Raw genomic sequence first — 115,343 nt, 5'->3', positions numbered from 1 at the left:
TCCACGATCTGAGTTGCCTTTTTTATAAATTTCAGATCAATATCCACCAGCTCATACTCAGGGAGCTGACTTTCCCCTTTTAAATAGAGCATTCTGAGTTTGCTTCTTGATTCAAGGATATTCTTTATCCTGGCAACCAGCAATACCATATTAAAGGGCTTGGAGATGTAAGCATCTGCCCCACTGCTATAGCCATCGATTTTATGTTCTTCTGCCTGCTTGGCGGTAAGCAGAACAACAGGAATATGGCTGGTTCTCTCATCATTTTTAAGCTTGTTACACATTTCAAGTCCATCACTTTCTGGCATCATGACATCGCTGATAATCAGATCGGGCACAATTTTCAACGCGCGCTCAAAACCCTCAATACCATTTGCCGCCTCTTCGACCTGGTAATCTGCCTGTAATTCTTCTGCAACATATTCCCTTAATTCCTGATTGTCTTCTACGATAAGAATGATCGGCAGATCTGCGGCCTTCTCTTCTTGTGGCCCATTTTCATCAACCTTATGGATCTCATCGTTTACCGCCCCCTCCACTTTAGTACTATTTTCATCCTTCATAGATAACCGGTTGTAAGGTTCAGCACGATCGTAAGTATCTACGGGGATACGAATCACAAAATCAGAGCCCCGCTTCTCATCTCCTTCGACACTGATTTCACCATTATGAAGCAAAACCAGCTCCTTTGTAAGTGCCAGGCCTATGCCACTTGACACATTTTCAAACCTCTTCACATCCTTAACCTGGTAAAATACATCAAAAATCTTTTCTCTCAACTCGACAGGAATGCCAATTCCAGTATCTTTCACATGGATCTCCAACAGTCCCTTATCCGGTAATCCATCAATCCCTTTCACAGCGACCGACACGATGATCTCTCCGAAGTCCGGCGTATATTTAAAGGCATTAGAAATGAGATTGAATAAGATCTTCTCAAATTTGTCCGTATCGATGAGCGCATAGAACGAAGCTGTTTTTTTTTCAAAAAAATAATCGATTTTGCGGTCAGCTGCCTTGAGATTAAAGCTGTCTACAATATTCTGTAATATACTTATTATGTCTACTTTTTTGAGATCGAGCCTGAGATTGCCATTTTCCAGTTTCCTAAAATCAAGCAACTGATTGACCAAATTCATCAGCCGACCCGCATTTTTGTAAACCAGCTGGCTATATCTTTTCGCCTGGGAGCCAGTAATTTCCTCTGACATCATTTTTCTAAGCGGATCGATGATCAGTGAAAGCGGAGTGCGAAGCTCGTGGGAAATATTCGTGAAAAAATTAAATTTCAACTGGTTGAGCTCTTCCATTTTATCAGCAGCTAGTTTCTGATATTTAACTTCGCTTCTCAGTTTCTCTCTGGAACGGATCTCTACATAGATAAGGTATAACAAAGCAGAAACGGCAACAAGATAAAACAGGTAGGCCCAAATCGTTTTCCAGAATGGCGGCTCAATGATAATCTTCAAAAAGGAAGACTTACCGCTCCATATACCATCGCTATTTGCGGCCTTAACGGTAAAAGTATAGGTTCCGGGATTTAAATTGGTATAAGTTGCCTTTCGTTCGTGGCCAATGTAGTTCCATTCCTGATCAAAGCCCTCCAATTTATAGGCGTAGCTGGTCTTTTCGGGCACGGTATAACTAAGCGCACTGAATTCGATAGTGAAAACAGACTGGTCATGGGAAAGGGTAATTTCCTTGGTTTCATTGATATTTAAGTCCTTAAGCAAATTTTGGTCTGCACCCAATATCGACCTGTTGAACAATAAAAAATCTGTGATCACCACTGGGGGACTATATCGATTTTCTTTAATGCTTGCCGGATCAAAAATATTGAAGCCGTTCAGCCCCCCAAAAAGAACTTCTCCTGTACTCATCAGACCACCTGACCCTAAGATAAACTCATTGCTCTGCAATCCATTAAGCATACTATAATTTTTAACGGCACCGGTTTTGGGATCGAAGCGGCTCAATCCATTGTCAGTGCTGATCCAAAAATACCCCATCTTGTCTTCCACCAGGCAACTTACAATATTACTTGCAAGGCCCTCAGTTTCAGTAAAAGCATTAAATCTCTTTTTTACCGGATCGAAAACATTTAGCCCTCCGCCCATTGTTCCTATCCATACCCGACCTTTATGATCACCATAAAGGGCATATACCATGTCATTACTTAAACCACTGTTACTGCTGTTGTAAGTAACGAACTTGTCCCGTTCAGGATCCAGCACACTAATTCCGCCAGAATGCGTACCTATCCAAATTTTTCCATCCCTGTCCTCATAAAAAGATCTGATGAAATTGTTGGATAGACTATTGCCGGCATCACTGCTAGAATAATTTTTGATCTTTCCGGAAACCGGATCCAGAACATTTACACCACCTCCATTTGTACCAATCCATATTTGTCCTTTCCGATCTTCCAATAGTGCATAAACCGATTTGTTGCGCAGCTGAAGTGGTGGATAATAACTGATTTTTTTCGAATTGATGTCCATGCAGGCTAGTCCCATGTCATAGGTGCCAATCCACAGTTTATCTTTTTTATGGTTTAACCTAAGACTTAGAACCGACATACTTTTTAAAGGGTATGTTCTTACGGCAGAATTATAGGAGGTGAACCGACTTGCACTCCGGTTCCAGAGGTATAACCCTCCGCCATCGGTACCTATCCAAATATCACCGCCATGGTCTTCGGCAAATGAAGTTACGATATTAGAGTTAAAATCGGAACGATCAAGACCAAAGTTACGATAGAGCTTAAAACTAGTCTGATTTCTGTCGTACTTGTTAACACCCCCGGCATATGTACCGAGCCATAGTATACCCTGACCATCCAGTAACATGGAATAAACTGAGCTGTTGCTTAATGAGCGCTCATCCTTGGCATCCTTTCTATAATGCATAAAACTTCCTTTGTCAATGTCAAAGAGATCAAGTCCATCTTCAGTTGCCACCCAAAATTTGCCACTCCCGTAACTACATAAAGCGTTAATAACGTTATCAGCCAGGCTCTCCGGCCTGTTCGGCTCATGCTTATAGGAAACGAAATTACGGGTTTGGTAGTCATATCTATTCAGACCGTTGGTGGTCCCTATCCAAAGATTGCCCTTATGGTCTGTTGAGATTGCCGTGATGATGTTGTCACTGATACTTCCTTTAACCCCGGTATTCATGAACGATTCAAACTGTCTGCTCTCCAGGTCGAACAGGCTTAATCCCTCTTTCGTTCCGACCCAAAGGTTATCTCTTTTATCCTCATATATAACGGTTACGTACTGACATTGGGCGCTTTTTTCGGCCTGTCCCGGAAAAAAGGTATTGATTTTTTTGGTCCTTCTGTCCAAAAGGTGAAGACCTTTAGTGGTGCCCACCCAAAAGCGACCTTTCCTGTCTTCAAAAATAGATGTGATATTAAGGTCATTCAGCTTTTCGCTCCCATCTTTCCCAACAGAAATGAAAGCATCCTTGTTTCTGTCGTAGAATGCAAGACCTCCGCCAAGGGTGCCGATCCACAGTTTACCGCTCCTGTCTTCAAACAGACATTTGATATTGTTGTAGGGAATGTTGCCAGATTTTTTTGGGTTGCTACGGTATACCTTAAACTTATAACCATCATATTTATTCAGGCCATCCTGGGTGCCAAACCACATAAAGCCATATTTGTCTTTCAATATACAGTTTACCTTACTTTCAGAAAGTCCGTTTGCTGTGGTCAGATGCACAAATTCCAATGCAGGCTTTTCCTGGGCGAGTCCGGTCAGACTGATTTGCCAGAGCAATAATATCACACTAAAAATGGTCAGTTTCTTAATCATATCGGCAAAGAACGTCAAACTGTGTTTATCTGTTCAATCTAAGTAAATTTATAATACCCGTCAATAAATTGCTAAACAAGGCCGGACAATTCCGGCCTTGTATAAGTGTCTTCGGATTCCTAATAACCTTTTGTTTGCTGAAGGTTGCCCTGAGACTTATCTATTTCAGATTGGGGAATTGGTATGGTAGGATAGTCATCTTTACCCAATTGACTGATCCATTGGGTGTAGAACTTTCCTTTCAGATCGCCCTTTACCTCAAATCCTTTAGACACGCCCCAGTTTTGATAATAATCTTTTAATAAACTTGTCCTCTTTGTGCGGATTAAATCCCAGTAGCGCTGCCCTTCCATCGCCAGTTCAACACGGCGTTCATGCCAGATGTCATTCAACAACTGCGCATCCGTAGAATAAGTACGCATCGGTAATAGGTTTGATGCCACCGTAAAAAATTGGAATACCCTTTCCGGATCGATTTTGGGGGTGGTATTCGCACGTTTACGGACTTCATTTAAATAGAACAGCGCCGTAGCCGGATTTTTTGGGTTGCCTTGTATCAGTGCCTCTGCATAAAGCAGATAAATGTCCGACAACCTGAAAATGATGTTGTTGGTACCTGCACAGGAAGCACTTGACGGGCGTTCTGAGGGCAGCAGGAATGCTTTACGGGAATGATAGCCATATACGTTGTTCTGGCTGTTTTTTTGCTCGGTACCGCTGACATACTGGTCTTTGCTGAAATTGACAGTGTAGATAATTCTAGGATCTCCCGGCTCATAATCATTTATAAGATCTTGGGTAGGTTGATTGAAACCCCAGCCCCAGTCGTCACGGCTCATTTGCTGTACATTTCTGACACTGCCTTCGCAACTTTCACCCCAACCACCGTCTTGCTTAATAAAATTAACTTCAAAAATGTTCTCATTACCGAATTCCCCTTCCTGTCTAAATACCTTTCCATAGTCACTCTGTAAAGAATAGCCACCGTTATCAATCAGGTCTTTTAAGACAGGCTGAGCAGCGTCATACTTACGTTGGAACATAAATGCTTTAGCTAATAAGGCCTGGGCTGCCCCTTTTGAAATCCTTCCCAGTTGGCTGTCTGCCTTCAGCTGCGCTGCTGTGGCGAGACCCGGTACAGCAGCGGCCAGATCTTTTTCTACCAGTGCCCATAGCTCCGCTACAGGTTTTCGGTTCAATAATTTTGCATCAATATTTTTGTAGTCTATCACCGCCGCGGTGATGATAGGCACATCACCATAGGCCATTGCAAGATAAGAATAGCCAAATGCACGTAAAAAAAGTGCTTCTGACCGGTACCTCGCTTTCAATGCATTGTTACCTCCGAAATCGGCAACATTGTCAATTCTATCTATGACCAGGTTTGATTTACTGATGAGCGCATAGCAACTTGCCCAAAAATTTCCGCCAACTGAATTTACCGCCATAGGCCTGTTTTCAACATATTGTTCGATGTCTGCCCAGTCGCCAATAGTCTCTCCGCCTTTTAACCCATCGTCACTTGCAATATCCCCCAGGATATAAAGCGGCCCGATGATATTTTCCCTCTGCAGTACATTATAGGCGTCTATAAGCGCTCCGTTAATTTGATCGGGGGTTTTGAAATACGTTGATATTTCATCCCTGATCACAACATTTGTATCTAAATTTTTGCTGCAGCTAATTGCAAGTATGACAAAAGCAAGCATGGCATATATATATTTTCTCATTGTATTTCTTCTAACTAAAATTTAACACTAAGTCCTACTTGTAAGGTTCTTGGATTCGGAAACGCACCAAAATCAGCTCCCATCAGCCTGGACATCCTTGCATTATCGACCACTGTATTGAACGCATCCACCGAATACGGTCCCACCTCGGGATCCAGTCCGGAGTAATCAGTAATAGTGAAAAGGTTTTGAGCGGCAACATAGATCCTCACACTGGAAAACGACGCTTTGGAAATGAATTTCGTAGGAAGAGTGTAGCCAAGCTGAACGGTTTTCAGCCGGATATACGAAGCATCTTCCACATAAAAATCAGAGGTTCTGAAATTGTTATTGGGATCGTTCTTTGACATGATGGGTTGGGTATTAGAGTGGTTTTCAGGTGTCCATGCTGCGTAAGCCACTCCTGCCTGAATATTATCAAATCCAAGTGGTTGATTTGTAGTATACTTGGTAAGATTAATGTTGTCATTCCCGGCTGACCCTTGCACATACAAGACAATATCAAAATTTTTGTAGTTTAAACTGGTATTGAATCCGTAAGTAAAATCAGGATGTGGATTTCCTATTGTGGTCTTATCGCCGTCATTGACCAATCCATCCCCATTAATGTCCTGGAACCTAAAATCACCTGGGCGTGCATTGGGTTGGATCTTCCCATTTTTGCCGATATAGCCATCTACCTCTGCCTGGCTTTGGAAAATCCCCGCAGTCTTATATCCATAAAACTGGCCGATCGGCTGGCCTACGGCTGTGCGCGAGAATCCGGTCACCCGTGATCCTGTAACTTCATCTACATAAGGTGCGCCCAGACCAAGATCAACAACCATATTTTTATAAGCCGAGAGGTTGCCTCCAATGGTATATTTAAAGTCTGAGCCTATATTACCATTGTAATTGACCTCAAAATCGAAGCCTCTATTACGTACCGATCCAATGTTGACAATAGGTGAGGAAACACCAAATACGTCCGCAACAGGCAAAGAAACTAGCATATCCTTTGTTTTACGCGTATAATATTCGGCAGTAAAAGTGAGCGCATTGTTGAAAAAACCAAAATCTACAGCCGCATCTACCTGCCGGGTGGTTTCCCAGTGCAGCAGTGAATTGCCCAAATTGTCCATGGCATATCCTTGTACAATTGTACCATCTCCCAAAACAAACCGACGGTTTACACCTCCGGCGATATACGTGGCGTAATTGTTCGCACCGGGTACATTTTGATTACCCAACTGGCCCCATCCCCCTCTTATCTTAAGATTGCTGAACCATTTTGCCGTTTCTTTCCCCCAAAATTGTTCTTTGCTTACTACCCAGCCTAGTGATGCAGCTGGAAATGTACCCCATCTGGAGTCTTTCGAAAATGCTGAGGTACCATCATGCCGAATGCTTGCGTTAAACAAATATTTGTCTTTAAAGTTGTAGATTAATCTTCCAAAATAAGAATTGAGTCCCGAAGAGCCCGCATTGCCACTTAGGTTGTAACTTGAACTGGTTCCGGCATCTATGTACCAGTCTTTGGGATCATTGCTAGGCTGACCGTAGCTCGTACCGGAGAGTGACCTCCAGGTAGATTTCTCAAAACTCGCACCGGCAAGTACATTGAAACTATGGTCCCCGATCTTTGGTGTCCATGTCATCGTCTGGGTGGATACCCAATGGTTGTTCTTTGAACTTCCTGCCGAAGCCGAACGGAGTTCGTTCTTATCGCTCGCACTCATAAAATAAGTAGGTACAAATGACCAGGAGCTCGGCCTTCCCACATCTAACCCAAAGCTGGAGTTCAATACAATATTCTTAGTCAGGTTGATATCAGTATATACGTTGCCTACTGCCCTTAATGTTTCACCCTGACCTATGATCCTGGCCAGCCTGGCAAGTGGACTGCTGCCAAATGTGGTGTTTGATACTGCAAATTTATTGTAGGGATCTGCCTGGTCCTTATTCAAATCCAATACAGGTATTAGCGGGTCGTATTGTTTGATAAGTCCCAGGATGTTCTGTAGCGTATTGATGTTCTTTTCATTCGACAAACTGAAGTTTTCACCAATCTTCCACCAATCCCGGACTTTGTAATCTGCATTCGACCGGAAAGTAAAACGCTCATATCCGGACGGTTTGACCATGCCCTCCTGCTTATAATAGGAACCATTCAATGAATAATGGATCTTATCCGTACTTCCGCTTACTGCCACATTGTAATTCTGAGTGGGTGCGGAATTGACTGTCTCATCCCACCAGTTGGTATAGTTGCCCTGATCGTAGGCAGCCTTCGTCTTTTTATACTCTGTCGAAGATTCGCCGTTCACCACTTTTGACATATAAAGATACTCATCCCTGCCGGCTGGTTTATAGTCTCTCCAGGGTTTACTGCTGGCATAATAGCTATCAAATGAAATCGTTGTTTTGCCCTTTCCTTTCTTTGTAGTGATCAATACCACTCCATTTGCTGCCCTATTTCCGTAAATTGCAGCAGCCGAGGCATCTTTCAGTATGTCTACAGACTCTATGTCAGCCGGAGTAAGAAAATTCAGGCCGCTCACTGGAATTCCATCAACTACATATAGCGGTTCGTTGTTATTCACGGTTCCCACGCCCCTGATGCGAACCATAACAGCAGAACCCGGAAGGCCGTTCGTATTTACAACTTGAACGCCTGCCGCTCTTCCCTGCAGTGCCTGTTCAACGCCCTGAACGGGCAACTGATTTGCATTTTTCATATCAGCCCTTGTAATGGATGATGTTACATCAGTTCTTTTCTGGGTGCCATATCCCACAACAACCATCTCATCCAAAACATTTGCGGAAGCTTTCATTGAAATGTTGAGTGTAGTTCGCCCGCCCAGGTTAATTTCCTGAGTCTCCATCCCCACAAATGAGACTAATAAAGTTGCGTTGGAAGTAGCAGCAATTTTAAAGCTGCCGTCAAGTTCCGACACCGTACTGATTTTGGAGCCCTTCACTAACACGGAAACACCAGGAAGTGGTTTTGCTGCTTCGTCAATAATCTTGCCGCTGACAACGCTGTTCTGCGCAAAACCTACGGTATTAAAATGTAAAAAGGCAAGCATAAAAAATACAGCAAGCCATCTGGTTGTAATTAATTTTTTCATACACGATTAAATAAATGGTTAGAGATAATTAACTAGCATAATTACCTGTCACAAGTATTGTATAAATCGTATGAAAACCACTTATCAGAAAGTGCCATTTGGTATCATATTGTGCCCTATAGGTTAAAGTACAAACAAAAACGTGATAGCCTTAAGTTGACCCGTTAAGATTCATAAAGAAATTATCAGATTTCAACGCCTTTAAACAAAATTAGATACCCTTATTTCAATAGACAGAAAGGGTAACGCACAACAATCTAAAATCTTCGAAAGAATTAACAATTCAAAGAAGCACAAAAAATAAAAAAAAGAAACCCGGGCTAAACACCCGGGAATCACACTTAACTAACCGTATCTTAAATTAATGATGCTCGGATCGGCTTAAAGAATTGTTGGGAGAAGAAATAATCTCTTCCCCCCATACAGCATTACTATTATTGCTTTACCATCCATTGATCTGTTTTGCGGCTGGGTTTTTATCCACTTGTAGATTTGCAATCTTACAACCGTAAAATCCTGTCAGGATCAGCACTTTTTTTCCATTACTGCTCGAGAACGATCTGAAAACCCCAGGCGGGTAAGGTATGCTTACTTTGAGCGGGTATACTATCTCCGCTAAGCAGGGATTTCCCTTTAGGATATGCATAAACAAATGATTTGGGTGTGGCAGAATAATTGAGATAATAATGTACCCCCTTATTTTGATTATTTACTCCCGACTTGGTAATCAACGGAAATTTCATCAGTTGATCATTGCCCCAAAGGCCGGCATCTTTCAATGCCCTTTCCAGAATCTTTTCGGTAAGAGTTCCATTGATGCCGCAACCAATGTAGATTGCCGATCCCTTTCCATAATTGTTCTGTGTAACTGCTGCATATTTGCCCCATGCAGGATGGTCATAAAAGGCCAGTACCTTTGCAGTAGTCGGTGTGATCAGCTCCATCCACTTCTCCACAAAGTTCTGACTGCCAACCCCAAAAGGATCGCCTTTAAGGGGCACCTTTTCTGGAACTGTAAATTCATTGTAACTGATACCGCAGGCCTCACTTATTATTCCAGGCTGTCTAAGTGTCCTTACTTTATTATGTTCATCAGAAAAACCACTTTTGAAGGTATATACAATATGTCCACCATTTTTCACAAAGCTGTTCAGACGGCGCAGCAAACTATCAGGGGCAGCATACAAAGCAGGCACGACAATTAATTTATACTGTTCCATTTTTGCACTTGACGGATCGATAAAGTCCACACCAATATTCATATTATACAGTACATCATACATTGGTCGAAGGATACTGTTATAATTGCCCGGTCCAAAGGAGTTATATGCAGTTTGCGCCTCATTGCTAAAAAGTATGGCAACGTCATTTTTTTTCTTAAGGTTAGCCAGATCAGGTCCCAGTTTTTTGAAATCTTCACCTATCGTCCTGGCTTCATCATAAGTTGGATTAGGCTCAAAATCATGACTGAGCAATCCTTTCCAATAGGTTTCCGCAGAATTGTGAATCGAGTGCCAATGCCAGTAGGATACCATATCGGCACCGGATGCCAGATGGCTAAAGGCTTGCAGCCTCAATTGTCCGGGGTAGGGCACCCATTCTGGAAAACCTTGCGCCTCGGTTTCAATAACCAGGTAATTCTGCCCAGCCTTCATTGACCGGGCTATATCGCCTCCAAAAGAAATCTCTGCCCCAGTCAGTTTGTCCTGGGATGGATGATAGATATCAATGCCGGCAACATCCAAAACCTTTGCTGCTGCAAAATGATCGACTTCCGTTTGTATACCGTATGAGTGGCCGCGCCAGTCCAGGTCGAAATTCTGGGTAATGAACTGTGAGGGTTTCTTGTATTCCCGAACAATAGCTGCCTGCCAGGCAAGGTAATTGGTAACCAGTGCGCGCTGGAACTTTGCAAATTCTGCATTCAGACTGGCATTGATACTTCCATTGACAGATGGAAAGTCTTCCCAATTATTAATCCGATTACTCCAGTAGTCCAGACCAAAGATACTGTTCATATCATCAAGGGAAGGATATTTGGCTTTCATGTATGCCACAAACTGTCTTTGAACCTCTGGACCGGCCGTTCCATAGGATTTAGTTTCATTATCAATTTGAAAACCGATAATCGCTGGGTGGCTCTTGATGTGCTCAAGCATCTTGCGGATGGCTTTTTCAGCGTAGGTCCTGAAATGGATGTTGGTAATATCCATGTTCTGCCGTGTACCATATTGATTAGGCCCCCTTGAGGTGATGGCCAGTACATCCGGAAATTTTTTCACCAGCCAGGTAGGTACAGCATATGTTGGCGTACCAATAATCACGCTGATACCCGCTTTATGCATTCCATCGAGCACTCTGTCGATATGGGTAAAATCGTAGACGCCTTCCTGAGGTTCCATGGTACTCCAGGTAGACTCAGCGATCCTGACTACATTAATCCCCGCTGCTTTCATCATTTTGATATCCTTATCAAGGCGTTCATAAGGCATATATTCATCATAGTATGCCACCCCAAAAAGGAGTTTTCCTTTTTCCAATTGGGCAAAACTGTTTTGGACGCCCGAAATAAACGTACAAATAACGATTATTAAAACGGATAAATTTTTTTTTGTCGTTTTGGATATGCGGTAAAAGAATCCGCTCAATGATTTTGGACTGCCCTTATGATACGCTGAAGATGGGGTTACTTTTCTCATATGTTGTTAATGTAGGGATTTAGCAGACTTTTCGCCTCTGGTTGCTGTCTTAAAATTAGTAAAAATCAAGCGTCTCTGCAAGGAGTATTCCAGCTATTCTTCTGCGGTGTGTCCAATGCAAAACCTTATGGTCATACTTGGGCACACTGTGCGTTCCCAGAGCAGATTTATTCTTCAGGCAGTATGGTTGAAACAACTGTACCATCTATCTCCCCCGCTAACAGATTACTAATTTCTCACAGGGATATTTAACGACGGATAAACTAAATGTCAAAATATCTGATAATGCTACAATCATAAAACAATTTTTTGAGTTTGCATACACCATCTATTCGGCTGTGTGGTTACCTTAACTACTACATAGTTAAGGTAACATCTTTCCATTTAAAGTTTGTTAGATATCATCAGTTGCTGGTATTTTTAAGGCCCTTTTTTGACCAATAGATCATATACCGTGCGTCATGCAGTTTGTAGAAAGGGATCAGTTGCAGGTTTTTAAATGCTGCAGGACCGATTAGTCCTGGAGCAGTAAAGGTTTGAAGCTTCCCGGGAACTGGTTTTAAGTATTTTTCAAGATTTGCTCCATTGCTCTCTAGAACAGGTGCAGTGTCCAACGGGTACATTTTTCCTCTTGCACGGTAGCCTCCAAACTGGTTTGAATCGCCAATTAAATTATCCAGATCGGATGTGCCGGTTTTTGCAGCTAATACAATAGGACCATGTAAAAATGCTACATAATTTGAGCTATGAGGTAATTCTTCCGTACTAAGTTTCATAGGTAAACGAACTTCAATTTTATCGCCGGCCTTCCACATCCTGTTAAGTTTTACATAAGAGCCGGGTTGAGACTGAATAGCCGCTTTGACACCGTTTATTTTTATTTCCAGCTTACCTGCCTCTACCCAAACCGGATAACGAACATTAATGCTAAAAGTACCAGGCTTTACCGCATCGATTATGATTTGAGACGTTTCTGTATCTGGAAACTTTGTTTGCTGGGAAAGAATAAGTCCTTTGGATTTCCAGTTCAGTCGGGATGCAATAAATAAGTTTACATATAGATTCTGCCCCTGGTAACTATAAATCAGCTCGCCATATTTACCATGATTTTCCATGCCAGATCCTACGCAGCACCACATGGTTTCCTGCGGCTGTGAGTAAACGCGGTAATGCTGAGGCCGCATTGGCGTATAATAAACAAATCCGCCATGTGTTGGATGCTGGCTCGAAAGAATATGATTATACAAAACACGCTCGTAATAATCCATATACTTCGTATTCCCCATATCTTCAAAAAGATGCCGGGTTAGTTTAAGCATATTATAGGAGTTACAAGTTTCAGGGCCTGCAACATCCGTGATCATTCTTTTAAAATTATCTGATGGGTTAAAATGCTCATTTACGCTGTTACCACCTATAACTACCGAGCGGTTCTTTACAACTGTTTCCCAGAAGAAACTGGCAGCTTTTGCAAAGTCAGCATCACCTCCAACTTCTGAGATTCTTTCAAAGCCAACGACTTTGGGGATCTGCATATTGGCATGCAGACCATTAAGCTCGTCCTTGTTATTCTCTAACTGGTTCAAGAGCTTTTTATGAGAAAATCTGCGGGCTAGCGCCAAATACTTTTTATTACCGGTAATTACTGAAACATCAGCAAACACTTCATTTAATCCACCGTGTTCAGAGATCAGCATGGTTTGGATCTGTTCGTCTGTTAATTTGAGAGAGACACCGTAGATATAATCCGTTAATCGGATCAACTCTTCTTTTGCCTGTATTTTCCCTGCAATTACATAAGCATCACGAAGGCCAGCGAAAAGCTTATGCAAATTATACAGGGGAACCCATTTTTTATTCAGGGCGAACGTATCTACTTCTATTTTGCCAGCAGCTATTTCCATCCACATCGCTGTTCCTCCAGGGGTCCCACCTAAATAACCGCTTCCTATTTTATCCTGTGCCCTTTTTAACTCATCGAGCATATAGTCCAGGCGACTGTTCATTCTGGTGTCGCCTGTAGCGGCATACATAAAAGATAAAGCAGATAGGTAATGTCCTCCTATATGTCCATCCAAACCCGTATTTTCCCAGTTTCCGTAGTTTTCTTTTTTAGGCTTTAGTCCTGCTTCTTTAAGGTAAGGAGCCAACAAACGGTCTGGGTCTAAAGCCAGCATATAAGCCATGTCTGTTTGCTGCGCATCTTTAAAAACGCCGGGTTAACAAGGTAACCTGCTGTAGAGGAAATGAATGCAGCAAAGATTGAGCCTTTGTCTGAGGGGAGGTAAATAAGTTAAGAACAAGACATAGGGTGATTGAAAATAAAAACAAAACACGCTTCTTTACTTCTATGGTTCGCATAATAAGGTAGGTTATATTTAAAATTTATTTTTGACCATATGGCCTAATTGGTTCATTCTGGCAACCATTGCACCTGTTCCAGCCCTTAAGTTCAGCACCTATTCGACCATAATAACTGAAAACGTCACAGTAGGACCCACCGGCACCATACGCCTGATTGCCGGGACATAGCCATTGTTCTACAGGGTCGAGGCTTTGGGAAGAATTAACTGTCCAATCCTCTTGATAAGTTCTATACAGGCCCGGCTATTGTGATAAGGGCATTTCCAAACACCAACCTTATCTTCGCCGGGCATTACTTCATCCTGTTCACTTATACCCCAAAACCACTCTCCTTTTGGATAATTGATGATTTTACGTTTCACGAACGCCCAATTTTTCAGACTGGTCTCCAGAAAGCGTTCATCAGCTGACACCTGCCAAGCATTAAAAAAACCAACCATGGCTTCTGCCTGTACCCACCAATGTTTTTCCTTGATAAAATGATTTGTAGAGGATTCGTATTCGTACCAAAGACTTCCATCTGCATCAAGGCCGTTCTTAGCAACTTCAGCCATTTTAACTGAAGTTGATTTTATATGTTCAATTAGGGCTTCATCATGAACAGCTTCTGCAGCTTCAAGCAAAAGCCAGGCGGCTTCTATGTCGTGTCCGTAAGAAATGATGTCTGATTTTGGAATCCAGTTTTCATCAAAAAACAGAACCAGATTTCCAGTTTGCTCGTTGATGATGTGGGATGTAAAATCATGGATAAGCGCTATAATTTTGCGCCTCAAATCTTCATTTGGCCAAATTTTGTACAGCGTTGTAAACGCCTCTAACACATGTAGATGCGTATTCATCGTTTTCTTTTCATTGGCATCTTTTTCACTCAGTCTTAAATCATCCAAAGATTTCCATTCTCTGCTAAAAGCTTCGAAATAGCCACCTTTTTCATTGTCGTAACTATTGGCGACCAGGTTTTTATAAAGCTCAATAGCCTTATCTTTCGCGAGGTTATTATTACTGGCAATGAAGTATTCACTAAAGGCATAAATGGTGAAAGCTATGGCATAAACCTGCTTTTTTGTATCAATCGGGTTTCCTTTTGCATCAAGCAACCAATAAACACCACCAAATTCATCATCAATAAAATGATTTAAAATGTATTGAAAGGCTCGATCAGCAATTGCTAGATCATCAGCATTCCCTTTTAAATTATAAGCTGAGGAAAAAGACCAAAGAATCCGGGCATTTAAAACACTTCCCTTAGGCCCAGTATAATCAATATTGTTATCATTGTCGATTTTTCCAACAAAGCCTCCATTAACTTCATCAACTGTGAAATTCTTCCAATAGCTCAGAATATTTTCCAATTCTGAGCTTAATTCTTCCTTATATTTTGCTAAATCTAATTTCAAACCTATTCCGAAATTACTGAACTCACTTTGTTCTTTTCAATATTGGTTAAAATTCTGTTCACCGTGGCGGCAGAACGCAATTCATCTGCAGGCGTGTTCATTACATAATCTACCAGAATATCTAATGTGCTGGTTGCAACGTGCATTCTCGTATCCGAAGAAGCATAATATATAAACATCGTTCCGTCTTCATCTAAAATCCACCCATTGCTAAAAACTACGTTCGATACGTCTCCGATACGTTCTTTTCCTTCTGGAGCTAAAAGATATCCAGCAGGTTTATAAATTACTTTCGTTAAATCGTTTAAATCTGTCATAAACATATATAGCACATAACGTAGTCCGGCAGCGGTATTTCTTACACCATGGGCTAAAAATAACCAGCCATGTGGTGTTTTAATCGGTTCTGGCCCCATTCCGTTTTTAGCCTCATAAACGGTATGGTAGTTTTTATTATCAACAATTAACTCCTTTTCAATCACTGCATTTTCGATGGATTCACTTAACCCAAATCCAATTCCACCACCGGTTCCGCTTTCAATAAAACCATCCTGCGGACGGGTGTAAAAAGCATACTTTCCATCTACAAATTCTGGATGCAGCACCACATTCCGTTGTTGTGGCGATGGCGTTTTTAAATCTGCCAAACGTTCCCAGGTTTTTAAATCTTTTGTACGCACAATTCCACATTGCGCAACAGCCATAGATTGATCGTGTGCAGGCGCATTTGGGTCTTTTCTTTCTGTGCAGAATAAACCATACATCCAGCCATCCTCATGGGAAACAATACGCATATCGTAAACATTGGTGTCAGGCTCGCTCGTTTCCGGAAGGGTTACCGGCTCATTCCAAAAAGTAAAGTTATCAACCCCGTTGTCGCTTTCGGCAACAGCAAAAAAAGATTTTCGGTCGGTTCCCTCTACCCTAACAACTAAAATATATTTGTTATTAAACTTAATTGCACCAGCGTTAAAGGTGGCATTGATACCAATCCGCTCTAACAAATAAGGGTTCGTTTGTGGATTAAAATCATATTTCCAGTTTAATGGCGCATGACCGGCAGTTAAAACAGGGTTTTCATATCTGTCGAAAATCCCATTTCCCAAAACTGCTTTTTTATTTTTAATTGCAACTAAATTTTGGTGTGCTTCCTCTAATTGCTGTCTTCTTTTTTCAAAATCTATCATAAAAATATTTTATTATCTTTTTTTAATCTTCTAATTTATCCCACCATGTTCTTTTCAGAATAAATACTATTACTGCTAAAATGGCAATGGTTATAAAAAGCGGTGTGTGCATGCTCAAGATGAAATACATTGGTAAAATGGTTAGGCAGAGCTGAGCGATGATTCCCAGCACTACATTAAACATATCGAGCTTAAATCCTTTGTTTGCCTGAAAAGTTGGATCATCTGCTACAACCAAGGCATGGATCGGTTTCCAAAAACCCCAAGGCCTTACCGTTTTGTAAAACGATTTCAATGTAGCTTCTTCAGTTGGAGGGGCAGCGTAAGTACCAACGACACAACCGATCATAGAAAGTGCAAATAACAACGGCCACCAATAGAGCGGTAATCCATTTGTTACATAAGGCATTGCCAACGCAGCCCCGATACCAACGGCCATTCCCCAGAAAAAACCATTGGCATTAAAACGCCACCAATACCATTTAAGGCAGTTTGCAGCTACATAACCGCCGTATAAGCCTCCAACAATCCACTGCAGAATATCATTTACATTATTGGCGAAAAACCCTAAAACTACACCAATTGCAACCACCACAACACCGACAATATAATTCATGTTGATTACCTTTTTCGTGCTTGCTGAAGGGTTGATGTATTTTAAATAAATATCGTTTACAATATAAGCTTGAGCTGCGTTCAGCGTACCACTAAAAGTACCCATAAATGCCCCAAGCAAACCTGTAAGTACAATTCCCAGGATCCCAACGGGGAGAAAATTATTTATAGTAGCAGGTAAAATGCGTTCGAAATCGGTAACACCATCGGGGCCTTTTAAATAAATCTGGTTGTAATATAATAGTGCCAATACAGTTAAACCGATCACCATAGAATAACGGATTGGCAATAAAATGATACTGACAAAGCCAGTCATTTTACTTGCATCCTTTGGACTTCTGGTACTTAAAACCTTTTGCATATCATAGTTTGGAGCTGGGCCAGCCAGTGATGCAAAAACACCTTTCAACAACATCATTCCAAAGAAAATCCCGAACAGACTGAAACCATCATCTGCTATTTTTTTATTGGCATCGGCCGCAATTTTACTCCAATCCAAATCTAATTTCCAGCTGAAGAAGGGATCATCCCAACCTTTTGGAACATTTAAAGTATGGCCATGAAGATGATTCATGGCAATAACTGCAATTGCAACACAACCAATGGTCATAAAGGCATATTTAATCATATCCCCGAGAACAATACTGTGCATCCCTCCTAAAATGGAATAAAACATGGCAAATAATGTAAATACAATTCCATAGAAATGCGGGACGTATTTGGCAGGGACATCAAAGGGCACGTAAGCTTTTACAAAATCCCATGGGATAAAAATTTCCATGAATTTTCCCAAACCGATAAAACCATAAGCTAAAAATCCAAAACAACTAATTAATGCAAATGCAATTACCACAACATGAGAACCTTTTACACCTTTCCCGATGGTTCCAAATCTTGTTTGCAACCATTCTGCACCTGTATTAGCATTACTTCTACGCAACCACTTGCTTAGAAACATCATCATAAAAACCTGATTGAATACTGGCCAAAGCCAAGGAATCCAAATGCTTTTTAAGCCGTACACAAAGCACAAAGCAACCATCCACATCGTTCCGCTGATATCGAACATATCTGATGCATCACTCAGCCCAAGCTTATACCAAGGAAGAGATTTCCCACCCATCATATAACTTTCCTTATTCTGCTTGGCTTTTTTTCGATACCAAAAGCCAATGAAAATCATTGTAGCAAGGTAGAGGATGATGATTAAAACGTCTATTAATTGTAATTTCATATTTGGTTATTATCCTGTAAAATATTTAGTTAGGTAATATTATTGATTTTTTTGTGTCGTACATATTCCCTATATTTTTAAGAAAAAGTGTTTTTGGGTTATTATAAAATTCTTTAAAATCGATTTCACTCGAATGACCAGGATATGGTGCATAAAAATGACCCGTATGAGCATTTCGCCAAACCATTAAATAAGAGATTTTTGAAGCTTCAGCATCGTTCATTATTTTGTTAAAAACCGTTGTAAACCATTTTGGCTGAACGAGTTTCTCCTGACCTGTTTCTGTTAATGCCGCAATTTTGTTTTTTGAGATTGCGTAAGTGCAAATTTGTCCAATCGATTTAACGGCTATATCAATTGATCGTTCATCATTCAGATCTTTAAATTCATAATAGTTATCGAAACCTAGAACATCAACAAAGTCATCGCCAGGGTAGCGTTCCATGTAGTTATCAAAATTTCCAGAGATTCGATCTGGAGAGTAAGCGTAAATTAGATTATGTAGTTGCTTTTTATCTCGAAGATATTTAACCGTAAACTGCCATAGAGCTTTATACTGATGTGCAGTACAGAAAGGCTTTCCCCACCAAAACCAATTGCCCGTATTCTCATGAAATGGACGAAAAATAACCGGAATAGCGATTCCTTTACCGGTTTTTAGAGATTTGATTAGCGAGGCAATTTTATCTAAAGATTTGGTAAATTCCTTGTGTTTTTCGCCGCCGGGCAGAATAGAGGAAACACATTTTGTGGTATCGTAAAAATTCTTTCCAGTCACAAAATTTTGAACATGCCAGCTCAATGTATTTATTCCACCCATTTTGTAAGCCTGTAAACAATAACTTTTAAGTTTTTCGGCGCTTTGAAGATCTGAATCGTCTTTTGCAATGGATTCCAAATCACACCCGAATAATGCCGGATGAGAACCTGTTATACTCTTAACATCGCTCTTATCATATTCTCCTTGCCAACCAACCCCATACATTAAAGCATCCTGCTGACCAAAAAGCACTCCTTTTCCAGCCAAGTTTTTTAAATTATAAAACAGGGCTTTTGTCTCTGTTGTTGCCTTGGCATCAACCATGTTGTTTTCTAATACAGGTTTTTGTCCATAAGAAAACCCCAACATGGCAAGAAATAAGAAAAGCAATAAAGGAAGATATTTTTTCATGCTTTTCTAATTATAAACCGAATATTTTTTCAATCCCTTTTGAAGAAGAATATTATTACCCTTTATAAATTCCAGGAAATCTGGAGCGGAAATTTGTCCGGGATATGGAGCATAATAATGATTATCCTTTTCCTTTTCCCGGTAGCCGGCATTGCGCCAAAACAGAACATAAGATGGTTTATTCTCTTGGATTGCCTTCGCAAAAACGTTTGTCCACCAGTTTGCATCAGGAATTTCAACATATCCTGTTTCTGCAAGTGCGCTTATTTTTTTACTTCTTCGGGCTATTTTATTTTGAATAGCCAGGTTTTTGGCAACATCTTGCGCAAATGATTCGCCCTTCTCTACTTCTCCGTATTGATAGTAATCGAAACTTAAAACATCAACATAATTATTGCCTGGATAACGTTCTAAATATTGTTCTTCAGTTTTAAAGCCGCAGGGATTAAATACATAAATCAAATTGTGCAATTGCTTTTTATCTCTTAAATAACTGATAGTAAATTGCCATAAAGCCTTATATTCTTGTGGGGTACAAGATTTTGCTCCCCACCAAAACCAACCACCGCCATTTTCATGAAAAGGCCTAAATAGAATTGGGATTGCCTTGCCGTCAGTACCTCTTAATGATTTAACAAATACAGAAAACTTATCCAGCCAGCTTTTATACAGCAAGTGTTTTGAACCACTTGGAAGAATAGATTTAACAGCTATTGAACTAGTGTCCCAAGAATTTTTCCCACTTATTGGATTATCCATGTGCCAGCTTAATGTATTTATTGTACCTAAATCGTATGCTTTTTTAATGTATTGTTTCATTTTATCAAATGGAACGCCATCAATATTTTCCTTTTGATTGGTTTCTAAACCCGAAATATCCCAACCGAAGACCGCAGGATATTCTCCCGTTAAATCCTTGATATCGCTCCTACCATTTTGATATTTCCAACCTACACCATAAGCCAAATCATCCTGATGTCCAAACAACACTTTTGCGCCTGATAATTTGGCTAAATTTTTATATAAATTCTTGGTTTGCAGGCTTGCCTTTCCATCAATTAACTGACCAAAAACAGTAACGAATGGTAAGCAAAAAAACAAGAAACATGGTAGTATTTTTTTAATCATTCTGATATAGTTTGGCTAGTATTTCTGTTCATCTAATAATAATCTAAAATAGGCCATCAATTGAATTTAAAATAATACTATTTTAACCAATTAGTATATTATAAACATAATTTAAACCTTATTAACTCCTTATATTATTAATAAACAAATATATTTTTGTTACATTGCATCAATGTTCTTTTATCTTAAAGATATTTTTTTTGAACCTATAAGTTATGAATAACATCATTAAAGAAATTACGCCACTCACACAAAACGATTGTTTCACTATTTTTTCAAGGGTAAAACAAGACTTCGATTTCCCGCTACATTTTCACGAAGAGTTTGAACTTAATTTAATTTTAAACGCTCCGGGTGCAAAGCGAATTGTAGGCGATAATATTGAAGAAATTACAGACATGGAACTGGTGTTGGTTGGCCCGAATTTATCTCATGTTTGGACAACCCATAACTGCAAAAGTGAGGAAATTACCGAGGTTACTATTCAATGGCATAAAGATCTTTTTGATGATAAAATGTTGCGCAGAAATCAGCTCAGTTTTATTCGCAAAATGTTCGAGCGTTCAGTTCGGGGAATCTTATTCCCGAGAGAAACGATCGAAAAGGTTTATCAACGCATATTGGATATTAACCAGCTTCAGGGATTTGATTCTGTTCTGGAATTAATGAGCATTTTACATGATTTATCCTCATCAAAAAGTATGCGGGTTTTATCTGATGCTACTTTTAATAACGACCAAGTTTTAAACTACAACAGCAGAAGAATTGATAAGGCTTTCGAGTTTATGAACGCAAACTTTAATAAGCAAATTACCCTAAAAGATTTATCGAAACTGGTAAGCATGACAGAAGTTTCCTTTAGCCGGTTTATTAAAAAACGGACAGGAAATACATTTATAGATAGTTTAAATGAAATCCGTTTGGGCCACGCTACGCGGATGCTTATTGAAACAACGCATTCAGTTTCTGAAATTTCTTATAAGTGCGGTTTTAATAACATTTCCAACTTTAACCGTTTGTTTAAGAAAAAGAAACACTGTACGCCTAAAGAGTTTAGAGAAAATTTCTCCGGGACGAGGGTATTTATTTAGTTTTTTGAAGAAGATTAATTATAAAATAAACTTGAAACCTCCTGAGTTTAAGAGTTTCGGGCGGTGAAAGAGCAACCGTTAGTCCTAAAAATTTTTCTTTATTATTTTTTCAGTTGGTGTCTCACCAACCGAAAAAAATCAGGATTAACTTACTTTTCCAAAATCAAAGTTAAAACATCATGAGATGGAATTTCTGTTTTTAAACTGCTTTTTGTTGTTCCAGCCGATTTTCCCGTCCAGGCATTTTTAATTTTATACACAATAGCACCTGCATTTAATTCCTTATGAAAAACTTCATCCTTAACTTTTTCAGCCTGCCAATTAAAATCAATCTTTTTAGTTTCTGCAGAGCGATTTAAAAACGAAACCGCCCAATTTCCTTTATTTAAAGGCTTAAACCAAATTTCAAACCCATTTAATTTTGAATACTTAAAGCCTTGAATCCCCAAAACATCCTGATTGATTGCAATAATATTTTTGTTCGTTAAAACTTCTATTGTTTCCTGGTTCATGTTCCGCAAATCATTTCCAGCAATTAAGGGTGCAGCTAACATGGCCCACATGGCAAAATGTGCTCTATCTTCGCCTGGTGTTAGTTTTCCATTTCCTATCTCTAACATATCCGGATCATTCCAATGGCCGGGGCCCGCATATTGACGCAAGCCATCTTGCTTATCCAAAATCTGCATTACACCCCACGATTTCCATGTTCCATGATCTTCAACGCAATCAAAACAGTTAAAAATATCTCCGCTGGTGCGCCACAAATGCCCAACCGCTGGTCCCCAAACCCAAGGTTTATCCGTTCCCCATTCGCAAATACTTAAAACCATTGGCCGGCCTGCTTTGCGTAATGCTGCCGTTATTGTTTTATAAGCGCCTTCAGCTTTCAACCCGTCGGTGTTGCACCAGTCGTATTTTAAGTAATCAATTCCCCAACTTGCATAGGTTAATGCATCTTGAAATTCGTAACCTCTGCTTCCTGGTCTACCGCCACAAGTTTGAGAGCCCGCATCAGAATATAAACCTAATTTTAAGCCTTTTCCATGGATGTAATCAGCCAGGGCTTTCATTCCTGAGGGAAATCTTTTCGGATCTGGATGGATAAAGCCCAAACTATCACGATCTCCATGCCAACAATCATCGATATTAATGTAAGTATAGCCGGCTTGTTTCATGCCCGAACTGATCATGGCATCAGCCGTTTCTTTAACTAATTTTTCATCTACATTACAGGCAAATCTGTTCCAGCTGTTCCAGCCCATAGGTGGTGTTAATAATAAGCCGTCGAATTTGTCGTAATTCTGAACGTAATTATTTCCTTGTCCGAAAGCTAACGAACATGTAAATATTGTAATTAGCAAGAGAAATCTAAGCTTCATAAACTGAGTGATTATTTATTAAATTTTTTAAGTTGAGTTCTAATGTAGACACCTGCAGGTGTAAGCATGTTGAGTTTCCATTTTCCTGTTGGAGATGCTCCAGGCGCTAATATTGCCGTGGTCTCCTTTTTATCGGTAATGTTCCAGTTTGCCCAGCTCAGTTTGTTTTTTTCCATCCAAGCAAACCACTTCTCCGTTTTTTCAACATCAAATTTTCCATCGCCGCTAGCTTCACCAACACCCCATTCGGTTACAAAAATGGGCAGACCAGCAGAAATTGCCTCATCGGCCCGTTTCATTAAAAGGTCCTGATGAAATGGGTCTGAGGCGTAAAAATGAAAAGAGTATGCAATGTTGCGAAAACCCTTAATTGGATCTTTTGCAACTATATCAATATCCTGATCCCAGTGCGAACTTCCTACGATAATTATATTTTCAGGATCATACTTCCTAATTTCCTTAATCACTTCTACAGCATAATCCTTAACCGTTTGCCATTCTATTTTTTCGGGTTCATTAAATATTTCATAAATAATATTCGGTTTACCCACATATTTTTTGGCCATTTTGGCGAAGAACATTTTTGACTGCTCCAGATGCTCATTCGCATGGTGATCATGCCAATCGATTAGCACATACAAACCTTTTTTAACCGCAGCATCAATGGTTTTGGTAATCAGTTTTTCTTGCTCAACCGGGTTTTGCAAATAACCACTATCTGGCTGAACCGCCATGGAAGCACGCAACAGGCTGATATTAAAATCAGACTGAAGCCAGTTCACGACATCTGCATTGTAGTATTTTCTTCCTCCCCAGACGCTCCATGACAGACTTAGACCACGGAGCTGAGGCTCGACATTGTTACTGTTTAAAATCTTTCCTCCAACAACTTTTAACGCACCGTTGCGATTAACCCAATTGATATTTTGGGCGAAGCCGAGTCTACAAAAACAGGAGCACAGGAGCAACAAAATAACTCTTTTCATAAATAACTATTTAATTTGATACATTGAGGGCATTTTATCGGCGAAAAGCACAAAGCCATCATTACAACCGGCGTTACAGGCGGAGCTATGGGCTCAATAATCTCTGTGCTTTTCTTGCAAGAAAAGAATGCAATAGAACATATTGTAATCCCGAAGAAGATTTTTTTAAAGTCCATCGTTAATTGGTTTTTAAAACCGCGGTTTCTTTTTCAAAATCTTCAATTGAAATTACCTTTGCATTTAAATCATCAACAAAAAAAGTTCCCGAAGCCTCGCTTAGTGCAATCATAATTCTAAAACCTGTTGCTCCATCAGGCACTCTTAAGCTTTTCTTAAAAGCAGACCAATCTTCCGTTCCTAATTTTTCGACTAATGGAATTCCTTCACCTAACTTCTTATCTCCATCAGTAAATTCTAAAACTATTACAGCTGTATTCCAGGCATTTGCACCCTGTTCTACCTCATCCATTTTATAAAAGCCAGAAACTACAATGGCTTTTGATTTTTTTGGAAGTTTAACCTTTTGATCAATTCCCTCCCATTTTCCTTTTACATAAGAAACCAATGCCAAACTGGCTTCACCAGATTTCCGGATTACCGTACTAACCTTGGCATTTCCAGCGCCCCAGCTATTTAAACCATCTTCAAAGCCACCATTGCTAATTAAATTCTTTTGTGCAGATGCTTGACCGATGCTAAAAAGCAAAATTATCAACGAAGAATAGATATATTTTTTCATTGCTATTTATATTGAAATTCATCACTTAAATCGCCTATCATTACTTTAAAAGCTCCGGCTTCGGTTACTGTTTTTAACGATGTATTTACAAACGCCAGGTCGTTTTTATTTAATGTAAAGCTTACCGTTTTACTTTCTCCAGCTTTCAGATCGATTTTTTGAAAAGCTCTTAATCTTTTCATATCAGGGCTGATGCTAGCATACATATCTCTTGAATATAATTCTACAGTCTGCTTTCCATCTATTTTACCCGTATTGCTTACCACAACAGATACCTGTAAATTGTTATCACCGGTCAGGTTTTTGGTGCTCAATTTTAAATTGCTGTAGGTAAAAGTGGTATAACTTAAACCAGTACCAAATGCAAATAATGGATTGTAGCCAGTGTGTACATCATCATTAAAAACTTCTCTAATGTCTTCTGCAGGTTTTCTATCATACAAAACTATTTCCCCGCTACTTCTTGGGTAGCTAAATGGAAGTTTACCATTTGGGTTATAATCGCCAAAAAGCACATCAGCAATTGCTTCTGCAGTTTTTTTACCGCTCCAATAAGCCATTAAAATTCCATTAATTTTAGGCTCAATATTGGTGATAAATCTTGGTCTACCTTCCGTTAAAACCAGAATTATTGGTTTTCCGGTTGCAATTGCGGCTTTTGCTAAAACCTGCTGATTTTCATCCAAGGCTAAGTCTGCAATATTCCCAGGGCTTTCTGCATACGCATTTTCGCCAAGACATAAAATTATAACATCGGCATTCCTGGCAGATTTGGTAAGCGCATCAACATCAAAATTTTCGGGACTTTCAAAACCTTTAGCTGTGGTGGTTAAAACATTTTTTTCGCCAACTTTTTCTTTTATGGTTTGCAAAATGGTTTTACTATCTTTTGGATACCATTGCTCTTCTTTCCCTTGCCATGTGTAACTCCAACAACCATTTAAGGCACTAATACTTTGTGCGCCAGGACCAACAACCAAATATTTTTTGCTCTTAGATAAAGGCAAAACATTATCTTGATTTTTCAATAAAGTCATTGCTTCATGCGCAGCATCCAAAGCAAGTGTTTGATATTCAGCTTTGCCAAAATTCGCTTTTGCATTTTCTTCCGGATAAGGATTATCAAATAAGCCCAACTTCATTTTGAGCATTAAAATCCTTTTAACAGCGTCATCAATACGGGCCATTGAAACTTCTTTTCTCTGAACCGCTTCAATCAACAGATCATAAAAAGTAAAATCACCTGGTACCATGCTCATATCTACGCCAGCATTTACGCACATAGCAACGGCCTCTCTTGGTGTACTTGCCACATGATGCCAGGCATAAACACGTTTAATATCTTCCCAATCGCTTACAGCAACGCCATTGAAACCCAATTCTTTACGCAAAATATCTGTTAATAAATACTTACTTGCATGAACCGGCATTCCATTTATTATACTAGAATTGATCATTACCGATGATGCACCAGCTTTTACTGCCTCCCTAAACTGAGGCAGATAATACTCTCTCATTTCTATTTCCGGCAGATAGATTGGTGTTCTGTCCTTGCCATTTCTCGAAGCTGAATAACCTAAAAAGTGTTTCATACAACTTGCAACGGCTGTTGTTTTGTTTAATCCATCCTCTTCGTAAGCCTTAATTACAGAAGCGCCCATTGTTTTGCCAATGAAAACATCTTCTCCATAAGTTTCCGGGAAACGTGACCATAAAGGCTGTCTACCGCAATCTAAAACAGTTGCAAAATTCCACCTCACTCCGCTTGCTCTTAATTCTTTAGCAGCTACTTTGGTTACCGCTTTGGCCAGGTCCAAATTTCTTGTTGCAGCCATTCCAATATTTTGCGGAAAAAGCGTTGATTCCAAAGTATAAGTCTGACCATGAATTCCATCTAAGCCATATAAAATTGGAATTTTTAATCTGGTATTTTTGGCTTCATCAGCGATTTTAGTAAGCAAATTATGCCACTGATCTACCGTTAGAGCGTGGTTAGTAACATTTAAAATTGAACCAACCTTATGTTTGATTATTGCATTTTTTAATGCATCTGGATTAATTTCCCCATCTATTTGCGTACCCACCACACCTAGGGTAATCTGGGTCATTTGCCCAACTTTTTCCTCCAATGTCATTTTCGCTAAAATAGCATCAACCTTCTTTTGGTTTAAATCTATCTTTTGTGCCCTTAAAGTTATTGCTGAAGCGACAACTGCGATTATTAAAAAATATTTTTTCATTTTAACTTTATAAACTGAATGTTGGCAATGTTCAAAAGGAGATCGTTACTTTTTTAAATAGGTCTGGATAATTTTCCAGGTCGATTGATCTGAATCAAAAACAGAATTTAAACCCTGTTCTTCCTGTGGCGGATCTCCTGAAAAATCATCGCCATCTTTCCAAAACAACTGTCCGTTAATTGGTCTGGATGTACCACCGAACGACCAAAAATTACAGCCAGCAATTGCGCCATTTTTCTTCTGACTATTGGCCCACATCGAGAAAATATTTCCAAAATATTCATCACGCAGTTTTGTTGTACTCGAAGGGTCAAAAGCATGACCATCCCTCGGCAACCCAAATTCTTCAATTACCAAAGGTTTGTTTAGTTGTTGGGCAATACTTTCGTGTTGCTTTATATATGCTGAAGTTTTTTCTATAACTGTAGGCAAATTCTCCGTTGTTGGAGCATCTTTAAACCAGCCCCAGTTTTTTGGCCAAATGTGGATGGTTAAATAATCAATGCTTTTATTGCCATGGATTTCTTTAAATAAATCCCAGTTTTCTTCCGTGCCCATAAAACCTTCGGCACCAATTGTAATCAAATGATTTTTATCAATAGATTTAATATAGGTCGCCGTATTTGCAATCCAGTTTTTATAAGCTTCAATGGCTTCTGGCCTCATTGGTCTTGGCTCATTGGCCAGTTCCCAAGCCATAATAGCGGGTTCATTAATGTACTTTTTACCAGTGTAAGCGTTTTTATGTTGAAGTATAAATTTCACCTGTTTTTGATAATCGATTTTACAGCCATCACATGAGTAAAACTTACTGGTGTAATCACGCTGTTCATCCCAGGTTAATTTTCGTTTTAATGTGTCATTATCAATTTGGCCGTTCCAGTTTAAATACTGCATAAAGCCACCACTCCATTCCCAATTGTTGCTCAGGTACAAAATGGCATACATCTTTCGCTTTGCCATTTCCATTAATAACAAATCCAGTCCTTTTAAAATTTCTGCATGGTAAACGTTATGCTGAGTTTGTAAGGCAGGCTTAACCCGATCTACTCCATTAATTTTCCCTTCACCTTCAGAGCCGACCAAAACACGAAGATTATTTACGCCTTTTGATTTCAAAAAATCGAGCTCTTTAATTAGTCTTTGTTTACCTTTTGCAGGATCTTTTTGCAAAGCCAATAATCCACCGTACCAATAATTGACCCCAATGTAATAGTAAGGTTTTCCGTTAATCAGGAATTGGTGACCTTTTTGCTTAACGAAAGACGGCTGTGCGCTTGCCACACCTATAATAAATGCAAATGCAACCAGTAAGGATATTTTCTTGATCATTTTTTTTACTAAAAAGCCCTGACCTAAGATAGATCAGGGCAGTAACTTTGTTATGCACTAAATAAATCCTATATCATCGACATAAATTGTACTTGGTACTGCGTTGCCTAAACTTTGCAATACAAATTCGGTAACGACTGATGGATTACCTACATCTTTTAATTGAATGGTATAATCTGTGTATACACCAGGAACGAGTGTTATGGCAACAGCCTTGCCATAATTTCCATTGATAACCAACTGAACCCTGCTTCCAGCAACTATTCCTGTTCCACCATATACAGAAAACTTTATGGCGGTCAACCCTGATTTTGTAACATCAATCGTTGATCCGTTGTAGCCAATCTGTAATGCACCGTAGGCATCGGTATAAGTTGTGGCTATGGCATATGTACCGCGTTTAACACGGGCGGTGCTCGCCAAGTTTATCGTACTATTGTATCCCAAATAAGAACCCCATCCTGTTGCGAATAAATCATCATAAAGCAAAGCTTTGAATCCGAATGAACCAGCAGAACGGGTGGTACCACCAGGCGTAGTTACCAAAATACGCGACTGAACAACACCTGCAGGTACTTTAACCTGAATCTGAGTTTTGGTTGGCGTTCCAACAATCTGTGCTGGGATAGAATCAAAAGTAACCTTCGTAACCCCTTCGAATATTGTTCCAACTATCGTTACAATTTCTCCTGCGCCTGCAGCAACCGGACTAAAAGATGTGATTGTTGGCGGAGGTTGCAGAATAGGGAAATCGAAACTTGCAGTACCAAATTTGGTAGTTACAATTAATTTATTACTTTGACTTGGCCCATAAGGCGTTTCAGCAGGTATAAAAATGATAATGCTGTTATCGGTTAACAATGCAGGATTATAATTAACCTGCAATCCGTTAAATGAAACTGAAAGTGTTGTCATCAGGTTTTCTCCAACTATAGCATACTGATTATTCAATCTTCCGGCAACAACCGTTGAATCAAATTTAACCTGCCTTGTTTCGTTATAAACCAAGTTAGAATCCAAATTAATTCTGTGCACTACATTTTTAAGGGTATCGGTTTTGCTGATTAACCTTACTCTTGTAATTTTTGGTGCACCGCCAGCACCCTCGTCGGTTTTCTTACATGAAGCAAAACCTACCACTATTGCCACAAATAATATGAGCGTAGTGAATCTTGTTTGATTATTTATCTTTTTCATGTTCATTTTATTTAAAAACATAAGGTACTGGTGGCTGTATTAATTTAGGGTTTGATGCAACCTCGGTTGCTGGATAAGGAAATAGGAATTTACTATTCGTCATTGAATAATATCCATTTCCATAGCTATTGGAAGGTACGCTGTTATCTCCAGCTCCGCGATCCTGTTGATTGATAATTGTAATCGCGTTTGGATGGTTGGAAACGTTATACCCATCTAAACGGGCCAGATCAAACCAGTAATCAAATTCGAACATAAATTCGCGTCTGCGTTCCTCTAAAATATCATCACGATAATATTGCGCTGGTGCATTGCCAGGCTTACCAGGCGTGTTGTTGGCCGTAAAATAGCCACGTCTAATCTGTGTTAAATTACCAAGACCTGCACGGTTTCTTATTTTGTTAATTGCTGCTAACGCCTGAGGATCTGTGCTATTTTTTGAAGTTCCCATTATGGCTTCGGCCAGAATCAGGTAAACTTCAGCATAGCGCATCATATATGTGTTGTTATTAGAAGATTGTGCTGAACCTACACCACCGTTATCTGCAGGTGTACCTACCACGTATTTTTTAACAAATGCACTTGTACCTTGTCCCTGATTGGCAGCTTGTGTGTAACCTCCAGTTGCCTGATTAATTTCAGGATAAAAAGATCCGGTAACCATTATAGTTGGCTTAAAGCGCTTATCATCTTGCTGAAAACTATATAACGCATCAAAAGTAACCCCTAAAACGCCGTAACCATCACCCGTACCTGTAATTGTGGGATTGGCCGCCCAAGAAGCTTGCAAAGGATTTCCTTTACCATAACCTCCAGCGCCTGCCCATTGAAGTGCGATTACTGATTCTTCGTTGTTGTTATTTGCTGTTAAGAATAGGTCTTTAAATTCTTTCCCCGGAACATCAATACCATAAAGCTTAAATTCTCCGCTATTGATTACCTTTTCTGCCTCAAGGCGTGCGTTGGTATAATCTTGCATGTACAGATAAACTTTAGCAAGAAGTGCCGAGGCAGATCCGCTAGAAACACGGCCTTGCGCAATAGAATTGCCACTTCTGATTTGTGGAATAAGGTTGCTTTCAGCAAACTTAAGATCGTTTAGAATAAATTTATAAACATCAGTTACGGGATTGGTATTAACCTGAAAGTTTTCTACATAATCTAATGTATTTTCAATGATTGGTACATTTCCAAATAACCTAACCAAATGAAAATAAGCCAAAGCTCTAAATAAACGAGCTTCTCCTAACGCTTGGTTAACTACCTTTCTGTCTACCGATGCAGGCACTTTTTCAGGCAAATTATTGATGATTGCATTAGATTGTGCAACCACAATCCATAACGAATTGTAAGCATTTGCAAGTTCTGTATTCCCATCGGTTACAGAAAAATTTCCAAAATTAGATACATCGGATGAGTACGAACGACCGTTTCCACCGGCCATTTCAGTGATGGCCCATCCCCCTTTAGTTACCCAACCAAACCAGGCTGCGCTATAAAGAATGTTGGTGCTTGATTTTACCTGGTCTGCTGTTTTATAAAAATTATCCAATGTGATGGCGCTTTGCGGCGGACGATCGAAAAATTCTTTTTTACAACTGGTTACCGTGCTCATAAGGAGAACAGCAATTGCAAGTGAATATTTTATATATGTTTTCATATTTCTTTCTTATAATTAAAATTCTGCATTAATTCCAAAAGTAAATGTGCGTGGGATAGGGTATCTGCCACTATCTACATTGGTTAGAAACACATTGTAATTCTGGTTACCAACCTCTGGATCTAACCCCTTATATTTTGTAAATACATATAGATTCTGTACGCTTGCGAATACTTTTAATCTGTTCAGCTTTGCTTTACGAATAAACTCTGAGGGCAGGTTGTAAGCCAAGTTTACATTTTGAACACGTAGAAAAGAACCCGACTCTATAAAACGATCTGAGTTTTTTAAGTTTGGATTGTCTCCACCCCGAGGTGCCGGAATATTAGAACCTGTATTGGTTGGGCTCCAAAAATCGATTGATGTGGCCAACTGGTTTTGATACTGACCAGATAACCCGGCCAATTGATAATTTAAGGCATTTAAAATTTTCGCTCCGTAAGAGCCATTTAAAAAGATCGAAAGATCAAAAGATTTATAAGAGAAATTGTTCGTGATACCGTAAGTGAATTTTGGATTTGGATTACCTAAAGAGGTTTGATCGGATTCATCAATCTTACCATCACCGTTCAAATCTTCGAACTGAATATCTCCCAACCAAGTGCCTGCACTATTATTTGTTAAGGGTCGGTCAAACTGAACTGGAGCAGCCCTTAACTGTGCATCGGTGCGGAAAATATCTTTTACTTTATAGCCATAAAATTCACCAATTGATCCACCTACCTTAGTTCTGGTAACCGTCATCTGAAGAAAACTTACGTTAATCTTGCCATCTATAAATGGAATGCCGTCTGCTAGCGATATTACTTTATTATTATACTTCGAAAACACTACAGTTGTATTCCATTTAAAGTTTCCTGTTAAGTTTTTAGTATTCAAAGTAAAATCAAAACCTTTATTACTTACGTTACCTCCATTAATGAAAGGTGGACTGATTACACCTGCATCAGAATAAGCCGCCGTTTGCCCAACAAGATATGCTGGTAGTGGTTTCTGAAATAAGAAGTGTTTAGAGGTTTTATTAAAATAATCGAAAGAGGCATCAATTCTACCTTTAAATAAGCTAAAATCTACTCCCGCATTTGTTTGTACGGCACTTTCCCATGTTACATTTCGATTTGGAACTTTATCTATTGCAAAGCCAGTACCCAAACCTGTAACTACAGGATTTAAAGCTGAGCCATAAGGATAGTTTTTAAGGTTTTGATTTCCCAAAGAACCATAACCAAATCTTAATTTAATATTGTCTGCGAAATCCTTTATTCCCGCCATAAAAGACTCATCAGACAAGCGCCATGAAACGGCAAATGATGGAAAATATCCTACTTGCTTACCTTCAGCAAATTTTGAAGATTTATCTGAACGTATGGTCGATGTGATGCTGTATTTATTGTTATAAGTATAAATACCCCTCGCAAAAAAAGATTCTAGTGCCTGGCTATCTTTATATTCTCCAATAATTGCAGTCTTAAGATCACCTAAACCTAGCGTTTGCAAATCATTACTTAAAAACTTCTGAATGGAGGCATCAGTTCCACCCCAAGTAGATTGGTTAACCTCGTAACCTAACAAAGCTGTTAAATTATGTTTCTTATTGAAAGTATGTGCATAAGTTAAATACTCTTTCCATCCCCAATAAGTGGTATTCGAATTGTATTCCTGTAATCTGGCAGTTGCATTTCCATATATACCATATTGGTAGGTTGGTGTGAATACCCTTGCGGCAGAATAATTAAAATCACCATTTACTTCAGATCTCAACGTTAAATCATTGGTAAATTTAATATCGCCATAAAGCGCTCCATTAAGATTACTCCTATTTAAAACATTGGTAATATCCAGTGATTGAGCAACAGGATTAATCTGTCCGCCTTGTTGGTTTGAATTTGGAATAGGCCCTGCAAAAGAGCCATCAGAGTTTCTTACGGCCTGATCTGGCGCACTTAACAAAGCATTGTAAACAACGCCTGAATTATTTGATAAACCTTGATTTTCGTTTGAGCGGCTTCCAGATAAGGACATTCCAACTTTTAACCACGGCTTAACCTGGCTATTGATGTTTGAGCGAAAAGTATATCTTTTATAATTACTTCCCAAAATTGTACCATCCTGTTTTAGATAGCCTCCTGAGATATAATAATCCAAACCATCTTTACCGCCAGATATTCCCAATTGATGATTTTGCATTACTGCATTTCTGAAAATTTCATCCTGCCAATCGGTTCCCTTACCCAGTAAAGCAGGATCTGCAAATTCTGGTCTTCTTTGGACGCCAACAACATCCGCTAATGCATTCTGTAATACCGCATATTGCTGAAGATTCATAACATCAAGAAATTTTCCTTGTTGTGAAATTGCGCCATATCCATCGTATGTAACTCTTGCCGATCCATTTTTCCCACGTTTGGTGGTAATAATGATTACACCATTGGATGCCCGGCTGCCATAAATAGCAGCAGCAGAGGCGTCTTTTAAAACGTCGATAGATTCGATATCGCTAGGATTAATAGAAGAAAGTGGACTCACAGCAGATTCGCCATTGTTAGGCGATAAACCCACTGTTCGTCCACTGGTGGATTGATTGGTTGCGTCGCCAGATATTGGAACACCATCAACCACATATAAAGGCTCATTGGATAAGCTCAAAGAGGTTATCCCGCGTACACGCACAGAGGTAGAACTTCCGGGAGCACCAGAGTTTTGTGTAATAGTAAGTCCTGAGGCCTTGCCCTGAAGCATTTGATCGATACTTACCTGTGGTATGTTTGCAATGTCTGCCGCTTTAACAGAAGAAATTGCGCCATTTACATCACCCCTTTTCTGTGTACCATATCCAATTACAACTACATCAGATAAATCAGTAAATGCAGGCTTTAAAACAACGTTTATCACGCTTTTATCGCCTACTGTAATTTCTTGTTTAGCAAGGCCAATGAAAGAAAAAACCAGTGTGGTTGCTGAACCTGAAGGAACGGTAATTACATATTTACCGTCAGAATTTGTGGAAACAGCAGTTTGAGCGTTTTTTATCGATACACCTGCGCCTGGCAAGGTAATACCTTTTTCATCTGAAACAGTTCCCGAAATTTGCCTATTTGCAGCATTTTGGGCGAGCGCTGGAAATAGCGATGCCAGAAATACGACAAACAGCATAGCTGCTCGTAACATTTTAGTCATAATGTTTATATTTAGTTATTTGTTTACTAACTCAAAGTTAACATCATTGCCAAGTATGTTTATAATATTATTTTAACTTAAGATAATCTTAAAAGAACTCTTAAATAGATAAAATTTAATTAAAGCAATCATTATCAATATATTTATCTCAATATGTATCATACTTAATGTTGTACTTTTTTACCAATATTTTTAGAAAAATCACCCTAATTTCGATAAAATCAGCCCCCTCAATATCAAGATGGTGTTAATGAATGCGCATTTTGACCATTATATTTAATATTTAATCTGGAAAGTATCAGCTGTTAATTCAATGTTATTTTGAAATTGGCAGACTTTAATCCCTGAGAATTAGCATCTATTGAGACAACACCTTTTCCACCTGTTTTCTAACAATCACTTGGGCAAAGCCATTGAATAACCTCCTCTTCCAGACAGAGGCAGGCTTAAATACCTGAAACGCACCTGGATCTGAATTGATAACATCCCAACTATTCACTTTTAATAGTTGCGTTGCAAGTATGGCAATCGTATTTTTCCCAGGCTTTATGATAGACTTATCAAGAATAAAAATGTTAGAAAGTACAGATGGCCATCCAAAAGGTGTAGATTCGCCCCGGTAATCGAAACCCGTCCATTAAACATTCCAGCTAAATAATGGCGGGAGGCATAGTGTTTCCATCAGTCTTCGAGAAAAGACCAATAAAAATATTGATGTGCTTAATAAAGTATAATTTTTCTCATAAAACTATTGGCACCGCCTTTTGAGCGCTTAAATAAATTTGGTTTTTAACTAAATAAAGATAAAGCGCGATTGACTAGTAACAATCTCTTTTTAAGCTTTATTACTCATACTTTTTCTCCATTTGGTGATAGTTTTTTATCGAAATGCAAGTATGGCTTTCGCTTTTATATATAATTGCAGAAACTATAAACCGTATGAAACTTAAAATGCTCATCATCTTAACTGTATCCATATTTCTGGGCAAAAAGGTCCACGCCAATATTGATACTCTTTTGGCAGCTCAGCTTAAACCATTAGGGAGATCACTCATTAACGGCAGCAATAAGCTGGAATTAATCAGTTCTGCTGTACATTTCGGCTATAAGTTCAGAGGCGAAAGCTGTACTATATATGCATCTTTAAAAGATGAATGGGAACATAACTACATTCAGTACGAAATAGATGGGAAATATCAAAAACGCATCCGTATAAACGGAAATTCAAAAGCTCCGATCGTGATCAAAACGGATGGAATAGGGCAACATACGGTCTGGATATATAAAGCCACTGAAGCGCATACCGGCCCAATCATTATTGATAAAATTATTGCAGAAAAGATTTCGGCAATAAGTGCCCGCAAGGCCCCTCTCATCGAGTTTATAGGGAACAGCATTACCTGTGGTGCGGCTTCGGACCCATCCGAGTATCCCTGCGGAACCGGAGAATATCATGATCAGCACAATGCCTATATGGCTTATGGCCCACGGGTTTCCAGAAGATTAGCGGTGAACTATATCATGAGCAGTGTTAGTGGAATAGGTATATACAGAACCTGGAACAGGGAGGGGCCATCAATGCCCGAAGTTTATGAAAATATTGATTTTAAAAAAGACACGGACCTTAAATGGGATTTTAAAAAATATGCACCAAAAATTGTCAGTATTGCTTTAGGAACCAATGACCTCAGCACTGGAGATGGAAAGACACCTAGAAAGCCATTTGATGCAGATACCTTCGTAACCAGATACGTAGATTTTATAAAATTCATCAAATCCAGGTATCCCTTGACGAAAATTGCCCTTTTAAGCAGTCCAATGGTAAAAGGAGCACAGAGGAAACTGCTTGAAGAATCCCTTTTGCGCATAAAAAAGCGTATCGATTCTATGTATCCAGCAGAAGATGAAGTAAGTACGTTTTTCTTTCAAGAGATGGAACCGCACGGTTGCGGTGGCCATCCCAGCGTGGAAGATCACCTAATCCTTGCCCAGCAGCTCTATCCATTCTATAGGAAACTACTCAATTCCCGCCGGACCCGATAATGTTGATCAGGCAAACAGTCCATGAATTTAGTTTCAGAATATATCAGGTTAACCTGTCGGGGCTATTGCGTTCCCTACGCAAGCCAGTTAGTTCCTTTTGTAATTTTCTGCCGGAATGAATTATCAGGTTATGCCGGAACAAAAACCGGAACAAGGTTCCTAACTGTTTATCCTTTCTTTATGAGCAGGTGGTGATGCGTACTACAGCATTATTATGTCCATAGAAAATGCAGATTGGGCTATTTAGCAAAAATATTTGATCCAAAAAGAATAAAAGCACTTATAAAAGAACCATACATTTGTGTGGTAATACATTCCTTAAATTCAAAGTTTGATTATATTGTCTTTTTTCTAATTCCAGATATTGAAGGCATATTATCAAATACGAGAATCCTGGTCGTGTAATTAATCAATTACTATCATGGAATAGCAAATAATCAAATACGGTCAATTGTTTAATGTCATATCGTATCAAAAAACAGGCAAATGAAAAAAATGATTAAAGTCCCAACTTCTTTGATCGGTGGCGACGCTCCTCAAAATTCCCTGAAGCTGGATGGTTGCTCAGTAATAGAGCAGTGCATACACAGTACAGAAGTTAAAGGAACAATGTACCTCGAACAGCATTTGCTCCTTATTGTGCTGGAAGGATCGGTTGTGCTCAATTATGGGAAACAAGAATATACCCTTGTTAAAAATGATATGATTTTGCTTAAAAAAGCAACGGCTGTTAAATATCATAAATTTGGAAATGCCGAAAATGATAATATCTACGACAGTTTAATGTTCAGTATCAAAGATGATCTGCTAAAGTCATTTCTGTCAACGTCAGACATTAAGGTGTCAAAACCTGAAGGAGAGATAAAAACAGGTGTATACCCAATGAACGAATGTCTGGTTGCATTTGCACACTCTTTGAAGCCTTACTTTTTTGATCATTCTGTGGTTCATCCCGGACAGCTTCGTTTGAAGATTATGGAATTACTTTACGATGTTGCAGAATGTAACCGAAACATGTTTTTACAAATTCTCCAGTTACACGAGCCCGTACGAACTGATATACCTAACGTGGTGGAACAGCATTATGCCTCACCAGTCTCTGTTTCCGAGCTCGCCTATCTTTCCGGCAGAAGTCTTTCAAGTTTCAAGAGGGACTTTCAAAATATATACAATGTTGCACCTGCAACCTGGATAAGGGAAAAGAGATTGGAAAAGGCAAAAGATATGCTGGAAACGACAGCCTTATCGGTTTCAGATATCTGTTACTCATTAGGATTTGAAAATGTCTCCCACTTTTCAAGAATATACAAAGAATTTCACGGACAGGCACCAAGTATCACCCGTTAATAGATATTTAAAACTTAAACTCATGAAAGTATTAGTCATTGGAGGAAATGGTAGAGTTGGATCTCTATTAGTCAACAAATTAGCTGCTCAACATCAGGTTTTAGCCGGCTCAAGAAATCCAAGTCCAGAAAATAATCTAAATAATATCGAGCAAGTCTATCTTAATTTGCTAAGCGATGTTGATGCCATTGCAGAAAGCATGAATGGTGTTGATGCCGTTTATTTTGTTTCCGGATCACGGGGAAAAGACCTTTTACAGATTGATCTGCACGGAGCGATAAAATCGATTCAAGCCTCAGAAAAAGCAGGAGTTAAACGTTACATTATGCTGAGTTCTGTTTTCGCACTACAACCGGAGCGTTGGAATGAATCTTTCCTGAGTAACTTAACAGATTACAATATTGCCAAGCATTATGCTGATCTTTACCTCACAACCCAAACCCGGCTTGATTATACTATTTTGCAACCCGGAGCGCTCAAAGAGGAAGCAGGTTCCGGAAAAATAGATACCAATGTTACCCATCCAGGAGCTAATTCTATTGCTAATGTGGTAGATACACTTGTTTCAATATTAGAAAATAATTCAACCATCGGTAAGGTAATTTTGATGCACGATGGCAATACCCCGATTGAAGAAGCTTTACATCAGCTCAAATAGTAATCATAACATTTAATTACCGGTTCTAACCGTAGAGCTTATTTTCAATTTTCGTTAAAAAATTCTTTTAAAGCGGTAACTTCTACTTCGTGGTTACAACTTCCAGGCCTTAAAAAAGGACTAATTAGTCAAAATCTTTGAGCTAATTAGAAAAATCCACGCATATTGTTCAATGTATCTTTGTAATAGAAAAAAGAGATAATAATTCTGCTAATAATTAACAGGATGTTATGCTCATCTAGAAAACACTGATAAAAAAAACGTTTTATGGAAAGCAATCATGAACCCAAAAGTCCTGTGCAGGGCTTAGCAGGATTCAATATTGATGGATCACAAAAAAGCAGCAGAAAAATAGCGAGAAAACTGTTTTCCCCAATATTAACCGTCCTGATATTCTCTGCCCTAACAATTGGAAGCTTATTAATTTCATGTCAAAATAGTAATAATCAAAATAATAAAAAAGAAGTTATGCAAAACAATCAAGAACAAAAGGACGGAATCCTTAAAGCGATAGATTTATATGTTGAAGCAGGAAGAAAAGGAGACGGAAATATCGCGAAACCAGCATTCGCCTCAACTTCAACAATGTCATGGTCAGAAAATGGAGTATTGAAAAGTGTTCCGATCCAGGTACTCTTGGATGGGTTTTCTGCAGCGGAGCCAATGGAAGCGGGTTATAAACTGACTACCTTGGATGTAGAAGGAGATGCTGCAATAGTGAGAATCGAATCTCAGTTTGGACATAACAAATATGCCGACATGTTTACATTGGTAAAAGACGGTAGCGATTGGAAAATCATTAGTAAAATTTATCACGTAACAAAATAGAAGTCATGTCAGCAAATCAAAATATCAACACCGTTCAAGACTATGAAGATGTCCTGGCAGCAATGGAAGGATATATCCATGGATTGAAAACAGGAAATGTAGAAGAACTGAAGAAAACATTTCATCAGGATGCGATCATGTATGGTCATTTAGGAGATGATCTATCGCAAGGCAGTATTGATAATCTTTATACATATGTTGAGAAATTTGGCGCAGCACCAAATATCAAAACCAATCTGACGGTTTTACATAAAACACCCACCACAGCAATTGTTCGCATTGAAATGGAACATGATGCAGCAGATGAAGATTTCACCGATTACCATTCATTGATCAAAATCAAAGGAGAATGGAAAGTTGTTGCAAAACTATTCCATCTCTACGCTAAATAATCAAAAGTCCTTACGTTGAAGTTCTTACTGGGAGCAATAATTTGCTCTCAGCGGAGCTCTGCGTTCTAAAAAAATAAAAATGTCAAAATTATTCAGTCCTATAAAGGTTAAATCAGTCACATTTAGAAACAGGATCATTACTTCGCCAATGTGTATGTACATGGCTGAGGATGGATTTGCAAGTGACTGGCACCTGGTTCACTATGGTTCCAGAGCAATGGGAGGAGCAGGTGCAGTGATGCTGGAAGCAACCTCAGTCCGTTTAGATGGACGTATTGGAGTCGGAGATCTGGGAATCTGGAAAGACGAACACATTGAAATGCTGGCCAAGATTACATCTTTTATCAAAAGCGCCGGAAGTGTTCCTGCCATTCAATTGGCTCACGCAGGTAGAAAAGGAAGTACCTGGGCCTCAGGCCGTGAAAGCCACCCTTTAATGCCCGATGAAGAAAATGGATGGGAAGTGATCGCGCCTTCTGCAATTGCTTTTTCACCAGAAATGCAATTGCCCCGTGAGATGACCTTACAAGATATTAAAGATATTCAACAAGCGTTTGTAGATGCTGCAGTCAGAGCTTTAAAGGCTGGGTTTAAACTGATCGAAATCCACAGTGCACACGGTTATCTGATTAATGAATTTTTATCTCCTGTTCCAAATAAAAGAACCGATCAATACGGGGGGAGTATAGAAAACAGAGCAAGGTTCCTATTTGAAATTATTGACAAGGTAAAAACGGTATGGCCTTCGGAACTTCCAATTGCCGTACGTATTTCGGCAACAGACTGGATGGAAGAAGGATGGAATGTTGATGATTCACTTTGGTTAAGCCAAAAATTGTCAGAGAAAGGAATTGATATCATTGATGTTTCTTCAGGTGGTACAGTTCCAAATGCTAAAATTAAAGTGGGTTCCGGTTATCAGCTGCCATTTGCAAGTACCATTAAACGTGAGTTGAAAGATCAAATATTGGTTGGAACAGTAGGTATGATTACCAATGCACACCAGGCCGAAACAATCTTGACCAATGGAGACGCCGATCTTATTTTTATTGGTCGTGAACTTTTGAGAAATCCTTATTTTCCTTTAGAGGCCGCAAAACAGCTTCGTTCGGAAATCCCTGTACCCAAGCCTTATGAACTCGCATTTTAATATTAAAAGACAAATTTTATGAGTATTTATTTAACCGTTGTTGTAAAAGCAAAGCCTGAGCATCAGCAAGAAATCAGAAACCTTTTATATAGTCTTCCGGAATTATCAAAAAAAGAAGATGCCTGCATTGAATATGATGTTCACCAGAGCATTGATGACGAAAATATCTTTATTCTAAATGAAAAATGGAAAAGTCTGGATGGGTTGAGTCTACACAATGAACAAACTTACTCAAAGGAGCTTTTTACAGCATTCGACAAATTACAGGAGCAACCAATCATTTATCGATCCAAATAATTCTGAGCAGCGTTTTTATTGTTTATAAAATTTAGAAATATGAAAAAATTAAATGAATCTGTGACCATTATTACCGGAGCATCTTCTGAGATTGGTGCCGCATCATCAATGAAAATTGCATATATAACATATAACGGAGCGCTTAAATATTCATCAGCGAACGGCTTTAATGAAAATGAAGATCTGCTGCCCATGCTGCGAAATAAGGGTTTGGATATTTCTGCAAATATGGGATGATCCACTGGTTGACTGGGAGAAATACGATGTTGCCCTTTTGAAAACTCCCTGGGACTATCATCAGAAATTCGGACAATTTAAGCTTTGGCTTGAAAAGATTGAATCTTTAAATATCAGGCTGCTTAATGACTATAAGGTTGTTAGGTGGAATATGGACAAGCATTACCTGTTGGAAATTGCAGCGGCTGGTTTTGACATCATTCCATCTATATTTCTTCAGCAGGGCTGGAATGAAGAGCTAACACCATTGTTTGAAAAGTTAGGGTCTGACAAGATCATTATAAAACCCTGTGTAAGTGGTGGATCAAGAAATACAATTGTTCTGAATAAAACTAGTGCCTTGCCAGACAGGCAACGTGTTTTAAGTCTAGTGTCAGAAGGTGATTTTATCGCTCAGCCACTAATGCCACAAATCAGGGAAGGCGAATGGTCATTTATCTTTTTCAATGGCAAGTACAGCCATACTATAATAAAAAAGCCCAAGACCGGCGACTTTAGGGTTCAGCAGATTTTTGGTGGAACAATAGAAATTGTATCACCTGATCAGCAATACATTGAACATGCTGAACTTTATGTCTCCCGTTTTGCAAAAAATACACTCTACACACGTGTCGATGGTTTAATGGTCGATGGTAACTTTGTGCTTATGGAAATTGAACTGGTAGAGCCATTCTTATATCTTTCTTATCACCCCGATGCAGTAGAGCGATATTTCCAAGCATTGGTTGCGCAGTTGGAAAATTTCGAAAACAGTGTACCTTTGTAACCTTGGACCTAAATATGAAATAAATTCCTAGGCTTTAATTGATGCCGATCCTTCAATCATTTATCAACAAGTTAAGCAGAGAAAAAGACCTAAAATGGCTGCTGATAGTTCCTACAAAAGAAAAACTTACTTGTGCAATGATAAAAAGGTGGGCACTCGGTGAAGTTGTGCCCTAATTTAATTTCTATATCTGAAATCAAATTCTTTTATAATTCATCATATACTTCTGTTTGTTATCGCTAAGTTGGATACGGTATATCAGACTCAAAATATTTTGATCGGTTATTTGACACCCTTTTTTTTAACCGTTATCCCTTTATTGAGGTTGAGGTCTACATCAGATCCATGTTCCAGATATACATCCACGGCATCTTTGTTTACCGGAGATCCGGTACCTTTAAAGTTCTCAATCTTTATATCCGAGAAATCCCTTACCTCAATACCGTTGGTAAAGTAAGGCATCCGTGTACCACTCCAGGTTAGCTTTAGGTCTCTTATCGTCAGTCCCTTAACATGCTGAGCAAAAAGTGCAGGTATATCATGCATAAACAATTGCTTTTCGGTGGATGCACCCCTCAGGTCAATGTTACCGCCGGCAACATCGTTCAGTTTACTGTCTGTCAACTCAAATATTATATTGCTGAAGGTTACATTTTCGATAATGCTCTCTTTGGACCCGTAAATAAGGATTCCGTTTTCTGCTTTACAGGTTATATTACTGAAATTTACATTTTTGATACTGCCTAGCTTTACATCCTTATTTCCTACCACAGCAGATATATGTATGGGCTCACCGTTACCCCACCAGTCTCCCGTCCGCAATTTGGTTTCGATATTTACACCTGATATGTTGATATTTTCGAGGGAGCCCTGGTCACGGACAAAAATACCGATCCCCCTGGTCGAGTTTGTAATATTGCAGTTTGTAATATTGATATTCCGCACGGTATTCTGATCCAGAAAACCGATCCTGATCCCACTTGAATAAGACTGTAGATTGCAGTTGCTAATATTTATATTTTCAGACACGTGGCGTAATCCCTTAAAACCAGGAATTTCAAAATGATGGTCGTATCCCACAACTGCTATGGCATCATCTCCCGCCCTGATGTCGCTATTGGTAATGATTACATTTTTGCTCGATGCGACATCAATACCATCGGCATTCGGTGCCAGCATGTTGGTCCATAAGCGTATACCATCTACCAGCACTCCGTCGCAGTCGGCAAAAAGCATGGTCCAGAAAGGCGGCCTGGTAATAAATATATCCTTTAAGGTTACACGTTTACAATTGCTGAAGATAAGCATCTGATAAGGCCTGTTGAGGGGTACTATTGGTCCGTCACCAAGGCCGCCTCCCTCAACTTTTCTAAAATCTTCCCTTTGACGTGTGTCTTTGGTACCCTCTATTTCAATTTTTTTAGGCTTTGTATTGTCAAAAAAAGCATCACCATTGCCATCCATATTACCGTGTCCCGAAATAGTTATGTTTTCAGCATTCTCAGCATAAAGCATTCCATAATGCACTTCATTGAAGGGTGCATAATCGTTCAGGTTAGGACTTCCTTTCAGTACTGCTCCGGTTTCCAGGTACAAATGAACATTATCCTTAAGATAAACTGTGCCGATTATGAAAGTACCAACGGGTATTGTCACAGTCCCTCCACCGTTTTTGTTGCAAGCATCAACGGCTTTCTGTAAAGCCTTGGTGTTTAATGTTTTGCCATCGCCCAATGCGCCAAACTTTGTTACATCATATGTCTGCGCATTTGCTATAGTTGTGAAAAGCAATAAAAATAATGTAATAGATCTTCTCATTGTTATTTGGTTTATGATTTATGCGGCCCTAAAGCTCTTTTTGGGTAATTATAGATTTATATGCACCTGTTATTATCATTGACTGTGATTTTAGAAACCCCTGCAGAAGGGCAGGTATTAAATTACCCTACCCTCCAAAATAACAGAACAGTAAAAATAAAAACATAGCTTTTGAAGAAGTAATAATATTCATTCATATACTGATATTATAATAGCATTTATTGAAATAAAATACGCCAATATCAATACGGGTGTAGATAATAATATATTCTGCATTAAACTACGATTGCAATAAATAAATTGCAATGGGTGAGGATCTTTAGGCTTGCACAGAGGGGATGTGTCCATAAGCCCGGCCGCATGCCAATATCTTTAATCTTCCTGCCAGCCTCCCCATAAATGAAGTCGTAAAATTAAAAGCATAGGTCTAATGGATATAATGGTAATCATTCAAATGCTGATCTTATTAGAATATCCTTAAAAAATATATTGTGAAATTGGCATCCGGCTGTATTGTGTTATCTTTTTGCTTTGTTGCTTTGATAACTTCAATAACTAGTCTAGGACTATCCTGATCCATATCCATAATGTGGTAATAGCATTATTAAATGAAAGAATACTATTAGTTACCCAACAGATTCTTCCTATATATTTGTTTTAGAAGATTCTGTCTTAAATATGAAAAACTGAAAATATGGTGAAAAATTATATTTTGGGGCTGCTCTGCCTCTTTGCGCTACAGGCTGAACTTTTACATTACAGCTTTAAGAGTACATCAATTTCTTGTAAGCAACAACAACACAATAAGATAAGTGCTGGAGTATCACACCCAGGATCCGGTTGTAAATAAAAACTTGAAATAACTTTACGAACACTGCTTGCCCATAATTAAAAACTTAATTAATGAAAAATCTTATTTATCTTTTCCTTCTTTCCCTTATTGGGTTTTCGGCATCTGCGAATGTATCGCTTCCTGCCTTCTTTTCAGACAATATGGTATTGCAGCGCAATTCCGATGTCAAATTATGGGGATGGGGCAGCCCAAACGAGGAAATTACCGTTACCGCAAGCTGGGATGCTGCTACCTATAAGGTAAAGGCGGGCAATCAGGCAACGTGGCAGATTATTATCAAGACCCCAAAGGAAGGCGGACCCTATACCCTGAAATTTAAAGGTTATAATGAAGTAGTTTTTAACAATGTCATGTTGGGTGAGGTTTGGCTTTGTTCGGGGCAAAGCAATATGGAATGGACAGCGGCATCGGGAATTGATAATGCCGTCGCAGAAATTGCAGCAGCTAATTATCCAGATATAAGGTTCTTTGCGGCGCCAAAACTGACCGCGATATATCCCCAGAATAACCTGTCCGGAGCCTGGCAGGCATGCACCCCTGAAACCATGAAATACTTTAGTGCCATAGGGTACTTTTTTGCGCAGCATCTGCAGGAAGGCCTTAAGGGCGTGCCTATCGGTATCATCAATTGCAGTTGGGGTGGTACAAATGCTGAAGTATGGATGCCGCAGGATTACATCGCTAAGGATGCCGTACTTGCCTCGGCTGCCGCTAAATTTAACGAATCAGAATGGTGGCCCCGGGAACCCGGACGCGTTTATAATGCAATGATACATCCTTTTGCCGGGTTAAGATTGGCTGGTGTTTTGTGGTACCAGGGTGAAAGCAATGTTGGGTCAGTTGTGTATCACAGGACATTTGCGGGCCTAATCAAGTCCTGGCGTGAGGCATGGCATGATGATTTTCCCTTTTACTATGTACAAATAGCGCCTTATAATTACCAGGGTGACTCAAGTATGGGAGCTTTAACCCGGAATGAACAGCGTAAGGTGCTACAGGCAGTACCAAAAACAGGTATGGTAGTTATTTCCGATGTTGGCAATATAAACGACATCCATCCACGCAATAAAAAACCTGTTGGTGTTCGCTTAGCTAACCTTGCACTAGGCAATCTTTACGGCATTGATAATGGAATTGTAAGCAGCCCTTTGTACAAAGATTTTAAAGTTAGCGGTAATAAGGCAACTATCAACTTTGATAATGCTGACGGCCTACATTTTTCAAATAAAAAATCCGATTTATTTGAAGTTGCAGGGAACGATGGGGTATTTCATCCGGCAACAGCCGAAATCAAAAAAAATGCTGTCATAGTCACTTCTAAAGAAGTAAAAAAACCAGAACAGGTACGCTACGCATGGCGTAACACTGCTATAGCTGATCTTTTTAATAAAGCCAACCTACCGGCCTCCTCATTTACAAGCGAAGTAAGGTAATAGCCTAAATAATTTTCATCTTGAACTGGTAGAATATTGGCACATACCAAGTTTAAAATAAGTATTTTTAAATTTTTATAAAATGGCAACATACCCAAATTTCATAAGCGATGAAGACCGTACTTTATTTAACTGATCTGTACTTTGAGGCGAAGGGGAGAAAATATTATCAGGAAGACCTGTTCCTCACCTCACAATTAAAAAGGCATTTCAATATTCTTATTGGACATCCCCACCAGGCAATCTCTTTTCTTGATTCTGCCGACATGGTTGTGTTCAGGAATACGGGTCCGGTGCTTGGCTATCAGGATTATTTTAACCACTTTCTGGAGGCCGTTAAAACCATGGGCATACCTACTTTCAATTCTTTTGACGGAAAAGCTGACATCAGGGGAAAACAATATTTGCTTGACCTGATGGATCTGAATTATCCCGTAATACCAACAGTGAGTGATATCTCAGGGCTGGACAGGTTGGGCAATACCGATAAATATATCGTTAAAATCAAAAATGGTGCAGATTCTATAGGCATGGAAATACTTTCCCGTTCTGAATTACTTGCCGATAACCCAAAAGGAAAGCTGATTCAGCCGTTTTTACCATTGGACTATGAGGTCTCCTTTTATTATTTAAATCATGAGTTCCAATATGCCCTCTATGCGCCAGACAGGCAAAAGCGCTGGGAACTAACCGAATACTTTCCCACCGAAGCGGACATTCTTTTTGCAGATAAATTCATACGATGGAATGACATTAAGACAGGCATTACTAGAGTCGACGCAGGCAGAACTTCAAATGGCGAACTGCTGCTGGTGGAATTGGAGGATCTTAATCCCTTTCTTTCTATAGGGCTATTAGCTGAGGAAAAACAGCAGCGGTTCATTAATAGATGGGTAGATATTTTAAAAACTTTAAGCTAGGCAAACGCCTTGAATGGATATTTTGACGATTGTGCTTCTTCGTTGGATGGACCGCTGTTAATTGACCCCATCTCGCCAATAATATTTATCAGAACACCTTATTTTCGAAACACTTACAAATGATTAAAAATTGGTGAAACGGGGTTAAATAAATTGGTTTGTACAGTAGGGTGAGTTCTTTATTACTTCATTGACTGCCTTGTTCTAAAATAGCTTGTCATCAAAAATTGCTATAAAGAGCAAAACTAATGTGTTTTGAATTTACTTTTTGAAACGAGGTAGCGTGCAAGGCTCACTTCAGAATTTTCAAATCCGCAATCCGTTTCAAATCTTCAATAAAAAAGTTCGTTAATGGTCTAGTCGGAGCACTTAAGGAGACAACTCATTTTTGTTGCCTCCTTTTTTTGTACCTATAAAAATCTATTGCACAACAATCTAAGACGCCAGTAATTGGTGTTCGATTTTTAGTTTGAATTTTCTGTACCGCTTTAAAATTGGTTCAGAAAACACTTAGAATAGTAAAATATTGAACATTACTATATATACCTACTTAAAATCGGGTATTGGGAATATATGTCCGCCAAACAATATATACGACCATAACAGTGTCCAAAAAATGTTGAAGATCTGTGCCGTAACAAATGTAATTGCTGGTCTACCTCCCTGCAGTTTCACGAGAGATGAAAATTTAGCTTCCATACCAATCGAGATAAATGCAATCGCAAACCACACGGTACGCAGTCCATTCAACGCAGGTGCAACGCTTTTTGCGGTTGCAGGCGATAACAGGAAGGAGAATACCAACGATGCAGCGACAAATCCCAATACAAATTTCGGGAAACGTTCCCATACAATTTTGAGCCCGGGGCTTTCAGCTTTGGCCAAAACACTGCCATCTTCCCCTTTAGGTTTTTTATAGGCCCACCAGATAGCGATAAAAAATGCCGCAACACCGATAAATACGTTTTGCGAGAATTTCGCAATCACCCCAGCCTTAACCGCTATTGGCCCTACCAGATCACCAGCCGCTGTAACGGTTGCAGTGGTATCTAAAGTTCCGCCCAGCCATGCGCCGCCGATTACTTCAGGAATGTGAAAATACCTTACTGCCCAAGGCTGTATGATCATCATCGGGATAGCCATAATCAACACCAAGGTGGTTACATAGGATAGTTTACGTTTATCGCCATTGATTGCCCCGGCCGCTACTATGGCTGCAGAAACACCACAAATGGATACCGCTGAAGCCAATATTACACCGAATTCATCATCTACCTTTAATTTACGGCTTAGCCATAGAGAGAAAAACCAGACTGCTGTAACCACAATAATGGCCTGTACAATGCCCGGTAAACCTGCTTTAATTAAATCAGCCGATAAAATGGTAGTTCCTAAGATCACCAAACCTGTTTTAATATAAAATTCTGAGCGTACAGCTTCTTTTAACCAGGTTGGCAATTTTACCAAATTACCCAACAAAATACCAATAAGCAGGGCAAACACCACGTATTCCAATCCGAAATAAGATACGTTTTTGTTGCCGCCGATAATAAACGAGAGGATTGCCAAAAAGTAGATCAGGGTAAAACCCGCAGCAAATCTCGCTACATTGCCACCCGACAGGCCTATTGCAGTTGCGGCAAGTGCTAAAAATACAGCTCCGGTTTCTACAATTAGCAATAGATTATGGCCTGATAGTATTTTACCCAACAAATCGTCGGTTGTGGCCCATTTGAATGCGGGTAAAGTTATCGTAGTACCGTTATTGGTTAAATAAAGTACGGTTGCAATAATAATTGTCCCTAAAATAACCGCCCACCAATCTTCGGTAAGCGATTGTAAAAATGTTTTTTTGTCGGGTGTTATTCCGGCATCTGTTAAAGCTCCCGTAGTTCCTGAAGCATTGTTTTGTGTTGACATACTGTTTATTTGTGGTTATCTAATTTTATGTTAAAAATGTCTTTTAATACCTGTTTACCTGCATGATATCCGCACATGCCATGCACGCCGCCTCCAGGAGGTGTAGAAGATGAACAGATATATAATCCTTTGGCCGAAGTTCTGTAAGGTGACCACCTTAAAGCCGGTCGGGTAAATAATTGGCCCAAGTCCAGTATTCCCCCGTTAATATCGCCTCCGATATAATTTCTGTTGTGCGCTTCCATCTGCCCGGTATTCATAGTGTGCTTTGCAAGTATCCTGTCTCTAAAACCTGGGGCAAAGCGTTCTACCTGGTTTTCAATAATGGCAGTCATATCCTGTTTTGATCCGTTGGGTACATGGCAATAGGCCCAGGCGGTCTGTTTTCCTTCCGGTGCGCGTGAAGCATCAAACAGGCTCTGCTGTGCAAGCAGTACAAATGGTTTTTCAGCTTGCTGGCCTTTACTTGTTTTCAGTTCCCCTTCAGCTATTTCTTCGAAGGTATTACCTAAATGTACGGTACCCGCTTGAGTACATGCTTCGGCAGTAAATGGTATAGGTCCATCCAATGCCCAATCTACCTTAAACACACCCATACCGTATCGGTAACGGTCAAGTTGCCATTTGTAAACGGATGAGAATTTATGGCCTGCGATCTGCAGTAATTGCTTTGGCGTTACATCGAAGAGCACTGCGTGTGCAGATGGCAGTTGATTTAAAGAAGAAACATAAGTTCCTGTTTCAATCTTTCCACCAACCGATTTAAAATAAGCGGCCAGTGCATCTGCAATAGATTTTGAGCCGCCTTTTGGTATCGGCCAGCCTTTAAGATGCCCGGCAGCCATGAGCACCAAACCGATGGCCGTGGTACTCAGGTTACTTAATGGCTGTATGGCATGTGCAGCCATCCCGGCAAAAAGTCCTCGGGCAGGATTTTCTTTAAAACGTTTCACAAAACCCGTGGCGCTGCTCAATGCTTTTAAGCCAAAGCCTGCCATGGCCAAGGGGTGTTTAGGGAAATGTAGTGGGCCTAATGCGTCTTCATCAATCAGCGGCCAAACTGAAGTGATGTTTTCCATCAATGCGGTGTATGTTTTTGCATCCCCGCCTAAATATTCTGCTGTTTTTTGGATAGAATGATCCAATATGGCAGCGGTACCATCATCAAAAGGATGTGCAGCGGCCAATGTAGGCTGTAGGTATTCTAATCCAAAACCAGACAAAGGCAGCGTTTTAAAAAATGGGGAAGCCAGTGCCATCGGGTGGATGGCAGAACAAACATCATGCGTAAAGCCTGGCAAAGTAAGTTCGGCTGAGCTAAGCCCGCCACCAATTACCTCTTTACCTTCTATAATTAAAACGGAAAGCCCCTGTTGCTGCAAAAGTATAGCTGCAGCCAGTCCATTTGGCCCCGCCCCAACTACTATCGCATCATAATCCCGCTTTTCTAATTTCATCTGGTTATTTTATTGTTTCCGGTTTAAACAAAACGGTTCCATCATTTTTAATCTGCCATGCCGTAATGGGGTTCATGTGATACCCACCTAAATTTACACCACGGGCTTCAACCAATTGCGCTAAAGTTGGCTGTAAATAGCCGGTTTCATCGGTAACCCTACTCAATATTTCAGCAGTTTCTCCCTTCCAGTTCCAGAGGTGCCTGAAATAAGTATGGGCTTTACTCAGCACCGGTTCCTGTAAATTGGCCAATTGCCATGTTTTCCCGGCATCGGTGCTTACTTCCACTTTTTCTACCTTACCCCTGCCACTCCAGGCTATCCCACGTATTTCAATCCAGCCTTTATCTACCTTTTGAGGATAAGATGGATAGGTGATAATGGAACGGGCATCCAACTCAAAGCTAAACATTCTGATTTTATCTTTTACAGGGTAAGTATATTTTGACGTTTCTTCCCTGGTCATATAAGGTTCGTCCGATAGCTCTATCCGCCTTAACCATTTGATATTCATATTTCCTTCGAAACCAGGCAAAAGCAGCCTGATCGGGTATCCCTGCTCGGGCCTGATGGCTTCACCGTTTTGCGCATAAACAACCATGGCATCATCCCAGGCTTTTGCGATGGGAATAGTACGGGTCATCACCGCAGCATCTGATCCTTCGGCCAAAAACCATTTGGCTTTCTCATTGATGCCCACTTCCCTGAAAATAGTCGAGAGCATTACACCTGTCCACTCGCTCTGACTGGTGAGGCCCAGGATATCCTGTGGCGTCATTTCAGCTTTACCTGTTCGGAAATTACCAGCACATTCGATAAAACAGGTGCGGGTAACAGAAGGAAATCTTTTAATATCGGCAATGGTAAATTTCATCGGACGCTCTACCAACCCATGAATCAGCAGTTCATGTTTTGCCGGGTCGATCGTTGGAATACCAGCATGATGGCGTTCGAAATGAAGATCGGCTGGCGTTAGGGTACTATGCATATCCTGCAGAGGTGTCCGTGAGGAAATATCGGAAGGTTTGCGCACCGGCTGCTCAAATGTTGAGCGTTTACCCAACGGACTGGGCCCGGGTCCAATAATTTTGGTCGGGTCGTCCGTACTTTCAGGCAGGGCAAGGCTAATCTCATCAGCAAATAAAGATTGTACCGGTAAAACTGCAGCAGCAATTACACCTCCCAACAAGGTGCGCCTGCTGATTTTGCCAGTAGCTACTTTCTGATCTTTGTTGTTGCTATTTTCCATTACTTTACTTCAGGGCCTCCTTTACGATCGTCCATAATAAATAGTTTTTTCGCCGGCATGACTACTTTGTACAGGTTTTTGGCATCAATCACCATATCTTCTTTAATAATCTTATTTGCACTGAGCAGATAAGCTGTTAGACTATACACTTCATCATTGCTCAAAGAACCAGGAAGGTTATAAGGCATTGCACGCCGCATATAATCGAACAAGGTGGTCGCATAGGGCCAGTAATTGCCAATGGTTTTAGACCGGCTGTTAGCCGATGTATCGCCAACCAAAGCTGCTCCAGGAAGTTTTACACCAGGCTTTTCAGTACCATCTACTCCATGACAGGCTGCGCATTTAACTGCATATAACAGTTTCCCTCTTTTCACGTCTCCCTGCCCAGCTGGTAATCCCTTCCCATCGGGCCGCACATCGATATCCCAAGCGGCAATTTCCTGCGCGGTTGCTGTCCGGCCGAAACCAAATTTGGTAGGCCGCTTTAAACTGTCCGTTAGAGGCAATTTACCCTGCACAGGTATAAATGCCGTTTTTAACGACATCAGCAGCAACAATATCGGGCAAGCGAGTATGAATATCGTTTTTTTGTTCATTCCTGTTAATATTTACCAGCATTTAGGCTACTTTTTGGTAGCACATATTTACGGTCGTAACGGTCTAAAACAACATAAATAGAATCTTTACGCTCATTAATGCCCGAAAGGATAACCCTCGAACCGTCGGTGGTATCGTACTTCAATACCATCCGATGCCTTTTTACCTCTCTGGGTTTTTCCTCAAATTCGCGGTCCCTCCGGGTAGACCAGGCTGCTTTATCGATCATTTTATTCTCATCACCAATATGTTGCCATGCCGTTTTGCTGATCCAGTTATCTTCTTTTGGCTGCGCTTCTTTGGCTTTGTCGGCACCTTTACGCCCACCTCTTAAAGCCATCACATTTTTATCCTGCAGGTAAAGCACTTTATCTACCGTATCGGCATAATAGTGGAATGCCCTCTGACCTCCCGCTACGCCACTGATCTCAAACGTACGCTGAATATCACGCATCGGGCTACCTCCACCGTTTGATGGATCGATCAATACTGGCCGGTTGATTTTAAAGGTCAGCGTGGTCCAGTTTTCGAAGGTGGCTTCCTGCCAGCGGGTAGAATCGAGCGGATTAAATGGAATAAGCTCTCCGTTGATTTTAAATTCACTTACATGGTAATTTCCCCTTAATTTTTTAACGCCGGCAGTTGCAGGCTGTTTATAAGGATCGTATTTGAAGTTGATTATTTCGGTATAGGTTAGCACCCCAAAAAAAATCACAAAAGTGAGTAGTTTCAAGGTAATGCGACTGTATTTAAGCCATGGCTTTCTAAAATCGGGATAAATCCTGAACGGAACAGTGTGTCGTTCCAGAATTAACAGGTTATATAATTTAGGGAAATCATCAGCGGCCAGGAAAAGTGCCAGTATTACAAAATAAAATGCATATACATGCACACCACCATCGTAGGCATAGTTTACAAAAGTAATATCACCCAGTGCCGCAGCTAGTAGAATAGCACCAAAAGTGGTTGTTTTTCGAAAGAAAAGCATGGCACCGGCCGCAATTTCTACCACTCCACCAAAAACCTGGTACCAGGGCACCACTCCTACCGAAAGCCAGTATATTTTTTGTGCGGTAAAATCGCCAAAATTACTGTTCAGCAAACCCAAAGATGGATAAGGCATCTGCGTAGGAAAAAGTTTGGTAAAACCAAAACCGATGATTCCGATCCCCGCACGGTAACGTACCACCACCCTGATCCAATAATAGAGGATATGATAAGACTTACTTTTCCGGCCTATTGCAGTCCATATTAATGCGCCTGCTAGCGCGAATAAAAGTGCGATGCCCCAGTCTGCATAATCGGCAAGAAAACTCCTTTTTGGAGGCAGCCCCGCAGCGCTTTCGTTTTTCGCTTCTCCCTTTTTTACGGTGCCATTTTCTGTTTTATTTTTTTTAGGCCCATTTTTCCTGGTACCTTCATCGCCTGATGGCGAATCGGTAATATCGCGCGAGCGCTGTCCGCCAAAAAGCGATAAAAAACTGGGCTGGAACCTGGCAATATCATACAGATCGCGGTAATGTGGGCGCGACCAATCGAGTGTAAAAACATTTTTATACCAGTTGGCCGAAAAAGGGATAGACATGGCCAGGAAGAAAATAAATAACAGGCGGAAGCCAAACTTCTTTTGCCAGGACCATGGCTTGTTAGGCGCGGTTTGCTGACCTGCTAATCCTTTCGCTGTATCCTGTTGTTTAATTTCAGACATAACATTAAGCTTTGTTTATAGTTTAAGTGCTTTGCGGCGGCTAAGCTTTAATGGATATTTTTTATCGATTTTGTTCAGTACCACATAAATAGAATCATGGCGCTGATCGGTTCCCGAAAGAATCACTGTAACACTATCTGGGCGTTCGTATTTTAACTGCAACCGCTCCCCTTTATAGTGGGGGTTTTTGTTGTGTAAAAACAGTACATGGTTAACTGAATCGACAGTATAACTGTAATAATGTCTTCCCCCTGCACCAGCCAGTTCATAATCGCGGTCCTGATCATTTTTGAATACCTGTTCGTAATTTGCCGAATCGATAATCACCCCGCGGTCTGAACGGATGCTTATGGTAGCCCATTTTTCAAAAACAACATCCTTCCAGCGCAGCGGATTTACTGCCGCATAAGGCAACACCTGTCCATTAACCCTGAATTCGCTCACATTATAAATCCCAGCCGACTTGGCCAAACCTTTGGTACGCGGAAATTGGTAAGGATCGTGATGAAAACCGGAATAGGTTTTAAATCCGTAGAGGAAAACAAAAAAGAAAATGATCAGTGATTTAAGCGCCAGGCGCAACGTTTTGATCTTACCTGCAAAATGCGGCTTAAACCTGTTGGGGTCTGTTGGCCGCTCAAGTGATACCAAGTTGTAAATCCGCCGTGCGTCGAACCAGATTACGAACAGTGCAAAAGTGATCAGGTAGGTGGCATATACATATTCGCCACCCTCATATGCCAGGTTGGATATAAATACGTTTCCGGTAAATACCAAAATGATTGCGGCTCCAATAGTGGCTGTTTTCCGGAAGAACAACAGTAGCCCTGCAAGGATTTCTATCGCTCCCAAAAAGGTTTCATAAGAAGGCACAATACCCAAGCTCATCGAAAATATTTTCCAGTCGGTAAAATCGCCATAACTGGTATTTAAATTACTGATGGATGGGAAAGGTGCCTGCAAAGGAAAAAATTTGATGAATCCATATCCGATAATGCCAATCGCCAAACGGTAGCGCACCACGACCCTTAACCAGTAATAAAACCTATCGTAGTTTATATTTTTATATTTCGATCTTTCCCAGGCAGCAGCACCGATCAATGCGATAATCGCTACAATGATCCAGTTCACTAAACTATCGGCACCTGGAATAAACTTGGCCGACAGACGGCTGAGGTTAAAAATATCACCATAGCTGATATGCAGCCAATTAAACCCAAAAACCGTTTTAAAAAAATCGACGCTTAAAGGGATAGCCTGGAGGATAAAAAAGAGGAAAAATAACCTGAATATCAGCTTTTCCCGATCCGTCCATACAGGAGGCGGTGATATGTTCGTGTTACTCATTTTATTATTTTTTAAGGTTATTGATCGTCATCGGTCTTAGCGACAGTGTTTGCAGGCCTACGTACTTCCTTAATCACCTGCCTTTTGGCCAGATCGTATTTCTGCCCTATACCGAGGAAGAAAAACGGTCCGTTTGAGGCCGTAAAATCTTCACGGTTGTTTACGACGTGTTTCTCACCATTGTTGATAATCGTGTTGTAATCGTAAATGGCCACAAAAGAACGTCCGAGCACTTGTAGCGTATCGCGCTGTACCAAAACGGCTGTAGCCTCATTTAAGCCGATGCCGATCAGGTCAGGGGCTTTACGGATAAAATCAACAAGATCGAACTGACGGTTGCGCACCAACAAATGCTGGTCGATTGCTGAATTTTTAAGAAAACCCAATCCCTGGGTGTGGTCGCCGACCAGGATCTGTGCACCTTTGGTATCGCCACGCCATAAAAAGGAACCGATAATACTTGCTCCGGCCGAACTGCCTGCAATTACGCCTCCCCTGTTCAGCACATCAATAAAAGCCTGATGGGTAAGGGTATTGAGGTAAGAATCGGCAATGCGCCATTGGCGGCCACCCTCAAAATAAACCGCAGTTGCATTTTTTAAGGGTGCAATAAATTTCTCACTATTGGCCTCTTTAAAATCGCTGGTATGAAAAAGTGTTACGTTCTTGATACCTGTTTGACGTTTTACCTCTTCTACTCCTTTTTTATCGAAAGCTGCCGAATCGCCTGATGCAGTGGTTACCACTACTAGGACGGCTTTATCTTTACCTCCGGCCAGTTCGGTAAACTTATCCCAGATGTCGCGCTGCGAACCAACATTACCGCCGATAATCAGCAGGCTGCCTTTTTCGGGTCCATGCCGGGTATCAGATTTTTTTACGGTGATTGGTGAAGATTGCGCAAATGCAGAAAAAGCAAATGCAGTGATTGCCAAAAGAAAAATGCTTAATTTTTTCATGATCAATATTTTTAATAACCAGGGTTACGGTTTGCTCCAGCCAATTGCGGATCAACCAATGTTTCGTTATAAGGGATCGGGAATAAGTAAAGGTGTTTATCAGGAAAAGCCAGTACAGTCTGTGCACGGTCTGTCCTCACCAGGTTAAACCAGCGGTCGGCCTCAAAAGGAAATTCTACCTGACGCTCTTTTTCGAGTGCCAATAAAATGTCGCTCAAAGTAGTTGCAGTAGTTGCACTAAGTCCGGCACGGCTGCGCACTGCGTTCAAATCACTTTGCGCACTATTCGTACCTGTTAAATTACCCTGTTGTGCCCTGGCTTCTGAACGGATGAGGTATAACTCGGCAATGCGGATTACATAAGCCGGATCGGTACCCAATGGATTACGGTAATATAATTTCCCATACCATAAATTACCCGGAGGCGCGGTTTGTGCGATTAAGGTATTGCGGTTACCGCCAACAACAGGATTATTCAATAGGCCAACTAAAGCGTCATTTGGCGACCATTCTCTGCGGCCTCCCATTGCTGGCGGTAACCACCAGTTGCTGTGTCCATTGGTATTGGATGTGGTATAAGCCAGTTCCAGTACCGATTCGTTGGTGGCCACCGCATTATTGGCAAAAAATGCACTATATGGAGTCACAAGCGAATAATTGGTATTATCGTTAATTACCAATGTAGCAAATTGCTCGGCCAGTGCCCAGTTTTTCTGGTACAGGTAAAACCTGGCTTTAAGTGCCTGAACCGTACGCAAGCTTACCCGGTTACGATTTACCGTAGCAGGCACCAAAGTTTCGGCTAAGTTTAAATCTTTTAATACCTGCGCGTAAGTATCGGCCAGGCTGCTACGTGGAATATCGCTGTTATCTGATGAATTATAGGTCGGTTTTAAGATCAGCTGTACACCTCCCCATCCACGTGCCAGGTCGAAATAAGCCAGCGCACGTACAAAATAAGCTTCGCCAAGGTATTGATTTTTCAGTGCTGTCGTTAACAGCGGATCACTAACGCCTGGTACCTTATCAATAATATAATTGGATTGGGATATGGTTTTGTAGATGGCGGTCCATGCCGACTGTACATAACCATTGGTAGCAGAGGTAAGGTGTTTGGTAATCTCGTTAGGATCAGACTGCGAACCCGACCACTGGATATCTCCGGCAGATAAATATGAAAGCGCCGGAAAGTTTGAGCCATAATAACTGTTGGCCGCCAAAAGGTTAAATAAACCATTTACGGCAGTAGCCGCTGTACCGGCATTGATGATCGCCTGATCCTGATCTACCTGCAACTGGGGCTGTACCTCCAGAAACTTTTTGCAGGAAGTGAACAGGAATATGACTGTGAATATGTATATAACTTTTTTCATGATTGATTATTCGGTTTAAAAAGTAATGTTTGCACCTATCTGGAAAGTACGTGGTACAGGTGGCGTACCTAAATCGTAACCTAATACGGTAGCCGATGAAGACACATTGATCTCTGGATCCGGACCTTTATATTTCGTCCATAACCATAGGTTTGAGCCACTTGCATATACCCTCACCGAAGCCATTCTAGCTTTTTTGATAAATTCTTTGGGCAGGTTATAACCAAGGGTTACATTGCTGAGGCGAAGAAAAGATCCATCTTCAATATTGCGGCTGGTTGGGCTCAAGGTATAATTCTGTCCATAAGCCGTGAGCCTTGGCATGTTGGTAATATCGCCGGGTTTCTGCCAGCGGTCTAACTGGTAAACATCCATTGCCCTGTTGGCATCGCGGGTACCGCCGCCTTCAAGAAAATAGTTATTGTTGTTGTAAACCTTATTGCCATAAACAAAATTGAAGAAGACCGATAAATCGAAGCCTTTGTAGCTCAGGTTATTGGTCAAACCACCGTTAAATTTCGGTAATGCATTACCTACCGGAACAATATCATTGGCGTTGATTACACCATTATGGTCTGCATCTTCATAAACTGCATTTCCGGTCTGCGGGTCTACATAGAGTTGATTATATACATAAAAGGTATACATCGATAAGCCCTGCACCATACGTTCGGCCGCATAAGCCGCCACCACAGGCGTAGGCAGTTTTTCTATTTTATTGATGTTGCGCGAAATGTTGAAATTACTGCTCCATTTAAAAGCACCGTCCAGGTTGACGCTGCTGATATTAAGCTCCAATCCTTTGTTGCTCATTTCACCTGCATTTGTCAGAATGGATGAAAAGCCTTTGCTAGAAGCCAATGGCAGATTAAGCAACAGGTTGCTGGTGTATTTATCGTACACATCACCGCTCAAAGTCAACCGGTCTTTAAAGAAACTTAAATCGAAACCAATATTGGCCTGGCGGGTGCTTTCCCATTTCAGATCAGGATTGGCCAATTGTGAAGGTATGGTGCCCGGGTTGTTCTGATAATTGGCTCCAGCGCCCCATAAACCACGTGAGGCAAAGTCGTTAATACCATTCTGGTTTCCGGTTACCCCAATACTTCCACGGATCTTTAAGTCCGAAATTACAGCAACATCCTTCAGGAAATTTTCTTGTTTAACACGCCATGCCAGACCGGCTGAAGGGAAATATCCCCATTGGTGGTTTGCCCCAAAACGTGAAGAACCATCAGCCCTTACACTAAAAACAGCATAATATTTCCCACCGTAGTTGTAATTTACACGGGCAAAAAATGACGACAGCGTATATTTTGATTCAGTTGCGGATGAGGTGGTAGTGGCTGCCGATGCAATCTGCTGGAACGAATCGTTCGGGAAATTGGTACCCTGTGCCAGCGTTTGATTGGAAACTGAACCTTGCAGCGAATTACCGATCAAAGCACCAAAAGTATGCTTACCAGTAACATGATTATAGTTTAAAGTCTGCTCGTTGGTCCAGATGGTATTGTTACTCACGCTGGAAGTACCAAGGTTTTTGTTCGCGATGCCTAAGTTGGTTAAGCTGTTCCAATACTGAAACTCGTTGTATTGGTTATAATCAACACTCCAACTGGTTTTAAAAGTTAAATCTTTCGTAATATTTACCTCACCATACAAATTGCTGATCAGTCTGTTACTGGTACTGTTCATATTGGTATTGTTCAGCAATACATCAAGATTATCAAAACCGGCCCACTTGCCCGGCGTTCCATCGGCATTTACCTCTGGCAGATAAGTTGGAGTATGTAGGGCCGATTGCAGGATACCTCCTTGTGGCCCATCCCCAACACGTGCATTGGTACGGTAAGTTTGGGTAAGGATATTACTGGTTCCTATTTTTACGTAATCGTTGATTTTCTGATCGAGGTTCAGTTTAAAACTTCCTCTTCTAAAATCGTTCGTTTTAAGGGTAGCTTCCTGTTTGTTTAAACCACCACCAATATAATAGGTGGTTTTATCGTTACCTCCCGAAACAGAAAGATCATAATTCTGTAGCAGTCCGGTACGGAAAGCCTTATTCAAGCGGTCGTAGGTATTTTGATCTTGCGGTAATCCACGGGCCGCTGGAGAAGCGGTAGGATTATCGGTTAAGGCACGGAACGGCTGAAATCTGTAAGTGGTAGCCGGAGCTGTTCCATTTGCCGCGGCAATTGCGATCGCGTCAGCATTAGAGTTGCGATAAAATTCGTTGATGAGTTCAGCGTGCTGTGGACCTGTTACCAAATCCCATAATTTAGGCGCTTTTGCCACGCCTACATAAGCACTCAAACTTACTTTTGGCGCCGTATTATATTTACCCCGTTTGGTCGTAATCAAAATTACCCCGTTGGCCGCACGTGCACCATAAATGGCCGTTGCATCGGCATCTTTTAAAACGGTAACACTTTCAATATCATCAGGACTGATATCCGATAATGGGTTATTTGCTTGCCCTTGGGTCGTAATTTTTTGTAGCGATCCACTGTTTACATAAACCCCATCGATCACATATAAAGGATCATTACTCGCGTTAATTGAAGTCGTACCACGGATCCGGATAAACATCCCATCCCCCGGAACCCCTGTAGAAGTGCTCACCTGTAGGCCAGGGGCTTTACCCTGTAGCTGTTCTGCAAAGGTAGCGGTTGGCTTAGCCCTAACTTCATCTACCGCTATGGTAGAAACTGATCCTGTTAATGATTTTCGTGTCTGCGTACCATAGCCCACTACCACTACATCATTTAATTGGCTGTTTACTTCTTTTAAACGGATGGTTGTGGGACTGGTGCTCACCACGATTTCCTTGGTTTCGTAACCTATAGAAGAAAGGATTAAAGTATAGGGCAGTTTCTGGCCGGTTACAAAAACAAATTTTCCGTCCCCATCGGTAGAAACAACATGGGTAACGCCTTTAATCCGTACCACCACACCAGGCAAAGGTTGCTTGGTTAACGAGTCGATTACTAGCCCTGCTAATTTTGAGTTAATGAGCGGCGGAGGCTCCACCTGGGCTAAAATTTTAAAGGGTACGGCCAGCACAGACAGTAGCAAAATAAGGCTGGTAAATAAGAACGGTTTTTTCTTATGGAGAAATATTTCCATATTTAACTGGTTTTATGTTAATGATTCAATTCATTTGATAAGACTGGAGTGGATATCAGTGCGTGATTGGCGTTACAGAACTGATATTCCATGATAACCGGCGAGGCTTCCTTGCCGGTTGTTTTTTAAATAAGGATTTCAATACATATTGTGGGAATTGGTGGTCAGGTTTTAATATGCAATCGCCTTTGGCCTATGGTATTCGGAGGAAATCAAATCAACAACAGCACATATTCCCGTAGATATAAACGTCCAAAACAAATTGTTCAATATTAATATCAGAGATAGAAGAGCTTTTGGGAGTTATTATTGCATTCATGATCAATGCAAACATATTGATAAATATTTAATCTACAAAATCCATAGATTAACTATTAATAATGTTACATTACCTATAGATTAGGGTTTTATGGGTAACATTCTCACCTCAGTGAAGCAACAATGTGCTTCCAAACTGATTGGAACATTCAACACTTTAGAGATTAAGCAATTTTTATCTGCACCTTTTATAATAGTTTCAAATTCATCTGCGCTAACACCTGGCACAGCCCCGGAGATTGAAAGATGCATCCCAGTTATTGCAAAACCTTTTCATTGTCAATATGGCTTCAGTATCCAATGATGCTGGATTTAGTCCTTTTTCTGAATGCAAAACTAACGGCCATGGTAAAGCATGCTGAATGTGCTGCAGCCAATAATTCTCCGGGGTTTGTTCCCTTTTGATGTTCTTCCAGATGAGTCTTAGAACTGAAATTAGTCTTGTTTAGAATTCCACTTTGGGTAGTCAGCAGCCCCTTTACCTTCTTTTATAGTGCCGGACCGATGGGCTTTGCTGTGCGCTTCATTTTGTTAATGCTTAGTCTTAAGTTTAATTACGGTAATGGTGTATTATGTTATTCACGGTTTCTATTAATTTAAGAAGTGTTCCTTGAATTTATTGGGAGAAGTGCCTACTTCTTTTTTAAAAAGTCGGGAAAAATAAGTTGTGTTTTCAAAGCCAAGCAGATGTGAAATCTCAGATACATTCAACTCCCCTTCCGCCAATAGGTTTTTTGCCTCACCAATCAGGAAAAGATGAATAAGCTCCAGTGCCGTTTTTCCCGTTTCTTCCTTTAGCAGATCAGTAAGATAGCGGGAAGATATATTTAGCTTTTCAGCCATTAGCGCTACTGTGGGTAATCCAATTTCATTAATTTTTCTTTCTTCAAAGTTAATGGCCAGCAGCGCATTGAACTTTGTAATTGTTGAGCCAGATAATTGTGTGCGATTGATGAACTGCCTTTTGTAAAAGCGCTGTGCATATTTAAGCATGGAGTCAAGATGGCTAACGATGATGGCCTTGCTCAGTTCATCAGTGTTATTGTTGTATTCTTTTTCAATGCTGAAATACAAATTCCATATGATGTCCTCCTCGGAAGGCGAAAGGTGTAATGCCTCATTGACCTCGTAATCGAAATAACCGTATTTTTTTATTTCGCTGTAAAGCACTGTTCCCGGCAGAAAGTCTTCATGAATAAGAATCAGAAATCCCTTCTCCTCGAGTTCCACATTTTTGAATACTACCTTTTGATGGGGCTTAACAAAAGACATCGAACCACGGTCATGGTCATATTTTGTCTTTCCATATTGCATACTGCCCGATCTCAGCTTCTTAAAACCCATGATGTAAAATGCCGAAGAAAATTCGATTACGCTATTACCGTCACAGCTGTCCCGTTCGCCATATGCCACGCTAAAGAGCGGGTGCTCTGGTGGCTTAACACCAAGCGCTTCATGCAGCTCGCTTAATTTATTAAAGTGATCCATTGTTTATCAATTATAACAGCAGAACCCGCAAATCCAGGCGCTGCTGATTAAACTTGTATTAACCATGTGCTGCCACAGATACATCCTGCCATGATTCCCATGTTTTAAGACGCTCTTCGTAAGTGTGTTTTATCCAAGGGAAAGCAATTTTACCCAAAGTTAATCGCAGTGGTGGATTATCAGCATCTACCAAACTTAAAATAGCAACAGCTGTAGCTACAGGGTTACCAGAATCTTGATCTCCCGCATGCTCATAAAAATATTTTCTTATCGCATCGTAAGCAGAAACGGATGAACTTACTGCAAGGGAATTGCTTCCAAAGAAATCTGTGGTGTATCCACCCGGTTCAACTATTGTTACTTTAATACCAAAACCACTCACTTCGCTAGCCAATGTTTCTGTAAGGCCTTCAACAGCAAATTTAGCAGCACTGTATATTCCCATTAATGGAACTGTATTAATTCCCAATGCACTGGAAAGCTGAATGATCTGCCCCGACTTTTGCTCACGCATAATTGGTAAAACCGCTTGAATAGTCCATAATGAACCCAATACATTGGTTTCAAATTGTGCCCTTACATCTTTCTCGTCCAGCTCTTCCACAGCTCCAACGTGCCCAAAGCCTGCATTATTTATTAGTACATCGATTGTTCCAAAGTGTTTTTTTGCAGCTTCGGTTGCTTCAAAACTTGCTTTTTTATCCGTAACATCAAGTTTTAGCACCAATAAGTTTGATGGAAATTCTTTAGTTAATGCTGTTAATGCATCAAGGTTACGAACTGTTGCCACTACATTATCACCACGTTTTAGAAATGCTTCTGTCCAGATCCTTCCGAACCCACGGGATGCTCCTGTTATAAAAATTGTCTTTGCCATTATTTTATTTTTTAGCTATTTGATATAAGCAAAATTATGGAGTTAATAAGCATTATAGTGATACAGAAGTAGGCAATAATGAAACATTTTAACGAAATGCCGCTCCTCTGATAATTCTATATTTTATTTTGTCCCAGGATTTTTTTCAAACAATGCCCTATTGAATTTAACAACATCGGGATGGGATGGATAGGATGGTAACGCAGAAAGATCTGCAATAGCTTTATCTCTTAAAACAGGTGCCTCTTCTTTAACGCCATCAGCCAATGCCTGTTTTAATTCTTCTGCATTTAATTCTGTACAGTAGGCTGGCGTTCCCGGCTGGTGCCTCCAGGATTCTGAAAGACTCCCTGAATCAACTGCATCATAACCCGCATCATTAACTAATCCGGCAATCACCTTTTTTGCTTCGGCGTCATCTCCGGCCACAGCCATTGCTGTTCTGTCTTCAGCACCTGGTTCTTTTCCGCCACTTGCCAGTGTTTCTGCCAATAAATTATTGAAAGCTTTGATCACAGGTCTTCCCAGCTGCTCAGACACCCAGATACTTTCCACCTTTCCATTTTTGATCTCTTCAATATCGGCATCACGGAAAGGATAGTAATTGGAGGTATCAACCACAATTACATTCTCCGGAACGTCTGCGAACAAATCTTTGGGTAAAGTTGGGATTGCGATGGTCGGCAAAGATAAAATGATGACATCTACATCTTTCACCACATCTTTCTTATTTGCAGCCGTTACACCTAATTCCTCAGCACGTGCATTTAATTTATCTGCGTCATCTGAATTATTAATTTTTACACTGTGACCGGCTTCAGCCATTTTCTTTGCGATTGTACCGCCTATTGCGCCGGTACCTATTATTCCTATTTTCATTGTATGTGAATTTATTCGTTTAGATTAGATTTAAACACGAGGATCAATTCCGTACTGATCCGGTACATCAAGATTATTACGTAAAGTTTTGCCTTCATAATCCTGATGGAAAAGTCCGCGCTCCTGTAAAACAGGAACTACTTCGTCCACAAAAGCATCAATTCCATCGAAATTAACATCCGGCGAAATCCAAAATCCATCGGCAGCACCTGCTTCAAACCATTCTTGCATATGATTTGCCGCTTCAATTCCCGTACCTACAATTACGGGATGATAATCGATCACGCCGTGGGCAAGAATATCACGAAGGCTCCAACCTTCTTTTGCGATTTTTAATGCGTTTGCAGAACGAGGGTCGTAGCGGGACGGACGGGCATTTTCTAACAAGGATTTTGAAATTGGCTCGTTTAACTGAGCAGCATCAAGGGGAATACCCAACATTTGCTGCAAATAGCTGATTCTTTGTGGAAATTGACGTTCTGTTAATTGAATTCGACGGTCGAGTGCGGTACGTCTGTCTTTAGCAATGGTGGTCATCAATCCGGGAATATATTTGATTTCATCAGGGTCACGTCCGAAACTTTTGGCTGCTGCCCTAAAAGCATTTCGTTGGGCACGTGCATCTTCAATGGTAAAAGCTGCACCAATAACCACATTGGCAAAACGTCCTGCCAATTCGTGTGCATTCGGACTCCCGCCTGCGTGAAAAATAATAGGCTGACCTTGCTCCGATGGTGGAATATAAAGCGGCCCTCTTGAACCTACATATTTGCCTTGTAAATTAATCGGAAGGATTTGATCTTTGTTTGTAAACTGTCCGGTTTGTTGATTATGAATCCAGGCATCTTTTCCCCAACTGCCCCAAAGAGACTGGATTAATTGGATAACCTCATGGGCCCGGCCATAACGATCTTCGCTTGACGGAATTTTTCGTCCGTAATTTGCTGCAACATCTTCTCCACTGGAAGTAATCGCATTCCAACCGGCACGACCGTGGCTCATCACATCCAATGCCTTAAACTGTCTTGCCAGATTGAAAGGTTCATTAAAAGTGGTAGAACCCGTCGCTACCAAACCAATACGCTCGGTTTCTCTAGCAACAGCCGCCAAAGTCATCATCACGTCCAAATTAAAAGGTGGCGATTCGGTATCAATATCCGCCATAATAGCACCGGGACCATCAGGGAGAAATATAAATTGAAATTTACCACGTTCCGCAGCTTGAGCCTGTTTTACACGAGTATCAAAACTGGTGTAACTTTCGGGGTCAACCCCAGGAAAACGCCAGGCTCCAGATTGGGAACCATATCCATTACCGAGGTGTAACCCAATGAGCATTTTTTTAACTACTTCCATAATTCCGAACAGATTGTTTTGCAAAATTAGTTAAAATTGCTTTCCTTTGTATAGTACTTTCCCAAAGGAAAGTAGTTTTAAAGTGTTGTTTATGGCAAAAAAGAAAGTTTACTGCGAGTGTTTGAATACTGTGAAACCTGTTAGGGACACACTAGAAGTTATTAATGGCAAATGGAAATTACCAATCATTATTTCAATAGGTGTTGGTAATAGCCGATTTACGGACATTCAGGAAAGTATTCCTGGACTGACACCGAAGGTATTGGCTAAAGAACTCAAAGACCTTGAGCAGCACAAATTGATTAAAAGAGAGATAGTTGAAGATTATCCAGTGAAAATTTCTTACCATCTTGAACCTTATGCAGATACCTTGACGCCAATTATCTATGCAATGAAAGACTGGGGGATAAACCACCGTCAGAAAATTTTTCACGATGTAAAACCAATAAGCTTGTAATACGAAATATAGCTTCTTGGTTTTATTCTGGATTATCTAGTTGCCTGGCTCGTAACCTAATTAAACATCGAAAAAAAAAGCACATATTTATTATGCAAATAACCAAACAACAATACGTTATAAAAGAAAAAAAATAAAACAGAAAACTTTTGCACCGTCAGGGTGCGGATAAGGGGCTCGAACCAAAAATCGGCTTCCACAGCCATTATTCAACGATTTTAAAATGGCTTAAAAACAAAAAAGCCCTTTAAGATATCTTAAAAGGCCTACGGGTCGATGATGGGGCTCGAACCCTCTCAGTAAACAATTGTAAATACATCGAACTCTAAAATTTGATATCATTTCTTTGACTCATTCCTAGGAATCTTCAAATCTGCAATTCTCTTTAAATCTTCGATAAAAAAATCCGTTAAAGGTCTCATCGGGAGCACCTCATGAGATAATTCAGTTCTTCCGTTGTTTGTCTCGTTTTTTATTTTAAATAACGCTCTATTAATCAGGCATATTAATCCCATTACTTTCACCGCATTAATTCTAAATCGACAGGGTGAGACGCTAAGGGAGTTTTTGTAGGTATCCACCAGTATCGAATTGAGTCCGTTCCATTTACCTGTCATCTAAGTTTACTCATACGTCCTTTCTATGATATCAATTAGGATATCCGTTCCCTCACGCCATTTGATCCATCCATCATAGTTTTCGCCCGCACTGAAATTAGACTCCCTGCCAAATCCCTTTTTCACTTTAATCCAATCCCCCTTAACCTTCGTCACTGCAAAAGGAAGAAAAGTCCGTTCCTTATTTTCAAATATCGCCCTGCCGCCAGGAAGATCATAGATGACCAGGCTATCTTTAGTAATAAACTCTGCTCTTTTTAAATAACGTTCCCAGGTTTCAAATACATACCAGCGTGGATTATATTTCGAACCCGGGCAATTGCTGCAGTTATTGTCAGACAGCATTCTTTCCTCAGCATAATATACCGCCCCAGGTTCCTTTCTGATGACAAATTCTTCCCTACTAACCTGATTGCTTATTACCCGAAAATAAGATTTACCAGTATCCACTACACAAAATTTCAACTCTGGCCCAAACCGTACCAATCCCATTTTTGTATGTTCTTCCCCCTCTTTATCTGAATCCCCCTCGCTCATGATATAAGGTTTTAACTTGACACCCGAGAGAAATAATATCTTGCCAGATTTGTTGGTCTCAAATTTCAATGTATCGAAGGGCAACTCATCCGCTTCGCTTCTATATAAGGGGATGGGAAATTGGGTATTGACAGTTAACAGCCCGTATCCAATCGCCTGAGGCCGCCCCTGTTTTTGCGTATCGCAACTGTATAAGAGACCTAAAATGGCCATGAGTGTAAAAAATAGATTTTTGAAACTGGACATAGTATTTTATAATAACAACCATTTAAGCTAAGGTTTGATTTCGAAACCTTATAGCTAATTAAATGATTCCCTAAATTCCAATGGCGAAAGCTTAGTTTTGGATTTAAACAGCTTGCTAAAAGACTGCGGATGCTCAAACCCGAGCTCGTAGGCGATTTCACTTACCGACAAACCGGTAACAGACAATTTTTCTTTTGCCCGTTCAATCAATTTGTTATGGATATGCTGTTGGGTACTCTGACCAGTTAACACCTTAAGTAATCCGGTCAGGTAATTTGGAGACATATTTAAAGTTTCGGCAACGTACTGGACAGTTGGTAATCCATTTTTGACCATGGTCTCATTTTCAAAATATTCGGTAAGGATGTCTTCCAATTTTTTGAGTACTGTGTTATTGGATATTCTCCTGGTTAAAAACTGACGATTGTAAAACCTATCGGAATAGGTCAATAATAACTCCAGTTGGGCCAGTATAACATTTTGACTAAACTTATCAATATTGGAATGATATTCATGTTGTATGTTATGCATAATGGCCGAGATTGTATTTTCTTCCTTATCGGAAAGAAAAAGTGCTTCGTGCACAGAATAATCAAAAAACTCGCATTTTTTTATTGTCTTGGACAAACTTGTGTTCCATAAAAAGTCAGGATGGATGAGCAGCATCCATCCCGACTGGTTTAAAGGGGTATCTTTTTCTACTTCAATACGAAAGACCTGACCCGGCGAGATAAAAAACATAATACCTTCATCAAAATCATACTCCTGCTGCCCATATCTTATTTTCGCGCCAAAGTTTCGTTTCAGGGCAATGGAATAAAAATCAAGCAATATACTGTTTTCACCTTCCGGAACATTTTTAACATCAGCCAAATTAATTACACTAATTAGCGGATGTTCTGGCTTGGGCAAGCCTCTGAACTTGTGAAATTCACTTATGGTTTTAAACTTGTGAAACCTGGTGTTTGCCATATGCTAATTTAATCATTGTTTGTACGCAGCTGCAAATTCTTTTGCAAAATCTCTCATCTTCACTTTACCCATTACCGCAGGTTTGTTTTGATAATAGTCCTCTGCTAACCGTCCACTATGAAGCGCACCATACATTTCCACTAAACCAGCTGCAATTTTCGGGTTCATTCCGATGGAAACTAATCCGTTCAAGGTTTCTTCATCAGAAATGACCACCCATTTCAAATCGGGTTTGCCAATGGCCTCACCTAAAATACTTGCAGTTTCATGACCAGAAAGGTCCTCGCTTGCCACTGGCCGGGTTTTTCTTCCTTTAAAGGGCGTAGTTAATTCTTCAGCGACTGCCGCAGCGATATCAATTGGAGAAACAAACGGGATAATGCTTTCCCCACCATAATTGGCAGCAATAATTCCTTGCGATCTGGTCATATCTACAAAACCAAATAAATTGTAATAGAAAGAATTTGGCCGCATATGCGTAATTGCCACGTCTGCCGGAAGTTCGTTTAAGATCAACTCGACGTTGTGCGCACCGGCCAAAATACCGTTTCCCTCTTTCATATGACCACCAATTGTACTTAAATTGACAACCCGTTTCACACCCGAAGTTTTAATAGCCGCTGCATAATTTTTTCCTAATCTGATGTAATAAGCTAACAAATCTAAATTCGGATCAAAGTAATTGCCCGGGGGAACCATTGTATAAACGGCATCAGCGCCCTTCAAGGTAGTGGTTAGAAAATCCGGATCTTCTAAGGAACCGATGGCTGCTGTTGCTCCTAAATTTTCGATCTCATCCTGTTTTGATGCATTGCTACTGATAACGGTGACGTCATGTCCTTTTTGAACTAATTCTTTGGTTAGTGGCTTACTGATGTTTCCTAATGAGCCTGTTATTATAATTTTCATATTTCAGTGATTTAATTCTTCAAATGTCTGAAGAACCAAATCAACAGTTGAAGTCGAATCTACTATTATTGTAGTCAAAAAGGAGACGTTTATTACGCTGGTAATTTTTGTCCATCTCTACCGTCGCAGCAATATCATTTACTTTTAGCCAAGAGAAGCCCTTTGTATTCAATATCTTGTCAATAGCAATAGAAATCTCTGTTTGCTTTTTCTTTGTTCCGAATGGAACCTGTAATAATTTATGGTCCATATCTTTTTCCGGGTTAAAAATGCATGATCAAAAAATAGTAGATTTTATATCACTAAATAGTGATATATATTATATTTGCTTAAACAATGCTAATTAACAATATATCGATAATCTCATTAGGCTTATACAAGCAAGAAATTAAAGAATTGACTGAGCTTTTAAGAAACGACTGGACAGACGTCAGGGACATAGCGACGGATAATGGCCTTAATATCGATACATACCTGCCCGGGTTTATAGAATCAACGAATGATAAACGAATTATATCTGTTCTATGAAGCAGAAAGGGACTCTTTATATATGAAAAGAATGGCTCGCATACTACTTTTAAGCCTTGTGACCAAGCTTCCTTAAGCGAAGAATTTCCGCAAATACAGGTACTCGAGGATCTGCACAGCTTAGACAAATGGTAATGCATGTTGGCACAGTGCCAGCTTCGCTAACAATAAAGAAAACACAAATGAACAGCGCAACACGAACTGATTGCAAAGAAATATGTTTGGCAATTGGCAGGACTGTTGGCTTATTAAAGTTTAAAAAAAATCTTACATGAAATTAAAACTGACGCTAACGTTTGCACTAACATTTTTAGCATTAACTTTTGTGATGCACGAAGCTCATGAAATAGTACACACCGCTATAGGCAGGCTAATTTGTGGATGTTGGGGAACCAGAGATTTTAATGTTTGGTCTTTATGCGGAAATTGCGCAGAGCAAAAACCCTATTCCGTAATATCTACCTTTGCTGGACCCATTTTCACTTATCTGATGATTTGGATTGGAACGTATCTAATGAATAAAGCTAAAGACACCCAAAAAGCATTGGGGTTTTCATTAGTTTTTGCAAATATGCCTTTTACCAGAATTTTTGGGGCTGTGACAGGTGGCGGCGACGAAGTTTGGGGGTTAAACCTGGTGTTACATAATAATAACTTGTCTTGGCTACTGGGTACAATTATAATACTTGCTATTATCATCTACCCACTTTATAAATGTTATACAGTAATTGAAAATGATAGTGCAATTGTATGGTTTTTAGTGTTTTTATTAATCCCCGGTCAGATCGATACCTGGGTAATTTTAATTATTCTAAATTCTTTGCTACAAAAAGGACTTTTAAGTAATTATTGGATATTAGGGTCACCAATTCTTGTAACGGTTTGGACAGCGAGTATAACATTAACTTATATCTTGTCTAGAAAAAACATTTACGACTTAGTCGATAACAACGCTGATGATCAGCATATTAAGACTTATTTAAAAACACCAACGGCCGATACATCTTCAAACAATAGTCTTTAATTCCCTGTTATTAAATATTTGGCATAATCAACCCTTAAGCTTCAAATCTGGTGGAATTGGTTTCCGAGATTTCATTACCCTCCAAACCAATGAGCCTCACATTATTTTCTGAGTTGAGCACAGTAAGACAAATTTTGCCAAATATTTTTTCCCGTGATTAGTCTCCCGGCCAATTCATTAAGTTAAGGGATAAATTGCAAAAGGATGTCACCCTGAGGGATAATTTTTTGTATAAAAATCAATATAAATGACATGAGATTTTAAGGAGATAAATCTCCTCAGATTATCGTCATTGCGAGAAGGCTTTTTCAGCCGATAGCCTGTCCCGATTTTCGGGAAAACAATCTTTATAGCAGGATCACTAGCAGGATAGATTGCTTCGTCGTTCCTCCTCGCAATGACGACCTTGCTATAGGAATCCGTCAATGGTAGCGAGCTTGTGCTGAGCGCAGTCGAAGTAAAGGGCATTTATTTGCGATTTATCAATCTCAAGAAGTCTTCGACTACGCTCAGACTGACTACCAGTGCTTAACTTAATGACATTGAGTGTCCCGGACCCATCACTAAACAACCACGGATATTGGTCTGTTATTATATTATTTGTTCGTCCAAAATGGCCAGGCAAGGATTACGTGAACTTGCAATTATTTTTGAGACAAAATTTATATCGAAGCACAAAAAATTAATTTATTACTAAAAGCTACGCTTCAACTAAGCACCTTATTATTAGCAAATACCGTTAGGTTACTTTAACCGTGCTGATAGCGCGATGTTATCTGATGAGGGGCCAACCATAACATTGAGATCCAGGTCTTCATTTACCCATTGCATTTCAGCATTGTAAATTTTGAGATCCTCAGCTTTTACCTCAAAAACCAGATGCTGGCTTTCCCCTGCTTTCAGCGATATTCTTTTAAACCCTTTCAATTCCTGAACGGGCATTACCACGCTTGCATTTTGACGGTTGAGGTATAATTGTGCGACTTCATCTCCGGTGACCGGGCCAATATTCTTTAAATCAAACTCAACTGTAAGTCCACCGGTTGATGATTTACTTTTATTCACAATTAAATTTGAGTATTTAAAACGGGTATAACTCAGGCCGAAACCGAAACTATATATAGCGGTTTAGCATCACCTTCCAGGTACGGTCTTCGCTGGGGGCTCATTGCATTGTAATAAACCGGCAGCTGCCCCACTGATTTTGGAAAAGATATGGGCAGCCTCCCTGCAGGATTATAATCGCCAAATAAAACATCTGCAATAGCAGTTCCCCCACCCTGTCCCGGATACCAGGCATTTAAAATGGCATCTATATTTTCGGCAGCATAATTTAAGTTCAATGGCCGCCCCATAATCAAGACCAGGACGATAGGCTTTCCAGTTTTCTTTAATTCACTTAAAAGCTTTGTTTGATCGCCAAGCATATCGAGTGTAGAGCGGTCAAAACCTTCACCACTTTCCATATCAGAGAGTTTTCCTTCCGATTGTTTTACATTTGCCGCACCCGAATCCTGATATTCGGTTTTAAAATCCCTGGCACTTGAGCCTCCCAGCACCACAACTGCAGCATCAGCCTCACGGACTAAAGCTACCGCAGCTTCGATATCATTTGAGCTGGTATCACGTATATCACAGCCTTTGGCATAAGTGACCTGTACAGCATTTCCCAGCTTGTTCTTAATTCCCTGTAATACGGTAATCACGTTTCCCTGATCCTGTGGAGCAGTATAATCACCTAGCTGGTTGTAAATATTATCTGCATTCGGGCCAATAACTGCCAGTTTCTTTATATTTTTATTTAAGGGCAAAAGAGCACCCTTATTTTTAAGCAGGATGATCGATTCTCTTGCAACCTGCGCCGATAAATTTATCTTTTCAGCGTTCCTAACCAGGGCTAAAGCTTTTGAAGGATCTACATAAGGCTTTTCGAACAGGCCCATGTTAAATTTAATCCGCAGTACGCGGCTTACTGCAGTATCTAAAACTGCTTTTTTCACCTGACCACTTTTAACCGCTTTTATAAGTGATTTCCCGTAACCATAGCCACTTAAATCGGCATCAAGGCCTGCATTAATGGCCAATGCCGCAGCGCCTTCGGCATCAGCAGCCACATGATGATTATTATAAAGTCCTGAAATGCTTCCTAAGTCTGAAATGCTGAAACCCTTAAATTTCCATTCTTTAATCAGCAGTTCTTTCAGGAGATAAGGGTTGGCAGTACAGGGAATTCCGTCAATCGAATTGTAAGCCGTCATCACCGAAAGTGCACCGGCATCTACTGCAGCTTTAATGGGTGGAAGATAAAACTGGTTGAGGCCTCTTAAACCTACCGCAATGCTTCCACCATTATGCCCACCTTCCGGAGCACCATAGGCGGCAAAGTGTTTTAATGTAGATACCACGTGATATCCGCTTTTTAAATCTGTACCCTGAAAACCCTTCACCATGGCCACTCCCATTTTACTGATCAGCCAGGGATCTTCGCCATAAGTTTCTTCCACCCTCGACCACCTGGGTTCTCTCGCCAAATCAAGCACCGGGCCATATCCGATATGTCCGCCCTGTAAACGCGTTTCTTCCCCAATTGCAGCCCCCATCTTTTCAATCAGCACCGGGTTCCAGGTACTCGCCTGGCCCAGGGAAGTTGGAAAAACCGTGGCACCAATGGCCATGTGTCCATGTGGGCATTCTTCAGCCAATAATATAGGGATGCCCAGCCTGGTCTGCTTCATTGCATATTTCTGGATGGCATTCGTCGCTTTAGCGGCCAATTCGGGGTTTAAACCGTTTGATAACGTTTTTTTGGTCCAGGGATCGGCCCTTAATGTAGCCCAGAGCATCCCGGTAAATTCTTCTTGAAGTGTCTTTTTGAAAGCCTCACTTACCCCGACCTTGTTTCCTGTTTTTTCATACATCGGCCAGCCAAGCGGAGTAGAAATCTGCCCCACTTTTTCTTCCACCGTCATCCTTGAAAGGAGATCGGCAATGCGTTTTTCAGTTGAGGACTTTGGATTTTGATAAACTGCGTCTTTATTTTTCTTTTGGGCGGAAATGCTTCCGCTGAAAACCCATAAAAATAAAACGGTACAAACTGTTATTTTCTTCATGTTGATTTATGCTTTCCAGGCCTTACGCAGAAACCTGATCCAGTTGCCATGCATTAAATTTTCGACATCATCCTTACTGTAACCCCGTTTGGCAAACAAGGCCGGGATTTTATCCAGATCGACAATGCTTTCCAGATCGTACGGGCACTGCTCTCTACCAAATGCACCATCTAAATCAGAACCGATACCCACATGGTTGGCATTGCCTGCAAGCTGGCAGATGTGATCGATATGATCAATCATCACTTCCAGGTTACAGTTCATTTCTTTTGGGGTAGATATTCCCCTTTGCCACCCCGGAACCATCATCCAGGCATCTAAAGCACCACCAATTACTGCACCTCGTGTAATTAATGCTTTTATCTGATCATCGCTAAACTGACGGTTATGCTCCACCAATGCCCTGCAATTGTTGTGTGAGGCCCAAACGTGACCATTAAAATGATCGAGCGCATCCCAAAAACTATCATCGCATAAATGCGTGGCATCAAGAATAATATTGAGCCTTTCCATTTCGGCAAGGAGCTCGTAAGCGCCGGGACGTAGTTTGCCGGTAGCATCTGTGCCCTGTGCATATCTGCCCGGACCGTAATGGGCGGGACCAACAGCCCGCAATCCTTTATCATAAGCCCCTTGAAGATAATCGACAGAGATAATGGAATCGGCGCCTTCCAGACTTAAAATATAGCCAATAGGTTTTTTTTCGGTTGGCGAGTCATCCTTCCATAAAGCAAGATGTTTTTCTAAACTCAACAGATCGTTCACCTGGCGCATTTCACCGGCATCTTCCATGGCCTTATACCACGCCAGCTGGCCTTGGGTTTGTGCCCATGCCTGCCCGGGAGAATGCCAGCCGGGTAATGGGTTATCTGGCGCCACAAATCTGGCAATCTGGGTGGCTACTACCAGACCAATATTACCTTTGCGAAGTTCAGGCAAAGATACGGTTGCCTTAGCCCTGTCGGGTTTATCAGTAAGTCCCTGTTCGCGTGCATTTATTTCAGCCAGCGGACGTGTTAAATCACGGTTCCATTCCAGCGCATTCATACTTAAATCAAGATGGGCATCTATCGTAAACATATCAGGGCTTATATCGTTATTTTTCTTTTTCTTGAACTGATATTCCAGATTTGATCAGCATGAGCTGAAGAAACGGAAGTGGCATTTTCGTAAAGGGCTACCGTTGGACAAATGTGATAAGGTAAACCATAGAGCAAATCGCCTATTTGATAGGGGTGATTTTCTCCTGCATCTAATACCAGGTGTTCTTCACTCTGACTAACCGGAATAAGTTCTGGTGCGTTCAAAAAAGCTACCCTTTTATCGAGCGGTTTTTCTGCGGCTACGGCTTTATGTCCAAGGTCGCAGCAGATCAGATTACTTTCGGGTAAGGAAACAATTCTCGATATCACCAAAGCTGCAGTAAGAAACTGCTGCTCTTTAAAGGCATCCTGATAACCTTTGTCCCAAAGCGCAAAAGTACCCGGACTACAATCAAAAACAGTTTGTGTATTGTAAACCGTAAAAGTTGGTGTTCCGCCGGCAATGATAATTGGTTGCTGGCTAAGCCTGTTATTGATTTCCGTACTTAAATGGTTGAGCACATCGATAATTATGCTGGCTTTTTCGGTACGTATGGCGAAATCGTTATCATGAATGTGACCATCATAGGCATGTAAACCTTTTAAAACTAAGCTATCTATTTGACCAATCTTGGCATACAGTTCCAATACGTTTCCCGGAAGGATCCCCGTGCGGTCCATCCCCACATTTACATCGATAAACACATCGCTTTTCAGCCTATTGCTTTGAGAAAGCGCAGCCAATACCGCTGCGGCGCCTACATTATCTACCAAACAACTAAACCTGGTAAGTGGATATTGTTTTTGTAGCCTTATAAACCGATCTACATTGGGGCCAACTGGCTGATAGGCAAGCAATACATCAGCTGAGCCACACAAAGCCAGCATTTCTGCCTCGGCAATGGTGGCACATTTAAATTTCGAAATGCCGGCATCCATCAAAAGTTTGGAAACCTCGGCAGATTTATGCGTTTTAACATGTGGGCGCAAACGATCTTTATCATCGATCATCGAGATTAGCAGCTGAATGTTTGCTTTGATCCGATCTTCGTAAAAGACTAAACCGGGTGACTCAACCGAGTCAGGCCGCTCCAAATGGTACCATTGCTTTTCCGTCATGGTCTAAGATTTAATACAGTTCAAATAAAGCTTCAATTTCTACCGGGATATTATCTGGCAGTGAGCCAAAACCCACGGCACTGCGCACACCGATCCCATTTTCACTTCCCCAAACTTCGGCAAAAAGTTCGCTGCATCCATTAATGATAAAAGGATGTTTTTCAAACTCGGGCGTACAGTTTACCATGCCCAAAACCTTAATTACCCTTTTAATTTTATCCAGGCTTCCTAAATTCGTTTTAATGGTTGATAGCATGGTTAAACCCACTTGTCGTGCAGCGAGTTTTCCCTCATCCTGATTAAGATCAGATCCGATGCGACCAATAATCAACGATTTATCATCCCTCACCGGACCATGTCCACTCAGGTAAAGGTATTTTCCGTCAATCAGATAAGGTTTATAAACACCCAAAGGTGCAGGTGCTGGTGGAAGGTTTAGTCCAAGTTTTTCAAAGCGTGCATCAGCTGTTAAATTTTCCATATTATGATATCATTGTTTTAAGTAAAAGTACGCCGGCCAGCCCTGCTGTGCCGACTATTGATTCCATTAAAGCCCAGGACCGAAAAGTATCTTTAAGGCTTAAATTAAAGTATTCTTTAAACATCCAAAACCCGGCATCGTTTACGTGCGAAAACATTAAACTACCTGCACCTACGGATAAAACCATCAGGTTTGGGTTGGTATGGGTGGCCACCATCAATGGCACAATAATGCCTGCGGTGGTTAAGCCGGCAACAGTTGCAGAACCTACGCAAAAGCGGATGAGGGCGGCAATGAGCCAGGCCAAAAACAAGGGCTCAATCGATAATCCCTGTAAATAGGCAGCAATTTCGTTACTTACCCCACTTTCTGTCAAAATCTGCTTTAATGCCCCCGATCCGGCAATAATCAATAAAATCAACGCGATATCTTTTAAAGCCTCACCATAAATAGCGGAAAGATATTCCATCTTTTTTCCTCTCGAAATCCCTAAAAAATAACTGGCCAAAATTAAAACGATTAGCATAACAATAGAAGGATGACCCAAAAATGTTACTATCGGAATGATGGATGAACCTGGATGTAAAAACAAGGGAAGAAAAGACGCCAGGCCCAGGAGTATTACTGGTAATAAAGCTGTAAACAGACTGATAAACGTGCCCGGCAATTCACTTTCAGGCAGTTCTTTTGCAACGAAAGAGGCCATTGGTGTGGACGGGATTTTTTTTAGTGTTTTTGCAAAAAGTGGTCCACCGATTATAATTGCTGGTATAGCAACCAGCATCCCATAAAACAAGGTAAGCCCCATATTGGCTTTAAACTGTACTACCAAAGCAGATGGTGATGGATGTGGGGGTAAAAAACCATGGGTAACCGACAGCGCCGCAAGCATAGGCAGGCCAATATATAGCGCTGGTAGTTTATAGCGGTAAACCACAGAAAAAATGAGCGGCACCATGAGTACAAAACCAATTCCATAGTATAAGGGAATACCAATAACAAAACCGGTGATCACCATTGCCCATTGGATGTGTTTAGTACCAAAAGCATCCATCATTACCTTGGCGATTTTTTGCGCCGCTCCACTCTCAGCAACTAACTTTCCGAGCATTGCACCTGTAGTAATGATAATCACCAATGACCCTAAAACATCGCCCATTCCTTTTTCCACTGCACCGGCAATTTTTGGGAGTGGCAATCCTAAGCTGATGCCGGTGAGTACAGAAACAATCAGAAAAGCCAGAAAAGCATTGATCTTAAAAACAGAAATCATTAAAATCAATAGCGCAATGCAGAGAAAAACAATTATTATAGTCATTAATTTACAATTATTTCATCAACCATTAACCAGGCATTACCGCCTGCACCGTACTCACCTTTTGGAATGATGCCTTTATTTACCGCTATTATCCTCACATATCTGGCATTAACAGGATTAATTTTCTGTTTAAAGCGGTTGATTCCTTCCACAGGAAATTCAGTCTGTTTATAAACCTGCTGATAATTTTGTCCATCTTCAGACACTTCGAAAGTCAACTTTTCCGGTGCCCACATTTTCTGCCAATGGTATTTTAATATCCCGATCCCAATTTCTTTAACCTGTTTTGCAGTGCCCAGATCAACTACTGCTTCAAAGTTATTCCCGCTAAACCCAAGCCATTCACTGGTATTGTACAGGTAAGTTCCGGCTATCCCATTAACCAGGCGCTGTTTATCTATGGCATAACTCCCTGTAGGCAGGTTCTTAATTGAAACGGTCTTCCCTGTAGCCAGGCTTTGGGTAAAATACTGCTCAAAAACGTTTCCTTTTTGTATTCCTTTGCTAAAGCTTGCAGCCTTTAGGTTTACCAGATCAGTAATAGCAAAAGGACTATTATAAACTGCACTCATTATATTCGGATACGTGCCATCAAGGGTGTATCTGATGGTTGCATCAGGCAGATCTGTTTTTAGTTCATATTGCAGATGCTGAAGATTTGTACTCCCGGTAATATCAGTATTGCTTTTTGCGTAATTAAACTGCTTTAAGAACCGCTCATGACTACTTAAACGATTTAAAAAATCGCGGTAATTTTTCCTTTCATTTTTACTCCAGGCCACCTCAGCCAAGGCGATAATCCTCGGAAAAATCATATGCTCGGCTTTTTCGGCATCAGGTAAATATTCCGACCATACGTTTGCCTGCACACCTAAAATATACCGTTGATCTTCCGTATTAAGCGCTGCAGGTAATGGATTGTAGTGATATACCTTGCTTAATGGCGTAAAGCCACCTGCAGCAACCTGCTCAGATTTATTTTGCGATTGGTAATAATCAAAATACACATATTTCTCTGGTGTCATAATTACATTGTGCTTTAGCTTTGCTGCCGCAATTCCACCTTCTTCTCCTCTCCAACTCATTACTGTAGCACCTGGTGAAATACCTCCCTCTAAAATTTCGTCCCAACCGATGATTTTCCTTCCTTTCAATTCCACATGTTTTTCCACTCTTTGGATAAAATAAGACTGAAGTTCATGTTCATCTTTTAAATTTTCATCTTTAATACGTTTCTGGCACTTGGGGCAAACTTTCCAACGGATTTTAGGACATTCATCGCCACCGATATGAATATATTTACCAGGGAACAGATTGATCACCTCATCCAATACATCTGCTATAAATGCAAAGGTTTTATCGTTACCGGCACAAAAAACGTCGTCAAAAACGCCCCAGTAAGTGGCTACCTGGTATGGTCCGCCTGTACAGCCCAATTCGGGATATGCCGTTAAAGCTGCCAAAGCATGGCCGGGCATTTCAATTTCAGGGATCACCGTTATTTTTCTTGCCATAGCATAAGTCACGATCTCTTTAACATCTTCCTGGCTGTAATAACCGCCATAGCGCTGACCATCAAAAAGATGCGGTTCGGTACGTTTGTGACCGATCAGTGTTTCATTTCTCCAGGCAGCGGTACGCTGTAGTTCAGGATATTTTTTGATCTCCATCCTCCAACCCTGATCATCGGTAAGGTGCCAGTGGAAAGTATTTATTTTATAAAAAGCGAGCACATCCAGCCATTTTTTAATGGTCGCCGTACTGAACATGTTGCGGCTTACATCAAGATGCATACCGCGGTATGAAAATTCAGGGTAATCTATTATTTTACATGCCGGAACCGACAACTGTCCGGCTTTTGACTGGTGGATGATCTGGATAAGTGACTGTAGTCCATAAAATAACCCTGAACCATCTGCAGCCGTAATTTTCACTCCAGCAGCGCTCACTTCTAATTCATATCCTTCTGCATGTTTGACCTTTGCCGGGTCGATAAGCAAATAGATACCATTCCTGGCAATAGCCGCAGTTTGAATAGATTTTAAATTGATCCCCGTAAGTGCTTTAACATAGGTTTTAAGAAAATCGGTATTGGCCAGAGCTGATGTTGTGCCGGAGAAAATCTGTGTTTTTGAGTTGATATAAAATGATCCTACCCTTTGCTCCACAGCAACCGGCTTAGGGATAATATGAATCTGCTGCGCAAAACTGCAAAGGCAAACAAACTGCAGTATAAGGTTAAGAAAAGCAAACAAACGGTATTTAAAAAACGTCTTTTTCAAAAGCTCCATGATTTATATTAATGCAAAATAGGGATTATTTTACTTTCACCTTCTATACTTACATTTTCCTGAATAGCAAAACTTTTATATTCGTAAGCCATCTCTTTTTTAAGGTTCTTCAATAAAACTTCGTAACTACCGTCGGCATTTATCTTAACAAGTGCTGTTTTTTTCCAGTCACCAGCATAAAGCGTTTCCACCTGCCCGCGGTAAGGACGGTAATAAAATCCCGCCTGCTCAGGCCTGGTGGTGGTATAATTTAATACTTTTCCTTTCAGCACTGTACCTTGTGCCACAGCTTTAGATAATCCGGTTTGCAAAATAGCGGCTTCGGTATCATTGCAACTTCTCATTTCTCACAACAAGCAATAGCTATCAGTTGCAGGCCTTCTTTCGCCACCTTGCCGCAGGTAAGCATAGTGTTCTAAAATCCTTCCTTTCTTTATGTTCGGTTACAAACAAAATGTTCGATATCGGGCATTTTTAATTTCCAAAATAAACATAAAAATCTGGTCAGCAATTACTTAACAATGGCATCGCTATTGTAAAGCCAGGTATAAACTATTTTAAATGGACAAACTCATAGAAGAAGAAGTTTCTTCGAAAAGGAAGAAAAAAACCTACCTCATTATTTTTACTGTGATCATCACACTAGCAGCCACCATTTGGTGTGTCAGGTTCTTTTTCAAACCATCCTTAACCCTGTCCGACTTTACCACAGCCAAAGTACAAACCGGCATCATCGAAAATACTGTTAATGCTACCGGTGAGGTACTTCCCGAATTTGAAGAGGTTTTAACCAGTCCTATTAACGCATCGATAAAAAATGTGCTGATGGATGCCGGTAACAAGGTAAAAAAAGGACAATCGATCCTTTTACTCGATAAATCAGTGAGCGAAACCGATTATGGCAAGCTCCAGTTTCAAATGGAATCAAAAGAAAACGAGATCCGCAAACTAAAACTCGACCTGGAGAAAAGTTTTTATGATATCCGGTCGAACAACAGCATTAAACAATTGCGGATCAGCAACCTTAGCGATGCCGTTTCTTCGGCAAAAAGGTTACTGAAGGCTGGTGGTGGAACCAAAGAAGATGTTGAAGCAGCAGAACTGAACCTGAAAGTGGCCGAACTGGAAAAGCTTCAGCTGGAAAACGAGATCAGGAGCAAACAGCAAACCATGAAAATTGAAATCAGGGAAGCAGAAATTTCGCTGGCCATCCAACGGAAAGACATGGATGCCTTAAAACGCAAACTCGATCTGGCTGATGTAGCTGCCACCCGGCCTGGTGTAATTACCTGGGTAAACAAAAACATAGGTGCCAGCGTACATGAGGGTGATGCATTGGTGAGGATTGCCGATTTAAGCGGGTTTAAGGTTGCCGGAAGCATGTCTGACAACCTGCTGGATAAAATCCATAACAACATGACTGCCATTATCCGCATTGGCAATACGCAGTTACGCGGATCGGTAGTGAATATATCACCCTCGGTAAACAATGCCATTGTTTCTTTCGAAATCCAATTGAACCAAAAAGACAGCAAAGAACTCCGGCCAAACCAAAAAGTTGATGTTTTTTTGATTACGGCCACCAGAAACGGTGTTTTGCGATTGGCTAATGGCCCCGCATTTAACGGGTCAAACCTTCAGGAAGTTTTTGTGCTTAAAAATGGAGTTGCCGAACGCCGGTCTGTTAAAACCGGCCTGAGCAATTTTGACTATGTAGAAATCCTGAGCGGACTAAAAGCGGGCGATGAGGTAATGACTTCGGACATGAGCGATTATAAGAACATGAAAACGATTACCATCAGTAATTAGGATTATGAAAATGAAATTTTTACTAATGACTTTGTTAACAACCTTTAGTTTTAAAGGGTTTTCCCTTCAAAAAGCAGATACCCTTCGGTTAACGCTACAACAGGTGGTAGAAATGGCAAAGGCCAATTCTATTGCCGCCAAACAGGCCATAACAGTTAAAGAAACCAAATACTGGGAATGGCGCACGTTTAAATCTAATTACCAGCCTCAACTGGCTCTAGAGGGTGTTTTGCCGGGATACACTAAAACTTACACACAGGTGCAACAGCCAAACGGAACCATTCTTTTTCAGCCTGTACATTACGATAACTCATCGTTAACCCTAAATTTCACCCAAAGTATTGCTGCCACCGGCGGAACCGTTTATGGCACCACACAGTTACAGCGTTTTGATGATTTCGACAGGAAAAGTGTGCTCTATAACGGAATCCCATACGGAATCGGCTATACACAACCCCTGCTTCAGTTCAACAGTTTAAGGTGGGACAAGAAAATAGAACCGTTAAAATTCAATGAAAGCAGACAGGTTTTTATAGAAACGCAGGAAAAGATCTCGATTACAGTTACCGAGTATTTTTTTGATTTATTATTGGCACAGGTAAACCTAAACATTGCCAATTTAAACTATGCCAATACCAAACGCATTCTGACCATTGCCGATACCAAATTCGAACTGGGTAAAATTTCCAAAAATGAAATTTTACAACTTCAGCTGGAAGTTTTAAACGCACAGAAAGCGGTAGGAACGGCCAGGCGCGATGTTGAAATTGCAACCCTGAACTTGCGGAGTTATATTGGCATTGAAGGTAACGACCGGATTAAACTGGATATGCCTTCGGTGGTGGCAGAGATGACTGTGGCTGCCGACAAAGTATTGGCAGAAGCTTTCGAAAACCGCTCGGAAGCCATTGCCTTTATCCGCCGCCTGGCTGAAGCAAAAAGAGACGTAGCAAAGGCTAAAGGTGAAAACGGTTTAACCGCCACTTTAAGGGCCAACCTGGGATTCTCCAACGCGGCCAACAGCGCATTTGATATTTACCGTTCGCCAAAAAACCAACAATCAGTAGAGTTACAGCTTTCTATTCCAGTGATGGATTGGGGAAGATCGAAATCGCGTACCAAGACGGCTCAGGCCAACGAACAGTTTACCACTTATGCCGTTGAGCAGGACAAACAGACTTTTAAACAACAGATTGTAACACAGGTAACGCTTTTTAATATGATGAAAGAACAGATCCAGTTGACAGATCAAGCAGAAAAAATTGCGACCGAAAAATACAAAATAGCCAGCGAACGATATGTGTTGGGGAATTTAAGCATCACGGACCTTAGTATTGCCTTTCAGGAAAATGACAGGGCTAAACGCGATTATGTTTCCTCTCTCCGCGATTTCTGGGGGGCCTATTATCAACTCCGTTACCTATCGCTATATGATTTTGAAAAAAACAGAAAAATCACCTATTAATAAATCTTAATTACTAATTATACATTATGATACGCTTACAAAACATTGAAAAAGTTTACCGGACCGATACGGTAGAAACACTCGCCATCAACGGAATCAGCCTTGATATTGCAAAAGGTGAATTCCTTTCCATTATGGGTCCGTCAGGCTGTGGCAAAAGTACACTGCTTAATATTATGGGTTTACTGGACGAACCATCCAGGGGGAACATTAAAATTGATGAGCAGGATATCAGCCGGTTCTCGGATCAAAAACTGGCAAAATTCAGAAATCAGAAACTTGGTTTTATTTTTCAGAGCTATCACCTCATTAATGATTTAAGGGTTTTAGATAATGTAGAACTCCCTTTATTATACCGCAGTTCATCTGCTAAAGAGCGTAAAATACTGGCTACTGCAGCGCTGGAAAAAGTTGGATTGAGCAACCGCTTAAAACATTTTCCTACGCAGCTTTCTGGTGGTCAGCGGCAACGTGTGGCCATTGCAAGGGCCATTGTGGGCAATCCGCAGATTATTCTGGCCGATGAGCCTACCGGAAATCTGGATAGTGCGATGGGAAATGAAATTATGGATATCCTGATCAACCTGAATAAAAATGAAGGCACTACCATTGTGATGGTTACACATGATGAAAATATGGCGCATAAAACGCACCGACTGGTACGATTATTTGATGGTTCACAAGTTCAATAAGCCCTTATTATGCTAAAAAACTACTTTAAAATAGCCGTAGCTGTATTGAAGCGCAGAAAGTTCTTCACCTTCATCAGCCTGTTCGGGATCAGCTTTACCCTCACCATTTTAATGGTGGTTACTGCGCTCGTTGATAAAATGATCAGCCCGGATTATCCTGATTATAAAAGGGACCGTTCTTTATATATAGAAAGAATTGAAATCAAAAATTCTAAAGAGGGTTGGATGAACAGCAGCAATGTGTCCGTATATTTTTTGGAACGCTATGTATCTACCTTGAAAAACCTGCAGAAAATGGGGTTTACCTCCAGCGCTAAAGCATCAAATGCTTATGTAAACAATAAAAAACTCGTGATCAATTATCAATATACCAATGTAGATTACTGGAATGTGCTTGAATATAAATTTCTGGAAGGAAAAGCATTTGCACAAAAGGAAATAGACAATGCAGAACTGGTGGCCGTGATTACTGAACAAACCAAGAAGGCTTATTTTGGTGATGAAACATCGGTTGTGGGCAAATATATTTCTGCTGATAATATCAACTACAAGGTAATTGGAGTGGTTAAAAATGTATCAGAAACGGTTCGCAATTTTAGCGGAGATATGTATTTACCCTATACCATTTCGAAAGATAACCGCGACAATCAAAATATAATGGGCGGCTATAATGCAGTGCTGCTGGCAAAAAGTAAAGCGGATATACCTAAATTAAAAAAGGAGTTTGACCAGATGGTAAAAAAAGTACCAATTCCAAAAGATTTTGATAAACTATACTGTAATGCCGATCCGTTTTTTACCAGCGTTAGCAGAAGGATCGGAGGCGATTCTACAAATGGTGCAGTTACAAAGGTAATTATTTTGGCCAGCGGCTTTGTACTGCTGTTCTTGTTACTGCCAACCATCAATCTGGTTAACATCAACATCACCAGGATTATGGAACGTTCATCAGAAATCGGTGTCCGTAAAGCATTTGGCGCCTCTTCAAAAACATTGGTTTATCAGTTTATTGTAGAGAACATGATCCTCACCTTTCTTGGTGGATCTATCGGCATAATTCTTTCACTCGTTGTGATTGCACTCATCAACGGAACAAATTTTATTTCTAATATAAACCTCACTATGAATTTCGCTGTACTGTGCTATAGTTTTCTTGCCTGCTTGTTTTTCGGACTGATTTCTGGCGTTTACCCAGCCTGGAGAATGTCTAAAATGAATGTAGTTAAAGCACTTAAAGCCTAAATTAAAAGATCTTATGATGTTCAAACACTTATTTAAATTAATATGGAACAAAAGGAAACAGAACTTTCTCTTTCTTTCCGAAATCCTGATTTCTTTTCTCGTGATATTTGCTGTTTTTTCTTACCTCACCTATTATTACCAAAACTACAGCAAACCACTTGGTTTCGATTACAAAAATGTTTGGTCGGTTTCCTATAGCAATGGTCAGCTTTCAAAAGACCGCGATTCGCTGGTTATTTTTTATGATAACCTTACAAAATCATTAAAGTCTATGCCGCAGATTGAAAATATAACATTTTCAAGTTCAAATTACCCTTATTCTGATAGTTTTATGAGTACAGGTTTAACGCATAACAGGCGAAAATACGATCGTGTGAGCAACTTTATGGTAGGCGATGATTACCAAAAGGTATGGAATGTTCCGCTGCTGGAAGGAAGATGGTTTTTACCAGAAGATGCGGTTACTAAAGATAAAGGCGTAATTATTAACGAAACATTGAAAAATGAGATGTTTGGCAGCCAAAAGGCTGCAGGTAAACTGATCGGCGATTTTGATGACAAAAACAAGTTAAAAGTTATAGGCGTTGTAGCCGATATTAAAGCCAATGGCGATTTCCAGCCAGGAAACAATGCCATGTTTAGCCGGTTGGATACTGGATATTTAAGATGGACAGGCACACTTTTGATAAAAGTACGTCCGAACGCCGATGCCACATTTGAGAGCGGGCTTTATAAGTTTATGGCAACCGCTACACATGGTGCCATTGAAATACAACACGTGGATGAAATGCGTGATTCGAGAAATAAACAGACCATTACCCCAATGGTAATTTTTATCATCATCGCTACTTTTCTTATCATTAATGTAGCGCTGGGCTTATTTGGCGTTCTGTGGTACAATATCAATAAAAGAAAGGGAGAAATCGGTTTACGCAGGGCCATCGGCGCGAGTGGCCGCTCAGTTTCTTATCAACTGGTGCTGGAAGCTTTGATATTGGCGACCATATCGTTAATCGTTGGCTGTTTCTTTGCCGTTCAATTTCCACTGCTAAGCGTTTTTAATATCCCGGCAAGTGTTTACATGGTTGCGATGTTATTATCGGTATTATTTATTTACCTATTGGTTTTGTTCTGCTCGTTGTACCCCGGCAAACAAGCGGCAGGCATCCATCCTGCTATTGCATTGCATGAAGAATAATACTTATCTTAACTTCGCTTATGATATTAATTGTTGATGACGATATAGCGGTCCGAACTTCACTTTCACTTCTTTTAAAAAGCACTGGAAATGAAATTATTACTGCAGATAGTCCTGCGCAGGCTTTTGAGGTTTTTAAAACCCAAAAGCCTGAACTTGTTATCCTGGATCTCAATTTTTCTATTGATACTTCAGGAAAAGAAGGTATGCAACTGCTCAAAAAAATAAGAGCCCGCGATACAGCTTTACCCATTATACTGATAACAGGCTGGGCCAGTATCGAATTAGCGGTACAGGGCATGAAACTCGGCGCCAACGATTTTATCAATAAACCCTGGAGCAATGATTACGTACTGCAGTCAGTTGATACTTTATTACAGCTAAACGGTAAAAAAGCCCTATCCAGAAGCAGAAAAGAGCTGGATAAAAAGTACCATTTTAAACAGATTATTGGCGAGGATCCAGGTTTGTTATCGATTCTCGAAACCATTGGTCGCGTGGCCTCAACCAACGCCTCTATATTGATTACGGGCGAAAGCGGAACGGGCAAAGAACTGATTGCCGAAGCCATCCACGAGAACAGTAACCGCATAAACAAGCCATTTGTAAAGGTTAACCTGGGCGGTATTTCTTCTTCTTTATTTGAAAGTGAAATGTTCGGTCATGTACGGGGTGCCTTTACCGATGCCCGTTTTGACAGAACAGGCCGCTTTGAAATGGCCAATAAGGGCACCATATTTTTAGATGAAATCGGCGATCTGGAAGCTTCAAGTCAGGTTAAACTGTTAAGGGTATTGCAAGACCGCACCTACGAGGTTTTGGGAAGCAGCCGTACCAAAACCGTTGATACCCGGGTGGTTTGCGCCACCAATAAAAACCTGAACGAAATGGTAGCTTCTGGCCTCTTCAGGGAAGATTTATTATACCGGATCAATTTAATCACCATTCATCTCCCTGCCTTAAGAGAACGTCCTTCAGATATTCCCCTGCTTGTTAATTTCTTCATCAATAATATGAAAGAGATTTATAACCGCCCTGATTTATCTGTTTCGCCACAGGCCATACGCTGGCTGCAGCAACTGCCCTTGCCCGGCAATATCAGGCAGTTAAAAAACCTGGTAGAGCGCACTGTTTTAATCAGCAGTAAAAGCGAATTGGGTATTGATGATTTCGGGTCGCAGTTAAATTTATCGCCACAAAAAAATGAAAAAGTAAAATTACCCGGTGTGGGCACCATGACTTTAGATCAAATGGAGGCCGAAATGGTTAAACAAGCGATGAATTTTCATAAAAACAGGATTACCAAGGCCGCAGCATCTTTGGGTATTACCAGAAATGCTCTATACCGCAGGTTAGAAAAATATCAAATTCCCTTTAATGAAACTGAAGACTAAGTATACCCTTTTCCTGGTTATACTCCACCTTACCTGCCTGGTGATGAGCTATTTTATTTTTAAAGAAAATAAACTCATTTTCCTGCTTACAGAGGTTTTTATTCTCATTTCGATAATTATTTCGCTCAGTTTGTATAAACAGTTAATTGCACCCCTTACCTATTTAAGGCAGGGCATTTCGGCCATAAAGGATAAAGACTTTAACGTTAAATTTCTTTTAACCGGTAAAAAAGAAGTTGATGAACTGGTGGATGTGTATAACCGGATGATCGACGAATTGAGAACAGAACGCACCAAACAGCAGGAACAGCATTTTTTTCTCGAAAAGCTGGTACAAACTTCTCCAACCGGAATTATTATATTGGATTATGACGGACAGATTAAGCAGATTAACCCTAAGGCGACCGAAATTTTAGCCGATAATCCGAACCTGCTTGAAAATCAGCTCCATGGGCTGAAAATAGGAAGTTCTAAAATATTACGCGCCAATGGGCTGCATACTTACAAAATACAGAAATCGAGATTCATAGACCGCGGTTTTGAACGTATTTTCATCATGATGGAAGAAGTAACTGCAGAGATTTTTGCTGCAGAAAAAGGTGTTTACAGTAAAGTGATCAGGATGATGGCACACGAAGTAAACAACACCATTGGTCCGGTAAATTCCATAATCAACACCGCATTATCACAACAAAACCTTTGGTTAAAAGATGACGATTTTCACCTCAGAAATGCCATGAAGGTAGCGGTAGACCGTAACCAGAACCTAAATGTTTTTATGCGCAATTTTGCCGATCTGGTTAAACTACCGGAAGCAAACCGAAAGAGAATAGACCTTGTGGCACTTCTTCGATCGGTATCTGAGTTAATGTATTACCCCGCAAACGAAAAAAATATCATCATTAAGACTGAAGTTAATGATGATTCCTATTTTATCTTTGCTGATGCAGAACAGATGGAACAGGCATTGATCAATATTATCAAAAATGCAGTTGAAGCCATCGGTGAAACAGGTACGGTAAAACTTTCCTTAGATCAATCTCAGCGGACTCTGATCGTTTCGGACACCGGAAAGGGTATTTCTCCGCAGGATACTGAACAACTGTTCAGCCCGTTTTTTAGCACCAAAAAAGATGGTCAGGGAATTGGCCTTACACTCGTACGTGAGATCTTGTTGAACCATGGTTTTGAATTTTCGTTAAAAACCCTAAAGGTTAATGACACACAATTTGAAATCAGGCTGACGCCTGTTTTGTAAAACTGGTGATCGAAACTCCCGACAAACTCAGGATCGGTAAGCGGGCAACAAGACTAAGAATGAGAACTGATCAAGCACTATTTTAAGTGCTTTACAATATTTCGGCTTAGTTTTGCAGCACTCACTCTGCCTGGCTCAGACCTTCGTGGGCTTGTATCCCTTCGCGAATGGCATGCAACGCTGGTAGATCGAGTTCGCACCCCTGGCTTTCGCAGTGGGTGTGGTTCCTCCCGTCCAGGATGATGGTGCCAATAATCTCTCCATTTTCTGATATTTCATACCGGGCATTGCCCAGGGCTCTGATGTCATAAAATTTGCCATGATCTCCTATAGCAACTTCTATTCTGAATTGTTCCATGTTGTATTGTTTTAGTGATTCGGAATTGTTCTTTTTCAAACGAGGTATTGCCGCTGTTATTTCCTGCCATAAATCTTGGCCCGAGTTCATCTGTTTCTACTTAAACTGCGGCATCCCAAAGTCCCTTTGTCTTCTCTTCTGATTTGGCCTGCCTCTGGTTTTTGATTGCTCCCATATCTCTATTTATATTCAACAATCTATAAGAGAAATGGTTCGAAGCCCTGCGATTTTCAATAGTAGCAAGGCTTTCCTTGCCTGATCCTATTTTTTGCAGCTTTCATCCTAGCAAATATTCCGACAAGTGATGCATGTAATGCAATCTTTGGTAGTGCAGCAGGGCTATTGAACAAGCTTATTTTCTTGCGGGCCTAAATAACTAACTGGAAGTTCCCCCTTGTATATGATTATTTTCTCTAATACTACTGCCGGATCAACCATCCATATTTTTATAGTATGCCTGCCAGGGGTTTTAAGAAAATGTGAAGAAGTAAGCGTTCTTGCATTATCCATGACCGCGTTTGCCCAACTGGCATCAGATCCTGAGGCGCTAGGCTTGGCTACAATAGTCAGAATTTGAGGTGCCGCGCCATCTACAGAGATTCCAACCTTTAACCCTTCCGGGGAGAAATTTACAGTCGGCCCCACTACAAGATCAATTTTAACCTCCCCGTTTTCAGAAAAGAATACCGGATATTCCAATGCCGGGGTACCAGGTTTTTCAAGCGAAGCTGAGGTGACAGGAAAAATCGACATACCTGAATCTCCCCTTCCATAACCGGGTATAACTTCCCAGCTGACTCCATTCCTGGTTATCTTCTTACTTGCCCGGAAAGCCTCAAATGCAATTGGTGCACCTAAACTTGCAAAAGTTCCTTTTGCCTCTGCAAGCTGCTTAAGTGTGGCCTTGTTGGCCTCCACTTTAACCACCACCCGGGTCAAATCATCTGATATTTGTATTTTACCTTCATGCTTTCCACTGCTAAGTTTGGTCCAGTCTATATCCACCAGTACCCTGTAGTCATTTGTCCCGGGAATGCTTTCCTTTTTCAAACGAATCCAGTTATCGGATTGCAGATAAAAGTTGATTGGGGCGGAGCCTTTTGCAAAAACTTCAAAGTAGGACTGAAATTTGTTTAAGGATTCGAATTGCGGAAGAGCGGGCGCTGGAACGCTTGAAGGCCAGCTACCGGATGAACCATCAACGGCTACCCCGAAGTCCGATTTTGAAGGAACCTGGATTTCATCTGTTTTGGGCATGATATTTTTCCTTGGATCATTCCAGCTGGTATAACCAATCCTGACTTGATCCATCATATGATTCCACTTACCACCCGCTATTTTTTGATTGTATTCATCACTAAGCTGCTGATCCTGTTTAAAAAGATCAAAAGCAAGGTTACGCTGAAGATTTGTGGCAGCCCGTCCCTGCTTGAAATACAGCCTGTTTTTACCAACGGCAATATATAAATCCGTCACCGTTTTCATGGCCTGGATTGGGTAGCGTACCAATTGATAGAACGCATCTTTGTATGGCTGTGGCAACTTTTTATTCACCTGCTCTGCTCTGTCGCTTAATGCCTTCCATTCCATGGCTACGCGCTGCGCTTCGCTGAAGTTTATCAGACTAAAAGTTTCGGGGGCCAGCAGTTCAGGTTTGCGCCTGGTCGTATATTTGGAGTACAGACGCACCAAATCCGCAATTTCTTTCGCCTGGCCTGATCCAAATTCACGTGTTGCCCACTGTAGCAGAAAATCAGCAAGCTTTTCACGGCTCATCGCTTTGGGATTCCATGCCATCCGTAAAAAGAACTCTATCGGAATCTCCATTGGTTTCAGATCACCAACATTCACCACCCAAATACGGTCGGCGCCATAATTATAGGCCAGATTCATCTGCTCCCAAACCTTTGGCAATGAAGTTGTATTGAGCCACTTATAATTTCTTGGCGCACCAACATAATCAAAATGATAGTATATCCCGGATCCTCCGCTACGCTTGCGCTCCTGGGCGGTGGGCAAATGCCTTAAGTTGCCCCAGTTATCATCAGCCCATAAAAGGGTGATGTCATCAGGAATTTTCATTCCGAAATCATAATAATCTTTTACTTCTTTATATAAAGCCCAGAGCTGTGGAACTTTTTCTACGGGCTGCTCCATATTTTCAGAAAGAATTTTGCGCTGCTCAGTTATAACGTTTTCCAGTAGTTTAACATTGGATGCCATGTCTCCACCTTCCACCATGGGTTCATCTCCATCTCCCCGCATCCCCATGGTCACCAGGCTTTCATAGTTTTTGTTTCTTTTAATCCCCTCTTGCCAGAAAGCATTCAGGCCCTGCGGGTTTGTTGCGTAATTCCAGGCTCCAATCCCATGTCTTTTCCATTCCTGCTGCGCGCGGATCATCGGTTCATGATGGGAGGTTCCCATCACAATACCATATTCATCGGCGAGACGTGGGTTTTCCGGATCATCTTCATTAAATGCATTGCTCCACATGGCTGGCCAAAGGTAATTGCCTCTCAGGCGAAGCAGCAACTCAAACACATGGGCATACATCTTACTGTTCATCCCGCCAAACTTTTCTTTAGCCCATCCCGTCATTGCCGGCGCTTCATCATTAATAAATATCCCGCGGTACTTCACTGCGGGTTCTCCTGAACTGTAACTTCCGGAAACCGCAAATGCACTTTTCCGGATTTTTGGTGGAACATCAGCCCACCAGTGCCATGGAGACACCCCCAACTGCTCCGATAGTTCATATACACCGTATATCGTTCCCCTTTTATCACTTCCTGCAATAACCAGGGCCTGATCAACACCATGAAATGGATTTTTGATGGTCGATATGATAAAACTCTCCCACTTGCCTGAAATGGTGGATTTGTTGAGTTTTCCTGAGCTGATGAGTTGATCGATGAGCTTGTTTTTGCCCAGGGTTCCGATAAGAATGACTATTTTCTCCGAAGGCCTGACGCTTTTTAATTCTGGTTTTATACCCGACACGCTGAAAAAGTCCTGACCTAAATCGCCAATTGCCCTTACGACACCCTTATAATCATTCCTATCATAAAAAATATTTACCGCTCTTCCCTTTTCTATCAGTGCAACATCTTCTTTATTATTTCTGGTATCATAAATAAATTGTTTTTCCAAACCCAAACTTGTCTGCGCTTTCGTATGATTAACCCAAAAAGTAAAAAGGATAAGAAGCACCAAGAAAATCTGGCTTGTTTTTAAAAAATTAGCTTGCATTACTGAAATAAATTAGGTTCTTGATTTATTGCTATTTGATTGAGCGAATAGATATTTTAGATATTGAAGCAGCGTCTTGGCTGTTGGATTTTTTATTTCCGGAAAGAGCAAACAGTTGTTTTAAATACTTAAACGAAAAGACCGCCTAAGTTCATCAATCAAACTGCCAGGATTTCATCTACACAAAAGTCTCCTGGTTGCAGAATAACCAGGATAGTTGACAAGGAAAAAAATGAGCGGCATCGATTGACGCCACCCATCCACTAACCAATAGTATTTTTAATACCCAGGATTCTGGTAAGCCTTTTTTTCTTCTGCACTCATCTGCATCCCATCTATTTGCGCCTGAGGAATAGGACGCAGATATAATTCAGGAGTAATGGTACGGGTAACGGTTTGTGGCGTGTGATCGCCATAGTTAATTCCTGCAATTGTATATGTTGAAGAAAGCTCGGCCCATTTTTGGGTCCGGATCAAGTCATATCTACGGTAGCCTTCTGCATAATATTCTCTTGAGCGTTCCGCCAAAAGATAATTAATATCAATTGTGGCTGGAGTAGCCGCGATCATCGCAACGCTATTGTCTGCAACCTTAGCCACGTTCCCATTATTATCAAAACGCCATTTACCAGCTCTTGCACGAATAACATTAATCAGTTCGCGGGCACTTTTGCCAGCTTTAGTTGTTGCTCCTTTTACCGCTGCTTCTGCTGCAACAAAGTAAAGTTCAGAAAATTTAGCTACCGGAAAAGGGCGTGTGCTACCAGCGTTTGGTTGTCCCAGTCCTGTACCGTTATCGGTACGATAAGGCCCCAGTTTCCAAAGTCCCGGATAAACGATTCTGCTGATTCCTCCCGGAGCCACCACATAATCAGCTCTTCCAGGCAGAATACCTGCCCCTACATTACTAATTCCAGCACCCGTTGGGTAAACGATTGCAGCGTTATCCGTATTTAGAAAAGTCAGTACCGCATCTCCCGGAACGACCGATAATCCATTTGCATTAACTAATGATGCTGGTGCACTTGATGGCGGATTGTAGCCCTTAGGCCAGTTACCTCTGTAAACGGTGGTGAAAGTACCATCATATCTGGAATCCAGTGTTTTATCAGCGAAGGTATTTTTCAATACTTCAATGGTTGGTGCCATACGGTTCCATGGACGTCCTAAATGCTGCTCGGCTTCACGCTGAACGGAGCTAATGCCTCCACTACGGATATTCGGATAGTTCCAGGTCATCATCCAGCCTGCAAAATTATCTGGTGCACCGCCGCTTCCAAAGGTTAAGCTGCCACCATTGAATTTCTCACTCGTCTGGGTATGATCGGCATACAATAACATTTCTTTGTTACGGTCGTTCACCGCCCAATTGACATCATAATAGGTATCCATCAGCCCAAATGTACCTGGGTTTTCAATTGCAGCAGTAGCAACATCATAAGCCTGCTGGAAATACCAGCTCGCATCGTGTCCATCGGGGTCGGTTCTTGCAGACGCCGGATAAGTTGGAATATTATTGGGATTTTGCAACCACCACGCATAGGTTAAATAAGCTTTTGATAAAAAAAGCTGTGCAGCAACCTTAGTTACACCGCCCGTAACCCTTCCCGTTGAAGGCAGGTCGGCCACAGCTTTTATAAGATCAGGAAATACCGCCTTGGTATAAACCGCAGGCACTGTATTTCTTACAGAAGTCCTAACCGGATTGGTATTAAATTTTAATTCCCCGGCGCCTAAATCGAGTGGAACTCCACCAAAAGTTTGCACCAAAAGAAAATAATCGAAAGCACGGAAGAACCTGGCCTCAGCCACAAGTGCATTTGATATACCCGCTGCACTGGCGTTTTCGATTATTCCACTGGCATTGTTAATGTTTGGAAATGCTTCACTCCACAATACACTGCTGGGATAACTTGTTGATAAAATTGATCCCACCCCAGAGCAGTCCATATCTTTAAAGTTTCCATCAGCATCCTTACCCCAGGTGGCCTCATCGGTACCGGTTATTAAAGAGTTATAAAAATAAGACTGACCATACATATTTCGCAGGTGAGCGTACATCGCTGTTAAGCCTCCGTTTACGCCGGTAACAGTTTTAAAATATTCGGGTGTAAAAATGCTGCGCGGTTCTTCTTCCAGAATTTTGGAACAGCCTGAAGAAATTACCATTAGTAACCAAATACCTGCAATGGCTTTTATTTGTATATTTTTCATATCCTGTATTCTAAAATGTTAAATTAAGACCTGCAACATAATTACGTGTTGAAGGTGTGTTGGTGCTGATGGTTAAGATGCGTCTTGGATAGACATTATTAACGGCCTGGTTTTCATCCCCATAAGAGTTCGTCTCAGGATCCATTCCGGACTCTCTGTGGTAAGGTGAAAACAATACAAAGGGATTCTGTACCGTAAAGTACATTCTCAACCTAACATTGGAGTTTTTAATTAAGTCCCTGTTAAAATCGTAGCCAAGTGTAATTGTTCTGATCTTAACGAATGAGGCATCAAAATAACCCAGCGTACTGCCATATTTTGCATTGTCTCCACTGGCGATACCTCCTGGTTTAGGGTATTTTGCACCCGTATTCTCAGGTGTCCAGTAATCTACCTTCACGTTATTTCTTCGTCCGTTCAATAAATTCAAATATCCTGAGGAGCCGTAAAGTGTACTTAGCAAAACTCCACCATCCTTGAATAATCCAACAACACCTAAATCAAAACCTTTATAGGCAACCCGGGTGTTAAATCCACCGGTAAACTTTGGATCCACATCAATGATTTGTCTGTCTGCTGCTCCTATAGCCCTTGTTGGTACTCCATTTGCACCGTAATCTCCGGTATATTTAACTTTGATCATACCCACGTTTCCACCTGGTTCTAAAACATTCAGATAAGGATCACCTGCCTGCCATAAACCAACTTTTTCGTAATCATAAATCGCATTGATGTTATGTCCTACAAACCAGGCATTTCCTTCATCACGGGTCTGTCCGGAAGCCAATGCTGTAAGTTTATTTCTGTTTGCAGAAATATTGAATCCTAAATCCCAGGTCCAGCCCCCCTGATTTTCAAGAATGACACCATTAAGGCTCAATTCCCAACCTTTGTTCTGGGTTTGGCCAATATTGGCAGTGTAGCTTCCTACACCGGCTGTTGAAGGTAGCGCAACATTAAGTAAAATATCTTTGGTTTTGGTATCATAATATTCAAAAGTACCAGAGATGCGGTTTTTCAGGATTGAAAAATCTAAACCATAGTTCCAGGTCTCAGAATATTCCCATCCCAAACCCGGGCTTGGAAGCTGGGATACGTAATAACCAGTTGCATAAGTATTATCACCAAAATTATATGGACGTGAGCTCAACACACCCAGTGTTTGATATGGATTAACCGCCTGATTGGAAGTCTGACCGTAACCTACACGGATTTTTAATTTATCAATTACGGTGATGTCTTTCATGAAAGATTCATTCATCAGGTTCCATCCCACAGATACTGCCGGGTAGGTATGCCACTTATGTCCAGGCGCCAAACGCGAAGATGCATCCGAGCGAAGTGTTGCACTCAGTAAGAACCTGTTATCATAAGAATACATAATCCTTCCCATGTAGGAAACCAGCCCGGTCAAGGTATAGTTACCGTTGCCAATTGTTATCTCACCATTTGCCTGTCCAAGATTATAAAACTGGAAAGCATCAGAAGGGATATCTCTGGCAGTCATGGAAGAAGAATTAAATTTATTTTGTTCTGCAGAATATAAAGCAACGGCATTGATACTATGTTTTCCAAAACTGCGGTCATAGGTAATTAAATTCTCCAGCGTCCAGTGATAGGTTTGCGAGTTACCTACCCCAGCCGTTGAGGGTGTAGTGGCTGTAGTGCTGCCCACCCCAACACCGGTGAAATAACCATTATTGCTTTGGATAAAATCCAGACCAAGGTTCGCACGGTATTTCAGCCCTTCCACTCCGGGAATTTTAACCTCACCATAAAATGAATTATAGGTGGCAAAGCCCCGGGTTTCATTCAGCCATTGGTCATGTAATTCCTTCACTTTACCATTGGTAAAAATATAAGCTTCATCCTGCGGCATTCTGATGGTACGTTTTAAACTTCCATCAGCATTATACGGGTTTGAAATAGGGGTATTACTCAGGTTGCCATAAATACCAACCTGATTGCCTTCACTTATATTGTAATTGTTATTAGTGGTAAATCCAACGCGGAAAAGTTTCCCGATTTGCTGATCGAGCGATGCTTTCATCGAATACCTGGTATACTGCTGGGTGGGAATTAAACTCTGGTTTTTATAATAACCACCACCAAAACTATAGTTACTAGTTGCTGAACCTCCGGTTACGCCCAAATCATGACTGGTTACAATAGCATTTTTATTATAAAACAAATCCTGCCAGTCTGTATTCACATCATTGGATTCATCAACACCAAGGGTTGTGTAGAGTCCTGATGCTTTTCTCAGCGCAATGAATTCCGGTCCGTTCATCATGGGATATTTTGCAAACAAAGTTTGCAAACCTGTATATGAATTGTATGAAATTTTTGCCGGTGCACCAACCTGCCCCCTGTTGGTGGTCAACAGGATTACGCCATTGGCACCCCTTGAGCCATAAATCGCAGTTGCTGATGCGTCCTTCAAGATATCGATACTTTTAATATCATTGGGGTTAATGTCACCAATTGAGCCGGGAAATGGAATGCCATCCAATACCACAAGCGGCTCATTACTTGCCGAAAGCGATCGCTGCCCGCGGATGAGGATTTGCATAGTAGCACCCGGTTTGGTTGAGGTTTGGGAAATGTTAACCCCCGCTAACCTGCCTTGAATGGCCTGAGCGATGTTAGGTGCCGGCACCTCACGAATTTTTTCTCCCGAAATGGATGCTACAGAACCCGTTACAGCCTCTTTGCGCTGGGTACCGTAACCAACAACCACCACCTGGCCAAGTTCTGCGGCGCTTGGTTGAAGGGTTACATTTATGGTGCTCTGATCTTTCACCGGAATTTCTTTGTTAGTATAACCAACGTAAGAAAATATCAAAACCGGGTTTGCTCCAGTGGTGGTAATAGAAAAACTTCCATTATCCTGGGATGAGGTACTTGTATTGGTTCCTTTTAAAAGGACACCTACACCGGGCATTGCCTTACCTTGTTCATCAACAACTTTACCTTTTACCACAGTTTGTGCTTGTGCAATAAAAGCTGAAAATATCAGCGCCGTTAACAGTATAACCGTAGGCAGGCACCTGAAAAATTTCAAGCGCGATGTTACAGAAGATTGTAAAATTTCACTTCTCATAAAAAATGGTTTATAATGGTTAAAAATAAATTGGAAAAGACTTGCTGTGTTAACCGGAAAATCAGCAAGCGGATATTTAAATCACACTCACCAAAAATTAACTGACTGTAACCTGCAAGCCCAATTCAATTTATTCTGGGATAAAGATATTTACATTGATAAACAGGTCATGATTTGATTGTGCATATTAATAGAATAAATGTTCAAATCAATAATGATCAACAGCCCTTGCAGGACAAAAAAAATTAGCTGTAGAAAAGAGCCAATTAACCACAAACCGTGGGGTAAAAAGAATAAAAATCCTTGAGTTTAAAAATCCAAAAAGGAAACCAAAAAGTGCATTTAAATACTTAAAAAAGCGCATTTAAACAAAAAATAACTGCTTTATACATTTGATTAAAAAATAAATTTACGCCTACAAATTAGCTCAGAAAAGATGTATAAGATTGACTTATAAGAGGATTTAACTATGTAAAAAATCGGCAAATCCACATTATGCAATCGGTTGAATTTTTTAATTGCAATTACCGTACGCTACTCAAATGAAAAAATATCTAAACAAAGAAAATAAGGAAATATTCCAAAGCTTTAAACCATCGCGATTAATTAACTTCCGCTTCAAAAGGGGAAGCCGGTAAATCAGCCTTGTTGTATAAATTAGCCCGATCGGGATTATCAGCCCATGCATAACGGACAAAGGCAGGCTTTACGACCAAGGGGCTCGAGAGCACAACGGTATCTCCCACTATCCTGGCCTGGGCCCAATAAAAAACTTTATCCTCACCCGCAAGGGCGAAACCGGTAAGTTTATCAGATCCTTTAATCATCAGCCCAGGCGTACTATGGTCAAAATTTATAGTCAGTTCAGATCCGTTTGCATGGTTTGATTTATAAATAGGTCCCGAATAAATAATCTTTTGATCCTGGTAAGCCAAATGTGAAGCCCAAAGTGCCAAACGTTCACCGACGTCTTTTTTATTTAGCGGATGAATATCATTCCATTCACCGGTATCAATGGTTACAGCCATCCCTGTATTGGGTACTGAAAGTGTCTGCAGCTGGCTTTGCCTGAACTGCGCCCAACTACTTTCTTCGGGCAAATAGCTGGCTTCCATAAAATTAGGCAACTGCGCATAGATAAACGGCAAATCTCCCTGCTTCCATTTACCGCGCCAGTCTTTTATAAGCGCCGGTAACAGCTGCCCATATGCTTTTGCATTCCCGGTATTCGATTCACCCTGGTACCAAAGAAAACCTTTAATCGCAAACCGGACAGCTGGCGAAACCATGGTATTGAATAATCCGGTTGGCTCATTCTGCGCAACCAAGGGCATTTCGGCTTCACCACGAAAGCCCTGGTTTTGCCTTGGCTGTGCATAGCCTACTTCGAAACTCCATTCGCCACGTAAGTCTATTTTTTTTGCTGGAGTTAGCAAGGAATAGTTTTTATCTGGCACAAAGCCTCCTTTACCGCTGCTGCTTACCACTTTCACAATAAGAATGTTTTTTCCTGTTTTCAATAAGCCTGCAGGAATAACATATCTACGGGGAGGATATTGATAGGTGGTGTTGCCGATAAATTTACCGTTGAGGAACACTGAATCTGCATCTATGATGCGGCCCAGATAAAGCTTAGCCTGCTGTCCGCTCATTTCTGCGGGGATTTGTAATTCTTTCCTAAAATAAAAAATCCCGTTAAAATTCCGGACTCCCTGATCAGCCCAGTAGCCCGGCATCCAGAATTTTCGCCAGCCGCTGGCATTAAAATCAGGATCTATCCATTTTACCGGGCCCGAAAGCCCTTCATCAATTATGGGGGTTGGTGCTGTTGGCCTGATTAAGTTCTTCTCTTTAAGATTTTTTTGATAATTGGCCATAAATGTGGAATCCCTGAAATTGTCTATTTTTTTCAGCTGCGCGGGATTCGTAAAAAATGCATCACGACTCATCCAGGCCTCAATCGGGGTACCCCCAACGCTTGAATTGATGATACCTATCGGAATGTTATATTTTTGGAAGAGCGTTTTTGCAAAAAAATAACTTGTTCCCCCAAAACTTAAGATACCCGCACCGGTGGCGGGAACCCATTTTCCCGGAGGAAGATCAATGGATTCTCCAGACAGGTCTGCTTTGGTTGGAACAAAAAAGTTTCTTATCAAAGGAAAATGATCCTTTTCAATCACCTGCGGATAAGCTTCTTTTAACCGCTCCATTGGCAGGGCCATATTGGATTGCCCTGAACAAAACCACACATCTCCCAACAGAATATCATCAAGGGTAATCGTATTTTCACCTTTAACAATCATTTTAAAAGGCCCACCAGCTTTCATCTTGCTCATTTTCACTGACCATGAGCCTTGTTCATCTGTGGTAGCCTGATAAGTTTTTCCGTTAAAACTAATGGTTATTTTTTCTTTTGCCGCTGCCCATCCCCATATCGTCAGGGAAGTTTCCCGCTGGAGCACCATGTGGCTGGATACTAACTGTGGTAAGGTAACCTTGCCGGTAACCGAAAAACTGAAAACCAGTAGCCAGGCGAGGCAGCATAAAATAAATTTTGTTTTCATATTGTTAGGTTGGATATTTTTTTGTCTTATCTCTTAAACCCGTATTTTACAGCATTTCTATTATAGAGGATATAAACACGCAGGAAGCTATTTAGCTTTAAGCTACTACATTTATCAATGTCCAAAACTATCCAACAGCACTGAGCTTTAACTTGCCATTTGAATATAATGCTGCAATTAATGTTCAATATTGCTTATTAGCATGCAAATTCCTTTCAGGCTCCTTAAGAGTAAATTCTTGCTTTATACTATCAGCGCCCGGCTTAGTTAATTTTGATGTTGAAATAATCAAAGTCAGCATGGCCACCAATTTGCTGTGTGGCGAAATTAAAAAGACCGAAACGGTACCCCATAAAATGTGGTAAGGTGTAGGACATTTTTAATTTTTCACCAACCGTATTCCACGATTTACCATCCAGGCTGTAAGCGAAGGAAGCCAGGTCCCGTCGATCCGTAAAATCACAGCTTAGCTTCAAATAAATTTTCTGCTGTTTTAGCGGAATTTTGACGCTTTCCACAGGCTGATTATCGTTGACCGTAGTAACCACGATGAAGAGGCCTTCTTTTGAGGATTTAACTCCAATCCAGCCGTACTTTTTCTGAAGCAGTAACATTCCGGCGCAATCCCCTATTTTCATATTTTCCAGGTCTATGCTGGTTTCGGCTGAACTTGCCGGCGCTACCGTTCTTTGGGTAAGGGTATTTCTGGCCCAAAGCACCGAGCTATCAATCCTGGAGGTTTGTATCACCAGATACCCCTTTCTTCTGGAGAGCGACCAGTTGGAATGATCCGGATTATGATTCCATTGCCAGACCTTTTTAAGACCGCTTCCTTCACCCGTGCCCTCGAAGCTGTCAGAATCCACGATACCGGGAATCAGGCTCAGGTTTTTATCCAGAGGAAGCCTGTCAGGGGCTTTTCCATTCAGGCCTATAACCGGCCAGCCCTGCTCCCATTTAACGGGAAGTAAATAAGGAATTCTACCAACTGCTCCATAATCACGAAACAGGTAGGAAAACCATTGACCTTTTAGGGTACTGATCAGTCCACCCTGTGCCACACCTTTATCCTGAAGACCGATTCTTCCGGTATAGGGACCCGATAACCTGTCGGATTTATGAATAATTACTGTACGCATACTGTTTCCGGGCCAGGCAATATTGAAAAGATAATATTTACCCTTTACCTTGAAAAGCTGGGAACCTTCAGCAGGCAAACCGGGATTACCACCGGCAACCTGGGTAGCGTTTTCTATCAATACTTTGGGGCTTGTACCTGTTTTTATTCCGGAAAAATCAGCATTTAACTCAGCAAGCATAATTTTGCCTGCCCCATAAACCATAAATACCCGGTCTTTTTCAAAAAACAGGGAGTGATCATGAAGTGCAGGGCTGAAGGCAGACTTTTTCCACGGCCCTTTTTCAATGTCTGTAGTAGAATATATGTACGTTTTGTTGGTTGTGCCGGAAAAAGTACTCACATAAAACCGACCTTTATGGTAGCGTAAACTACTGGCCCAGGATCCTCTCCCGTAGTCATTTTTGCCATTATTTAAATTAAGCTGGTCGGTATTTGCCAGGGTATCATAAACATAAGTCACAATCTTCCAGTTTACCAGATCAGTGGACTTCATAATAGGAAGACCAGGGCTCATATGCATGGTCGTACTGCTCATGTAATAGTCTTTTCCTACCCGGATAATCGACGGATCGGGTACATCAGCAGCGATGATAGGATTTGTTGCGATTTGGCTATAGGCTGTAAAACAAAACAATCCATTTAAAAGCACAGCACACAGATAAAATACAAGGTTTTTCATAGTTAGGGTGAATTTGAATCCATCAAAAAGGCTGTATCATAAAACAAGTTTCTCTAAATTTTGTCAAGTTTGAAATGTCGTCATTGCGAGGAGGAACGACGAAGCAATCTTTCATACCAGCGATTTTTGCTATAAAGATTGCTTCCCCGAAAATCGGGGCAGACTGTCGGCTGAAAAAGCCTTCTCGCAATGACGGATTCCTCAGGAAAGCCATACCGTTAATTTCTCAAGTGACCTATATTGATTTTTATGCTATAAATTAATCCTCAGGCTAACATTCCGTAATTAATCGGTCATCATTTAGGCTGTGGCTTCTAATTTTTCACCACATCAAAATACTCCGCTTTGATTCCCCTCTCTCTAACAATGAGCGTATCTTTTGTCGCATATTTCACACTCAGGTTTTTAAAATTAACAGTGTAGTCCAGGTATATTGCACTGCGTTCAGTTCCTCCGATACTATTTTTTTCACCTTTAGAAACAAACTTTCCGGATCCGGAGATATCAAAATCGGTTGAGTTGGCTGCAATGGTACAATTGTTACCATCGGCAAAGTTTAAAACCAGGCTAAAATTGACATTGTTTCCGCTACTGTTTTTAATGGTTAATGGCAAGGTTGCAACCTTGAGCGAAGTGGTTGATATACTGACCACCTGATTGCTTTCCACATTTTCAGTCCTCCGGGCTACCGTACTCACCGCTCCGTTTGACTGCGTAATCTGATCCACTCCCTTTCTCAGGTAATTTCCTTGCCAGGGGTTTACGTACTTAACGGCATATAGCACATAATCTTTTGGACGTGTGATCCAGTTTGCGGCAACAAACCGTGATGGGCTGTTCACTGCAGGCATACCTTTCAATATGGAATCCGCTCCGTTAACACTGGTCATCACAAGCGGAATAACATAGTTTCTGGTGAGCGATTTAGGATCGGCAAAGAAAGCGTCTGTTAATTGAACATCAACACCGCCAAGGACGCTCCCAGGCTCAATGAAAATCTGGCTGGAACCCAGTTTATAATACGCCGAAGGCAAAGCAAGCACTTCACTGCCTCCATTAGTAAAGTTAAGGCCATCCAACAAACTTTCATCTACTTTCACACCAATGGTTACTTTTTCTTTATTCTCATTAACACCTCCAAGGGTAGCCTTGATGGAAACTTTGTGCTCATTATCCAATGTATTATCCACCAGCAAATCTTCGCCCAGCACGACTGTTCGCAGCGGATATTGATTGGCAAAATAGACAGCCTTATAGGCATAATCAGGAAAAGCAAGATCATCATTTTTACATGATGAGAGCAGGCCAATAGCCGCTGCCAAACCCAGACAGATATGATTAATTTTCATGCTTATCATTTATTTAATTTCAATTTCTTATTATTTCCAGCCCTGATTTTGAATTAACTGACTATATTTCAACACTTCCGAATTAGGGATGGGACCATAATACATATAACTCTGAAAGGCACGCGGTTCAACACTCAAAGGGGTAAAAACGTTACCATTAACATCCATTCCTCTTGCAGTCTCATTTAATTTGGTTAAATCCACTTTCCAGCGGCGTAGATCCCAGAAACGAAAACTTTCAAAGCAGAGTTCCAGGCGTCGTTCATTTCTAATCAGTTCGCGCATCTTACCCACATCAGATTTACACTCCTCCAGGTATGGGTCGCTTGAAAAACCAAATGCTCTTTTACGGATATTTTTGATGATATCATAAGCCGAATAAGTATGGGTACCCAGTCCTGTTGGTCCCCAGGCTTCATTTGCGGCTTCTGCATAAGCAAGATACATTTCAGTGTAACGTATCCTGGGATTATAATGGGTTTTTCCGCTGATTGAAATCGGATTTCGGTTAACATCCATTCTCAAACGTTTTTTCATATAGTAACCTGTCCTTGTTGAAGTGGCCCTAACATTCACCCCATCATCAGAACCAGAACCACTTCCTGTCCGGATTACCGTATTGGAAACGCCTGCAGTACTTCCGTTAAAAAAGATATACTTCCCAAACCTCGGATCTCTTCCTACATAAGGATTAGCGGACAGATAATTTGCGTTAGGATGATCAATCGGATAACCGTTGGCCATAGGAAAAGCATCCACTAAATTTTGCGTGGGATTCATTAGTCCGTTTCCAAATAGTGAAGGCGGGAAGTGCTGTCCTTCCTGGGTACCATCATTGGTTACTATATTTTCTCTCCAGATCACCTCGGATGGATTATTTCCCCCGCCTAACCCATCAACTTCGGCTGTATTGGCATAATAAGTTCCGCCATTTTGCGGAAGACTATTTGCGCCACCCTTATAATCGATGATCTGTGCGGCATAATCTGCAGCATCTGCCCAGGTGAGGGAATTGGATGCATTTTTAAAAGCAGGACTTGCCGCCAGCAAAGCGGTTCTTGTGCGGAAAGATTTGGCGATCAACCCGTTGAAAAGCTGACGGGCATACTGCCCCATTACACGGTTATAAGTCTCTGCATTCTGGGTAACACTGCGAAACCTGGCAGGAATTTGCGCGGCCGAAGATACATCGTTATATTCAACAGGAAGATAAGCCTCAGCACTGTCCAGGTCTTTATAGATTTGCTTTACGCAGGCATCAAAACTGGCCCTTGGCAAATTGAATTCGCTCGTTGCGTTCTGATATTGGGTAATGATCGGCACCCCTGTCAGTTGACCATTGGAGGCAATACCACCATGGTTTCGTAACTGAAAATAAAGATAAAGGCCTCTTAAACCAAAAGCTTCCCCTCTCATGCGGATATTGAAAAGCTTCGAACTTTCGGGGTCTACAGCCCAGCTTACCTTAGCCGAATTGGCGAGGAAAAGATTGATGTACTGCATCGCCTCATAAGACTGGTTCCATACAGAGGCCGGATTGCTGGCAGCGGTCCATGAACCACTGGCCAACTGCAGGTAGGGATGGGTGAGCTGATTGGTGACCGCATCATCAGTGGCAAAATCCGAGTTATCATAATAGGCCGGGATGGTACGATAAGCGTTAATCAAAAAACCCTGCGCAAAATTGGCATCGGTGTACATTTGCTCAATAGTTTTAAGGTTTTCCGGTTCCGGTTCAAGAATTTTCTTGCACCCGGCAAGCGCAAGGGCAACTAATCCGATAATAAATATTCTTAATTTCATAACATTATTGCTTTAATTCCATTAAAAAGAAGCCCTGGCACCCAGGTTGAAAAAACGGGTCTGTGGTGCGGTACCAATATTAGTTTCCATTAGTTTTCGTTCATTTGAAATCACCAAAAGATTATCACCCTGAACGTATAAACTAAGGCCATGAACAAAAGAATCTTTTAAAAACTTCTGATCGAAATCGTAGGTCAACTGAACCCTGTTGAGATCAAACCGGTTAGTTTTATATAACCAAAAAGTGGAATTACGAAAATTATTATTGCTGTTTGTAGTTAACCGGGGATAACTTGCAGTAAGTTTTGTAGCCTCTGTCCAGCGGTCTAAAACCACCTCAGAATATTTACCGCTTCCCCCTACCCAGTAATAAGAACTGTTCTTGAAGCCAACAGCACCTCCACTACCGGAGCCTAAAGCAAAAAGGGTGAAGTTTTTGTATTTCACCGTCAGGTTTAATCCATAGGTGAAAGGTGAGGCAGCCCAGCCAGTGTGGCCCAGGTCCTGCTGGTCCCTGCCATCGATGAGTCCATCCCCGTTAAGATCTTTATATTTCAGGTCTCCGGGTTTCACCACGCCGAAAGTTTGTTTGGCATGTGCATCTATATCTGCCTGACTTTGAAAGAACCCTTCACTCAAATAGCCATAATACGCATCGAGAGGTCTTCCTGCTCTGGCCAGATAAGCCTGATCTACAATCTCATCCCGTTTCATCGCCTTACTATTATACAACATGCCCGATACACCCAGTGAGTACTGCACTGCTCCGATATGCTTATTCAGATTGAGCGAGAAATCCAGACCCTTGCGTTTATCTTCATTAAAATTAATCCAGGGACGAAAATCACCTGATCCGGAGAAATAAGAAGGATAAATGGTTACACCACGTGCCAGAAGTCCGTTTGTATTTTGAGAGAAATAATTCAGATCAAGGGTAAGGAGGTTTTTGAAAAACGATGCATCTAAGCCCACCCTCCATTCATTGCGTTTAATAAAGGTAAGATCAAGATTTTCCGATTGTCCGGAAAGTGTAGTCCTTCCACCTGCAACCCCATCCCGCCATTGATAATATCCTCCAAGGGCAGCAGTATTGCTGTAATAGCCCTGATACAAATAATAATCAACAGGCTCATTCACATTATTGGCCCTATAGCCGGTTACATCCAGATCCTGGTTCACCGAGGCATAAGAAGCATTAAATTTCAGATCATCCACAAAGGAAACGTTCTCTTTAAAAAAGCGCTCATTACTGATTCTCCATCCAACAGAAACTGAAGGCGATAGCGCATTTCGTTTTCCAGGTGGCAGTTTAGCAGAATGAACTAAAGCACCTGTAAAATCCAGATAATACTTTCTTTTGAAATTATAACCGGCCTGGAATCCAAGGTTTGTGTTTAAAACAGGTTGATAATCACTTCCTCCCTGATTATCAATATCACTGGAGAACTGTGTTTTATACCACCATCCAAGTACTGTAGCGGTTACCGAATGGTGATTTGCAAAAATCCTGGCATAATCAAACTGGGATCGGAATGACATTGTTTGCGTATAAGTTGACCTGCCTACATATTCATTTGTAGAATTCTTATCCTCACCGAATTTTTCAAGCGCAGTGATGACATCCTGACCATTTACCGTAGACCATGTTGGGCGGTAAGTTGCGTAAGGCAGGTTATAAGCTTCAGAATATAATGAAGCATAATCCATACTGGTTGCTGTAGTAAAGGAAAGTCCTTGTACCAAAGATGCCAGGTCGGCCTTTAAGCCCACATTATAGAGAAAAGTACTCGATTTTGTGCGGATGTATCCCGCGGCCAGCATATCAGAAAATACGTTGGTGGGATTTGTACTCTGCCCGCCAAGCAGGAATTTTCCGTCAATGATGTGGTTACTATTCTTCACAAAAGTCTGTAAGGCTGGGTTGCTTGGATCAAGCCTGTCTATTGGGATCAATGGAGAGAACCTGTTAAAGGTTGGGGCAATCGTAGAACTTGCTCCCCAAAAGTCTCCTCTTCCTGCGTAATTATTAGAAGATATTGCTACCGCATCAGCCGAGGCGGTCAGCCATTTTGTAATGTTCATGTCCACATTACCCCTTACGTTGAAACCAAAGTCACTGTTTTTTTGCTGCTCACCATATTTTATGAGACTATTATTATAGCTCAGACCAATATTGGTGTAATACCGTGCAAACTCATTCCCTCCTGAAACCTCAGTGGTCAGATCAGACTTTGAGTAAGCATTTTTAAGATAGTCCGAACTAAAGAAATCCACATCAGGGTACCGGTAGGGATTTGTTCCAGCCCTTGTGTTGTCGATTTGCTGCTGAGTGAATCCAGCTCCCGAAGTTGCTATTCCATCATTGGTCAGTGCCTCATTATACAGGGTCATGTAGTCTGCTCCGTTCAGGTATTTGGGATAAGCCTTAGGCACAAAAATGCCGGTATTTGCACGGACATTAATACTCAAAGGTTTCACGCTTCCCCTATTGGTTGTGATTAAAATAGCACCTTTAGCGGCTGTGCTTCCGTAGAGCATCACAGCACTGGCACTTTTTAACACCGTTATAGACTGTACTTCAACCAACCTGACGTCTGCAGCATTCCTGGGGATTCCATCTACAAGAATTAGTGGCGCTTGCCCCCATATATTCCCGTTGTAGCCACCTACGAAACTCTGTAAATTATCGAGACTTCTGCTGCCATAACTTTTTTTCAAAAGCGCTGCGATGTTCACCGAAGAAACTCCGCCAAGCAAATCCTCCCGGGCAACCGTTCGGAATGCTGTTCTTACTAAACTATCGTTAGGGAGTGGTGCGGAAACTTTACGAAACGGCACTTTAACGACACTGTCTTTTTGCTCCTGTGCAGCTGTTTGAGTGATCCTTAATAGGAAAGCGACTAAACAAAGGCAACAGGTCACTATATTTTTTCTATTCATTTCTGTTGAATTATTTGATTACCAACCTGGGTTCTGCTTGAAATCCTTATACATATTCACATCCTCTACACGGAAGGGTAACCAGTAATGACGTTGACCTAATTGTCGCTCAAAGAGTACTGTTTCCCTGAAATTTCTTACCCTGGCATTTTTGGGATCCGCGTAAACCTGTGCATTGGTAAGGGCACGGTCGAATTCCACTGCTTTTTTTAGTGTATAAGGACGTTCGGTTAATAACAACCATCTCCTTAAATCATTGAAGCGGTGGCCCTCGAATGCTAATTCAACTGCCCTTTCCCTTCTAAGTTCACTTAAAAACAAGGTATTTGAGGCCAAAAATTTGGTTGCTACATTAGATACCCCAGCCCGGTTGCGTATTTTATTAACGGCATCTACCGCAGAAAGTCCATAACCACTGCCTTTACCTTGAGGGGAGCCATATCCATTTGCCGCAGCTTCTGCATAAAGAAGATACACATCTGCAAGGCGCATCAGACTTAAGACAAAAGTGTTGTTCTCTCTGTAGCCATCATATTCGTTCATCAATTTGGAGACAAATTTGGAATTCAGGTAGCCTGTCCAAACCTTTTTGTTTCCGTCGGCCGTCCTGAAAAGTCCGTTACTGAAAAGACTTGCATACTGGCGATACTCGTTGTTACCGACACTTTGAGCGGTAAGTACACATTTTTCACCATCAATCATGATGTCATTGTAAAAGCGGGGATCCCTGTTTTTCCATGGATATTCCGGATCATATCCGCTTTCTGAATCCTTCTGTTCAGGATCGGTGATGGGTAAACCGTTCGCCATACCGTAATAATCTGCGTAATTTGCTGTCGGATAAACCTTAATACCCGTTTGATGGATGACCAGCGGACGATAATCGTTTACCTGATTCCACCTCCATCTTCCCGCAGCGTTTGCAAGGTTTTCAAGAAAGATGGATTCTTTAAGCCCTGGTATTTTGCCATTCTGATTGTAGGTATAGAACAAATCGCGGTACTGTGAAAACGGTGCCAGCTCATAGCGGCCTGTTGACTCCGTGATCTGAAGTGCTGATGCCAGCGCATCGGCTGCTTTTTTACAATACTCAGTGTTATAGGCACTATTTCCTGTAGATTCCCTGTTCATCAGCGGGCTGCCTGCCCACAGATAGTTTTTGCCAAGAAATCCAAGTGCCATTATTTTGTTGATGCGGGTATTGTTATTTCCGGCAGTCTGTTTGCCGACTACCGTCTGGTCCCAGTCCACCGGCAATAATGCCGAGGCACGTTGCAAATCTGCAGCCACTTTATCCGCGGTAGCCTGATAGCTTAAGCGGGGTAACTGAATAACCTGGTCGCTGGGCAGTACCTGATCAACATAGGGCAAGCCTCCCCAGTATTCCATCAGTACGAAATGAAAATAACCTCTAAAAAAATAGAGTTGTCCTGCGATCATGTCTTTTTCTTCCTGAGTAGCATCAGTGAGTTTATCCAGGTTAGCCAGGCCTACATTTGCTTTACGGATGGCATACCAGGAGAGTCCCCATAGTTTTCCCTTCGTTCTGTTGGCATCTGTTCCGGTTCCGTCTGCTGGATTTCCACCAGTACCCAGAAAATTATAAAACGTATTCGTCCAGCCCATGTAATTTCCCTGATCGATCTGGTAGGAAAGTAAGCGGGTTTCCCCTACCTCCCAGAATTCTTCTTCACCTAAATTGAAGCTGTTATGTGCTTCAACCAGGCTAAGCAAGGGAATGCAATTGTAAAGTTCTTCCGTAAAGCCCTGAAAATTTCTGAAATTTTTGTAGGGATCGGTTTCCTGAATGTCAGCAAGCGGAGACCTGTCTAAATATTTTTTGCACGAACTTGATGCAAGAATGCCCGATAATATAATAAGGGGCAATACGGTATGCTTAAAGAGATTTTTCATCTTCAAATTATTTTATAAAGTGATATCAAGACCAAGGTTGAAACGTCTCACTGTAGGATAAGCACCGCCGCCTGAACCGCCACTAAAGTTGGATTCCCGGTCGTCCGGCATTTTTGTCCATAATAAAAGGTTGTTGCCATTTACATAAACCCTGCAGCTTTTTAAGCCAAGTTTGCTTATGTAATTTCCGGATAAGGTGTAGCCAAGTTCCGCGTTCTTTAACCGGATATAGGATGCATCATAGTAATAGCGTGTTCCGCTGCCACCAAAGGCGTCTAAAACGCTCCAGCGCGGTGGAGGTACCTCACCACCGCCATTCTGCAGATACCAGTATGGTTTTTCCACAAATACGACGTTACTTTTCCCTTGAAAGTTTGGAAACTCAATCTCTCTGGTTACATTATTTACCCCATAGAACTGAACAAAAAGACTAAGTTTTTTCCATTCAAAACCAATGCTGGCATTGTAGGTGTTCTGAGGGTTCGAGGTATAGCCATACGGTGCCCGGTCCTTATCGTCTATAATTCCATCTGCATTAAAATCGATGATATTATAATCACCTGGCAGTTTATTCTGATTATTTGACAATCGTACCGTGCTTCCATAAATATCATCCCAGCTCGATAAGAATCCATCGTTTAAAAAAGACCTGGTTTGACCAATGGGATAACCAGCCTGTTTCTGATAACTTGGCGTCAATTCAGGATCATCCCTGAAATTGGTCAGATTGGTCGCATGGGTCATCGCAAGATTTGCCCATACACGGATATCCCTATTGAAAGCGTGGTTTAATTTTAACTCCACTTCGTAGCCCTGAGCGGTTACCTGTCCAAGATTCGCCCTTGGCGCTGTGCTGCCAAAACCATAATAAGATGGTATAGCCCTCGAACTGCCGCCGATCATGATGTCGCTTCTTTTATCTTTAAAAATATCCACACTTCCGGAAATCGCTCCTTTTAAGAAACTGTACTCTATACCCAGATTACGTTTTTCAACGGTCTCCCAGGATAGGTTTGCATTGCCCATGGTACCGATCCTGTAGATGGTGTATGGCGTGGCCACGGCGGGCGAACCCATCGGTGTATTGCCACCATATTGATAAGAGTCACGGAAGGGCCACCTTGGACCACCAAGTGCATCATCCCCGATTCTTCCCCAGGAAGCTCTGACTTTTAATAAATCAACAAATTTCAGGCTTTTCATAAATTTCTCATTACTGATCAGCCAGCCTGCAGACACCGAAGGAAAGAATGCAAAACGGTAATCGGGACCAAACTGTTCAGATCCATTGTAAGCACCGTTTGCCTCAAAGAAATATTTAGACCTGTAATTATAAGTTGTCCTGAATACCCAGTCTTCCCGAAAAGTCGGAAAAGAACCACCTCTTGCAGTTCTCTGACGCTGCATAAGCCCCATCGCTGTTACATCATGATCTCCAAACTTTCGGTCGTAATTGACCTGGAACTGATAATTGGTATTGCGGTAAGTGGCATTTTTATCTACTTCCCCGGGCGCAATTGACCAGGCTATCGCATCAGTAAAATCAAATTGGGTACCTGTGTTTCTTTGCTGCTCAAATGAAGTGATACCCGTATTGGAACTAATATATTTTCGCTGCGCAGCATTAAATTGGTCATTTATACCACGGATTCTTTCCAGAAATGTATTATCTAAAGAGAGACTTCCTCTAAAACTTAGTCCCTTTGTAACCATATCTAATCTTTGTTGCAGAATAAAATCAGTAGTCAACTGTGTACTGGTCCTTTTTTCTACCCCCGAATAGGCCAGCCAGAATGCAGCATTTGGCTGATCCTGAGTTGCGGTTGGAAAAAACCCATAGGTACCATCTGAATAAATGGGCCGAAAGGAATCGGGAGCAGTTCTATAGGCAGAAGACCAGAAAGACTGATCCCCGTCAGCCATACCATAAGGTACCTGGCGAACACCGTTTGACCCGAAAAGTTTGGTTGAGAATTTCGTGGTTTTGGTCAGGTTGAAATCCAGGTTACTTCTTACATTGGTACGGTTATACCCAAAATTTGACGTGTAACCCCGCTGATTGGGAAAGGTTTTAAATAAATCGCCTTCCCTGGTTAAATCCAGCCCTGCAAAATAAGTCACAAACTTTGAACCACCCGAAACGTTTGCCGCGGTATTGTAAGACATCGCTTTATCCTTGAAAAGTTCTTCTTCCCAGTTAACGTTTGGATAACGGTCCCATTCTTCAAGATTAGCCGGGTTACGGTATTTGTTGATGATCGACTTAGGTGTATAACCAGACCAAACATTTTGATCAACTATTGATTCCCGTTCAATAATGTTATTCTTAATCATCAGGGCATCATAGGAATCATATTTTTCAGGAAGTCTTGAAGCCACTTTAGCCGTCAGGTTCGATCTGACCTGAACCTGCGCCCGGCCTTCAACCCCACGTTTTGTAGTCACCAGGATTACGCCGTTTGCACCCCTCACGCCATATACCGCTGTAGCAGAGGCATCTTTTAAAACAGAAACGCTTTCAACTGAGGAAATATCAATAGAACTTATCGAGCGTTCAATCCCGTCCACCAAAATTAGTGGCGAGCTGTTGTTCCAGGAACTTTGCCCACGGATTAAAATTTGTGGATCTTCCCCACCAGGCATACCCGATGAGGCTGTGGTAACTACCCCTGGAAGATTTCCCGTTAGGGCCATGCCCAGGTTGGTTACCCCACCTGTACGTTCAAGCACCTTGCCCGAAGTTTGTGAGATGGCTCCTACAACACTTGCCTTCTTTTGTTGGCCATAGCCTACAATAATTACCTCATCCAAAGCAGTGCGGTCATCACTCATCGAGATAATCACATTACTTTGATCAGTTATATTCACCTCTTTGGTCATCATCCCAACAAATGCGACGACCAAAGTTGCCCTTCCTATGGGTACTTCAATCGAAAATTTTCCCTCCGCTGAAGTAATTGCTTTTGCTCCTGTTCCTTTCACGGTAAGGGTCGCACCAATCAGGGGCTGCTTTTGATCATCAAACACAGTTCCCCTTACAGTTCTTTTCTCTTGTGCACTGGCCGAGTTCACCAGCAACAGCAGGAGAATCATCGAAAAGCAGGTTTTAAGTAGCGATTGTCGTATCAAAAATTTTATATGACAATGCTTACTACACCATTTCTTGTATTGTTCCATTAGTTATATTCAATTAAGAGCTTATGATTTGACAATTTCGAGTTCCATTTACCGCGCAGGCAGAATGGATATTGAGCAGTATTTTTTTAGTCATAAATTTGATTGTTATCTGGTTAGTTTTTTTAAAAAAAATGATGCTGATCTGCAGGCTCAATTGCAGCTTTTCAAGTCTAGGTAGGAGGTTTCATCTGATTGCGTTTTAGGGTAAATATTTTTATAACCGGCATTTCCGGTCCAGGTAATTTTATGCCCATCGTTTTTTATTTGATCAGCCTGCACCAGGCTGAAATAAAATCCGGAATCCGTGAATTCATCACCTCTTGAAAAATGAGTGCTGATGGAATGCTCCCGGTTTTCTAAATCACCACCCCAATGAATTAACTAAAGCAAGCGCACAATTCTTGCGGTGAAGAAGTTCAGGTTGATCAGTTATACTTCGGTAAAAAGGGAAGAGGTTTATAAAAACGGGAATATGCTAAAATCTTCGCTGGTTGAGGACGCTTCCCAAAAAGCCTTATTTCCTAATGTTATATAGCAAGCCATAACTTTTATTAGCTACTATAGCGAGGTTAGTTAGACATCGCTTAATGGATTTTAAAAATAAGGAAGCCGGGGCATTGGGTTCGTATGGATATAGAATTGTGTGCAGGTTCTTCCCATTTACCAGGGCAAGATTGCATGGGCCTTCCTCATAGAAGTTGATCAAATGATTAGTCATTGTTTAAGAGTTTATTTGGTTACAATCCAAACATAGCTCGAAAACAAAGCCGGGGGTTAGAATATTTGTTCATAAATCAGCTATAAATGTTCCATAAACACAACTAACTGACAATCAATTGCTTAATTTAAATAAAAACAAATAAACGCATTGATTACCAGGACAATACATTTACTAAAACGTTTTTCTTAGGCCAGAACAATCGATTGCAGAGAAGCTAATTTTACTTAATGTTCTACACTAGCAGGATGATCTGGCTTACGATACTGATTTAAATATTCTGAAGGTTGCATCCCGAATTTTAACTTAAAGGATTTGGCAAAATAGTTTGGTGTTGCAAAGCCAACCAGATAGGCAATCTGGGAAATGTTCAAATCACTTTTAATTAGTAAGCCAGCGGCTTTATCGAGCTTTACCGAGCGTATATACTCAACCGGTGAAAGTCCTGTTAATTCCAGCACTTTGTGGTAGAGCGAACCCCGGCTCATTCCTACATTTCTACTTAAATCCTCAACAGACAATTGTGGATTATTGATGTTATCTTCGATGTACTTAAGAATATTCTTAAGTAACTTGTCACTGTGCGATTCAACAACAATTTCTGCTGCCTCCATCTTTATCTGTTTGGTATAAGTATTCTTCAGGGTCCGGTTTAGCACCAAAAGGTTTTTGATTTTAATATTGAGAATATCCATATTAAACGGCTTGGTCAGGTAGTCA

77 protein-coding genes and 1 pseudogene (2 of these 78 only partly in view) are annotated in these 115,343 nt (G+C 41.0%); 21 read left to right on the top strand and 57 right to left on the bottom strand.

The window, feature by feature from the left end; all coding sequences use genetic code 11:
• The 11 genes and pseudogenes from QF042_RS09875 to QF042_RS09825 all read right to left on the bottom strand — a co-directional run.
• Nucleotides 1–3,821: the 5' portion of a hybrid sensor histidine kinase/response regulator transcription factor gene (locus tag QF042_RS09875; protein ID WP_307527781.1), read on the bottom strand. It extends 304 nt beyond the left edge of the window; only the first 3,821 of its 4,125 coding nucleotides appear in the window; it begins with the start codon at nucleotides 3,819–3,821; the stop codon falls past the left edge of the window.
• A 119-nt stretch (nucleotides 3,822–3,940) separates the two neighbouring features.
• Complete coding sequence (locus QF042_RS09870; protein WP_307527778.1) at nucleotides 3,941–5,551, bottom strand: RagB/SusD family nutrient uptake outer membrane protein; 1,611 nt, start codon at nucleotides 5,549–5,551, stop codon at nucleotides 3,941–3,943.
• Nucleotides 5,552–5,565: 14 nt separating this feature from the next.
• Nucleotides 5,566–8,661, bottom strand: a complete 3,096-nt coding sequence (locus tag QF042_RS09865; RefSeq protein ID WP_307527776.1) for a TonB-dependent receptor — start codon at nucleotides 8,659–8,661, stop codon at nucleotides 5,566–5,568.
• Between the two features lie 542 nt (nucleotides 8,662–9,203).
• The gene (locus QF042_RS09860; protein ID WP_307527773.1) at nucleotides 9,204–11,201 is read right to left on the bottom strand and encodes a beta-galactosidase; all 1,998 of its coding nucleotides are present in this window, start codon (nucleotides 11,199–11,201) and stop codon (nucleotides 9,204–9,206) included.
• 563 nt (nucleotides 11,202–11,764) lie between these two features.
• A complete protein-coding gene (locus QF042_RS09855; RefSeq protein WP_373459100.1) occupies nucleotides 11,765–12,136 on the bottom strand; it encodes a DUF4986 domain-containing protein in 372 nt (123 codons plus the stop codon).
• Between the two features lie 9 nt (nucleotides 12,137–12,145).
• Nucleotides 12,146–13,564: pseudogene (locus QF042_RS09850) on the bottom strand (glycoside hydrolase family 127 protein); the annotation flags it as partial.
• A gap of 336 nt (nucleotides 13,565–13,900) precedes the next feature.
• Entirely contained in the window at nucleotides 13,901–15,121 is a 1,221-nt protein-coding gene (locus QF042_RS09845) for an AGE family epimerase/isomerase (RefSeq protein WP_307527771.1), read from the bottom strand.
• Between the two features lie 2 nt (nucleotides 15,122–15,123).
• Nucleotides 15,124–16,308: a glycosidase gene (locus tag QF042_RS09840; RefSeq protein ID WP_307527769.1), complete on the bottom strand. Its 1,185-nt coding sequence runs from the start codon at nucleotides 16,306–16,308 to the stop codon at nucleotides 15,124–15,126.
• Between the two features lie 22 nt (nucleotides 16,309–16,330).
• A complete protein-coding gene (locus tag QF042_RS09835) occupies nucleotides 16,331–18,157 on the bottom strand; it encodes a sodium:solute symporter family protein (protein ID WP_307527767.1) in 1,827 nt (608 codons plus the stop codon).
• Between the two features lie 25 nt (nucleotides 18,158–18,182).
• The gene (locus QF042_RS09830) at nucleotides 18,183–19,328 is read right to left on the bottom strand and encodes a glycoside hydrolase family 26 protein (protein ID WP_307527765.1); all 1,146 of its coding nucleotides are present in this window, start codon (nucleotides 19,326–19,328) and stop codon (nucleotides 18,183–18,185) included.
• Nucleotides 19,329–19,334: 6 nt separating this feature from the next.
• Nucleotides 19,335–20,456 (bottom strand): glycoside hydrolase family 26 protein, encoded by a 1,122-nt coding sequence (locus QF042_RS09825; protein ID WP_307527763.1) that lies wholly within the window; start codon nucleotides 20,454–20,456, stop codon nucleotides 19,335–19,337.
• 215 nt (nucleotides 20,457–20,671) lie between these two features.
• Here QF042_RS09825 and QF042_RS09820 point away from each other — a divergent pair, with 215 nt between their 5' ends.
• Entirely contained in the window at nucleotides 20,672–21,547 is an 876-nt protein-coding gene (locus QF042_RS09820; protein ID WP_307527762.1) for an AraC family transcriptional regulator, read from the top strand.
• A 149-nt stretch (nucleotides 21,548–21,696) separates the two neighbouring features.
• On the opposite strand, the gene QF042_RS09815 is transcribed toward QF042_RS09820, so the two are convergent.
• The 8 genes from QF042_RS09815 to QF042_RS09780 form a co-directional block, all read right to left on the bottom strand.
• The gene (locus QF042_RS09815) at nucleotides 21,697–22,929 is read right to left on the bottom strand and encodes a glycoside hydrolase family 27 protein (RefSeq protein ID WP_307527760.1); all 1,233 of its coding nucleotides are present in this window, start codon (nucleotides 22,927–22,929) and stop codon (nucleotides 21,697–21,699) included.
• A gap of 11 nt (nucleotides 22,930–22,940) precedes the next feature.
• Nucleotides 22,941–23,915 (bottom strand): glycoside hydrolase family 5 protein, encoded by a 975-nt coding sequence (locus QF042_RS09810; RefSeq protein ID WP_307527758.1) that lies wholly within the window; start codon nucleotides 23,913–23,915, stop codon nucleotides 22,941–22,943.
• Between the two features lie 178 nt (nucleotides 23,916–24,093).
• Nucleotides 24,094–24,654, bottom strand: coding sequence for a carbohydrate binding domain-containing protein (locus QF042_RS09805; RefSeq protein WP_307527756.1), 561 nt, complete (start codon nucleotides 24,652–24,654; stop codon nucleotides 24,094–24,096).
• Nucleotides 24,655–24,656: 2 nt separating this feature from the next.
• Nucleotides 24,657–26,894, bottom strand: a complete 2,238-nt coding sequence (locus QF042_RS09800) for a glycoside hydrolase family 3 N-terminal domain-containing protein (protein ID WP_307527754.1) — start codon at nucleotides 26,892–26,894, stop codon at nucleotides 24,657–24,659.
• 45 nt (nucleotides 26,895–26,939) lie between these two features.
• The gene (locus tag QF042_RS09795) at nucleotides 26,940–28,226 is read right to left on the bottom strand and encodes a glycoside hydrolase family 2 TIM barrel-domain containing protein (RefSeq protein WP_307527752.1); all 1,287 of its coding nucleotides are present in this window, start codon (nucleotides 28,224–28,226) and stop codon (nucleotides 26,940–26,942) included.
• 57 nt (nucleotides 28,227–28,283) lie between these two features.
• Entirely contained in the window at nucleotides 28,284–29,423 is a 1,140-nt protein-coding gene (locus QF042_RS09790) for an IPT/TIG domain-containing protein (RefSeq protein ID WP_307527750.1), read from the bottom strand.
• Nucleotides 29,424–29,430: 7 nt separating this feature from the next.
• Complete coding sequence (locus QF042_RS09785; protein ID WP_307527748.1) at nucleotides 29,431–31,083, bottom strand: RagB/SusD family nutrient uptake outer membrane protein; 1,653 nt, start codon at nucleotides 31,081–31,083, stop codon at nucleotides 29,431–29,433.
• A gap of 15 nt (nucleotides 31,084–31,098) precedes the next feature.
• Entirely contained in the window at nucleotides 31,099–34,260 is a 3,162-nt protein-coding gene (locus QF042_RS09780) for a TonB-dependent receptor (RefSeq protein WP_307527746.1), read from the bottom strand.
• 939 nt (nucleotides 34,261–35,199) lie between these two features.
• On the opposite strand from QF042_RS09780, the gene QF042_RS09775 reads away from it, so the two are divergent.
• The 9 genes from QF042_RS09775 to QF042_RS09735 all read left to right on the top strand — a co-directional run bounded on the left by QF042_RS09775 (nucleotide 35,200) and on the right by QF042_RS09735 (nucleotide 41,978).
• Nucleotides 35,200–36,303, top strand: coding sequence for an SGNH/GDSL hydrolase family protein (locus tag QF042_RS09775; protein ID WP_307527744.1), 1,104 nt, complete (start codon nucleotides 35,200–35,202; stop codon nucleotides 36,301–36,303).
• A 486-nt stretch (nucleotides 36,304–36,789) separates the two neighbouring features.
• Complete coding sequence (locus tag QF042_RS09770) at nucleotides 36,790–37,650, top strand: AraC family transcriptional regulator (RefSeq protein ID WP_307527742.1); 861 nt, start codon at nucleotides 36,790–36,792, stop codon at nucleotides 37,648–37,650.
• A gap of 22 nt (nucleotides 37,651–37,672) precedes the next feature.
• Nucleotides 37,673–38,308, top strand: a complete 636-nt coding sequence (locus QF042_RS09765) for an SDR family oxidoreductase (RefSeq protein WP_307527740.1) — start codon at nucleotides 37,673–37,675, stop codon at nucleotides 38,306–38,308.
• Between the two features lie 267 nt (nucleotides 38,309–38,575).
• Complete coding sequence (locus tag QF042_RS09760; protein ID WP_307527738.1) at nucleotides 38,576–39,136, top strand: nuclear transport factor 2 family protein; 561 nt, start codon at nucleotides 38,576–38,578, stop codon at nucleotides 39,134–39,136.
• Nucleotides 39,137–39,141: 5 nt separating this feature from the next.
• Nucleotides 39,142–39,528: a nuclear transport factor 2 family protein gene (locus tag QF042_RS09755; RefSeq protein WP_307527735.1), complete on the top strand. Its 387-nt coding sequence runs from the start codon at nucleotides 39,142–39,144 to the stop codon at nucleotides 39,526–39,528.
• A 79-nt stretch (nucleotides 39,529–39,607) separates the two neighbouring features.
• Nucleotides 39,608–40,678 (top strand): NADH:flavin oxidoreductase/NADH oxidase, encoded by a 1,071-nt coding sequence (locus QF042_RS09750; RefSeq protein ID WP_307527733.1) that lies wholly within the window; start codon nucleotides 39,608–39,610, stop codon nucleotides 40,676–40,678.
• An 18-nt stretch (nucleotides 40,679–40,696) separates the two neighbouring features.
• Nucleotides 40,697–40,975: a putative quinol monooxygenase gene (locus tag QF042_RS09745; protein WP_307527731.1), complete on the top strand. Its 279-nt coding sequence runs from the start codon at nucleotides 40,697–40,699 to the stop codon at nucleotides 40,973–40,975.
• 39 nt (nucleotides 40,976–41,014) lie between these two features.
• Entirely contained in the window at nucleotides 41,015–41,212 is a 198-nt protein-coding gene (locus QF042_RS09740; RefSeq protein ID WP_307527729.1) for a hypothetical protein, read from the top strand.
• Nucleotides 41,151–41,978: a RimK family alpha-L-glutamate ligase gene (locus QF042_RS09735; protein ID WP_307527726.1), complete on the top strand. Its 828-nt coding sequence runs from the start codon at nucleotides 41,151–41,153 to the stop codon at nucleotides 41,976–41,978. Before QF042_RS09740 ends, QF042_RS09735 begins: the two co-directional genes overlap by 62 nt.
• A 282-nt stretch (nucleotides 41,979–42,260) precedes the next feature.
• Here QF042_RS09735 and QF042_RS09730 read toward each other — a convergent pair whose 3' ends face one another.
• The gene (locus QF042_RS09730; RefSeq protein ID WP_307527724.1) at nucleotides 42,261–43,796 is read right to left on the bottom strand and encodes a glycoside hydrolase family 28 protein; all 1,536 of its coding nucleotides are present in this window, start codon (nucleotides 43,794–43,796) and stop codon (nucleotides 42,261–42,263) included.
• A 903-nt stretch (nucleotides 43,797–44,699) separates the two neighbouring features.
• Here QF042_RS09730 and QF042_RS09725 point away from each other — a divergent pair.
• Together QF042_RS09725 and QF042_RS09720 are read left to right on the top strand one after the other, a co-directional pair.
• Nucleotides 44,700–46,082 (top strand): sialate O-acetylesterase, encoded by a 1,383-nt coding sequence (locus tag QF042_RS09725; protein WP_307527721.1) that lies wholly within the window; start codon nucleotides 44,700–44,702, stop codon nucleotides 46,080–46,082.
• Between the two features lie 110 nt (nucleotides 46,083–46,192).
• On the top strand, nucleotides 46,193–47,002 hold the full coding sequence (locus tag QF042_RS09720; protein WP_307527719.1) for a hypothetical protein: 810 nt from the start codon (nucleotides 46,193–46,195) through the stop codon (nucleotides 47,000–47,002).
• A gap of 546 nt (nucleotides 47,003–47,548) precedes the next feature.
• On the opposite strand, the gene QF042_RS09715 is transcribed toward QF042_RS09720, so the two are convergent.
• The 14 genes from QF042_RS09715 to QF042_RS09650 form a co-directional block, all read right to left on the bottom strand.
• Nucleotides 47,549–48,922: a YeiH family protein gene (locus QF042_RS09715; RefSeq protein ID WP_307527717.1), complete on the bottom strand. Its 1,374-nt coding sequence runs from the start codon at nucleotides 48,920–48,922 to the stop codon at nucleotides 47,549–47,551.
• Nucleotides 48,923–48,927: 5 nt separating this feature from the next.
• Entirely contained in the window at nucleotides 48,928–50,379 is a 1,452-nt protein-coding gene (locus QF042_RS09710) for an NAD(P)/FAD-dependent oxidoreductase (protein WP_307527715.1), read from the bottom strand.
• A 4-nt stretch (nucleotides 50,380–50,383) separates the two neighbouring features.
• On the bottom strand, nucleotides 50,384–51,628 hold the full coding sequence (gene soxC, locus QF042_RS09705) for a sulfite dehydrogenase (protein WP_307527713.1): 1,245 nt from the start codon (nucleotides 51,626–51,628) through the stop codon (nucleotides 50,384–50,386).
• Complete coding sequence (locus tag QF042_RS09700) at nucleotides 51,628–52,227, bottom strand: c-type cytochrome (protein ID WP_307527711.1); 600 nt, start codon at nucleotides 52,225–52,227, stop codon at nucleotides 51,628–51,630. Before QF042_RS09700 ends, soxC begins: the two co-directional genes overlap by 1 nt.
• A gap of 5 nt (nucleotides 52,228–52,232) precedes the next feature.
• Nucleotides 52,233–53,936 (bottom strand): hypothetical protein, encoded by a 1,704-nt coding sequence (locus QF042_RS09695; RefSeq protein ID WP_307527709.1) that lies wholly within the window; start codon nucleotides 53,934–53,936, stop codon nucleotides 52,233–52,235.
• A 15-nt stretch (nucleotides 53,937–53,951) separates the two neighbouring features.
• On the bottom strand, nucleotides 53,952–55,283 hold the full coding sequence (locus QF042_RS09690; protein WP_307527707.1) for a DoxX family protein: 1,332 nt from the start codon (nucleotides 55,281–55,283) through the stop codon (nucleotides 53,952–53,954).
• Nucleotides 55,284–55,300: 17 nt separating this feature from the next.
• A complete protein-coding gene (locus tag QF042_RS09685; protein WP_307527705.1) occupies nucleotides 55,301–56,242 on the bottom strand; it encodes a cyanophycinase in 942 nt (313 codons plus the stop codon).
• An 11-nt stretch (nucleotides 56,243–56,253) separates the two neighbouring features.
• Nucleotides 56,254–57,615, bottom strand: coding sequence for a RagB/SusD family nutrient uptake outer membrane protein (locus QF042_RS09680; RefSeq protein WP_307527703.1), 1,362 nt, complete (start codon nucleotides 57,613–57,615; stop codon nucleotides 56,254–56,256).
• Between the two features lie 15 nt (nucleotides 57,616–57,630).
• Nucleotides 57,631–60,741, bottom strand: coding sequence for a TonB-dependent receptor (locus tag QF042_RS09675; protein WP_307527699.1), 3,111 nt, complete (start codon nucleotides 60,739–60,741; stop codon nucleotides 57,631–57,633).
• Nucleotides 60,742–61,349: 608 nt separating this feature from the next.
• Entirely contained in the window at nucleotides 61,350–61,436 is an 87-nt protein-coding gene (locus tag QF042_RS09670; RefSeq protein WP_307533270.1) for a hypothetical protein, read from the bottom strand.
• A gap of 214 nt (nucleotides 61,437–61,650) precedes the next feature.
• The gene (locus QF042_RS09665; RefSeq protein WP_307527698.1) at nucleotides 61,651–62,547 is read right to left on the bottom strand and encodes an AraC family transcriptional regulator; all 897 of its coding nucleotides are present in this window, start codon (nucleotides 62,545–62,547) and stop codon (nucleotides 61,651–61,653) included.
• Nucleotides 62,548–62,605: 58 nt separating this feature from the next.
• Nucleotides 62,606–63,424, bottom strand: coding sequence for an SDR family NAD(P)-dependent oxidoreductase (locus QF042_RS09660; protein ID WP_307527696.1), 819 nt, complete (start codon nucleotides 63,422–63,424; stop codon nucleotides 62,606–62,608).
• 123 nt (nucleotides 63,425–63,547) lie between these two features.
• Nucleotides 63,548–64,318, bottom strand: coding sequence for an NADPH-dependent F420 reductase (locus QF042_RS09655; RefSeq protein ID WP_373459099.1), 771 nt, complete (start codon nucleotides 64,316–64,318; stop codon nucleotides 63,548–63,550).
• A 15-nt stretch (nucleotides 64,319–64,333) separates the two neighbouring features.
• Nucleotides 64,334–65,659, bottom strand: a complete 1,326-nt coding sequence (locus QF042_RS09650) for an NtaA/DmoA family FMN-dependent monooxygenase (RefSeq protein WP_307527688.1) — start codon at nucleotides 65,657–65,659, stop codon at nucleotides 64,334–64,336.
• Nucleotides 65,660–65,750: 91 nt separating this feature from the next.
• Here QF042_RS09650 and QF042_RS09645 point away from each other — a divergent pair, with 91 nt between their 5' ends.
• Complete coding sequence (locus tag QF042_RS09645) at nucleotides 65,751–66,116, top strand: helix-turn-helix domain-containing protein (protein ID WP_307527687.1); 366 nt, start codon at nucleotides 65,751–65,753, stop codon at nucleotides 66,114–66,116.
• A gap of 623 nt (nucleotides 66,117–66,739) precedes the next feature.
• On the opposite strand, the gene QF042_RS09640 is transcribed toward QF042_RS09645, so the two are convergent.
• The 3 genes from QF042_RS09640 to QF042_RS09630 form a co-directional block, all read right to left on the bottom strand.
• Nucleotides 66,740–67,483: a hypothetical protein gene (locus tag QF042_RS09640; RefSeq protein ID WP_307527686.1), complete on the bottom strand. Its 744-nt coding sequence runs from the start codon at nucleotides 67,481–67,483 to the stop codon at nucleotides 66,740–66,742.
• A gap of 87 nt (nucleotides 67,484–67,570) precedes the next feature.
• Nucleotides 67,571–68,488, bottom strand: a complete 918-nt coding sequence (locus tag QF042_RS09635; RefSeq protein ID WP_307527684.1) for an AraC family transcriptional regulator — start codon at nucleotides 68,486–68,488, stop codon at nucleotides 67,571–67,573.
• Between the two features lie 12 nt (nucleotides 68,489–68,500).
• Nucleotides 68,501–69,397, bottom strand: coding sequence for an NAD(P)H-binding protein (locus QF042_RS09630; RefSeq protein ID WP_307527682.1), 897 nt, complete (start codon nucleotides 69,395–69,397; stop codon nucleotides 68,501–68,503).
• Between the two features lie 799 nt (nucleotides 69,398–70,196).
• Between QF042_RS09630 and QF042_RS09625 the strand changes: the two genes are divergently transcribed.
• Entirely contained in the window at nucleotides 70,197–70,949 is a 753-nt protein-coding gene (locus QF042_RS09625) for a hypothetical protein (RefSeq protein ID WP_307527680.1), read from the top strand.
• A gap of 744 nt (nucleotides 70,950–71,693) precedes the next feature.
• Here QF042_RS09625 and QF042_RS09620 read toward each other — a convergent pair.
• The 8 genes from QF042_RS09620 to QF042_RS09585 are packed head-to-tail and all read right to left on the bottom strand — an operon-like array spanning nucleotide 71,694 to nucleotide 80,694.
• Nucleotides 71,694–72,014, bottom strand: coding sequence for a fibronectin type III-like domain-contianing protein (locus tag QF042_RS09620; RefSeq protein WP_307527678.1), 321 nt, complete (start codon nucleotides 72,012–72,014; stop codon nucleotides 71,694–71,696).
• 32 nt (nucleotides 72,015–72,046) lie between these two features.
• Nucleotides 72,047–74,059: a glycoside hydrolase family 3 N-terminal domain-containing protein gene (locus QF042_RS09615; protein WP_307527676.1), complete on the bottom strand. Its 2,013-nt coding sequence runs from the start codon at nucleotides 74,057–74,059 to the stop codon at nucleotides 72,047–72,049.
• A 6-nt stretch (nucleotides 74,060–74,065) separates the two neighbouring features.
• Nucleotides 74,066–75,139 carry a dipeptidase gene (locus QF042_RS09610; protein WP_307527673.1) on the bottom strand — a complete coding sequence of 358 codons (1,074 nt, stop codon included), beginning with the start codon at nucleotides 75,137–75,139 and terminating at the stop codon, nucleotides 74,066–74,068.
• An 8-nt stretch (nucleotides 75,140–75,147) separates the two neighbouring features.
• Nucleotides 75,148–76,260: a D-TA family PLP-dependent enzyme gene (locus QF042_RS09605; RefSeq protein WP_307527671.1), complete on the bottom strand. Its 1,113-nt coding sequence runs from the start codon at nucleotides 76,258–76,260 to the stop codon at nucleotides 75,148–75,150.
• A gap of 10 nt (nucleotides 76,261–76,270) precedes the next feature.
• Nucleotides 76,271–76,741 (bottom strand): RidA family protein, encoded by a 471-nt coding sequence (locus QF042_RS09600; protein WP_307527669.1) that lies wholly within the window; start codon nucleotides 76,739–76,741, stop codon nucleotides 76,271–76,273.
• A 1-nt stretch (nucleotide 76,742) separates the two neighbouring features.
• Nucleotides 76,743–78,059: a gluconate:H+ symporter gene (locus QF042_RS09595; RefSeq protein WP_307527667.1), complete on the bottom strand. Its 1,317-nt coding sequence runs from the start codon at nucleotides 78,057–78,059 to the stop codon at nucleotides 76,743–76,745.
• Entirely contained in the window at nucleotides 78,059–80,341 is a 2,283-nt protein-coding gene (locus QF042_RS09590) for a glycoside hydrolase family 20 protein (protein WP_307527665.1), read from the bottom strand. The genes QF042_RS09595 and QF042_RS09590 overlap by 1 nt, the downstream gene beginning before the upstream one ends.
• Before the next feature lie 17 nt (nucleotides 80,342–80,358).
• Nucleotides 80,359–80,694, bottom strand: a complete 336-nt coding sequence (locus tag QF042_RS09585) for a hypothetical protein (RefSeq protein WP_307527663.1) — start codon at nucleotides 80,692–80,694, stop codon at nucleotides 80,359–80,361.
• A 217-nt stretch (nucleotides 80,695–80,911) separates the two neighbouring features.
• Between QF042_RS09585 and QF042_RS09580 the strand changes: the two genes are divergently transcribed.
• The 7 genes from QF042_RS09580 to QF042_RS09550 are packed head-to-tail and all read left to right on the top strand — an operon-like array spanning nucleotide 80,912 to nucleotide 89,408.
• Entirely contained in the window at nucleotides 80,912–82,159 is a 1,248-nt protein-coding gene (locus QF042_RS09580) for an efflux RND transporter periplasmic adaptor subunit (RefSeq protein WP_307527660.1), read from the top strand.
• 10 nt (nucleotides 82,160–82,169) lie between these two features.
• Nucleotides 82,170–83,624, top strand: a complete 1,455-nt coding sequence (locus QF042_RS09575) for a TolC family protein (RefSeq protein WP_307527657.1) — start codon at nucleotides 82,170–82,172, stop codon at nucleotides 83,622–83,624.
• A gap of 26 nt (nucleotides 83,625–83,650) precedes the next feature.
• The gene (locus QF042_RS09570) at nucleotides 83,651–84,316 is read left to right on the top strand and encodes an ABC transporter ATP-binding protein (RefSeq protein WP_307527656.1); all 666 of its coding nucleotides are present in this window, start codon (nucleotides 83,651–83,653) and stop codon (nucleotides 84,314–84,316) included.
• A 9-nt stretch (nucleotides 84,317–84,325) separates the two neighbouring features.
• The gene (locus QF042_RS09565) at nucleotides 84,326–85,558 is read left to right on the top strand and encodes an ABC transporter permease (RefSeq protein ID WP_307527654.1); all 1,233 of its coding nucleotides are present in this window, start codon (nucleotides 84,326–84,328) and stop codon (nucleotides 85,556–85,558) included.
• A gap of 13 nt (nucleotides 85,559–85,571) precedes the next feature.
• Entirely contained in the window at nucleotides 85,572–86,756 is a 1,185-nt protein-coding gene (locus QF042_RS09560; RefSeq protein WP_307527652.1) for an ABC transporter permease, read from the top strand.
• A gap of 20 nt (nucleotides 86,757–86,776) precedes the next feature.
• Nucleotides 86,777–88,150, top strand: coding sequence for a sigma-54 dependent transcriptional regulator (locus QF042_RS09555; protein ID WP_307527650.1), 1,374 nt, complete (start codon nucleotides 86,777–86,779; stop codon nucleotides 88,148–88,150).
• Nucleotides 88,134–89,408: a PAS domain-containing sensor histidine kinase gene (locus QF042_RS09550; protein ID WP_307527648.1), complete on the top strand. Its 1,275-nt coding sequence runs from the start codon at nucleotides 88,134–88,136 to the stop codon at nucleotides 89,406–89,408. The genes QF042_RS09555 and QF042_RS09550 overlap by 17 nt, the downstream gene beginning before the upstream one ends.
• Before the next feature lie 121 nt (nucleotides 89,409–89,529).
• Here QF042_RS09550 and QF042_RS09545 read toward each other — a convergent pair whose 3' ends face one another.
• From QF042_RS09545 to QF042_RS09490, 12 genes are all read right to left on the bottom strand, one after another.
• Nucleotides 89,530–89,856, bottom strand: coding sequence for a hypothetical protein (locus QF042_RS09545; protein ID WP_307527647.1), 327 nt, complete (start codon nucleotides 89,854–89,856; stop codon nucleotides 89,530–89,532).
• Nucleotides 89,857–90,105: 249 nt separating this feature from the next.
• Complete coding sequence (locus QF042_RS09540) at nucleotides 90,106–93,018, bottom strand: glycosyl hydrolase 115 family protein (RefSeq protein WP_307527645.1); 2,913 nt, start codon at nucleotides 93,016–93,018, stop codon at nucleotides 90,106–90,108.
• Between the two features lie 279 nt (nucleotides 93,019–93,297).
• Nucleotides 93,298–95,232 (bottom strand): RagB/SusD family nutrient uptake outer membrane protein, encoded by a 1,935-nt coding sequence (locus QF042_RS09535; RefSeq protein ID WP_307527643.1) that lies wholly within the window; start codon nucleotides 95,230–95,232, stop codon nucleotides 93,298–93,300.
• 10 nt (nucleotides 95,233–95,242) lie between these two features.
• Nucleotides 95,243–98,335 (bottom strand): TonB-dependent receptor, encoded by a 3,093-nt coding sequence (locus tag QF042_RS09530; protein ID WP_307527641.1) that lies wholly within the window; start codon nucleotides 98,333–98,335, stop codon nucleotides 95,243–95,245.
• 602 nt (nucleotides 98,336–98,937) lie between these two features.
• Nucleotides 98,938–100,902: a sialate O-acetylesterase gene (locus QF042_RS09525; RefSeq protein ID WP_307527640.1), complete on the bottom strand. Its 1,965-nt coding sequence runs from the start codon at nucleotides 100,900–100,902 to the stop codon at nucleotides 98,938–98,940.
• A 263-nt stretch (nucleotides 100,903–101,165) separates the two neighbouring features.
• Nucleotides 101,166–102,722 carry a glycoside hydrolase 43 family protein gene (locus QF042_RS09520; RefSeq protein ID WP_307527638.1) on the bottom strand — a complete coding sequence of 519 codons (1,557 nt, stop codon included), beginning with the start codon at nucleotides 102,720–102,722 and terminating at the stop codon, nucleotides 101,166–101,168.
• Between the two features lie 314 nt (nucleotides 102,723–103,036).
• The gene (locus tag QF042_RS09515; RefSeq protein WP_307527636.1) at nucleotides 103,037–104,071 is read right to left on the bottom strand and encodes a DUF5627 domain-containing protein; all 1,035 of its coding nucleotides are present in this window, start codon (nucleotides 104,069–104,071) and stop codon (nucleotides 103,037–103,039) included.
• Nucleotides 104,072–104,101: 30 nt separating this feature from the next.
• Nucleotides 104,102–105,874: a RagB/SusD family nutrient uptake outer membrane protein gene (locus QF042_RS09510; RefSeq protein ID WP_307527633.1), complete on the bottom strand. Its 1,773-nt coding sequence runs from the start codon at nucleotides 105,872–105,874 to the stop codon at nucleotides 104,102–104,104.
• Nucleotides 105,875–105,895: 21 nt separating this feature from the next.
• On the bottom strand, nucleotides 105,896–108,814 hold the full coding sequence (locus QF042_RS09505) for a SusC/RagA family TonB-linked outer membrane protein (RefSeq protein ID WP_307527631.1): 2,919 nt from the start codon (nucleotides 108,812–108,814) through the stop codon (nucleotides 105,896–105,898).
• 18 nt (nucleotides 108,815–108,832) lie between these two features.
• Nucleotides 108,833–110,728: a RagB/SusD family nutrient uptake outer membrane protein gene (locus tag QF042_RS09500; protein ID WP_307527629.1), complete on the bottom strand. Its 1,896-nt coding sequence runs from the start codon at nucleotides 110,726–110,728 to the stop codon at nucleotides 108,833–108,835.
• 12 nt (nucleotides 110,729–110,740) lie between these two features.
• Nucleotides 110,741–113,821, bottom strand: a complete 3,081-nt coding sequence (locus QF042_RS09495) for a SusC/RagA family TonB-linked outer membrane protein (protein ID WP_307527627.1) — start codon at nucleotides 113,819–113,821, stop codon at nucleotides 110,741–110,743.
• A 1,029-nt stretch (nucleotides 113,822–114,850) separates the two neighbouring features.
• Nucleotides 114,851–115,343, bottom strand: partial view of a two-component regulator propeller domain-containing protein gene (locus QF042_RS09490; protein ID WP_307527625.1) — the 3' portion only. 3,683 nt of this gene lie beyond the right edge of the window; the window shows 493 of its 4,176 coding nt (coding positions 3,684–4,176); the start codon falls outside the window, past its right edge; the stop codon is at nucleotides 114,851–114,853.

The sequence above is a fragment of the Pedobacter sp. W3I1 genome, assembly GCF_030816015.1.
GTDB lineage: Bacteria > Bacteroidota > Bacteroidia > Sphingobacteriales > Sphingobacteriaceae > Pedobacter.
This window is presented reverse-complemented; position numbering and strand designations above follow the sequence as displayed.

What these genes read in the sequence shown, in the direction of transcription:
- QF042_RS09510 (WP_307527633.1), bottom strand. Translation starts at nt 105,874, where the DNA reads ATGAAATTAAGAATATTTATTATCGGATTAGTTGCCCTTGCGCTTGCC.
- QF042_RS09785 (WP_307527748.1), bottom strand. Translation starts at nt 31,083, where the DNA reads ATGAAAACATATATAAAATATTCACTTGCAATTGCTGTTCTCCTTATG.
- QF042_RS09735 (WP_307527726.1), top strand. Translation starts at nt 41,151, where the DNA reads ATGAAGATCTGCTGCCCATGCTGCGAAATAAGGGTTTGGATATTTCTG.
- QF042_RS09505 (WP_307527631.1), bottom strand. Translation starts at nt 108,814, where the DNA reads ATGAATAGAAAAAATATAGTGACCTGTTGCCTTTGTTTAGTCGCTTTC.
- QF042_RS09840 (WP_307527769.1), bottom strand. Translation starts at nt 16,308, where the DNA reads ATGATAGATTTTGAAAAAAGAAGACAGCAATTAGAGGAAGCACACCAA.
- QF042_RS09585 (WP_307527663.1), bottom strand. Translation starts at nt 80,694, where the DNA reads ATGAGAAGTTGCAATGATACCGAAGCCGCTATTTTGCAAACCGGATTA.
- QF042_RS09630 (WP_307527682.1), bottom strand. Translation starts at nt 69,397, where the DNA reads ATGAAAATTATAATAACAGGCTCATTAGGAAACATCAGTAAGCCACTA.
- QF042_RS09650 (WP_307527688.1), bottom strand. Translation starts at nt 65,659, where the DNA reads ATGGAAGTAGTTAAAAAAATGCTCATTGGGTTACACCTCGGTAATGGA.
- QF042_RS09750 (WP_307527733.1), top strand. Translation starts at nt 39,608, where the DNA reads ATGTCAAAATTATTCAGTCCTATAAAGGTTAAATCAGTCACATTTAGA.
- QF042_RS09700 (WP_307527711.1), bottom strand. Translation starts at nt 52,227, where the DNA reads ATGAACAAAAAAACGATATTCATACTCGCTTGCCCGATATTGTTGCTG.
- QF042_RS09500 (WP_307527629.1), bottom strand. Translation starts at nt 110,728, where the DNA reads ATGAAAAATCTCTTTAAGCATACCGTATTGCCCCTTATTATATTATCG.
- QF042_RS09540 (WP_307527645.1), bottom strand. Translation starts at nt 93,018, where the DNA reads ATGCAAGCTAATTTTTTAAAAACAAGCCAGATTTTCTTGGTGCTTCTT.
- QF042_RS09790 (WP_307527750.1), bottom strand. Translation starts at nt 29,423, where the DNA reads ATGAAAAAGATAAATAATCAAACAAGATTCACTACGCTCATATTATTT.
- QF042_RS09605 (WP_307527671.1), bottom strand. Translation starts at nt 76,260, where the DNA reads ATGACGGAAAAGCAATGGTACCATTTGGAGCGGCCTGACTCGGTTGAG.
- QF042_RS09770 (WP_307527742.1), top strand. Translation starts at nt 36,790, where the DNA reads ATGAAAAAAATGATTAAAGTCCCAACTTCTTTGATCGGTGGCGACGCT.
- QF042_RS09730 (WP_307527724.1), bottom strand. Translation starts at nt 43,796, where the DNA reads ATGAGAAGATCTATTACATTATTTTTATTGCTTTTCACAACTATAGCA.
- QF042_RS09525 (WP_307527640.1), bottom strand. Translation starts at nt 100,902, where the DNA reads ATGAAAACAAAATTTATTTTATGCTGCCTCGCCTGGCTACTGGTTTTC.
- QF042_RS09715 (WP_307527717.1), bottom strand. Translation starts at nt 48,922, where the DNA reads ATGTCAACACAAAACAATGCTTCAGGAACTACGGGAGCTTTAACAGAT.
- QF042_RS09830 (WP_307527765.1), bottom strand. Translation starts at nt 19,328, where the DNA reads ATGAAAAAATATCTTCCTTTATTGCTTTTCTTATTTCTTGCCATGTTG.
- QF042_RS09740 (WP_307527729.1), top strand. Translation starts at nt 41,015, where the DNA reads ATGAAAAAATTAAATGAATCTGTGACCATTATTACCGGAGCATCTTCT.
- QF042_RS09665 (WP_307527698.1), bottom strand. Translation starts at nt 62,547, where the DNA reads ATGGATCACTTTAATAAATTAAGCGAGCTGCATGAAGCGCTTGGTGTT.
- QF042_RS09560 (WP_307527652.1), top strand. Translation starts at nt 85,572, where the DNA reads ATGATGTTCAAACACTTATTTAAATTAATATGGAACAAAAGGAAACAG.
- QF042_RS09720 (WP_307527719.1), top strand. Translation starts at nt 46,193, where the DNA reads ATGAAGACCGTACTTTATTTAACTGATCTGTACTTTGAGGCGAAGGGG.
- QF042_RS09760 (WP_307527738.1), top strand. Translation starts at nt 38,576, where the DNA reads ATGGAAAGCAATCATGAACCCAAAAGTCCTGTGCAGGGCTTAGCAGGA.
- QF042_RS09520 (WP_307527638.1), bottom strand. Translation starts at nt 102,722, where the DNA reads ATGAAAAACCTTGTATTTTATCTGTGTGCTGTGCTTTTAAATGGATTG.
- QF042_RS09800 (WP_307527754.1), bottom strand. Translation starts at nt 26,894, where the DNA reads ATGAAAAAATATTTTTTAATAATCGCAGTTGTCGCTTCAGCAATAACT.
- QF042_RS09530 (WP_307527641.1), bottom strand. Translation starts at nt 98,335, where the DNA reads ATGAGAAGTGAAATTTTACAATCTTCTGTAACATCGCGCTTGAAATTT.
- QF042_RS09495 (WP_307527627.1), bottom strand. Translation starts at nt 113,821, where the DNA reads ATGATTCTCCTGCTGTTGCTGGTGAACTCGGCCAGTGCACAAGAGAAA.
- QF042_RS09810 (WP_307527758.1), bottom strand. Translation starts at nt 23,915, where the DNA reads ATGAAAAGAGTTATTTTGTTGCTCCTGTGCTCCTGTTTTTGTAGACTC.
- QF042_RS09635 (WP_307527684.1), bottom strand. Translation starts at nt 68,488, where the DNA reads ATGGCAAACACCAGGTTTCACAAGTTTAAAACCATAAGTGAATTTCAC.
- QF042_RS09640 (WP_307527686.1), bottom strand. Translation starts at nt 67,483, where the DNA reads ATGGCCATTTTAGGTCTCTTATACAGTTGCGATACGCAAAAACAGGGG.
- QF042_RS09855 (WP_373459100.1), bottom strand. Translation starts at nt 12,136, where the DNA reads ATGAAACTTAGTACGGAAGAATTACCTCATAGCTCAAATTATGTAGCA.
- QF042_RS09865 (WP_307527776.1), bottom strand. Translation starts at nt 8,661, where the DNA reads ATGAAAAAATTAATTACAACCAGATGGCTTGCTGTATTTTTTATGCTT.
- QF042_RS09755 (WP_307527735.1), top strand. Translation starts at nt 39,142, where the DNA reads ATGTCAGCAAATCAAAATATCAACACCGTTCAAGACTATGAAGATGTC.
- QF042_RS09745 (WP_307527731.1), top strand. Translation starts at nt 40,697, where the DNA reads ATGAGTATTTATTTAACCGTTGTTGTAAAAGCAAAGCCTGAGCATCAG.
- QF042_RS09780 (WP_307527746.1), bottom strand. Translation starts at nt 34,260, where the DNA reads ATGACTAAAATGTTACGAGCAGCTATGCTGTTTGTCGTATTTCTGGCA.
- QF042_RS09725 (WP_307527721.1), top strand. Translation starts at nt 44,700, where the DNA reads ATGAAAAATCTTATTTATCTTTTCCTTCTTTCCCTTATTGGGTTTTCG.
- QF042_RS09870 (WP_307527778.1), bottom strand. Translation starts at nt 5,551, where the DNA reads ATGAGAAAATATATATATGCCATGCTTGCTTTTGTCATACTTGCAATT.
- QF042_RS09625 (WP_307527680.1), top strand. Translation starts at nt 70,197, where the DNA reads ATGAAATTAAAACTGACGCTAACGTTTGCACTAACATTTTTAGCATTA.
- QF042_RS09690 (WP_307527707.1), bottom strand. Translation starts at nt 55,283, where the DNA reads ATGAGTAACACGAACATATCACCGCCTCCTGTATGGACGGATCGGGAA.
- QF042_RS09695 (WP_307527709.1), bottom strand. Translation starts at nt 53,936, where the DNA reads ATGTCTGAAATTAAACAACAGGATACAGCGAAAGGATTAGCAGGTCAG.
- QF042_RS09575 (WP_307527657.1), top strand. Translation starts at nt 82,170, where the DNA reads ATGAAATTTTTACTAATGACTTTGTTAACAACCTTTAGTTTTAAAGGG.
- QF042_RS09835 (WP_307527767.1), bottom strand. Translation starts at nt 18,157, where the DNA reads ATGAAATTACAATTAATAGACGTTTTAATCATCATCCTCTACCTTGCT.
- QF042_RS09600 (WP_307527669.1), bottom strand. Translation starts at nt 76,741, where the DNA reads ATGGAAAATTTAACAGCTGATGCACGCTTTGAAAAACTTGGACTAAAC.
- QF042_RS09825 (WP_307527763.1), bottom strand. Translation starts at nt 20,456, where the DNA reads ATGATTAAAAAAATACTACCATGTTTCTTGTTTTTTTGCTTACCATTC.
- QF042_RS09545 (WP_307527647.1), bottom strand. Translation starts at nt 89,856, where the DNA reads ATGAACTCGGGCCAAGATTTATGGCAGGAAATAACAGCGGCAATACCT.
- QF042_RS09570 (WP_307527656.1), top strand. Translation starts at nt 83,651, where the DNA reads ATGATACGCTTACAAAACATTGAAAAAGTTTACCGGACCGATACGGTA.
- QF042_RS09535 (WP_307527643.1), bottom strand. Translation starts at nt 95,232, where the DNA reads ATGAAAAATATACAAATAAAAGCCATTGCAGGTATTTGGTTACTAATG.
- QF042_RS09565 (WP_307527654.1), top strand. Translation starts at nt 84,326, where the DNA reads ATGCTAAAAAACTACTTTAAAATAGCCGTAGCTGTATTGAAGCGCAGA.
- QF042_RS09820 (WP_307527762.1), top strand. Translation starts at nt 20,672, where the DNA reads ATGAATAACATCATTAAAGAAATTACGCCACTCACACAAAACGATTGT.
- QF042_RS09675 (WP_307527699.1), bottom strand. Translation starts at nt 60,741, where the DNA reads ATGGAAATATTTCTCCATAAGAAAAAACCGTTCTTATTTACCAGCCTT.
- soxC (WP_307527713.1), bottom strand. Translation starts at nt 51,628, where the DNA reads ATGGAAAATAGCAACAACAAAGATCAGAAAGTAGCTACTGGCAAAATC.
- QF042_RS09685 (WP_307527705.1), bottom strand. Translation starts at nt 56,242, where the DNA reads ATGAAAAAATTAAGCATTTTTCTTTTGGCAATCACTGCATTTGCTTTT.
- QF042_RS09710 (WP_307527715.1), bottom strand. Translation starts at nt 50,379, where the DNA reads ATGAAATTAGAAAAGCGGGATTATGATGCGATAGTAGTTGGGGCGGGG.
- QF042_RS09815 (WP_307527760.1), bottom strand. Translation starts at nt 22,929, where the DNA reads ATGAAGCTTAGATTTCTCTTGCTAATTACAATATTTACATGTTCGTTA.
- QF042_RS09580 (WP_307527660.1), top strand. Translation starts at nt 80,912, where the DNA reads ATGGACAAACTCATAGAAGAAGAAGTTTCTTCGAAAAGGAAGAAAAAA.
- QF042_RS09645 (WP_307527687.1), top strand. Translation starts at nt 65,751, where the DNA reads ATGGCAAAAAAGAAAGTTTACTGCGAGTGTTTGAATACTGTGAAACCT.
- QF042_RS09660 (WP_307527696.1), bottom strand. Translation starts at nt 63,424, where the DNA reads ATGGCAAAGACAATTTTTATAACAGGAGCATCCCGTGGGTTCGGAAGG.
- QF042_RS09615 (WP_307527676.1), bottom strand. Translation starts at nt 74,059, where the DNA reads ATGAAGAAAATAACAGTTTGTACCGTTTTATTTTTATGGGTTTTCAGC.
- QF042_RS09515 (WP_307527636.1), bottom strand. Translation starts at nt 104,071, where the DNA reads ATGAAAATTAATCATATCTGTCTGGGTTTGGCAGCGGCTATTGGCCTG.
- QF042_RS09765 (WP_307527740.1), top strand. Translation starts at nt 37,673, where the DNA reads ATGAAAGTATTAGTCATTGGAGGAAATGGTAGAGTTGGATCTCTATTA.
- QF042_RS09775 (WP_307527744.1), top strand. Translation starts at nt 35,200, where the DNA reads ATGAAACTTAAAATGCTCATCATCTTAACTGTATCCATATTTCTGGGC.
- QF042_RS09550 (WP_307527648.1), top strand. Translation starts at nt 88,134, where the DNA reads ATGAAACTGAAGACTAAGTATACCCTTTTCCTGGTTATACTCCACCTT.
- QF042_RS09610 (WP_307527673.1), bottom strand. Translation starts at nt 75,139, where the DNA reads ATGTTTACGATAGATGCCCATCTTGATTTAAGTATGAATGCGCTGGAA.
- QF042_RS09805 (WP_307527756.1), bottom strand. Translation starts at nt 24,654, where the DNA reads ATGAAAAAATATATCTATTCTTCGTTGATAATTTTGCTTTTTAGCATC.
- QF042_RS09555 (WP_307527650.1), top strand. Translation starts at nt 86,777, where the DNA reads ATGATATTAATTGTTGATGACGATATAGCGGTCCGAACTTCACTTTCA.
- QF042_RS09795 (WP_307527752.1), bottom strand. Translation starts at nt 28,226, where the DNA reads ATGATCAAGAAAATATCCTTACTGGTTGCATTTGCATTTATTATAGGT.
- QF042_RS09595 (WP_307527667.1), bottom strand. Translation starts at nt 78,059, where the DNA reads ATGACTATAATAATTGTTTTTCTCTGCATTGCGCTATTGATTTTAATG.
- QF042_RS09680 (WP_307527703.1), bottom strand. Translation starts at nt 57,615, where the DNA reads ATGAAAAAAGTTATATACATATTCACAGTCATATTCCTGTTCACTTCC.